The following is a 115,343-nucleotide window of genomic DNA, read 5'->3' as shown; positions in this document are numbered from 1 at the left end:
TCTACACCCAGAGCAACATTGATAAGCAGTAGTATTAACGAAAATCAAAACTCACAGTATGTGCAACCAACGGTGAGTACTACAAATCTTAATCAAGCGACTCAAGAAGATTTTGAAACTATTAGCGGAGTAGGAGAAGTGCTATCTTCTCGAATCATCAAATACCGAAAGAAACTTCAAGGATATTCACTTTCAGAACAATTGTATGAAGTTTGGGGCTTAGACAAAAAAACAGCCAACAGGGTTCTACAAACCTTCACAATAGTAGAAAAGCCAAACATTAAAAAAGTGAATATAAATACAGCTACATTTAAAGAAGTGCTAAAAAATCCATATATCGATTATGCGTTGTGCAAAAAGATTTTTGAATACCGAGATGAAGTAGCAGAGCTCCAGAATATCTCAGAATTAAGAAATATTAAAGACTTTCCGCTGAATAAATACGATAGAATAGTCTTATATTTGGAAGCTAAATAAACAAGCAACAAAATTTAATAAACAAACCACTATGAATAGTATGTACTTTACCGAAGAGCATGAGGCTTTTCGTCAGAGTTTTAAAGATTTTTTACAGAAAGAAGTAGTTCCTTACATAGAAAAATGGGAAAAAGAAGGTGCAGTAGAGCGTTTTATATGGAAGAAATTCGGTGAAATGGGTTACTTTGGTTTAAATCAACCAGAAGAATATGGCGGATTAGGTTTAGACCTTTTTTATACCGTTATTTTTTTAGAAGAGTTACAAAAAATAAATTCAGGAGGTTTTGCCGCTAATATGTGGGCGCATGCTTACTTAGCGATGACACACGTAAATAAAGAAGGAGATGAGCGTATTAAGAAAGAATACTTAACGCCAAGTATTGAAGGAGATAAAATTGGATGCTTGTGTATTTCAGAACCCTTTGGAGGGAGTGACGTGGCAGGTATGCGAACTACGGCTATAAAAAAAGGAGATACGTATGTAATTAACGGATCAAAAACCTTTATTACAAACGGTGTATACTCCGATTACTTAGTGGTGGCTGCCAAAACAAACCCTGAAGATAAACATAAAGGAATGAGTATCTTTATTGTTGATAGAGATACCCCAGGAATAGCAGCGACTAAACTTGATAAGTTAGGTTGGAAGGCTTCAGATACGGCAGAAATAGCATTTGATAATGTAGTAATTCCTGCTGAAAATTTAATGGGAGAAGAAGGGAAAGGCTTTCCATACATTATGCAACACTTTGCATTAGAGAGGCTAGTGATGGGTATAAATGCACATGCGCGCGCAGAATATGCTGTTGATTACGTAATACAATATATGAGTGAACGTGAAGCTTTCGGAAAAACACTAGATAAATTTCAAGCCTTACGTCATAAAGTAGCAGAAATGGCAAGTAGAGTAGATATGTGTAGAGAATACAACTATTCTATAGCAAAACGCTTAAACGATGGGGGGTATGTGGTAAAAGAAGCAAGTATGAGTAAGTTGCTTTCTACTAAGATGGCAGATGAAGTTATATACGATGCTTTACAGTTATTAGGAGGATATGGTTATATGGAAGAATATCCAATGGCACGTTTATTAAGAGATAGTAGATTGGGACCAATAGGTGGAGGAACCTCAGAAATACTAAAAGAAATTATTGCAAAAATGGTGATTGATAAAAAGGAATATAAACCAGCTACGTAATAGCGATTCCTATTTTTCGAAAATTTATTTTCGTATCATATAAAAGCAATTGATAGCATAAAAACTTAAAATCCTGCTGATGCAGGATTTTTTTGTTTAAAAAAAGATAAAAATAATTTTATTTTAAAGAATACTTTGTATATTTGCCGACCAAAATCAAATAAAATAATATAATTAACTGATATACTGTGTGTTGTCAGTGTTTAAAAAATATAGATACTACGATGAAAGGAGGTGCAAACATATGTTAATCATTCCAGTAAAAGAAGGAGAGAATATCGATAGAGCGTTAAAACGTTACAAACGTAAATTTGATCGTACAAAAACGATGAAACAACTACGTAACAGAAAGCATTTTACAAAGCCATCTGTAGAAAAACGTGCTCAAATGATTAAAGCATCTTACGTTCAGAGATTAAGAACACAAGAAGAAGTAGGATAGTAATAATCTTCAAAAAGTATAAAAAACCTGTATTGATGTCGATACAGGTTTTTTTTGTATCTTCAATTACTAAATAAAGTTAACAATGCTAATAGAAGCCTTTTTAGAATATTTAGAGTTTGAGAGAAAATATTCAAAAAATACAATTCAAGCATATAAAACAGATTTGATAGCTTTCAAAGATTTTTGTGAGATTGAGTTTAATCAAGGAGATTTAGAGAATATTCATTACAATCAAATTCGAACATGGATTGTTAGTTTAGTGAATGCTAATGTGACGAATAGAAGTGTGAATAGAAAAATAAGTTCTTTAAAAACCTTTTATAAGTTTCTGCAAAAGATTGGAGAAATAACGACAAATCCTTTGTCAAGTCACAAGGCGCTAAAAGTTCAAAAAAAAATACAAACAGCCTTTGATCAAAATGAAGTAAAAGAAGTTTTAAAATTAATAAACGAAGGGTCAGATTTTGAGTCGGTAAGAGATCGATTGATTGTAGAAATGTTATACTCAACAGGAGTGAGAAGAATCGAGTTAATCAATATTAAAGAAAAAGACATCGATCATATTGGTAAAACAATAAAAGTGTTAGGAAAAAGAAGTAAAGAAAGATATATAACAATCTTACCGTCAGTATATAAGACTTTACAAGAATATTTAAGCAAAAAAAGAGAAATTGACGAGGTAGATTTAGAGGTGCTTTTTGTAACTAAAAAAGGCGTTAAAATTTATGAAACTCTTGTTTACCGAATAATAAATTTGTACTTTAGTAGAGTGTCAACAAAAGCAAAAAAAAGTCCTCATATATTAAGGCATGCTTTTGCAACACATTTGCTCAATAACGGTGCGTCGTTAAATTCGGTTAAAGAATTACTAGGGCATTCAAGTTTAGCCTCTACCCAAGTGTATACGCACAATAGCTTGGAACAAATAAAAAAAGTGTATAATAAGGCTCATCCTAGAGAGTCAATTTAAAAGATCGAAGAATTATGAAGGTATTCACACAATCAGTAAATTTCTCAGCAGACCAAAAATTAATAGATTTTATTGAGAAAAAAATAGAAGGATTAGAAAAGTTTCATGATAAGATTGTTGATGCAGAAGTGTTTCTAAAAGTGCAAAAAACAAGTGAAAAAGAAAATAAAATTACTGAGGTGAAAATTAATATTCCTGGAGGTGAATTGATAGTGAAAAAACAAAATAAGACTTTCGAAGAAGGAATTAGCTTGTCGGTAGACTCCTTAAAAAGACAATTACAAAAATCGAAGGAAAAATCAAAGAGTACTTTGGTTTCATAATAAAGATAAAAAATAATTAAAAAAGTTTTAAAAATTAAAAATTACTTTTTACATTTGCAGTCCGTTAGAAATAGCGGATTGTTTTTTTATGGCAAAAAGCCGATGTAGCTCAGCTGGCTAGAGCAGCTGATTTGTAATCAGCAGGTCGTGGGTTCGAGTCCCTCCATCGGCTCTAAAAGAACAAAAGTTCATTAAAATTTTGATTTAAGATTTTTGGGGAGATTCCAGAGCGGCCAAATGGGACGGACTGTAACTCCGTTGTCTTACGACTTCGCAGGTTCGAATCCTGCTCTCCCCACAATCTCTTTTACAACAAAATTGCGGGAGTAGCTCAGTTGGTAGAGCGTCAGCCTTCCAAGCTGAATGTCGCCGGTTCGAACCCGGTCTCCCGCTCTAAATTCGTTGCCGACATAGCTCAGTTGGTAGAGCGCATCCTTGGTAGGGATGAGGTCACGGGTTCAAATCCCGTTGTTGGCTCTATTTTAGAGTTTATTTGACAAGAGTTTTAAAATAACACTAAATATATTTAACTAAGAATTAAAATTAATAATCATGGCAAAAGGAACTTATGATCGTTCGAAACCGCACTTAAACGTAGGTACTATTGGTCACGTAGATCACGGTAAAACTACTTTAACTGCTGCAATTACTAAAGTATTAGCAGATGCTGGATATTCTGAGCAGAGAGCTTTTGATCAAATCGATAACGCTCCAGAAGAAAAAGAAAGAGGTATTACAATTAACTCTTCTCACGTAGAGTATGCAACAGCTAACCGTCACTACGCGCACGTTGACTGTCCAGGTCACGCCGACTACGTAAAGAACATGGTAACTGGTGCTGCACAAATGGATGGTGCTATCTTAGTAGTAGCTGCTACAGATGGTCCAATGCCACAAACTCGTGAGCACATCTTATTAGGTCGTCAGGTAGGTATTCCACGTATCGTTGTTTTCTTAAACAAAGTAGATATGGTTGATGACGAGGAGTTATTAGAATTAGTAGAAATGGAAGTAAGAGACTTATTATCTTTCTATGAGTACGATGGAGATAATGGTCCTGTAATCGCTGGTTCTGCTTTAGGTGCATTAAACGGAGAGCAAAAGTGGGTAGATACAGTTTTAGAATTAATGGAAGCTGTTGATACTTGGATTGAAGAGCCACCAAGAGATACTGAAAAGCCATTCTTAATGCCAATCGAAGATGTATTCTCTATTACTGGTCGTGGTACAGTAGCAACTGGACGTATCGAAACTGGTATCGTGAACACTGGAGATCCTGTAGAGATTATCGGTATGGGAGACGAAAAATTAACGTCTACTGTAACGGGTATCGAAATGTTCCGTCAAATCTTAGATAGAGGTGAGGCTGGAGATAACGCAGGTATCTTATTAAGAGGTATTGAAAAGACTCAAATTAAGAGAGGAATGGTAATCTGTAAGCCAGGTTCTATAACTCCACACGCTAAGTTTAAAGCTGAGGTGTATATCTTAAAGAAAGAAGAAGGTGGACGTCACACTCCATTCCACAACAACTACCGTCCACAGTTCTACGTACGTACAACTGACGTAACTGGTAACATTAACTTACCTGATGGAGTAGAAATGGTAATGCCAGGTGATAACTTAACTATTACAGTTGATTTAATCCAACCAATCGCATTAAACACAGGTTTACAGTTCGCTATCCGTGAAGGAGGTAGAACAGTAGGAGCTGGTCAGGTAACTGAAATCTTAGACTAATTATAGTTTAATTATAAAGATATAAAGGAGTCTCTTTTTAGGAGAGACTCCTTTAAAATACGGGTTTAGCTCAGTTGGTAGAGCACTGGTCTCCAAAACCAGGTGTCGGGAGTTCGAGTCTCTCAACCCGTGCAAATCAGAACGAGTTGTAGTGATAACTGCAACTCGTTAAAAGGATAAAATATGAGTAACTTTATACAATACATTAAAGATTCTTTTGAAGAATTAAATACCAATATGACTTGGATTTCTCGTGAAGAAGCTCAAAAAACTACAGTAGTAGTTGCAGCATTTACCGTAGCCTTCGCTTTGGTTGTAGCAGCTATAGATAAGGTTTTTCAAACAGGATTGGATAACTTCTTTAAACTGTTTTAATGATGGCTGATTCAGTGATGAAGTGGTATGTGGTTAGGGCTATTGGAGGTCAAGAAAATAAGGTGAAAACCTATATCGAGACTGAGATTGCTCGTCATGGGTTGTCAGATTATGTGAGCCAAGTAATTGTTCCAACAGAAAAAGTTATTCAGATAAGAAATGGAAAAAAAATTAACAGAGAAAGAGTTTATTTTCCAGGTTATGTAATGGTAGAAGCTAATTTAGCAGGAGAGGTGCCTCACGTAATAAAATCAGTAACAGGGGTTATCGGTTTTTTAGGTGAAACAAAAGGAGGCGACCCTGTGCCAATGCGTAAATCTGAAGTAAACAGGATGTTAGGTAAAGTAGATGAACTTTCTGTTAAAGATGAAAATATCGCAATTCCTTATACAGTAGGAGAAACTGTAAAAGTAATTGACGGTCCTTTCAATGGTTTCGATGGAACTGTTGAAAACGTAAATGAAGAAAAACGTAAATTAGAAGTAATGGTTAAGATTTTCGGAAGAAAAACTCCATTAGAACTAAATTACATGCAAGTAGAAAAAATATAATTGTTACACCTATATTTTGATGCGTTTAAGCTTCCAATTTAAACACATCGTTAAATCTTAAACAATGGCAAAAGAAGTAAGTAAATTAGTAAAACTACAAGTTAGGGGAGGTGCAGCGAATCCGTCGCCACCAGTTGGACCCGCTTTAGGTGCTGCCGGTGTTAACATCATGGAGTTCTGTAAGCAGTTTAATGCTCGTACACAGGACAAGCAAGGTAAAGTATTACCTGTGGTGATTACAGTGTATAAAGACAAATCGTTCGATTTTGTTGTTAAAACACCACCAGCTGCAGTACAATTATTAGAAGCGGCCAAAATTAAGAAAGGTTCTGGTGAACCTAATAGGAAAAAAGTAGCAAGCGTTTCTTGGGATCAAATTCGTGGAATTGCAGAAGACAAAATGGTAGATATGAATGCCTTTGAAGTAGCCTCTGCAATGAGAATGATCGCTGGAACAGCTCGTTCTATGGGATTAACAGTAACAGGTGATGCTCCTGCATAAACTTAAAAGAGATTTAGAAAATGGCAAGATTGACTAAAAAACAAAAAGAGGCTCGTGCTAAAATAGATAGCTCTAAAGTTTATAATTTAAGTGAAGCATCAGCTTTAGTTAAAGATATAACAAACGTAAAGTTTGATGCATCTGTAGATTTAGCGGTACGTTTAGGAGTAGATCCTCGTAAAGCAAATCAAATGGTACGTGGAGTGGTAACATTACCTCACGGAACTGGTAAAGATGTAAAAGTTTTAGCATTAGTTACTCCAGATAAAGAAGCAGAAGCTAAAGAAGCGGGTGCAGATTATGTTGGATTAGACGAGTACCTTCAAAAAATTAAAGGAGGTTGGACTGATGTTGACGTTATTATTACTATGCCTAGTGTAATGGGTAAATTAGGTCCGTTAGGACGTATATTAGGTCCTCGTGGCTTAATGCCTAACCCAAAAACTGGTACAGTAACTATGGATGTTGCAAAAGCAGTACAAGAAGTAAAAGCTGGTAAAATCGACTTTAAAGTAGATAAAACTGGTATTGTACACGCTGCAATCGGAAAAGCATCTTTCGATGCTACGAAGATTACAGAAAATGCAAATGAGTTAATTCAAACATTAATTAAATTAAAGCCAACAGCGGCCAAAGGAACATACATTAAGAGTATTTTTATGTCTTCTACGATGAGTCCTAGTGTTGCTGTAGATGTAAAATCTGTATCGTAAGGCAGTTAAAACTTTTTAATTATGACTAGAGAGGAAAAATCACAGGTAATACAAGATTTAACAGCACAATTAGCAGATACAAGCACCATCTATTTAGCAGACATTTCTGGTTTAGATGCGGCGACTACATCGAACTTACGTAGAGCTTGTTTTAAAGCAAACGTACAATTGGCTGTTGTAAAGAATACATTGCTTTCAAAAGCAATGGAAGCTTCTGATAAAGACTTTGGAGAGTTACCAGAGGTATTAAAAGGAAATACTTCAATGTTAATTGCTGAGACAGCAAATGCACCAGCAAAAGTAATCAAAGAGTTCAGAAAAAAATCAAAAGACCGTCCTTTATTAAAAGGAGCGTATGTTGAAGAGGCAGTATATGTTGGAGACGACCAGCTAGATGCACTTGTAAACATCAAGTCTAAAGAAGAACTTATTGGAGATATTATTACCTTATTACAATCTCCTGCTAAGAATGTTGTTTCAGCATTACAATCAGGTGGTGGTAAGTTATCAGGTATCTTAAAAACATTATCAGAAAAATAAGTACGCGCACTAATAAACTAAATAAATAAAATTTTTAAAAACAATTAAAATGGCAGATTTAAAAGATTTCGCAGAACAATTAGTTAACTTAACAGTAAAAGAAGTTAATGAATTAGCTGATATTTTAAAAGAAGAGTATGGTATTGAGCCAGCGGCAGCTGCAGTAGCAGTAGCAGGACCAGTAGCAGGTGGAGGTGATGCAGCAGAAGAAAAAACTGAGTTTGATGTAATCTTAAAAGCAGCAGGTGCTTCTAAATTAGCAGTTGTAAAGTTAGTTAAAGAATTAACTGGATTAGGATTAAAAGACGCTAAAGGTATTGTAGATAGCGCACCAGCTCCAATCAAAGAAGGAGTATCTAAAGACGAGGCTGAAGGTCTTAAGAGTTCTTTAGAAGAAGCAGGAGCTGAAGTAGAGCTTAAGTAAGCTATACTCCCGAATTTAAAAACGGGAAAAAACAATAAAGGTTTAGGTACTAAAAATTACGGTTTTTAGGCCTAAACCATTTTGCGTATATATTCGTTCTTTATTTTCACAATTTTTTATATTGTGAGTTTACGATTATAAAGGGCTGATTTTTAATCAGTAAAAGCAATTAAAATTGCAGTATTGAAACAAGTTAGTTTCAAAAATAATATTTTTAATTAAAAATAGCATCTCTTTTGGCAACGACAAACACTACTGAAAGAATTAACTTCGCTTCATCGCAGTTAGGAGCTGATTATCCAGATTTTCTAGATATACAGGTAAAATCTTTCCAAGATTTTTTTCAATTGCAAACCAAAGCGGAAGAGCGAGGAGAAGAAGGTTTGTATAAAACTTTCATGGATAACTTCCCGATTACAGACACGCGTAATCAATTTGTATTAGAATTTTTAGACTACTTTGTAGACCCGCCAAGATACAGCATCCAAGAATGTATAGAACGTGGATTAACGCATAGTGTACCTCTAAAAGCACGTTTAAAATTATATTGTACCGATCCAGAACACGAAGATTTTGAAACTATTGTTCAAGATGTGTATCTAGGTACAATTCCGTATATGACAAACTCAGGTACCTTTATTATTAATGGTGCAGAAAGAGTTGTGGTATCGCAATTACACCGTTCACCAGGTGTGTTTTTTGGGCAATCATTCCACGCTAACGGAACCAAATTATACTCTGCAAGAGTAATTCCATTTAAAGGTTCATGGATTGAATTTGCTACCGATATCAATCAGGTAATGTATGCCTATATTGATAGAAAGAAAAAATTACCAGTAACAACGTTATTCAGAGCCATAGGTTTTGAAAGAGATAAAGATATTTTAGAAATATTTGATTTAGCAGAAGAAGTAAAAGTTTCAAAAGCTGGATTAAAAAAGGTATTAGGGCGTAAATTAGCGGCAAGAGTATTAAAAACTTGGCATGAAGATTTCGTAGACGAAGATACAGGAGAAGTGGTATCGATTGAGCGTAACGAAATAATCTTTGACCGTGATACCATCATAGAAAAAGAACACATTGATGAAATAATCGAAGCAGGTGCTAAAACGGTGTTATTACACAAAGAAGACAACCAGCAAGCAGATTACGCCATTATTCACAATACATTACAAAAAGACCCTACAAACTCTGAAAAAGAAGCTGTAGAGCATGTATATAGACAATTACGTAATGCCGAACCGCCAGACGAGGAAACAGCAAGAGGAATTATTGAAAAATTATTCTTCTCTGAACAACGTTATAGCTTAGGAGAAGTAGGACGTTTTAGAATGAATACAAAACTTGGTTTAGATGAAGATTTAGACCAAAAAGTATTAACGAAGAACGATATCATTACTATCATTAAGTACTTAATTGAGTTAATCAATTCAAAAGCAGAAGTAGATGATATCGACCACTTATCTAACCGTCGTGTTAGAACTGTAGGAGAGCAATTAGCAGGTCAATTCGGTGTAGGTTTAGCACGTATGGCACGTACCATTCGTGAAAGAATGAATGTTCGTGATAACGAAGTATTTACGCCAATCGACTTAATTAATGCGAAGACCTTATCTTCAGTAATTAACTCTTTCTTTGGAACCAACCAGTTATCTCAGTTCATGGACCAAACCAATCCATTAGCAGAGATTACCCATAAGCGTCGTTTATCAGCTTTAGGACCAGGAGGTTTATCACGTGAGAGAGCAGGTTTCGAGGTGCGTGACGTTCACTATACACACTACGGTCGTTTATGTCCGATTGAAACACCTGAAGGACCAAACATTGGATTGATTTCTTCTTTAGCTGTTTATGCGAAAGTAAACAACATGGGATTCATCGAAACTCCTTATAAGAAAGTAGAAGAAGGAACAGTCTTAGACGAAGAACCGATATATTTAAGTGCAGAAGAGGAAGAAGGAATGAAGATTGCACAATCTAACTTACCAGTTGCTAACGATGGAAAGATAGAAAGTGATAGAGTTATCGCTCGTGAAGAAGGAGATTTCCCAGTAGAGAGCCCAGAAGCAATTAATTATATGGACGTCGCTCCAAACCAAATTGCATCAATTTCGGCATCGCTAATTCCTTTCTTAGAACACGATGATGCGAACCGTGCACTGATGGGATCAAACATGATGCGTCAAGCCGTTCCATTATTGCGTCCAGAATCTCCAATTGTAGGTACTGGTTTAGAGCGTAGAGTAGCAAAAGACTCTCGTATCTTAATCAATGCTGAAGGAGCTGGAGTTGTTGAGTATGTAGATGCCAACAGAATTACTATCAAGTACGACAGAACAGAAGAAGAGCGCATTGTAAGTTTTGATTCTGATGAAAAATCGTATGACTTAATTAAGTTTAGAAAAACCAACCAAGGTACAAACATCAACCTAAAACCTATTGTAAAAGTAGGAGATAGAGTTGAAGAAGGACAAGTACTTTGTGAAGGATATGCAACACAAAAAGGAGAATTAGCTTTAGGTAGAAACATGAAAGTAGCCTTTATGCCTTGGAAAGGGTATAACTTCGAGGATGCGATTGTGATTTCTGAAAAAGTAGTTCGTGAAGATATCTTTACCTCTATTCATATCGATGAATACTCGTTAGATGTACGTGATACAAAACTAGGAGCAGAAGAGTTAACCAACGATATTCCTAACGTTTCAGAAGAGGCTACTAAAGACTTAGATGAAAACGGAATGATTCGCATTGGAGCAGAAGTAAATCCAGGTGATATCTTAATTGGTAAGATTACACCAAAAGGAGAGTCTGACCCAACTCCTGAAGAAAAATTATTACGTGCTATCTTTGGTGATAAAGCGGGTGATGTAAAAGATGCATCATTAAAAGCTTCTCCATCATTAAGAGGTGTTGTAATCAATAAAAAACTATTTAAACGTGCTGTAAAAGATAAGAATAAGCGTGCTCGTGATAAAGAAGCAATTGCAACTTTAGAAGCGTCTTATGTATCTAAATTCGACTCGTTAAAAGAGGTATTAGTTGAAAAATTATTCAACTTAGTATCAGGTAAAACTTCACAAGGAGTATACAACGACCTTGGAGAAGAAGTATTACCAAAAGGAAAAAAGTTCACACAAAAAATGTTAAATTCTGTTGAAGATTTTACACATTTAAGTGGTACTTGGACTACCGATAAAGACCTAAATCAATTAGTTGTAGAGCTAGTTCATAACTATAAGATTAAAGTAAACGATTTACAAGGAGTTTTACGTCGTGAGAAATTCACAATTTCTGTAGGAGACGAACTACCAGCAGGAATTTTAAAGCTAGCTAAAATTTACGTTGCGAAGAAACGTAAGTTAAAAGTAGGAGATAAGATGGCAGGGCGTCACGGAAACAAAGGTATTGTTGCACGTATCGTACGTCAAGAAGATATGCCTTTCTTAGAAGACGGAACACCTGTAGATATCGTGTTAAACCCATTAGGGGTACCATCTCGTATGAATATTGGTCAGATTTATGAAACTGTTCTTGGATGGGCAGGTCAAAAATTAGGTCAAAAATATGCGACACCTATCTTTGATGGAGCAAAAATTGATGAAATCAATAAATTAACAGACGAAGCAGGAATACCACGTTACGGGCATACTTATTTATATGACGGTGGTACAGGTCAGCGTTTCGACCAGCCAGCAACTGTAGGAGTAATTTATATGATTAAGTTAGGTCACATGATTGAAGATAAGATGCACGCACGTTCTATCGGACCTTACTCATTAATTACACAACAACCATTAGGAGGTAAAGCTCAGTTTGGAGGTCAGCGTTTTGGTGAGATGGAGGTATGGGCATTGGAAGCCTACGGTGCATCAAGTATCTTACGTGAAATCTTAACTGTGAAGTCTGATGATGTATTAGGTAGAGCTAAAACTTACGAATCTATCGTTAAAGGAGAAGCAATGCCAGAACCAGGCTTACCAGAATCTTTCAACGTATTAATGCACGAACTTAAAGGTTTAGGATTAGACGTTAAGTTAGAAGAATAATCACAGTGAAATGTCTCAGAGTGAAAACTCTGAGGCAAATCATTTTTTCAATATCAGTCTTTTTAAAAGACATTTATTTTTAATTCGAATCCATTATCATGGCAAGAAAAAACGAAAAATACACTGTTAAGAAGTTTAACAAAATTTCAATAGGTTTAGCATCACCCGAGTCTATTTTAGAGGCTTCTAAAGGAGAGGTGTTAAAACCAGAAACTATTAACTACCGTACACACAAACCAGAAAGAGATGGGTTGTTTTGTGAGCGTATCTTCGGTCCTGTAAAAGACTATGAGTGTGCGTGTGGTAAATATAAAAGAATTCGATATAAAGGTATCGTTTGTGACCGTTGTGGTGTTGAAGTTACTGAGAAAAAAGTACGTAGAGATAGAGTAGGACACATTAACCTAGTAGTACCAGTAGCACATATTTGGTACTTTAGATCATTGCCTAACAAAATGGGATACCTTTTAGGGTTGCCCTCTAAGAAGTTAGACATGATTATTTACTACGAGCGTTACGTAGTAATTCAACCAGGTATTGCTAAAAATGCCGAAGGAGAGCCATTACAAAAAATGGATTTCTTAACTGAGGAAGAATATTTAGATATTCTAGATGAACTTCCACAAGAAAATATGTACTTAGAAGATTCTGACCCTAATAAGTTCATTGCTAAAATGGGAGCAGAATGTTTAATCGATTTATTACAAAGAATCGACTTAGACGCTTTATCATACGAGTTACGACACAAAGCCAATACCGAAACTTCAAAACAACGTAAAAACGAAGCCTTAAAACGTTTAAATGTTGTTGAAGCATTTAGAGAATCTCAACAAAATAGAGAGAACAATCCAGAATGGATGATTATGAAAGTAATTCCGGTAATTCCACCAGAATTACGTCCATTAGTACCATTAGATGGAGGTCGTTTCGCAACATCAGACTTAAATGATTTATACCGTCGTGTAATTATCCGTAACAATCGTTTAAAGCGATTGATGGAAATTAAAGCACCAGAAGTAATTTTACGTAACGAAAAGCGTATGTTACAAGAATCGGTAGATTCATTATTTGACAACACACGTAAATCTTCAGCAGTAAAAACAGAGTCTAACAGACCGTTAAAATCATTATCTGATAGTTTAAAAGGAAAACAAGGACGTTTCCGTCAAAACTTATTAGGTAAGCGTGTTGATTATTCTGCACGTTCGGTAATTGTTGTTGGACCAGAGTTAAAATTATACGAATGTGGATTGCCAAAAGACATGGCGGCTGAATTATACAAACCTTTTGTTATTCGTAAATTAATCGAAAGAGGAATTGTTAAGACAGTAAAATCTGCAAAGAAAATAATTGATAGAAAAGAACCTGTTGTTTGGGATATCTTAGAAAATGTAATTAAAGGACACCCAGTTTTATTAAACCGTGCTCCTACCTTACACCGTTTAGGTATTCAAGCTTTCCAACCAAAATTAATTGAAGGAAAAGCAATTCGTTTACACCCATTAGTATGTACGGCATTCAACGCCGATTTCGATGGAGATCAAATGGCGGTTCACTTACCATTAGGACCAGAAGCTATTCTAGAAGCACAATTATTAATGCTAGCTTCTCATAATATCTTAAACCCTGCTAACGGAGCACCAATTACGGTACCTTCACAGGATATGGTTTTAGGGTTGTACTACATGACAAAAGAAAGAAAGTCAACTCCAGAAGTTCCTATTAAAGGAGAAGGATTAACTTTTTATTCTCCAGAAGAAGTAACGATTGCTTACAACGAAGGTAAAGTAGACTTAAATGCAGGAGTAAAAGTAAGAACGAAAGACTTTAACGAAAACGGAGAGTTAGTAACCCAATTAATTGAAACTACGGTAGGTAGAGTATTATTCAACGAAGTAGTACCAGAGCAAGCAGGATATATCAATGAGGTATTAACTAAAAAATCGTTGCGTGGAATTATTGGTAATATCTTAAAAGTAACCGATATTCCATCAATAGGAAAATTCTTAGATGATATCAAAGGAATGGGATATAAATTTGCCTTCCAAGGTGGTTTATCATTCTCATTAGGAGATATCATTATCCCAGAAGAAAAACATAGCATGATTGCCGAAGCTAATAAAGAGGTAGACGTAATCGTTATGAACTATAACATGGGTATGTTAACACAGAAAGAACGTTACAATCAGGTAATTGATGTTTGGGGTTCTACCAACAACCGATTAACTGAATTATCTATGAAACGTTTACGTGAAGACCAACAAGGATTTAACTCGGTATTTATGATGTTAGATTCTGGAGCCCGTGGATCGAAAGAACAGATTCGTCAGTTAACAGGTATGCGTGGATTAATGGCGAAACCTAAAAAATCGACTGCCGGAGGTGGAGAGATTATTGAAAACCCAATTTTATCAAACTTTAAAGAAGGGTTATCAATTTTAGAATACTTTATCTCAACGCACGGTGCACGTAAAGGTCTTGCCGATACCGCATTAAAAACTGCCGATGCAGGGTATTTAACACGTCGTTTGGTAGATGTATCTCAAGATGTTATTGTAAACGAAGAAGATTGTGGTACCTTAAGAGGATTAGAAGTTTCTGCATTAAAGAAGAATGATGAAATCGTTGAATCTTTAAGTGAAAGAATTGCAGGACGTACCGCACTATATGATGTGTATGCACCTTCTTCTGATGAATTGTTAGTAGAAGCAGGAGAGTTAATTACTCCAGTTTTAGCAGATAAAATAGATGCTTCAGGAATCGATAAAGTAGAAGTACGTTCGGCATTAACATGTGAGTCTGAAAAAGGAATCTGTGAAAAATGTTACGGACAGAGTTTATCAACTGGTAAAAAAGTTCAAAGAGGTGAAGCTGTGGGTGTAATTGCTGCACAGTCGATTGGAGAACCAGGTACTCAGTTAACCTTACGTACGTTCCACGTTGGTGGGGTTGCAGGTAACATTTCCGAAGAAAATAAACTCATAGCGAGGTTCGACGGAAACGTAGCTATCGATGATTTAAGAACAGTTAAAGGAAAAGACAACGAAGGAACTGAAGTAGACATCGTAATTTCTCGTACTGCAGAAATTAAAATTATAGATAAGAAAACGAACATTACCTTAAGCACGAATATTATTCCTTACGGTTCTATTATTTTTGATAAAGATCGAAAGACGATTAAAAAAGGACAGGTAGTTTGTCAATGGGATCCATTTAACGGAGTTATTGTATCGGAGTTTGAAGGAAAAGTAAAGTTTGACAATTTAGAGCAAGGAATCAATTACTCTGTAGAAATTGACGAACAAACAGGTAAGCAAGAAAAAGTAATTACCGATTCTAAAAACAAGAAAATTATTCCTTCTTTAATTATTGAAGATGCTGATGGAAATGCATTGCGTTCATACAGTTTACCTGTAGGCGCTCACTTAATTGTAAATGATGGAGATAAAGTTGAAACTGGTAAAACATTAGTAAAAATTCCTCGTAAGTCTGGTAAAGCAGGAGATATTACAGGAGGTTTACCACGTGTAACAGAATTATTTGAAGCACGTAACCCTTCTAATCCAGCGGTAGTAGCAGAAATTGATGGAGTAGTTTCATTTGGTAAAATTAAGCGTGGTAATCGTGAAATTATTATCGAATCTAAGACTGGTGATGTTAAGAAATACTTAATTAAATTATCGAACCAAATCTTAGTTCAAGAAAACGACTTTATCAAAGCAGGAATGCCATTGTCTGACGGAGCTATTACGCCTATCGATATCTTAAATATCAAAGGACCTTCAGCAGTACAAGAGTACTTAGTAAACGAAATTCAAGAAGTATATCGTTTACAAGGGGTGAAGATTAATGATAAGCATTTCGAGGTAGTTGTACGTCAAATGATGCGTAAAGTAAGAATTATTGATTCAGGTGATACCTTATTCTTGGAAAATCAATTAGTTCATAAAACTGACTTCATCAAAGAAAACGACGAAGTTTACGGAATGAAAGTTATTGAAGATTCAGGAGATTCTACTAACTTAAAAGCAGGACAAATAGTTACGGCGAGACAGTTAAGAGATGAAAATTCTTTATTACGTAGAGAAGATAAAAACTTAGTAGTAGCACGTGATGCTCAACCAGCAACAGCCGAGCAAGTATTGCAAGGTATTACAAGAGCATCGTTACAAACGAAGTCATTTATCTCGGCTGCATCGTTCCAAGAAACTACTAAAGTATTAAACGAAGCCGCTGTAAACGGTAAAGTTGATCATTTAGAAGGATTGAAAGAAAATGTAATTGTAGGTAAACGTATACCAGCAGGTACAGGAATGAGAGCTTATGAAGACATCATCGTCGGACCTAAAGATGAAATAGAGCAAAGTTTATAGATTAAAATTTAATCGTTTCAATGTTTAAAAGTTGGATTGTTAACGTAATTTATTTACCGATGCAATTCAACTTTTTCTTTAACAATTACTTGATATAACTATTAAAAAACATACGATTATGGCAGAAAATAAAGAACCACAATTAAATATAGAATTAGATCAGGAAGTAGCAGAAGGAACCTATAGTAATTTAGCTATTATAAATCACTCTGTTTCAGAGTTTATAGTAGATTTCATCAATATTATGCCAGGTGTTCCCAAAGCAAAAGTAAAATCAAGAATTATCTTAACACCACAGCATGCGAAGCGTTTGTCAAAAGCATTGGCAGATAACATTCGTAAGTTCGAACAAGCACACGGTGAAATAAAAGATTATGAACAACCACCAATTCCAATGAATTTTGGAGGAACCACAGGTGAAGCATAAAAAAAATCGTCTAATTTATTTAGACGATTTTTTTTATTTATTTGTATAGGCTAAGCTTAAAAACCTTCCGAAAGTTCTCTTAATGCTTTTATATCATTAATAAAAATTTCTTTCCCTTTTAAGTCAATAAGTTTTTTCTTTTTAAATTCAGATAGCAAGCGAATGGCACTTTCGGTAGCCGTGCCAATAATATTGGCAATGTCTTCTCTTGATAAGGAAATATTCATAGAGCCATTTTCATTTTTATCAAACTTAGCATCTAACAACAATAGCGTGGCAGCTAAACGTTGTTTTACTGTTTTTTGAGCCATATCAACAATAACATCATCTGCTTCCTTCAAAGAATTTGCCATTTTCTTTAAAATATCCATAGAGAAACTAGCGTTGTTCTCTAAATCTCTAAGAATTTCTTCCTTAGGAATAAAACAAACTTCCATGTCATTTACTGCGATGGCTTTTAAATTAGAAGCCTCATTGTTTATTAAACTGCGTTCGCCTATGATATCTCCTTTTTTAATTAAATGAATAATTTGATCTCGACCATTATCACTCATTTTAGAAACTTTACAAACGCCATCTTTAACACAAAAAATACCATTAATGTATTCACCTTCATCAAAAAGTACTTCTCCTTTTTTTACTATTTTTGAAGTTTTACATCCCGTCACCCTAATCAATTCCTCTTTAGTCAAAGCTTTTAAAGAATTGAATTCCCGAACGATGCATTGTTCACACTTGCTCATAAATATGCCTTTTTTAACTGTTCAAAGATACATAAAAGCTGACAATTATCATGTTTTAATATAATATCTTATTAGATATTTGTGCCAGGCAAAAGAGTAAATATGGAAAGCACAACATGTTTTCATTGTGGTAACGAGTGCGATACAAAAAAAAATACAATAGAGGATAAATTTTTCTGTTGTAATGGATGTAAAACGGTTTTTGAAATTTTTTCAGAGAACGATTTAACTTGTTATTACGATTTTCAAAGCAATCCAGGAGCCATCCCCGAAGAGATAAAAGGAAAATATGATTTCTTAGATAATGAGGCTATTGTAGACAAGTTAGTAGAGTTTAACGATGGCAATATTCAAGTTGTTAATTTATACATTCCGCATATACACTGTAGCTCATGTATTTGGGTTTTAGAAAACTTACATAAACTACAGGAATATGTATCTTCATCACAAGTTAATTTTCCGAAGAAAACCGTACGAATTACTTATAATTCTGAAAAAACCTCGCTCAAAGAAATAGTACTATTGCTAAGTTCTATTGGGTACGAGCCTTATATTAGTTTAGAGGATTATGAGGTAGGGAAGAAGAAAATAGACCGTAGTTTAATCTACAAATTAGGAATAGCAGGTTTTGCCTTTGGAAATGTGATGTTTTTATCTTTTCCCGAGTATTTTGAAGTATCAGAATATTGGTTAGAACAATACAAAGGCATCTTTCGCTGGTTAATGTTTATATTTTCGTTGCCTGTGGTTTTTTATGCGGGGCAAGACTATTTTATTTCTGCATACAAAGGACTACGTTCAAAAATATTGAATATCGATGTTCCTATTGCCTTAGGAATCTTAGTGCTTTTTGTGCGTAGTACCGCAGAAATTGTGTTAGATTTAGGAACAGGCTTTTTTGATAGTTTAACAGGGTTGGTGTTCTTTTTATTATTAGGGAAATTTTTTCAGCAAAAAACCTATAACTTCCTGTCATTTGAACGTGATTACAAATCGTACTTCCCTATTGCAGTTACCAAAATAACTTCCGATAAAAAAGAAGAAAACATACAACTTTATGATGTTACGAAAGGAGACAGGCTGTTAATTAGAAATCAAGAATTAATTCCTGTTGATGGAATTTTAATAAACGGAGAAGCAAAAATAGATTACAGTTTTGTTACAGGCGAAGCGGTACCCGTTACGAAAAAATCGGGCGATAAGCTATTTGCAGGAGGAAAGCAACTGTCAGGAAGTATAGAAATGGAAGTGCTAACTTCAGTTTCACAAAGTTACTTAACACAGTTATGGAGCAACGATGTATTTCAAAAAGATAAAAATTCATCATTTAAAACCTTAACCGATAAAATAAGTAAAAACTTTACCATCATAGTACTGTCCATAGCGTTTGTATCTACAGCCTTCTGGTTGTACTACGATTCAAGCGCAGCATTAAATGTATTTACCTCGGTATTAATTATTGCATGCCCCTGTGCAATAGCCTTGGCAGCACCATTTACCTTAGGAAATATCCTGCGAATTTTTGGACGAAAGAAGTTTTATTTAAAAAATGCGACTGTAGTAGAACAATTGGCAGCAGTAAATTCAGTTATTTTTGATAAAACAGGTACCCTTACTACCAATAAAGAAAATACCATAACCTATGAAGGCGAAGAACTAAATACAACTCAAAAGTCCATTTTAAAAAGTTCTTTAAGATCATCAAACCACCCATTAAGCAGAATGTTGTATGCTTCTTTACAAGAAGAAATGTTACCAGTTGATGCTTATCAAGAATATGTAGGAAAAGGAATTGAAACAAGCTATCAACAAACAAGATTAAAAATAGGTTCGTCTTCTTTTGTAGCAAATGCAAAAGAACAAGCCAACTTAGATACGTCCGTACACATTAGTGTCAACGACGAGTATAAAGGAAAATTCGTATTTAAAAATGCTTATAGAAAAGGAGTAAAAAACCTATTCTCTAATTTGAATAAAAACTATGAACTATCAGTAGTTTCGGGAGACAATGAAGGAGAGAAAACTTTTTTAAAAGAATTATTACCTAAAGAAACAACATTCTTATTCAATCAAAAGCCACAAGATAAACTACACTATGTCGAAACGCTACAAGAGCGCGGAGAAAGTGTATTGATGGTTGGAGACGGATTAAACGATGCAGGCGCCTTAGCACAAAGTAATGTAGGAGTTGCATTATCAGAAAATATCAACGTATTTTCGCCTGCTTGCGATGCCATTTTAGACGCCACAAAATTTAGTGAGATAGGAAGTTATATCAAAGCATCACAAAAATCGATACAAATCATAAAGTATTGCTTTTTATTATCGTTACTATACAATGTTGTGGGACTTTATTTCGCAGTAACAGGACAGTTAATGCCAGTAATAGCAGCCATTTTAATGCCGCTCAGTTCAATTAGTGTAGTCGTGTTTACCACCATAGCAACCAACATGTTAGGTAGAAAAATAAAATAAAAATTATGCAAGTAGCCTCATTTTTAGAAGATATAAAATTTAATGAACTCAAACCAGCAGTGTCTTTAGTATTAGATACAGAGTTCTCAAAAGAAATACGAGTGGTATTCAAAAAAGGGCAAACTATGGAAGATCACCAAGCCCCATTTGCAATCATTGTTCAAATAGTAAAAGGAGCTATCGATTTTGGAGTCGCAGGAGAAGTAAAACAAATAGTTACTGGAGATATCATTTCATTAAAACCACAAGTAGTACATAATCTAACAGCTACTGAAGAAAGCATCGTACGGTTATCATTATCAAAATTAGATACGTTAAAAAGAGTAAAAGAAGTATAATTATGAATATTAATAAATACATCGATCATACGTTACTAAAAGCTACAGCAACAAAAGCCGAGATCGTAAAACTATGTGAGGAAGCCAAAGAATATAACTTTTATGCAGTTTGTGTAAACGGGTGTTATGTAGAGTTGGCAGCCAAAGAGTTAGAAGGGACAGAGGTAAAAGTAGCAGCCGTAATAGGATTTCCTTTAGGAGCAATGACAACCAAAGCCAAAGTTTTTGAAGCCAAAGAGTGTATAAAAAATGGTGCTTCAGAAATTGATATGGTTATCAATATTGGTAAGTTGTTAGCAGGCGATGAGAATTATGTAGAAAAAGAAATTCGCTCAATAAAAGAAGCAATAGGAGAAAAGATTTTAAAAGTGATTTTTGAAAACTGTTACCTATCGAAACAACAAATAAAAACAGTAAGTCAATTAGCTGTAGAATCAGGAGCTGATTTTGTAAAAACATCTACAGGGTTTGGTACGGGGGGCGCCACTTTTGAAGACGTTATGATTATGGATAGCGTTGTAGATGGTAAAGCCCAGATAAAAGCGGCAGGGGGCATTAGAGATATCCAAACAGCGCTACAATATATAGAGAAGGGTGTTACACGCTTAGGAACCTCTTCAGGAGTAGCGTTAGTAACAAGTGGTATTTCAAACAAAAATGAGTACTGATAAAACAAATGTATTTTTAGCCAATAGCCAATAGCCAATAGCCAATAGCCAATAGCCAATAGCCAAGAACCAAGAGCCAAGAGACAAGAGACAAGAGACAAATTTTAAAATTATCCAACGACAAAAAATATGAGTGTACATATAGGAGCAAAAAACGGAGAAATAGCAGAAACTGTTTTATTACCAGGAGACCCTATGCGGGCCAAATGGATAGCCGAAACATTTTTAGAAAACCCAGTTTGTTATAACGATGTTCGTGGTATGTTAGGATTTACAGGAACCTATCAAGGAAAACGAATTTCAGTACAAGGAACAGGAATGGGAATTCCTTCTACGTTAATTTATACACACGAATTAATTACCGAATACGGCGTAAAAAATTTAATAAGAGTAGGTACTGCCGGATCGTATCAAAAAGAAGTTAAAATCCGCGATATCGTTATTGCCATGGCAGCTTCCACAAATTCCGGATTGAATACGAAGCGCTTTCACGGTGCCGATTATGCCCCAACAGCAAGTTTTGAATTGTTCTTAAAAGCAATCGACGCTGCCAAAAGAAAAGGAATCTCATTAAAAGCAGGGAATGTGTTGAGTTCAGATGAATTTTATGCCGATGAGTTTGAAAGCTATAAAAAATGGGCAGCCTATGGGGTGCTTTGTGTAGAGATGGAAACCAACGGATTGTATACAGTAGCAGCGAAAAACAACGTCCAGGCATTATCTATTTTAACCATCTCAGATAGTTTGGTTACAGGAGAAAGAACGACTGCCGATGAAAGAGAACAAACCTTTAAAGAAATGATAGAAATCGCATTAGAATTGGCTTAATGTCACCTCAAATGCAGATGAGAGGTCTTAACAATGCGCAAAAACAAAGACATGAATTCACTTATTCAAAAATACAACATTCCAGGGCCAAGATATACAAGTTATCCAACCGTTCCGTATTGGGATAATGATACCTTTTCAAAAGAAAAATGGATACAAACGTTTAAACAATCGTTTATAGAAAGTAATTCTTCAGAAGGAATCAGCTTGTACATTCATTTACCATTTTGCGAGAGTTTGTGTACGTTTTGTGCCTGCCACAAACACATAACAAAACGCCATGAAATGGAAAATCCGTATATAGAAACCGTTTTAAAAGAATGGCAATTGTATGTAGATTTGGTAGATGAAACACCGATAATAAAAGAAATTCATTTAGGAGGAGGAACCCCAACATTCTTTTCTGAAGAACAATTGAAACGATTAATAGACGGAATTTTTCTCCATGCACAAAAACACCCTGAACACGAATTCAGTTTTGAAGGACATCCAAACAATACGACAAAAGAACACTTACAAACGCTATATGATGTAGGATTTACAAGAGTGAGTTTTGGCGTACAAGATTACAATCTAAAAGTACAAGAAGCCATTCATCGAATACAGCCTTTTGAAAACGTACAAAACGTACATACTTGGGCAAAAGAAATAGGATACACATCGATTAGTCACGATTTGGTATTCGGACTTCCGTTTCAAACCAAAGAAAATGTAATCGATACCATTAACAAAACCAAAGAATTACAACCCGATAGAATTTCATTTTACAGTTATGCCCATGTACCCTGGGTAAAAGGAGTAGGGCAACGCGGATTTAACGAAGACGATTTACCAAAAAATGAAGAAAAACGAGAGTTGTATGAAATAGGAAAAGAGTTGTTTGCAGAAATGGGGTATATCGAAATAGGAATGGATCATTTTGCACTACCCACCGATAGTTTATACAAAGCAACTGAGGAGAAAACCTTACACCGTAACTTTATGGGGTACACTGCGAACAAAACACAATTAATGGTTGGGTTAGGCATGTCGTCAATCTCTGATTCTTGGTACGGATTTGCACAAAATGTGAAAACGGTAAAAGAGTACGAAAAAATTGTAAACGAAGGAGAAATCCCTGTGTTTAGAGGGCACATATTATCTGAAGAAGATTTAATCATCAGAAAACATATCTTAAACATTATGTGTCATTTTTCCACTTCGTGGGAATCGGCTTCGTTGCAGATAGAAAACGTAGAAGCTCATATCGAAAAGTTAGACGAAATGATTGACGACGGTTTGGTTTTTATTGAAGGAGAAAAGCTAACCGTTCCAGAAAAAGCAAGACCCTATGTGCGAAACATCTGTATGGCATTCGATAAAAAATTACACGAAAAACAACCCGAAACAAAGTTGTTTTCAATGACAATTTAAACTAGGAGTTAATAGTCAGGAGTCAGGAGTCAGGAGTCAGGAGTTAGGAAGTGACATTTGAGCATTTTAAATAAAATTCTAGTCATTTCGAAGGAGTGGTAACGACTGAGAAATCTGTTTCTTATGACTTCGAACTTAGCAGTTAACAACACAATAGCGAGGTTTATCGTAAAGGATAAAAAAAGGAAACCTTCACTGCGAAAAAACGAAATAACATGAAGTTTTTATGGCAGTCTTATGAGTGGGATGACGAATTGAAAAATTATTGTGTATGTAACGTGCTTACAATCAATAATGTTAATTGGTTTTTAACAATAAAACAGCTTAGAGTGGTTGCAATACTACTGGTTTTTAGTATCTTTCAAACTGTGTTTTGAATTTTGTGAGAAATTTTTAAACATGACAAATATCATGTTTTAAGAAAACCTTCACATTTATCTTTGAATCATAATTATCAGGCAAAATATGAGCGTTATTTATTTACTACTCACACTAAGTATTCTAGTGGCTGTTATTTTCTTTATAGCATTTATTGTTTCAGTAAAAAGCGGGCAGTACGACGATTCGTACACGCCGTCGGTACGTATGTTGTTTGATGATGAACTGGTAAAAGAAGAAACAAAGAACTAACAAGTAACAACAGATATTAAATTCAAATAAATTATGGAAATGCAACAATTTTATTACGATAATAAAATCGTAAAAAAATTCATCTATGCAACTTTACTATGGGGAATAGTAGGTTTCTCAGTAGGATTGTTATTGGCTTTTATGTTTTTATTCCCAAATTTAACAGACGGTATTTCGTGGTTAAGTTTTGGACGTTTAAGACCATTACACACGAATGCTGTAATTTTTGCTTTCGTGGGGAATGCCATATACGCAGGAGTATATTACTCGTTACAACGATTGTTAAAAGCCCGTATGGCGAGTGATTTTTTAAGTAATTTCAACTTTTGGGGGTGGCAGTTAATTATTGTTGCAGCAGCTATAACATTACCACTAGGAATTACCACATCAAAAGAATATGCCGAGTTAGAATGGCCAATCGATATCGCCATTGCTTTAGTTTGGGTAGCTTTTGGTGTGAATATGATTTGGACAATCTTAAAAAGAAGACAACGTCACTTATATGTAGCCATTTGGTTCTATTTAGGAACTTTTGTAACCGTAGCGGTACTACATATTTTTAATAGTTTAGAATTACCAGTAAGTTTCTTAAAAAGTTATTCAGTATACGCAGGAGTTCAAGACGCATTAGTACAATGGTGGTACGGGCACAACGCCGTAGCATTCTTCTTAACAACTCCTTTCTTAGGGTTGATGTACTATTTCGTGCCTAAAGCAGCAAACAGACCCGTATATTCATATAGATTATCTATCGTACACTTCTGGTCATTAATATTCATCTACATTTGGGCAGGACCACACCACTTATTATATACATCACTACCAGATTGGGCACAAAACTTAGGAGTAGCATTTTCTGTAATGTTAATTGCACCTTCTTGGGGAGGTATGATCAACGGGTTGTTAACACTTCGTGGAGCTTGGGATAAAGTACGAGTAGACCCTGTATTAAAATTTATGGTAGTAGCCATTACAGGATACGGTATGGCAACTTTCGAAGGTCCAATGTTATCATTAAAAAATGTAAACGCAATTGCACACTTTAGTGATTGGATTATCGCACACGTACACGTAGGTGCCTTAGCATGGAACGGATTCTTAACCTTCGGTATGCTATACTGGCTAGTACCAAGAATGTTTAAAACAAAACTATATTCTACAGCATTGGCAAACTTCCATTTCTGGATTGGAACGTTGGGTATCATAGTGTATGCCTTACCAATGTATGTAGCTGGATTTGTACAAGCTTCAATGTGGAAACAATTTAATCCAGACGGAACATTAACCTACGGAAACTTCTTAGAAACCGTAAACGAAATCATTCCTATGTATTGGATGCGTGCCATTGGAGGAAGTTTATACATCCTTGGAGCGTTAGTAATGGTATATAACATTATTATCACAGTACGCTCTGGTAGCGACGTTACCGATGAATTAGCAGAAGCACCAGCATTAACGAAGGTTTCTAAACACAGAACTTCTAAAGAAGGATGGCACACGTGGTTAGAAAGAAGACCTATTAAATTAACTATCTATGCTACAGTAGCTATTTTAATTGGTGGTATTGTTCAAATTATACCTACATTATTAGTAAAATCTAATATACCTACTATTACTAGCGTTCAACCTTACACACCATTAGAATTAGAAGGACGAGATATCTATATCCGTGAAGGATGTGTAGGATGTCACTCACAAATGGTACGTCCATTTAGATCAGAAGTAGAACGTTATGGAGAATTTGCAAAAGCAGGAGAATTTGTATACGACCATCCATTCTTATGGGGTTCTAAACGTACAGGACCAGATTTATTAAGAGTTGGAGGTAAGTATAACGATAGTTGGCACTTAAATCACATGTACGACCCACAAAGTACCTCGCCAGGATCTATCATGCCAGCATACCAATGGCTTGTAAGAAATAAGTTAGATAAGAGTGATACCGAAAGCAAAATGAAAGCAATGGTAACCTTAGGAGTTCCTTATACCGAGCAGGATATCGCCAATGCGCAAGCGAGCATGGAACAACAAGGAGCTAAAATTCAAGAGAACTTATATGCCGATCCAGATTTTGCAACCAATTACGAAGCAGATAAAAAGTATGCTCAAGAAAACGGACAAACTTTCATTGAAATGAAAGATAGAGAGATCGTAGCCCTAATTGCTTATTTACAAAGATTAGGTACCGATATTAAAGTAAAAGACGTTGAAAAACAATTAAGCGCTAAAAATTAGAGATTATGTTAAAGTTTGTAAAAAACCATATGGAAACTATTGCAGGTATAGAAATATACCCAATTATTTCGCTAACCATATTCTTTACGTTTTTCGTAGTGTTGTTTTGGTGGGTGTTTACAGCCAAAAAAGAGTATATAAGTAGTGTAAGTAAATTACCATTTGATAATTAGTAAAATTAAAAAAGATGAAAAAATATTTTCAATCTATAGCATATATCATTTTTATTGCAGTAACCCTTTTTGCTATTGCTACTGCAATTAAATCATACGAAAATCCATTTAGCTTGTATGAACATCCGTTGGTATGGATAGCTGCGGTAGCACTTATTATAGTAATAATTTTAAAAGAAGCTTTAAATATTGTTTCACAACAAAAGGCAGAGCAACTTCAATTAGAAAAAGACGGAATTCAACCTGAAGAAGTTGATAACTGGGCTTGGGCTAAGAGTATTATTAATAAATGGACGGCAGCGAAAGCCATAGAAGAGGAAGATGAAATAATTTTGGACCATAATTATGATGGAATTAAAGAGTTAGACAATAACTTACCGCCATGGTGGCTATACTTATTCTATGCAACCATTATTTTTGCCGCCGTATATTTAACAAGATATCATATACTAGGAGCAGATACTCAAGAGATGGAATACGCCCATTCAGTTGAAGAAGCAAAACGAGAGTTAGCAGCATATAAATCAAATTCTAAAGAAGCTATTGTCGATGCCGAAACAGCCACTGTTTTAACTGATGCTAGTGACTTGAGTAGAGGTAAAGCGGTATATAACCTAAACTGTGCTGCATGTCACGTAGCAGACGGAGGAGGAGGTATTGGTCCAAACTTAACCGATGAATACTGGATTTTAGGTGGAGGTATGAAAAATATTTTCAACACCATTGCCAATGGAGGAAGAGATGGAAAAGGTATGGTAGCTTGGAACAAAACACTAAAACCAAAAGATATTCAAAAAGTAGCAAGTTATATCATTTCGTTACAAGGAACTACACCAGCAAAACCAAAAGAACCGCAAGGAGAGTTGTATAAAGAAGACGGTGAAGCACCAGCTGTAGTTATGCCAACAACAGAAGAGCAATTAAAAGACAGTATCCAATAGTAGGTACAATTCATTACAAATTAGTTTTTAATAGTTGATATGGAAACACCCAAGAACGAACAATTCAGAGATAGTATTGGTACTATAAACGATGAAGGAAAAAGAGCTTGGGTGTTTCCAAAAAAACCTAGCGGAAAATTTTATAAATACCGAAGCTATGTAAGCTATTTTTTATTAGCCTTTTTATTAGCCGCACCTTTTATAAAAATTAATGGAAATCAGTTTTTACTCTTCAATGTTCTAGAACGTAAGTTTTCTATTTTCGGATTTCCTTTCTGGCCACAAGATTTTCATCTAATGGTAATTTCAATGATTATAGGAGTGGTGTTTATCATCCTATTTACCGTTGTATTTGGTCGGATTTTCTGTGGATGGATTTGTCCGCAAACCATTTTTATGGAAATGGTGTTTAGAAAAATTGAATACTTTATTGAAGGAGATAGAGGAAAACAAATTCGACTAGCAAAGCAGCCTTGGAATGCCGAAAAGATTAGAAAAAGGGTCTTAAAATGGATAGTCTTTTTTATCATCTCGTTCATCATAGCAAATGTTTTCTTGGCCTATTTAATCGGAGGAGACAAATTAATAAGTTATATAACAGGCAACCCATCAGATCATCTCAGTACATTAATATCACTGCTAATATTTACAGGAGTCTTCTATTTTGTGTTTGCATGGTTTAGAGAACAAGTATGTATCATTGCTTGTCCTTATGGTAGATTGCAGGGAGTGTTATTAGACAACAAAACGATTAACGTAGCCTATGACCATGTAAGAGGAGAAGGAAAAACAGGTAGAGGAAAGTTTAGAAAAAACGAAGACAGAGCAACAACAGGAAAAGGAGATTGTATAGATTGTTTTCAATGTGTACATGTATGTCCTACAGGAATAGACATTCGAAACGGTACGCAATTAGAGTGCGTGAACTGTACAGCTTGTATCGATGAATGTGATCAGATGATGGAAAAGGTAGGATTGCCAACAGGTTTAATTCGCTATGCAAGTGAAGCAAATATTGTTAAGAAAACGCCTTTTAAGTTTACGGCTAGGATGAAAGGATACTCAGCAGTATTAGTCATTTTAGTAGGAGTTTTAATAGGAATGCTATTTTTAAGAAATGATGTAGAAGCAACAATTTTAAGACTACCAGGTCAGTTGTATCAGCATAAAGAAAACGGAATTATTAGTAATATTTACACGTTTAAAGTAGTAAATAAAACCACGAAACAAATAGAAAATGTGAGTTATAAATTACTATCTCACAAAGGAAAGATTGAAACAGTAACGCATCAAAATTTTGAAGTTCCTAAACAAGGATTAGCAGAAGGTACCCTATTTATAGAAATGCATCAATCGGAAATGAAAAAAGAAAAAGTAAACCTAGAGATTGGGGTGTATAGCGGCGACAAACTTATTGAAACCACCACAACCAATTTTTTAGGACCAAGGAGTTATAGATAACCAAGTCAATACGTTGGTAGTTTTTAGTTTGTATTCTAACTAAAGACTAAAAGTTAAAGACTAAAATTAAATAAAATGAAACTAAACTGGGGCACGGGTATAGTAATAGCAATTATAGGCTTTATAGGCTTTATCATGTATTTTGTAGTAGCAATGAGTACAGGTAAAAACTACAATCACGATTTGGTAACAGAAAAATACTATCAACAAGAATTAGAGTTTCAGAACAAATTAGATGCTACTAAAAACGCAAAAGCATTAAAAGAAAACATCAAATTAGAAAAAGTAACTGAAGGAATTAAAGTCCATTTTCCAACGGACTTTAATCCTAAAGATATAAATGGAAAAGTGTTCCTATACAGACCATCTGATAAACAATTAGATTTCGAAATGCCTATTTCGATTTCTGAAACATATTTGCTCGTGCCTGAGAAACGTTTGTTAGGTGGTCGTTGGAACATAACTGTTTCTTGGAACTACAAAAATAAAGATTATTTATTTCAGAAAGAGTTGATGTACTAATGTTTCTTTCAGCAATCATATTTGGTTTATTAGGAAGCTTCCATTGTATTGGTATGTGCGGCCCGATTGCCTTTATGTTACCAGTAGATAGAAGAAATAAAGTAACGCAGTTTTTTCAAATTACAAGTTATCATTTAGGACGTTTATTTACCTATAGTTTAATAGGTTTTTTATTTGGTTTGCTAGGAAAAGGATTTTATTTCTTCGGATTTCAACAACAACTTTCAATTATCGTGGGAGTGTTGATGATTTTAGCAATCCTTGTACCCAAAACCTTTCAGAAGTACAACTTTTCAAACCCAATGAATAGGCTCGTAATGAAGGTGAAATCTTCCTTGGGAAAAGAGTTGAGAAAAAAAGGAAACGATACGTTTTTTACCATTGGCTTTTTAAATGGTTTTTTACCTTGCGGATTGGTGTATATGGCTGTTTTTGGCGCATTAACCACTACCAGTATGTTGTCGGGAAGTTTTTATATGTTTCTCTTCGGATTAGGAACCATACCCTTAATGACCGCTGTTGTATACGTAGGTAATTTTGCAAATGGTTTCATACGAAAAAGAGTTCAGCAAGCCATACCTTATGTAGTTGTTGTTATAGGTATATTGTTTATTTTGAGAGGTTTAGGATTGGGTATTCCTTATGTATCTCCAGTTCCTGTTACCGACTTTCATAACGCAACGCAAGGTTGTCATTAAAAATAATGATAATTGTCATGGTATAACTGGTAAAGTTTAGCTAACTTTATAATATAATGTTAAACCCCTAAAACAATAAAATAAATGATGAAAAAAATTATTGTCCCTGTTGATTTCTCTGAGTACTCTGAAAATGCTTTAAGAACAGCTGCTTTCTTAGCCAAACAAAAAGAAGCAGAAGTGTTAGCGGTACACATGCTAGAGTTATCGAATGCAGTAATTAGTCAATCTGAAAGTGCTGTACAACAAGAAATGGTATTTTACCTGAAATTAGCAGAGAAAAGATTTAATGAATTTTTACAAAAAGAGTATTTATCAGATGTAAAAGTAACTCCAATTATCAAACATTTTAAAATTTTTAGTGAATTAGATGATTTAGCCAAAAATGAAGAGGCTGATTTAATCATTATGGGTTCAAAAGGGGTAGGAGGAGTCAAAGAAATACTCGTTGGTTCTAACACCGAAAAAGTAATTCGTCATGCACACGTACCTGTGCTGGTAATTAAGGAGGAGCCCATAGCAAGTAAAATAGAAAAAGTATTGTTTGCGTGTGATTTTTCTGACGAAGATGTAGAGCCCTACATGAAAGCTAAAAAATTCTTTAAAAATTTAGATGCAAAAATAGAAATACTGTATGTAAGCACTCCAAATTCTAAATTTAAAAGTTCGAAGGAGCTAGAAGATAGAATGATGCATTTTTTCAATCAAACCGATGAAAAACATCAAGATAGTATTCCTAAAGTAAAAATGGTTTCTGATTATTCTGTAGAAAAGGGAGTATTTTATTATGCCAATAAAGAAAACTCAGATATTTTAGTCGTAGCTACTCACGGCAGAAAGGGCATTACACACTTTTTTGAAGGAAGTATTTCTGAAGACATTGCTAATCATAGCAAGTTACCTGTACTGTCTTTTAAAGTTCAATAAGTTATAAAAAACCAAAAGCTCATTCAAATTGAATGAGCTTTTGGTTTTTTACAAAGAAAAACTATTGTTTTTCTTCTTTAGCTTTTATTTCATCTACAAATTTTTGTAAACGTTTACCGTATTCAGAGTTTTTAACCTTGGGTGTTAAACTGTTATTAATCGTATCTAAAAGTTTAATATTAGCATCGTATAATTCAGATAAAGCAATATAAGGAGCCGCTTCACTATCGGCATTGGTAATAGCAAAGTTTGCTGAAAATAAGAAACGGCGACGTATCATTTTGTTATAATCAGCTTCTAATTCCTTCAAGAGTTCTTCGTCTTGAGCCTGACGTGCTTCAACCACTTTCTTAATAAAATCTAAGCGTTGGTCTGTAAATTTTTTATTTATTTTACGGTAGTTATCTATTACCTCCTGATTTTTAGAACCTATTATTTCAGGTTTAAAACCAAATTCTTCAACATTATCATTTATAGTAATTTTTCCTTCTTCTCCAAAAAACATAATGTGTTTATCGGTGGTATTGCCATCAAAAGTCAAGTAATACATTACAGGAGACTCTACGTTATCAGTTAGTATAAATTTGTCATCAGCTAATAAAGACATAGAGTCGACGGGCACTAATAACGTATCCTTCATTTTTTGAAGGTATAAAGTACCTTTTTTTAATCCTTTAATTTGACCTTTTACAATCATATTTCCCTCTTTTTTAGAGGAGCAAGCAACCGCAATAAGTGCAATTGCGAAAAGCGCAATAATTTTCTTCATTGAATTCAAAATTTATCTGGTGCAAATATGCAGATTTCTCCTAAACTTTAGAGGCAATTTCCATTAAAATTGTACACACAATCGCACCGATAGTACCTATGGCATAACCAAAAACAGCCAATAAAACACCTACAGTTGCTAAGGAAGGATGAAAAGCTTGTGCTACAATTGGGGCAGATGCAGCACCCCCAACATTGGCTTGGCTACCTACTGCTAAGAAAAAGTACGGAGCACGGATTAATTTAGCTACTAAAATTAACAATCCGGCATGAATTGACATCCAAACCAAACCAATGAAAATTAGATTCACATTTTCAAAAATTAAGGTTAAATCCATTTTCATTCCTATGGTTGCGACCAAGACATAAATAAAAATACTTCCTACTTTACTGGCGCCTGCACCTTCATAATTTTTTGCTTTTGTAAAAGATAAGATAATAGCAACAATAGTCGATATACTAATCAACCAAAAGAAACTAGAGCCTAAAAAAGAAAAGATATTTCTCCAGGTTTGAGATGCTATATTTGCAGTTAATGAAGAGAACACGTTGCTTAAATATGCGCCGGCAAAATGCCCAAAACCAACAGTTCCGAAAGCAATAGCTAACATAATCATAAAATCGGTTAGGGTAGGGGTTCTTTTTACGCTTTGGGTAAAGTCAGATACGCGTTCTTTTAAATCTTCTATCGCTGAGGTATCGGCTTTTAGCCACTTATTAATTTTGTCTTTTTTACCAATACCTATTAGTAAAATGGCCATCCAAATATTGGCAACTACAATATCTACAAATACCATTCCTCCATATTTAGCAGGATTGTATTGATAAATTTCTAGCATGGCAGTCTGGTTAGCTCCACCACCAATCCAGCTTCCTGCTAAGGTAGAAAGTCCTCTCCAAACAGCATCAAACCCAGCACCTCCAACAGTTTCTGGTGAAAATGCAGAAATTAATAAAATTGCTATAGGGCCACCTATGATGATTCCTACAGTACCTGTAAAAAACATAATTAATGCTTTTGAACCCAGATTAAATATGGCTTTTAAGTCAATACTCAGAGTCATTAAAACCAGTGCGGCAGGTAATAAAAATCGACTGGCAACATAATAAAGTTGTGATTCGTTTTCTACAATTTCTCCGATGGTATTCTTAGTTTGCCATTCGGGAGCAATAATGCCTAGGGTTGTAAAGATGGCGGGTATAAAATAGGCCATAAATAACCCAGGAACTATTTTATAAAATTTATACCAAAATCCTGAAGTTTTCGATTCTGTATAAAACACAAAACCTAACGAAATCATTAAAATACCAAATACGATTGCATCGTTTGTAAAATGAGGTGCTTCCATCTAAAAAAATAATTTGTTGCTAAAGTATGAAATAATACTGAGTTCTATTTTCTATGATTTGTACTAATTGCAACTCCTAGCAGAATTCTATTAAAGTTACCTATTTCGTTTACATTAATTAATTGATATCCTGCTTGTAATTTTAAAGTAGTAGATACCTTATATTTAAAACCAGCTCCTAACCAATTTTGATTATACGATTCTCCTTCAAAATCTAAAAAGGTTTCATCGTACAAATAAGCGGACCATTTTTCATTGATAGGTTGACTTAAGGCTATTTGATATCTTAAAAAGTTGCCTGTGGTTGATTCAAAAAAACGTTGTTCTCCTCTCAAACGGTGGGTAAAGCTTACAGTAGCTATTTTATGTTTTACGTTTAGATCTTCATAAATACGATGTTCATTAAAATCACCTGCATCTACATTAAAAGTTCTATCAGTATTTAAAAAAACATATCCAACAGCAGCACTTATAGTTTTACTAAATTTATAATTACCACCTAAGCGAACAATAAATTGTTGCATATCGTCTCCAATTTCAAAGAAACGGAATTGTACCATACTTTTTAAACTAAACTTATCAGAAATTTGATGAGAACCTTTGTACATATACCATGCTCCCAATTCTTTTGTCGGATCTGGTGCTATTGATTGTTGAGCGAAATTGTTTAATGAAAATAAAATGATAGTTAATAAAGTTAACTTTTTCATAATTGTTACAGTGGTAGTTTTTTATATTAAAAACCTCCTAAATATATAATATATAAAGGAGACTTACTCTTTGAGTCAGCAAAAATAAAGTTCTAAAGTTTCTTACGAAAAGAATTGACTGTTAAAATTGTGTTCGTCTTATATTCAGCTTTTTATTCTAAATTAAATTGCTTGATTTCTTTAAACGGAGATAACTCTATTTTTTCGAGTTGCTCTTTATATGTCGTCCAGTCTTTATCGAAGAAAGCGTTGGTTTTTTCTAGAGCAGGTTGTAGTGCTTCTTTAAATTGAATGATTAATTGTTTTTCTGTAGCCGTTTGTTCTCCAAACCTACTATTTACATAGCTACTAGCTGTTCCGAAGCGTTGCATAACAGTTGATTCTGGGTTTCGAGTAATGCCTTGTCTTTTATCTACTTTTCCTAAGTACAGCGCTAAAAGTGTGTCAATCTTCTTAACAATATCCTCAGAATGCTTTATAGATTCTTTATATCTTTTTTTGTCTTTTTTTGTTAATTTTTGTTTGAAATCGGTTGCAATATTTTTACTCTCTACTAGCTGTTGCACGGCATCTGCTACAATCTTTTGGTGTGTTTCCAAGTCTTTTGCTGCGGCATATTTTTGGTCGATAGCTTCTTGAGAGATACGAAGTCTTGGGTCAAACTTCACCGTAATGTTTTGTGTTGATGTTTGATCTCCAAACGTAGCTTTTATCGTGTACATTCCGGGCTTTACTCGAACACCACTGGGTTCTCTTTTTTGTTTTCTAATGGTTCTCGAAGGTCGTGCTACACCTTTTTCATCCATAAACCATACAGCTTTATGAATTCCATTTTCTTCAGGAGTTTTTCTTTTAAGGGTTCTAATAAGTCTATTACCATCAAAAATTTCAAATTTAATCGAGTCCCATTTTACGATGTTTTCGTCTTCTTTTACATCCGATTTTTTGTCTTTTTCATCAATGTTTTTTGCTGATTTTGGTTTGTTTACATAAAACTGTACCAAAGCACCACGACTTCTGTTAGTGCCATTATACATCGCATCAGCACCAAATCGGCTACCTGTGGGTTGCTGATATGCGGCTTGGTAGCCCGTTGGTGGCGTAAATAGCTGAATATTTTTAGTAAGAATGTTTTTGTTTTTCGCCAAGGCTCTTAGCGGACGAATATCATCCAATACCCACGCTGCTCTACCAAAAGTACCTATCACTAAATCGTGTTCTCTTGGGTGAATTACCAAGTCTTTTACAGGAACGGTGGGGAAACCTTCCGTCCATTTGGTCCATTTTTCTCCTGCATTTAAAGAAATATATAACCCATCATCCGTTCCTAAAAACAGTAAATTCGGTTCAATAGGATCTTCTACTATACATAGAGTAAAGCTTTTTGCATCACTTTCATGAACAATACGCTCCCATGTTTTTCCGTAATCTGTGGTTCGATAGGCGTAGGGTGTGTAGTTAAAACGACGATAATCGTTCGCAACCAGTAAAGCTTCTCCTTTGTTTTTATTGGATGCTTTTATTTGCGTGATCCAACTATTTTCCGGTAAGCCTTTTAGGTTTTTTGCAATATTGGTCCAAGTAGCGCCTCCATTTTTGGTAATATGTACTTGTCCGTCATCGGTAGCAACCCATAGCATATCTTTTTCTAACGGAGAGGGTTCAATCACCAGAATAGTACAGTGATTTTCTGCTCCGGTAGCATCCATGGTGAGTCCGCCACTTTCCGATTGTTTAAGTTTATTGGGGTCGTTGGTCGTTAAGTCTGGAGAAATAACGCTCCATGTTAATCCCTTGTCGGTTGATTTGTGTACAAACTGGCTTCCGAAGTATAAAGTGCTGTTATCAAAGGGATCGATATTAATGGCGGCATTCCAGTTAAAACGTAATTTAACGTTGGCATCGGGGTGTGTTGGACGCACGGTATAATTGTTTCCTGTTTGGTAATCGTAACGAGATACGTAGCCTTGTTGACTCATAGTCCAACCGTAGCGTGAATCGTCTTTATCGGGTACGACATCAAAACCATCACCAAAACTAATTTCTTGCCAATACGAATTTCGAATTCCTTGCGCTTTCCACACATAGGCAGGTCCACGCCAAGAACCATTGTCTTGCATTCCTCCATACACATTGTACGGAAATTCATTATCTACATTTATATGGTAGAATTGTGCTACAGGTAAGTTACCAATAAAGCGCCAGGTTTTACCACCGTCTTTGGTCACATTCATTCCACCATCGTTTCCATCAATCATAAAGTTTCCATTGTTGGGGTGAATCCACCATGCGTGATGGTCAGGATGTACTCCGTTGTCAACACCGTAAGCAGGCATGAGTTCTTCAAAGTTTTTACCTCCGTCAATAGAAACATTTACATAGGTAAAAACCGTATATAGTTTGTGTTCGTTGGTAGGGTCTACATAAATTTCTGAATAATAAAAAGGTCGATTTCCGATACCACTTTTATCATTGATTTTTTTCCAAGAAAAGCCACCGTCTTCACTTTTGTACAAGGCATTTTTTTTAGCTTCTACTAAAGCATATACAGTATTGGGATTGGAAGGAGCAATGGCGACTCCAATTCTACCTAATTCACCTTTAGGAAAACCTTCTTTATCGGTAATTTTCTTCCAGTTTTCTCCACCATCATGGGTAATATACAAACCACTTCCTTCGCCACCCGATTTGAAAAACCAAGGGTCGCGTTTGTGTTCCCACATGGCGGCTATGAGCTTGTTTGGGTTCGATGGGTCCATGATTAAATCGGCAGCCCCTGTTTTATCGTTGTTGAATAAAATTTGTTTCCAAGTTTTTCCGCCGTCGGTAGTTTTGTACACACCTCGTTCTTTATGTGCTCCCCAAGGAGAACCGATAGCGCCTACATACACAATATCTGGGTTATCTGGGTGTATCACCACACGGTGTATGTGACGTGTTTTTTCCAATCCCATTGATTTCCATGATCGACCGCCATCTAGCGATTTGAAAATTCCGTAACCACCATTTAAACTGTTACGAGGGTTTCCTTCTCCGGTTCCTGCCCAAACTACGCTAGGGTTTGATTGTTGTATGGCTATGGCACCGATAGAAGCAGTTACTTCCTTGTCGAAAATCGGCTCCCATTTTATTCCCCCTGAGGTAGATTTCCAAATTCCGCCAGAGGCAGTACCCACAAACATAATATCAGGATTAGACGTTACCACGTCAATCGCAGTTACACGTCCGCTCATACCTCCAGGACCAATGTTTCGAGGCTTCATGTTTTTAACTAAGTCCATTGAAAACTCTTGAGAAAAAGTAGCACAAGAGAAGGTAATAAACAGCAGGTAACAAAGTTTTTTCATAAGGGATGATTCATTGTAGTTTAAAACGTACAATGTACAAAATAGAAAACGCTCTATAAAATAGGGCGTTCTTTTTAACAAGTTCTTAAGATTTGTTATTCCTCTTTCTTTTTGGGTGCTCTTTGGGCTTCCTTCAGAGTTTGCATTAGCATCCATTCAATCTGACCATTGGTCGATCGAAATTCATCAGAAGCCCATTTTTCAATGGCTTTCAACATATCTTCATTAATGCGGAGTGCAAATGCTTTCTTTTTTGCCATAATTATTGTTTCGCAAAGTTAACAATAGATTTTATTAATTTTTCTGATACCGGATAGTCTGGTGACAGGTATGAGTTTTGATTGTCTTCGTTTTTAGTTATGTGCTTTAATACGTGATTCATGTTGTTAATAACGACCAATGTTGCGTTCGGATTGGCTTTGTGCAATAATTCAGCGTCTTCTACGGCTACTTGTAAATCTTTAGTTCCGTTAATTATTAAGGTAGGAAGGGTAATTTTTTTTATTTCTTCGGAAGGGTTGTAGTGCATCCAAGATTTGATGAATGGTAGGTTTTCAGGAGATAAAATGCTCATAAATAAAGGGTTTACCTCTTTAATAGTATCTGTTTCTTTTAATTCTTTAAAATGAGCGTTTAGAGCCGTTTCTAAAAAAGGAGCTTGTTTTTTTAGTTGTTTAACAATAAGAGAGTCAATGGTATTTGCGGGGCCAGCTAAAGAAACGTATTTCGTTGCTTTTTCAGATGCTAACATGGCTACTAGCGAGCCTTGACTGTGTCCGACAAGAATAAGCTCTGAAAATTGATGGTTGTCTTTAAAATAGCTTACTACTTTTTTGGTGTCTGCCACAAAATCTTCAAAAAGTGTTCCTTTCAAATACTCGTTGTTTTTAGGGTTTGCAGTTCTTTTATCGTAACTAAAAAAAGCCAAATGGTGCTGGTTTACAGCATTTCTAAATTGTTGTATATAATTAGCTTTAACTAAAGGGGCTTGGTTTCCGTTTCTGTCGACATTTCCAGATCCGTGTACCCAGATTAATAACGGACTATTTTTTTGGGTATAGCTTAGCGTACCTGGTAGTTCTATTTGGTTGTTCTTTATGACAATTTCTTCTGCTGTTACTTGCCCAAATGAGTTGATGAAGCAGATGACGTATATAAGTAAAAAGGTTATTACACGAATCATTGTTTTTTCAATTTATAGGTTTCTAAAACGCTTCTTGCTTCGTTTTCTTTTTGAGTTCCTATGAGTTTGTTTTTGTTGTCTTTTGTATAGATTTTAATTCCAATATTTCCTTTTACATTTACTGCATTTCCTTTAATACCCCAACCACCGTAATCAGTAATAGGTCTATATTTAATTACGTTAACTTCATTTATATCTTTCCAAGGAATTTTTTTGTAATTCAAGTTAATAGGGTAAAACCTGTAATGTATACCATGTTCATCGATTCTTGTTTCCAGTTTTGTAAAGTAAAAAAAACTTGTAAAACATAGCAGTACCAATGTGGTGATTATTAGCATACTATTTGGCATTGGATTATCACCATAAGGAATTTTTAAAAATAGTTGTTGGTATGTTCCGTACAAGAATAATCCGTTAATGGTTATGAGTAAAATCCACAGCCACCATTGTGTAAACCGCTGTTCTTCTTTAAAAATTTTCATATTATCGGTTTTTATCTCTTTCTAAAATAAGTTCAATATTGCCGTCACTCACATGGTAGGTACTCGCTACATGCCAGCCTTGTTTTGCATAATTGTTAATTTCATCTTCAAATTTTTGTCTTCCGTTAGACCAACTAAATTTTCTATGTATAATCTTATATTCTTTCATAGGGCAAATAAATAGTTTAATGATTCAAAGTCCCAGCATTTACTACAGGTGAAGCTTCTTTGTCTCCACATAAAATAACTAATAAGTTACTAACCATGGCTGCTTTGCGTTCTTCGTCGAGTTCTATAATTTCTTTTTTACTCAATTCTTCTAAAGCCATATCTACCATATCAACAGCACCCTGTACAATTTTATGTCGAGCAGCAACAATAGCGGTAGCTTGCTGGCGTTTTAACATAGCGCTGGCAATTTCTTGCGCATAGGCTAAATACCCAATGCGAGCTTCTAACACCTCGATACCTGCAATAGCCAAGCGTTCTTCTAATTCTTTTTCTAAAGCCTCGCTTACTTCATTTACACTTGAGCGTAGGGTAATATCCTCCTCATGCCCTTCGTCCGCAAAATTGTCATACGGATACATGCTTGCTAGTTTACGTACAGCAGCATCTGTTTGTACGCGAACAAAATTCTCATAGTTATCTACATCGAAAGCAGCTTTGTAGGTTTCGGTAACCCTCCATACCAAAATAGTAGAAATCATTACAGGGTTTCCGAGCTTATCGTTCACTTTCAAACGCTCGCTATCAAAATTACTAGCTCTTAAAGAAATAGTTTTCTTTTTGTATAAAGGATTCGCCCAAAACAAACCGTTTTGCTTAACGGTACCGACATATTTTCCGAAGAATAACAACACTTTAGAAGAATTAGGGTTCACCAAAATAAAACCTAAGGATAAGATAAAAGCGATGATCGTAATGAGAATGAAGATAGGGTTTTCAGTGTTTATGGCAAGTGCGATACCGCCAATAAAAAGAATAAGTACGATAAAAAACATTACATACCCGTTTGCTGGTTTGATAATTTTTTCTGCTTTCATATTTGTTGAGTTAAATTGATATTAAATTGATATCATAAAGATATAAAATAAAATTTATCAATTGCAAATTTTTGAAGATTTATTTTTATAATTTAGCTTCCGATTTTAATTTAAACGATTCATGAAGACAAAATTTTTAATAGTATTGGCCGCTTTATTGGTAAGTGTATCATCCATAGCTAACAGTGAAGATGTTTGGGGACCTACTGGTCATCGAACTACAGGTAAAATTGCAGAGCAACATTTAACAAAAAGAGCCAAAAAGAAAATAGAAAAGTTATTGCAAGGGGAGAGTTTAGCATTTGTATCTACTTATGCGGATGAAATAAAATCTGACAGAAAAAAATACGGAAAGTTTTATACGTGGCACTACGTGAATATGCCTTTAGATGCCCGTTACGAAGATACTGAGAAAAATCCTGATGGCGATATGGTAACAGGAATAACCTATTGTATAAAAGTATTGAAGGATGAAAATAGCTCAATCGAAGACAAGCGTTTTTACTTGAAAATGTTGGTGCACTTGGTGGGAGACTTACACCAACCGATGCATGTTGGACAAAAAGAAGACAAAGGAGGTAATACGATTCAGGTTCAGTGGCACGGAAAAGGTTCTAATTTGCACAGAGTTTGGGATGAGGATATCATTGATAAGTGGGACATGAGTTATGTAGAACTTGCTTGCAATGCCAAAGACCTGTCGAAAGAGCAAATCAACTATATTCAACAAGGTACGGTTGTAGACTGGCTGCACGACACGCACAAAATTACCAAAGGAGTGTACTCATCTGTTGAGGTAGGCGAGAATTTAAGATATCGATATTCGTATGTGTACTTTCCAGTAGTAAGAGAACAATTACAAAAAGGAGGATTGCGTTTGGCAAAATTACTCAATGATATCTTTAGTTAGTCCACACAATACAATAATAATACTAAGGCTCGGAAACATATTTTCCGAGCTTTTTTCTTGTTAATATTTAGTTAATTCTATCATTTTAAAAAGAGAAACCGTTAATTTTGAGATAAATCGTTTGAATATGTTTAGAAGTACATTCCTGCTCGTAGCTCTATTTACCACTCTTTTCAGTAGTGTAATAACCAAGGCTCAGGTTACGAATACATCTAACATAACTACCTTAAATTACGAAGAGCTCAAACCATTTTTACATCAAAACAACGATACAACGTATGTAGTTAATTTCTGGGCTACTTGGTGCCTACCTTGTGTAAAGGAGTTACCAGCTTTTGAAAAAATTCAACAAGCATATAAAAACAAGAAAGTTGAGGTTGTTTTGGTAAATTTAGATTTTGCGAAGCAAGTAGAAACAAATTTGATTCCGTTTATAAAAAAGAAAAAGTTGCAATCTAAAGTGCTTCATTTTGAAGATGCTAACGAACAATTTTGGATTCGAGATATTTCAGAAAAATGGTCAGGAGCGATTCCGGCAACCTTAATTTACAACAAACAAAAGAGAAAGTTTTACGAACGAACTTTTAGCTATGAAGAACTACAAAACGAATTACAAACCTTTTTAAACTAAACAAATATGAAAATAGCTAGAATATTACTCATGTTAGTGATCGTTGCAACGGCTTTCGCATTTACCAACACTAGTTCTACAGGATATAAAGTAGGAGACGAGGCTTCAGATTTTTCTTTAAAAAACATCGATGATACCATGGTTTCTTTGGCTGACTTCCCAGATGCCAAAGGCTTTATTGTAGTATTCACCTGCAATATGTGTCCATACTCAGTAGCCAATGAAGATCGCTTAATTGCGTTGGATAAAAAATACAAAACAAAAGGATATCCAGTAATCGCTATCAATCCGAATGACCCTGAAGTGTCCAAAGGAGATAGTTTTGAAGCAATGAAAGTACGTGCTAAAGAAAAAGGATTTACTTTTCCTTATTTGTTTGACGAAGGCCAGCGAGTATATCCGAAATACGGAGCAACGAAAACGCCTCATGTATATATTCTACAGAAAGAAAACGAGAAACTAATGGTAGCTTATATCGGGGCTATTGACGATAGTTCGCGCAATGAAGCAACGGTAAAAGAACGTTTTGTAGAAAACGCAGTAGATGCTTTATTACAAGGAGAAAAACCAACGAAAACAGATACCAGAGCCATAGGGTGTTCGATTAAATATAAAAAAGAAGGATAGTTGAGAATAAAGATTGAAGATAAGATAAGTCCCGCAGTTGGTGTGGGATTTTGTCTGTTAAATTTGATGAATTACTCAATTTTATACTGAACCACAAACGAAACCAAAAAAATAATGAAAAACTTAGTACTATCTCTACTATTTGTCAGCGCGACATTAACAGCTCAAAACATCGATTTGAGTTATTACTTGCCAAAAGATGTTTCTTACAATCAAAACATCCCTACACCAAAATCAGTTTTAGGGCATGAAGTGGGGGAGTGGCATGTAACACATGACAAGTTGGTAACATACATGAAAGCACTTGCTGATGCTTCAGATAGAGTGGTACTTGAAAACAGAGGAACAACCTATGAAGGGAGGCCTTTGCTGTTGCTAACCATTACTTCGGCTAACAATCATCAAAATTTAGAAGCTATACGAAAAAAACATATCGAAGCAACCAACGATGCTTCCGTTGTAGTAATGGATAGTCCGATAGTGGTGTATCAAGGATTTTCGATTCATGGTAATGAAGCAAGCGGTTCGAATGCAGCATTGGCAGCAGCATATTATTTAGCAGCTGCTGAAGGCCCAAAAATAGAGAAGTTATTGCGTAACACCATAATTTTGTTTGACCCTTCTCTAAACCCTGACGGATTGCAACGTTTTGCCTATTGGGCAAACACGAATAAAGCGAGTCATATAAATCCAGACCCGAACGATAGAGAATACCATGAGGTTTGGCCAGGAGGCAGAACCAACCATTATTGGTTTGATATGAATCGTGATTGGTTGCCTGTTCAATTACCAGAAAGCAAGGCAAGAATTGAAACTTTTCATCAATGGTTGCCTAATATTTTAACCGATCATCATGAAATGGGCACGAATTCCACCTTCTTTTTTCAACCAGGAATTCCCAACAGAACCAATCCGTTAACGCCAAAAATGAATCAAGAATTAACCAAAGAGATTGCTACTTATCACGCCAAGGCCTTCGATAAAATTGGTTCAACCTATTATTCAGAAGAAAGCTTCGATGATTTTTACTACGGAAAAGGCTCTACATTTCCAGATATTAATGGAGGTATCGGCATTTTGTTTGAACAAGGGAGTTCTCGTGGGCATGCTCAAGAGAGTGAAAATGGAATTTTAACGTTTCCGTTTGCCATCCGAAATCAGTTTACAGCGGCACTATCAACCCTAGAAGCTGCTCACAATATGCGAACAAAAATCTTACAGTATCAGCAAGATTTTTATACAAATTCTAGGAATTCGGTAACAAATAAAGTGATAGTGTTTGGTGATGAAAAAGATGCAGCAAAAACAAATCATTTGGCAGCGGTTTTACAACGTCATCACATAAAAATTCATGAGTTAAAAGAAGATGTGACATCAAACGGTACACAATTCAAAAAAGGCTATAGTTACGTAGTGCCGATGAATCAAAAAAATCACCGATTGGTACAAGCGATGTTTGACGTGCGAACTAGCTTTAAAGACAGCTTGTTTTACGATGTGTCTGCGTGGACATTCAACTATGCATTCGGAGTTGATTTTGCGGATAATGTATCGTTGTCTAAAGCAGGTGTTGAGGTTGCTAAAATACAACCTAGGCAAGGAACTATTCAACAAAAAAGTAGTGTAGGCTACTTATTTCCTTGGAATGAATACTACACTCCAAAAGCTTTAAATGTCATTTTAGAAAAAGGACTACGAGCAAAAGTAGCGATGAAAAAGTTTGCAAACGATGGTAATTCGTACGACTACGGAACTATCTTTATTCCAGCGCAAAATCAAAAGTTAAACGGAAGTGAATTATTCGATTTTTTAGGAAAAGTAGCCAATGAAAATCATATAGAAATTAAAGGGGTATCTACAGGACTGAATGAAGGAATTGATTTGGGAAGTAGAAATTTTGAAGCTATAAAGCCTCAAAAAGTAGCCATGTTGGTGGGTAGAGGAATCACAAGTTACGATGCTGGCGAAATTTGGCATTTGTTTGACCAGCGTTACGATATGAAAATTACAAAGCTAGATACGGATTATGCTTCGAGAATAAATCTCGAAACCTATACCACCATTATTATTCCGAATAGTCGCGCTCTAGATAAAAATTTAGTAGAGAAACTAAAAATATGGGTACGCAACGGTGGGGTGTTAATCGGATATCGAAATGCGGTGAGTTGGTTGTCTAACAAAGGATTTATCAACTTAAAGTTTAATAAGACAAAAATAGATTCTGTGCAAAATGTATCTTTTGAAAACCGTTCGTTGCAATCGGGAGCGCAAGTAATAGGAGGGGCTATTTTTGAAGCAAAACTCGATCGTTCTCACCCTATAAATTTCGGATATAAAAACGACAAAATAGCCTTGTTTAGAAATACAAAGCAGTTTATACAACCCGATGCGAAGAGTTATAACAATCCGATTCAGTATACGAACAGTCCTTTATTAAGTGGTTATATTTCAAAAGAAAACTTAAAAGCTTTAAAAAACACGGTTCCGTTTAAAGTTGAGCGATTGGGTAGTGGAAGGGTAATTGTTTTTACCGATAATACCAATTTTAGAGGATTTTGGTTTGGTACGAACAAGTTATTGATGAATGCTATTTTCTTTGGAAAGTTGATGTAGTGGTTTTTAAAATTACTTGACTCGTCCTAAAAAAAATGTAATGATTTTTCTAGGACGAGTCAAGTAATTTGAAGCTACTCTATTCCGCCTACAAAAAAATAAGTACTTCCACCACCATGTCCATGATCTTCGCACCAACGATTACCACTCGAAACCACTGAGTCCATGGATTCAGCAGAAGCACTAAAAGTCGCTCCATCTTCACAGGTTACAGTACCGTAGCCAGAACCTCCGTTAATTAATCGTTGTTCATTTTTGTTCAAAGTTGAACCTAAGTTTGAAATGTTTTTTAGCATAATTTTAAAGTTTTAAAGTTTTTGAAAATTAGATATTTAATTTAAGAACAAGTGAAGAAAAACCGTAAAAAAGTAAAGAAAAACCGTAAAATTAATACTTTACGATTTATTTTTATTATTTCGAATTTAGACCCATTGTCTCTTCGAGTAAAATTAGTTGAATGAAATGGAAACAATTATTTATTAGAAATAATTTTTGGGTGAGACTATAGAATCGGATAGACTACACAATTAGGTATTCTGGCGACACCATTAATAATGGAATACCACATTTTTTGAGCTTATTAAAAAAAGCAACTGTTATTCAAGATGCAAATCCTTCAGTCTGAAAGTGTATTAATCTTTCGAAGTGAATTTTGTACTATCTAACGTGAGTTCGGGATAAAAAAGTTTTTAATTACACGAAAAAAAGCGAAAAATTTAGTAAATTAAAGTATTGATTTTTAACTGTATAACTAAATTATCCACTATGATTTCCGATTTTAAAATTACTGAATTTTTCTGTTTAATTGATGATTTTTGTGCCTAAATTAATCAAGTTATTGATAAAAATGCTTTAGAAACCTGTTCAAAGATAGTTAGACGAAGAAAGCCTAAACTCACCCAAAGTGAAATAATTACCATTATGGTACTTTTTTATTTTAGTGGTTTTAGGTGTTTTAAACACTTTTATATCGAATATGTTAGCAAACACTTGTCGATTTAGTTTCCTATAACCGATTTGTTGAATTGAAAAAGCGTTGTTCAGTGCCTATGATACTGTTTCTTCAAATGCACTGTTTAGGTCAATGCACAGGGATCTCTTTTTTAGATTCTACCACTATTAAAGTATGTCATTATAAAAGAGAAAAACAGAACAAAGTTTTTAAAAAACACCACAAAAAAAGGGAAAGGAATCTGGGGTGATTTTTTGGTTTTAAACTTCATATTATTATCAATGAAAAGGGCGATATTGTTGACTTTTTAATTACGCAAGGTAATATAGATGACAGACAACCACTTAAAGATAAAGCCTTTCATGATCGTGTGTTCGGAAAAATATTTGCCGACAGAGGGTATTTAGGTAAAGAACTGTTTGAACAGCTTTTGTAGATGGAATACATTTGGTTACAAAAATTAGAAAGAATATGAAAAATACTCTTATGCATATCTATGATAAAATTATGCTTAGAAAAAGGGCTGTTATTGAAAGTGTGAATGATATTTTGAAAAACGTATGTCAAATAGAGCACACAAGACACAGAAGCTTCGATAACTTTATCTTAAATTTGGTCGCAGGGTTAATCGCTTATTCGTTCTATCCAACTAAACCTAATATTAATATCGATAACCTACAAAGAATAGGGTAAACTATCCCGAACTCACGTTAATTAGGCTCTATACTATAAGCTTTAATTTTCAAATTTAGTGCCCATCACCTTTTTTGTTATTTCCCTTAAACTGAAATAACCCGAGACTCACGGTAAGTAGTAATATAGAAATGGGTAGTATTAAAAAATACCAATCTATTTTTCCGTGTGCATGTATAATGCTAGCAACAAAATGAATTACTAGAGTCGTTAAGATAGTTTGCCATAGTAAAACCTTCAATTGTGAAAAGCTATTAATATGTAAAATATGTTTTTTCTCAGTAGACGCTGCGTTGTTGTTATTTTGAGGAAAAAATATATTATAAATGCCCGAGGAAAAGACGATAAAAACTAAAGCTACCAAAAATAAATCTAATGAATCTAATATTTTCAGTGCAGCATATGAAACTTCTTGCGAAGCATTGAAAAGACCTGAAATTCCCTTATAAATATTCATAATACCCATTACTATAAAAATTAACGCATTGATAAATGTGAAGAAGACAATAATCGTTATTAATATTTTTAGTATGCTTTTCATAATGGTGTCTTTTTATATAATTAATCTTATATTTTAGTAAACTACACTCATGCCAACAGTTTGTGTAGGAATTGGTGTTGTTGCTTCTTTAGCTAATTTAGCAAAAAAGTACTACTCTTATTAAAAGTCTGTCAGATTTTCTGATAAACGGCACAAAGAAATTGTTTTTAAACATTATGTGTATTACATAGATTGTAGCCTTCCCCTTTTTAGGACACCTTAAAATTCAGCAAACTACTTTCCTTTAATGAGACATTGTTTCTTAATTTTTTCCTGTACTTCAGTTTTAATTTCCGCTATATGATTTTCTGAAACCCCGATAAAAAAGCTTTCTGCGAACACAGAAATCCAATCTTTTATTCCCATATTCCCGTATTCTCTTCTGCAGGCTCAGTGGTTCTGTCGTAATGCTTAGCTAAAAGAACCCTAAATCCAGCCAATTCGAGTGCAGTTGAATACTCTTTGATTGAAGGAAAATACCATAAGTATAAATCAGATTGTTCTTTATAGTTTCACTATTTTAGATTATTATGTACTGATTTTTGGATTGTTTTCTTTGTATTTTGAATAATCTCCCTTTGCTAAAAAAGAAGCTCTTCCCGCTTGAACGGCAGTTTTAAAAGCTTGTGCCTGTAATATTGGATTTTCCGCATAAATAATAGCGGTATGCACAATTACTGCATCTGCACCAATTTGCATGGCTTCAGTAGCGTGCGAGGGTTTACCAATACCAGCATCAACAATAACAGGAACGTTCGCTTCTTCAATAATCATTTCAATAAATTCTTTGGTTATAAGCCCTTTTCCTGAACCAATAGGTGAACCCAGTGGCATAACTGTTGAGCAACCAACCTCTTGTAGTCTTTTAGCCAATACTGGGTCGGCATGGATGTAGGGAAGTACTTTAAAGCCCTCTTTTACTAAAATATCGGCCGCTTTAAGGGTTTCTACACCATCGCTCATGTAATGAGTATTATATGGGGAAACTTCAAGTTTAATCCAATCAGACAAACCTGCTTTTCGTATTAATCTTGCCAATGCAACAGCTTCATCGGCAGTTTTGCAACCATGGGTATTGGGAATGTATGTAATGTGATTAGGAACATTTTCACAATGTAATCCATCTTTACTTTTGGGTTTATCGAGCGACTGTATTTGTGTGTGGGTGACAATCTCGGATTGGCTCGCATTCAATAGATTGGTGAGCATTGTCTGATCAAATCCGGTTATTTCGACTATTAATCTTGATTTGAATGCCTTTTCGGCGATATAAAAATCATCATTTTGGTTTAGTGTCATTATGTTGTTTTTTTAGTTTTAATTGGTTGTTAGCCGGGTAATAGGGTTTAAAAGACAATCTTAAATAAAACTTGTAAAAGACTGTAAAACAAAAAATTGAAATGCAATTTAGGTATTCTACAGTTGTAAACAAAGTTAACGTAATGGGTTTTTACAATCGTATTTCCATTATGAATGCTGTAATTTTACTTTTTGTTTTAAAAAGTTCGGAAAGATTAAATAATTCTAACTTTATCGAGTTTGAGGGTTAAACTAGATATACAAAAATAGTTTGTTTATCTGCTGACCTTTGTTTTCAGGAAGTATTTGGGTATGATCTTTTTGAATAAAAGACAAAAAAAGTATTTCTAGTTCCAATTATAAGGCTGTTTTTTACGGGCTTATACTCTTCAACCATTTTTTGTAAAAAATACTTTAACCTGAAAAGGATAATGAATAGTAAAAAGCATAATTTGAAAGATATGATCAATATTGATTGTTTTCAATTATACATAATGTTGTTTGTATGGTTTTGTAGCATCTTATGTTCCTCTGTACCTATGTAAAAGCAGTATTTGTTCGATATAACAACAAGGCTGCAAATAAAAACACTACAGACCTCTCGGAGTTATCTATTTAATTATTGAAGACTCGTAGGTTACAAAACCGAAAAAATAAGTTTACACACTCGATGGTATAATGTTCAGTTTTTCTTTTGTTGCAACTATTCTAATTCTTTTATAATCAGCAAACCACTTTCCGTTAATTAAACATTGTTTCTTAATTTTTTCCTGTACCTCACATTTAATTTCCGCTATGTGATTTTCTGAAACCCCGATAAAAAAGCTTTCAGCAAACATAGAAATCCAATCTTTTATTCCTGTATTCTCATCTGCAAGTTCAGTGGGTCTGTCGTAATGCTCAGCTAAAAGAACCCTAAATCCAGCCGATTCGAGTGCAGTTGAATACTCTCCGATTGAAGGAAAATACCATAAGTGCAAATCAGATTGTTCTTTATAGTTTCTTTTTTTTAAAGAGTTTCTCAACTGATTAACAATAGTCTGTACATTTCCTTTTCCTCCAAATTCCACTACAATTTTTCCATTTGGTTTTAAATTATCATACATACATTGTATGGCTCTCCTATAATTTTTTACCCAGTGAAGGGTTGCGTTTGAAAAAATAGCATCAAATTTTTTCTCGAATGCGAAGTTTTCAGCATCTCCTACATGAAATTCGATGTTTGGGAATTTTGATTTGGCATCCGCAATCATTTCAGCAGATTTATCAATTCCAATGGCTTCATTTGAGAGGTTGTTTATTTTATCTGTCAACTGTCCCGAGCCACAACCTACATCCAAAACACGTTCATTTTGTTTTGGGTTGAGCAACTTTATCAGCGCCTCTCCATAATGATAAACAAATGAGTGCTTTTGATTGTAAAGCTCAGGTTGCCATTTTGTTCTTGTTTCGCTCATTTTCTAATGCTTGTATGATGTTTGTGTATGATTTTTTTGTGCATTTTCAGGGTGTCTAGTCCTGAAATATGGTCCGAAGCTTCGGTAGATTTTACGCTGATTTCAACGATACCATATTCGGTGTTTTCTATCCTAAAGATACCTATAATTTTAATTTGGTTGTATAAATTGACAGCACTTTTTGTTTCTCCTTTGGCGTGATCTACGCTTGTAAATGCCTGGTAGAGATACAATTTTCAGTTTAAAGTGTTCTAAATACCGTCTGATTACTTTGACATTTTTATACATAATGATTAAAATTATGTAACCTTTATTCAGGGCGGGTCAATATTAGACATAACGGTGGGTATAACCATCAGTTACTACCAATTTAATAAATATTTATCGGATAATGAAAGAGCTATAGCAATTCGGAGTGGATTCGGACGTAGTCGAATACGCTGTAGTTACGGATACATTGTTACCATCTTTTCATTTTTAATTCCATTTCAAATTGATCAACTGTGTTTTTTAATCCAACTAAAGCTAGTGTACCTAGCTTTTCTTTCAATCTATTATCAACGTTATTAATTTTAATGTACTCGGAAATTTTCATTATTCCTGCGAAAAGTCTAGCCCAGCCATTATTCTCTTTTTTTAACAAGTCAAATTGTGCCAAGTAATTTATTTCAGGGTTAATTATAAAAAAAGACTCTGGTTCAATTTTACGTATTACTTGAAAAAATCGATAGTTTCCTTCCAAAATAGATTCTTTTTGATTGTCCCAAGAATATGAACCTTGATTAGGTAAACTATTCCAATCAACATCGTTTAAGGCTATTTCATTTAAAATGACTTCTTCAGTCGAGTCAATTTGAATTTCACCTTTGAAGCATTTGTATTCTTTACATTTTTCGAATCCAATACCTTCGTATAATTTAATGGCGATGTCATTTTTAGTGATGACTTCTAATACACTCAGTTCAACGTTTTTTTCTTTTAAGTCTTTTAACGCATAGGTGTAAATAGAATTCACTATTCTTTTCCCTCTGTATTTAGGAATAACTCCTGTTCCCGTATTGAATGCGATTAGCTTATTTTTTCTTTTGTCAAGAGCATGGAGTATGAAGCCAACCATCTTTTCTCCTTCAAACATGCCATAGGAATATCTAAAGTCTACCTTAGCCGCTTTCCATCGTTGTTTATAGTATTTTTCGTTACGAGGTAATTCGACAAAATAGTTTTCAAATGCTTTTAAGAAGCACTCTAGAATAGTTTCAAACGATATGTCAGAAAGATTTTTTACAGTCATTCATATAAAGTTAGTTGCGTGTTTTAAGCATTAATTTAGCAAATAAAAAAACAATAAAAAAATCTGCGAAGATTTTCGCGAGTAGGCGAGTACTAGCCATTAATTATAGACGTTACCATACGTTATATTATTTTCTTTTTGCTTCCTCGATGAGTTTCCCGTTCTCGTATATATTCAAGGTTTTAATTTTGATTCCAGATTTTATAAATTTGTACACAACATTCTCGTAGTTGAAGTAGAAAGTATTCTCTGATTCAGGAAATAGGAGCGTATTCCAACCTGGTTTTCCATCATTAACATCTGTTGCTCTAAGTAGTTTTCCTTCTTTTTTAATATTTACTATTCTATCAGGAAGAATATAATCACCCACATATTGATCCAGAATTTCACTTGTCAGTTCAACTTCGGCAAGATGCTGATGGTCATAACTTATTACACGTGCTAATTTCCATTCATTGTTTTCTTTTTTCCATAATGCAGTCAATTTACCAGAACCTACAACTTTTTCTGTCCCATCATTGATTTGCAGGTAAAAAACATGATCACAAAACTCAAGAGCTCCGTAATTATCAATCGGATAAACCTTGAGCGTACCTTCACTTAACTCCCTTCTAAGAGGTTGCCTATTCCTTTGTTCTTCTCCACAAAAAATAGACATATCTTTCATTTCCTCTTCCTTAGATGCAGTTAATCCTGCTTTATCATGAAAAAACTCAAAATCATCCGACAAATAGTAAGCGTATTTTTCTAAATCACAGACGTTTTGAGCCGAAAAATATAAACTATCCATTGTTGCTATTGCTTTAAATAGCTCGCTTTGTTGTTCTTCAGGTATAAGGTCTGCTTTTATTATTTGGTTTTCTTTTTTATGATTACAAGAAATTAATATAAACAGAACGGAACTTAAATAAATTAGCTTTTTCATATTAAACAGGACTAGGCTAGATTTCTAATGTGTGATATTGGTTTCGGCTATGAGTAGTTGCGAGAACAAGTTACAAAATTTGCAAGCACACACCAAACTAAGAATCTCAGTGGATTTTTCAGAAGTGATACTCTAAACGTAGTTGAAGGTGGGCGAGAACAAACAATTACTTAGAACCACTATTGGCGATAGTCTTTTTATTTATACTAATTTCAAATAGTTCTCCTTTTTTAGGCTTAATTTTCATTTTTAGAGTCTTATCATTTTTATTGATTATATTTTTAGTTATTAAATTACAGATATTTACAGGTTTACCATTAATTTCTATGATTTCATCTCCATAAGATAATTTGCTTTTCAATTCTTGGTCCCATACAAAGCCAATTATCAGTTTTTCGTCTTTCAGAGTTCTAGTAAATCCAAATCCAAAATCATTTAGATTTATTTTACGAGAATTTGATTTAAAATAAAATCTTTTATGTTTAAAGTCGATCGTCATTATTCCATATTCGAGTAGTTCTGCACCAATTCTAGAATTATTGTCATTGGTAGTATGAGTAACTACATTTTCAAATTCTGTGTCTACTAGTTTTAGAGAAGGTAACAACAATTCATAATGTTCATTGACAGGAACATCTCCAAAAAGACTCAAAGAGGAAGCTCCTTTGCTTTTTCCAGTAACATTAAATATTTCTTTTTCTTTAAATATTTGATAATTTCTTTTAGAGACATCATAGAGTCCATCCATTCCAGTATCTATTAACACATTTTCTTTGCCATTATCTAACCCTTTTAAATTTATCCAGATATAAGGACTACTTTGATTTCCTATAAGTTTAATTTTAATGGATTCTTTTTTATTTAGAGATAACTTTTTCTGACTATCTGTAATGGTTAATATTTTTTTCTTGCTGTCAATTTGAATAATTGATTTTCTAAGCATATTACTACCAATAAAACCATCTATACCAAAACACTTAAAAATTGGATTTGAGTTTAAATCATAAACTAAAGTTGCGGTGTTAATAAACTCAATATTACCAAGCATTAATTTTTTTACAGATACAACTTTTAAATTTTCCTTCTTACCACTCGCATCGGAAACTGGTATTGTTTGAATTAGCTCAGGGCTTATTAAATTGTTTATTTCGTTTGAAATAATATTTGGAGCACCGGTATCAAGAATAAATTTATATTCTTTTCCTTCGATAGATACAGGGATAATTATTTTATCTTTTATAAACTCAAAACCGATTTCTTCATAATATTTTTTTGATGTTACTTTTCCAATATTCAAGTCAATATTCTGTGAATAAATATGACTCGATATAAGAACTATTAATAGTATTACTTTATGTTTCATTTTTAGTTTGACAAATTATCGCTAACGTTCTGTGTGTTGATAGAAGGGCAGATTCGAAGCAATTTACTTTCGGTTTCCACTAAGTCAAAACAAACGTTTTTACTTTTTTTGTTAAACGTCAAAACGTTGTTTTGGCGTTGCTTGCTCAATGAACAGGACTTTCAGTTTATCTTTAAATGCCCTATTGGTTACACATCTTGTTAGGCTCTGTGATTTTTATTTTAGTTTCAATTTATCAACAGTCTTTTCTAATGTATTATGGCTCCACTTATGATAAGTTACTGCCCTTCTTAACATCACAAATGAAAATATTATACATCCAATAATGGCTATAATCCAGTCAGAATTGAAATATGAAAATTCAATAATTTTAATTAGAATTGATAAACCTAAAATAATAAAAGCTAACGAAAGATTAAAGGACATACCACGAGAGGCATTCCAAAGTTCAAGGTAAATAAAGTTTTCTTTACTAAAATGTCTTACAAGAACATATTTATTTTCCATTTTTGATAAACTCTTTTCTTTTCCTTTTAAAGCTTTCTTCCAAATTCTTTTTCCAACCAAATTGAAGTAATTATATCCAAAATAGTCCAAAACCAAGCCAAGTATATAAGAACAAACAAATACCAATAAGAAAGAATTAAAACTTAGTTTATCTAATGTATTCATTGATTTCTGTATTATTCCAACAATCGTTAAATCAATATCAAGACAAAGGAAATATAAAGACACTAAAACAATAAACCCTGGCAAAGTGTAAACGAAGATGTCAAATAGTCCGAATTTGAATTTATCCATTATGTCGTTCTTTTTTCATTATTAAGCCTAATGGCTTTGTGTATAATTTTTTGCAGGAAATGTAAGTGAGTCGTTTTCCTTTGTAGTGGAAAGATAATCAATAAGATTGAATTTCCAGCGGGGAAATTTAGCCGGAATGAATTATAGTTGTTTTTATTGTGTGCAGTTTTTTATCACATTTATTATTTCAGATATTTCTTCAAATTCAGAGTGCTTAGAGATGATTTTGTTTAGTTCGAGTCTCAAAAGATGTTCATATAGTTTTAATTCCTTTCCGCCTACTTTTTTAAAACTTTGGTAAATATTATTTTCTAAAGCTTTTAGTTCATTTTTCGCAAACAAACTTTTAATTCCTCTATCATTCATATCGATTGCTTGTGAAGAATCTCTATTATTATATTTTATATAAATTATAGTATTGTTTCTATTATGTCCATCCTGCGATTTCCATAATGTTCCAACAATTTTAGTTTTATAAAATTCAGCAGTGATTGTAAGTATATATTCACATCTGATTGCGTTAAATAATTCTTTTTCAATATATACTAATTCCGCATTTTCTTTTTTTGCGAATTCTTTCCAATTCTTATCTAATTTATTATAATTCATAGTTTTTCAAATTCTGAATAACGATAATTTTGTTCTTTTAAACTCCTCTAAAAATTTCACTCGTTAACTTAATAAATTAATAGAGTTTCTTTATGTGGGGGATTAATGAAAACGATTGGTATAGAGCTAGTTACGTTTTTTAAGTGTCTAAATTAGCAAGTACATACCAAACTGAAAATCCGTGAGGGTTTTCAGAAGTAGGCGAGTACTAGCAATTAATTATATATCGTGTTAGGCATTGGTATTTTATTTCAAAAAAGTTTTAATTTTCGTCCATAAATTCACCTTTTTTTGAATCTTGATATTTTCTCTATATGCAATTTTATCAAGAAATTTTTCAGGGTCTGTTAAAAAAGCTACAGCATTAGATTTTTTTAAGTCTTCATAAATCACTTCTATTTTTGGCTCAAATAAGGCTCCATTTGTATTAAAAACCATTAATTCATTTTTTTTGCACAATTCAAGTATACCTTTTAAGAATAGGGAAAAATTTTCTTTCTTTCTTAGATCAACTCTGAATTGAAACTCATTAATAGTCTTTTTTGTTTTATTATATGATATATAACAGTCATTATCTTCATAGTTATTAGAATTTCCTTTCCAGTTGATAGAGTTTGATGATTCATTTCCCCATTGGGCTCGGGCAACTAGTTTGTCAATTTGTTTAGAAATATCATTAATATCAAGTAATGTATTAGCCCACCATTTTATGGTTTTTGCATCCTCAAAATCAGGATCAGGAAATCCATTATTATAATCTACATTCTCCCAATATTTTTCCCAGCCATCAAAATCTATGAATAAAGTTTTGGGTATTTCTCCATACTTTTCGAGTATAGCTTTTCTTGGAATTATGTTTAATTGATATTGCCAAACAGCCATGTTTTTCTTGATGTTTGTAGGCTTGTGCCTAACGGTTAGTATATATAAAGTAGGCGCTTTCGAAGCTCTAAACCTTCGGTTAAATATAAAGTTTGATAAGAGCTAAAAGCCTTGAATTTATTGCTGTTTTGACTATTTTTTATGTACATTGTTGTAGGACGTTTACTCCATTAAAAGGGTTAGTGTTGTTAATAAAACTATTGAAAACACAATGATATAAATTCCCGTTACTTTTCTTGATTTGATAATCATTGTTAACAAAATCGGTGCGAGTACCCAATAAAGTTGGGCAGTGTAGAAGCCTGGAAAATATTCACCGTAATAAATTCTCCACCAAGTGTGAGAAATCGCATTGCCCATTGCTCCATAAACCGTAAAAAATAAAATCGGTATGAATAAAAATTTCAGCCCTTTAAAATAAACCAAAATAGGCGTTACTATAAACACAAAATATGCTGACATATTAAATATCACAAAAGTATTGTTCGTGTATGGTTGTCCACCATAGGCTATCGGAAATAGTTCTTTGAAGTTTGTTGTAAATTCTTCCGAAAAATGAATGAACTGCCAACCCAAAGTCAAAAGATATACAGGTAAGAAAATATTGAAATCAGGAAGGTCAATTTTCTTGAAGTACAAAAAGGCAAACAAGCTCCAACTAAAAATAAGTCCAGGAACAAAAGTAGCTATTAAACTCATTCCAGAACTTCCAAGTGTAAAAGCTATCAGTAATGCAAAAGCGATAATCGTTCCAATTAAAAAATCCTGTTTTGTCAATCGTTGATTTTCGTTTTGTACTATTTTGAAGAAAATACTCAATTTGAATTCATTTTATTTGTGTTTGGTCAAATGCTCTACACCAGTTCGTATAACCGTCAGTTAGGGTCTAATTTAGTGATAATTTGGTTGTTAAGCAACTGTGTTAGGCAATTGCTGAGTGGATTCAGTTTACCCTGAGCGGAGTCGAAGGGTAGTCGAATACGTCGTAATTGCGGTTATACATTGTGCCTGTTGCACAACCCTAATATACGATTTTATTTTTTCCAATAAACGAGCGAGTTTCATGTTATATTATTGTATGTCAATCACCTATTACTAGGCGCAGTATGAGCACAATATCGCCCAGGTAAACACTCGACAGGGAAGTTACATCAAAGCCAAACGGCAAAGCACGGTAGAACCCTTTTTTGGCACCTTAACACAGTATATGGGCTTGCGCAAAGTTAATGTTAGAGGTATCTATGGGGCGAATAAGTGCATGCTCATGGCAGGGGCTGCATACAACATTAAAAAACTATTAAAATTCTTGGGTACACCTAGTAAAACTGAGGCCAAAGCAGCTGCTTGTGTGTTTTGGTTAAAAAATGTACGATATCACTTAATAAATTTCGTTTTAAGCTCAGAAAAAAAGCAAAATAAGGAGTTAAAAATTTTGGCTTCGTTCTAAATACAACCCTTACATAGCTTTAAAATGAATTCCATTTTTTGAAATTTAGGGGTTGTGCATCAGCTACCATTGTTGTGCACAGTTATTTTAATCTTCTACATTTAAAATTTTTCTCAGCATAGCTTCGATTTCTTCAATTTTTTTTGGAAGCTGCTCTCTAATTTCTTTTGATATTTTGGACATTTCTTCCGAATATTCCTTGTAAAATTCTTTTGGCAACTGTCCACTTTGAATTCTTTGCTGTTTATAATTATAATTCCAAGCCTTATCCCAATATTCTTGAAATACACTATCTATAACCTTACAGAAACTTAGGCTGAAATAGATTTTATTTACAATATAGAAGTTTCTAAAATCGTCCATAGCTTTATTAACTCTGTCCGTCCGTTCTAATGCTTCTTTCTCTGCATTTTCAATTATTGGATGCATAAAAGCAGTCCAAATAACCATTGCTGAATGGACTTCCTGTAATTTTTTATATAATTCAATCGTGATTTTTGCTCTTTCTTGATGTAGAACACCAAATTGTATTTGATGAGTGATATTGCTTTTTGCTAAATCGGATTTTATAGGTTCGATTTTTAATGCTAATTCTTCATTTAATTTACTTTTATATGATTCAAGTTTTTCATTAAAATCTTTTTTTACTGTTTCTTCCAATTCCGTAAGTTGTTTTCGAGTTGATAATTTTGCAACTTCATTACCGAGAGACTTTAACCAAGACCTATAAAAAATAAAGTATGATGCTATTAAGAATAGCGTAACCTTAATAATTAATTCAATCCAATTTATTTCGTCCATATTTTATAATATTGAATAGTTATCTACAAATTTCTTCAAAATGGTATTTTAAGAATACTTCATTTGGTTCATTTATTTTTGGTCTTTTAAATTTACTTGTTTTTAACAATTCCTTTATTTGATTATCTGCTTTTTCTCCAAAGATTATTTTGAAATTAGAGTCCAAGGAAAAATATCCTTTGTCAAACATTTTATCGTGAAGGACACAAAAGCAAATAGTGTTTTTGGGGTTCAATCTTTCTTCTTTGTCAACAAACCAGGGTTTAATATGGCTGCAGACGAGTAAGTCAGTTTTATTTATTTCACAGATAGCACAAGTTGAATTGTAATTATCTAAAACAATTTCCCTAAGCTTGTTTTGATAAGCTCTAACTTTTATTTCACTTTTAGATTCAGTCGGGTTATTGTTTTTGTTTATTTCTTGATTTCTTACAAAATATTCCTCAGCTTCTTCTTCAACAAAATTCAATTCGGCAATGATTTCTAATGCTTTTTTAAACCTTAAATCATCAGTGGTATTTAATTCAGAAATCGTTTTTTTATTCAAAAGTCCTTTCTTGTCGCCACGTATATTATAATGATGTAACAATTCCATAGCTACAAATCCGCCACCTCTTGCTGGTGCAGGCAAATCGAGAATTTCTCTTTGGATTTTCCTGTGACTCTGTCCGTCTAATAAGTAGGCTTTTATTACTTCGGCAATTGTGTAATTATCAAATTTTTTGGTGATTGCCATAAATCGGTTTTAATTGATGCTAACTCGTTTTATACCAAACTTTAGTTTTGTTATCCCGATAAAAACATAGGGTAAACTAAAATTTAACAATGATTAAACGCTATCAAATATATCAAAACCAATGCTTTATGAAAAGTAAAGTTGTTAACGAGTTATTGCTATTTGTTAATTAATTATAAAAATCGAGTTGTTCTTACAATTCTTGCGAATCTAAAACATTGAACCCACACAATCTTACGGAATCCCATAAGCTCCCCTATTTAGGTTATAAAAGTTGCTTTTTAGAGCAGTAACGTTCTTTATATCACTGTTTGGGTCGCTGATAGTACGGCATGCTCCGCAGACACCACGGCACGTGTCGCTGCTATCACGGCGTGCTCCGCAGATACTACGGCACACACCTTTATATCAAAGCTAACTGCCTTAACACTGTAGGAGCATCTTATAAAAATAAGTCGCTAACTCCCAAGAACTAATAACTAAGCATTAAGGACTAAGAACTAATTCCTACCTATACGGAGGCCCCGCAACCCAATCCACCATAGATTTGTGAATCTCTTTGGTGATGGGCGTCACACGGTGCATTATAAATGACGGAAAAACAATAATGGTTCCCTTTTCTCTAGGAGCAGTTACAATTTTTTGATTCATCATAAACTATAAGTCGCCACCTTCATAGTTATCAGAATCCGATAACTGCATGGAAATGCTGAGTTTTCTGTCAGAAATTTCTCCCGCTCCGAAATCCAAATGCCAGTCAAAGAAATCTCCTTCCGCATAGCTAGCCAATTGCAAATTGTTGTGAAAACCCAATAAATCAAATCCATACCGTTCGTTGTTGCATTGAATCGCCAAACCAGCCAATCGGTTGTAAATCCATTCGTTTTCTTGAGTGTTTTCAATAAACACCACAGTGCTTTTTCGCAGCTCATCATCATAGGTATCAAACAAGCTAATAAGTGCATGCAGCTATCAACATTAAAAACTATTAAAGTTCTTGGGTAAACCTACTAAAACTGAGGCCAAAGTGGTTGCTTTTGTGTTTTGGTTAAAAAACGTACGATATCACTTAATAAATTTCGTTTTAAGCTCAGAAAAAAAGCAAAATAAGGAGTTAAAAATTTTGGCTTCGTTCTAAATAAAGCCCTTAGGTAGCTTTAAAAGGAAATCCGTTTTTTGAAATTTGGGGGTTGCCCATCAGCTACCGGTGTTGACAATAGTTTTTTATAATGTCATTTTCGATTCGATATTTTTTTTCTGTAAATCATACTCTTCGGGCAATTTTTTTAATGTAGCGTTTAATCGAGTTATACTATCAGAATTTCCTTTAAATCCACTGTCCAAACAATCGGTTATTAATTGCAATGATTCGTGAATTCTAAAATCATGTCCTTTTTCAATATCTAATTTTAATAGCTCAATTAGGTTAAGTATATAACCCATTTGATTCTTTTCTTTATGCTCAAATGCTTTTCTAATTAACTCGCTCCTATAAACCTCTTTATAGTTATCTTTAAGTCTATTTATTTCATAGTCGAAAGATTGGAATGAAGTTTTGATTCCAGAATCAATATCCTCCTTCAGTTCTTTTTTAAGTTCCTTATTTGTTTTTAGAATGCTGTCAGTCATAGTATTTATCGCTTTAAAAAGTTCATTATTTAATTCCCATTTTATAGAATCAATTTTTTTCCTATTCAGATTGAAGTTTTGAAAGAAGTTTAAACCTATTATAGCAATAAAAACAGACATTAATCCTCCTAATGTCCAGTAAACTGTATTCAAAATTTTAGTATTAGTTGAATCAACAGTTTCAAGTTTAGTTTCAAGAATAAGAACTTTCTTTTCTAATTCTAAAATATTGTTTTGGTCTTGCAAACTATCATTTTTAATATTTTGACCAACGATTGGAATGTAAAATAATAAAATTAAAATCAGAAATTGTTTTCTCATGATGGATGTTCTAAATTATTGCCAACACCTAAATATATAGACATTTTCGGGTCTCTGCAAAAAAGTTTTATAGATTTTTTAAAAAAAATATCGCTGATAATCATTTAGTTATATTGTTTTTTAGTCCGTAATTTGTATATATAGTAGCGTGCAATTTTGCTGTTTAGGTGTTGGTATATATAAATTACAGACAATTTAAAGTGCGTAGTTTGACTAGGTTATTTTTGAGAAAATAAATTTTAAATCCTTTTGCCAAATAAAAAAGCTACATCGAGTTCATATCAATGAAGTGTTCCATGCATGTGTAACAAGATTGCTGTACACTCGTCTTATGAGTACAGAATATTAATTAAAAAAAGACTATGAGTTTATTAAGAGTTTTATTAGCAATTTTTTTTCCACCATTGGCAGTCATAGGTAAGGGGTGTGGATCTATTGTAATTGTGTTTTTGCTAACACTTTGTGGTTGGGTACCAGGGGTAATTGCAGCACTTATCATATTAAATAATCCTAATTAATCAATGTATTCATTTGTGATTTGGAAATGAATTAATTAAATAAAAATCCATTTTGATAGAATCAAAATGGATTTTTTGTCTTTTTTCTAGTTTCTCTTCTCTTTAGTCTATGGTCTATCTTTATCCGTTCTTTATTCAAGCACTTCTTCAATAATTTTTCCAGAGCACCCATTTGGGAATTCTATTTGTAACAAATTAGAGAGCGTGGGCGCTATATCTATAATTTCGTATTTCTTTTTAGAAACCCCTTGTTTAATTCCGTTTCCGTAGAAAATTACAGGAATATGTGTGTCGTAAGAATATCCAGAACCGTGAGTGGTACCTTTTTTTGAACTACTAGCAATTGTTGACGGATTCGGAACTAAAATTACATCACCCGAAAACTTTTGATTGTATCCGTTTTGTAACACGTGTAAAATGCCATCGGTAAATGTAGTCGTTTGCATCGTTCTCGCAGTTACTGCTTTGTAAATTTTGTTGTGATATATCACTTCATCAGCAATGGTTTGAGCCACCGTTTCATAATCTAACTTCAGTTCTCTGATTTTTTCCTTGTTCAAAAAAACTTGGAAATTAGAAATATTTTCAATGATTTCATCCGATTTAAAATGCTTTACGGTAATTTCATTTAAAAAATTTTGAAAGGCAATAGGCTTTACATACCCCGCAGGAATTTTTAAAGATGCTAAGTACGAAGGAACTTGTACCGCAGCATGATCGGCAGTTAAGAACAAGGTGTACTTGTCTTTTCCAACTTGTGCGTCTAAAAATTTGAATAACTCAGCTAAATCTTGATCCAAGCGTAAATACGTATCTTCAATTTCTTTAGAAGCTACTCCAAATTGATGTCCTACATAATCTGTAGAAGAATAACTAACCGCCAGAAAATCGGTATATTCTGACGCACCCAAGTTTTCACCGATAATCGCTGCTTTTGCAAAATCGGTCGTAATAGAATTACCTGCAGGAATACCTTTTATAATACTGTAATTATTATTGCTTTTTCTAAGTTTTGGAATGTCATGAGGAAACACAGGCTTTTCTTCGCCCTTAAAAGTCTCCTCAAAATTGTTGTCATCTTCAATACTTTGAGTATACGTACTTATATCATACAACGTTTCCCATGGCGCACTCAAATACTCATCAGCTTTTCCAGAAGCATTAAACTCTTGTACCCAAGTTGGTAACTCTTTTAAATAAAAAGAAGAAGAAATCCACTGCCCTTTATCGCCACCATCAAACCAGTAAGCAGCATTGGCAGTATGACCAGCAGGTAAAATAGCAGAACGATCTTTAATGGCAATACCTATGGTTTTACCGTTCATGTTCTGGGCTAGTTTTAATTGATCGGTTATGGTGGTGGTATGCATTCTGTAAGGCGATTTTTTACCGCCTTTACTGTCATTACCAACAGTATTGTAGTGATCATCATCAACACAATAAATACTTTTTTTAGCATACTTATCATACCAATAATTACCAATAATTCCGTGGTTAGTAGGAGTGGTTCCAGTATATATTGAAGCATGTCCTACAGCAGTATAGGTAGGAATATAATTAAAGTGTGCATTTTCTAAAGAGTATCCTTCTCTAAGTAAACGTTTAAAACCATCATTTCCATACCGATCAGCAAAACGAGTTAGGTAATCGTAACGCATTTGGTCGATAACAATACCAACGACGAGTTTTGGTTTGTGAGTAGTTGTTTTTTTGTTCAAAGTGCAGCTTGTGAAACATAGTACAAGTGCCAAAAAAGCTATTTTTTTCATTTTATTTTTTCACAATTAAAAATCAAAGGTACATAAAAAGCGAGCTAAAACTTGTAAATAAGGCGATGAGTTAATGGTTTTTTAATACTTTAGCAAAAAAGAAAATAGATTTCGTTTAATGAATTACATTGAGCATATAGGTAAATACGTCGCCATGCTAAAACAGGTTTTTACGAAACCTCAAAGGGCACGGGTATTTCGCGAGGCTTTGTTTAGAGAAATAGATGAATTAGGGCATAAGTCGATAGGAATCATAGCTTTTATCTCATTTTTTATAGGAGGGGTAATCGCTTTACAAACTGCATTGAATTTAGATAGTCCATTTATTCCAAGATCCCTCATTGGTTTTGCTGCAAAGCGATCGGTAATTTTGGAGTTTGCGCCTACTTTTTGTTCTATTATTTTAGCAGGAAAAGTAGGGTCGTATATTACCTCAAGTATAGGAACCATGCGTGTTACCGAACAAATAGATGCTTTAGAAGTTATGGGAATTAACTCTTTAAACTATTTGGTATTGCCTAAAATAATAGCGACGGTTTTCTTTTATCCTTTTTTAATTATTTTAGGAATGTTTTTAGGAATTTTTGGCGGATGGATAGCAGGAGTGTTATCGGGTTTATTTTCGGGTGTAGATTATATTGCAGGAGTGCAGCTCGATTTTGATCCGTTTTTAATTACCTATGCGTTGATAAAAACGGTAGTTTTTGCTTTTTTAATAGCCACAGTACCTTCGTATCACGGATACTATGTAAAGGGAGGTTCGTTAGAAGTAGGGAAAGCAAGTACACAATCGGTAGTCTGGACCACCGTACTCATTGTAATCGCCAATTATTTCTTAACTCAAATGTTATTAACCTAATGATAGAAGTACACAATTTGCACAAAGGTTTTAATGGTGTTGAGATTTTAAAAGGAATTACAACGTCGTTTAAACCAGGAGAAACAAGTTTAATTATCGGACAAAGTGGTTCTGGTAAAACAGTATTTTTAAAGTCGTTGATTGGTTTGCATACCCCTGAAAAAGGAACGATTATTTACAATGGTCTTGCCAATGTTGATATGACTTTAGAAGACAAACGTCAATTTCGACAAGAATTGGGTATGGTATTTCAAGGCAGTGCATTGTTTGACTCTCAAACGGTAGAAGAAAATGTAATGTTTCCGCTAAAAATGTTTACCAAGCAACCAGAAAGTGAAATGCTCGATAGAGTAAATTTTGTTTTACAACGAGTGAATTTAGAAAATGCAAATAAGAAATTTCCGGCTGAATTATCTGGAGGAATGCAAAAAAGGGTGGCCATTGCTCGTGCTATTGTAATGAGACCTAAATATTTGTTTTGTGATGAGCCAAACTCAGGATTAGACCCACAAACAGCGATTGTTATCGACAACCTGATACAAGAAATTACAGACGAGTATCAAATAACTACCGTAATCAATACCCACGATATGAATTCTGTAATGGAGATAGGAGACAAGATTGTTTTTCTTAAAAATGGAGTAAAAGCATGGGAAGGATCGTACAAAGAAATTTTTAAAACAGAAAATGAAGCGGTGGTAGATTTCGTGTATTCTTCGAACTTATTTAAAAAAGTAAGAACTGCCTATTTGAATGATTTTTAGGTAACTTTCTGTTACTTAAACTATAACAAAAGAGTGCTGAAAAAAATCAAAATAAATTTAAAAAAATATTTGTGAGAACAATAAAACCTTCTATATTTGCACCCGCAAACGCAGAAATGCAAATGTAATTAATGACCGGGTAGCTCAGTTGGTAGAGCATCTCCCTTTTAAGGAGAGGGTCCTGGGTTCGAGCCCCAGCCCGGTCACTAATAAAGCTTCTCAATAAAAAATAGAGAAGCTTTTTTTAAAGCTTTGGGGAGATTCCAGAGCGGCCAAATGGGACGGACTGTAACTCCGTTGTCTTACGACTTCGCAGGTTCGAATCCTGCTCTCCCCACTAAAAAGAACAACCAGATGTTGTTCTTTTTTTGTTTTTACTGTAATTTTGTTTAACAAAAAATGTTATATACTAAACAAAAATTGTATTTTTGTAGGGTACAAATACCTCCCAAATTATGAAAAAAATAGTAATATTCTTAGCTTTATTTCAAGCGTTCATTGGTTTAGCTCAAAATGAAGGTAAAATTTCTGGAAAGATTATCGATTCAAAAACAAGAGAGACGCTTCCTTTCGTAAATGTTTTAGTATACGGAACCACTATCGGTGCGGTATCTGATGAAAATGGAAATTTTATATTGAATAACATCCCGTTAGGGTATAACAAAATTCAAGCTTCATTTATAGGCTATGAAACATTGATTTCTGATGAGTATTTGGTAACAAAAGACAACTCACCATATATCACGATAGAACTGGTAGAAAGTTCAACACAATTAAACGAAGTACAAATAAAAGCAGCCTTATTCAAAGAATCGGTTGTAAGTCCGCTATCACTTCAATCTTTAGGTATTGCAGAAATAGAAAAGAACCCCGGTGGTGATCGAGATGTTTTAAAAGTAATTCAATCTTTTCCAGGAGTCGCTTCAAACCCTGGATTTAGAAATGATATTATCATTAGAGGAGGGGCTACCTCAGAAAATAAGTTTTATTTAGATGGAATCGAAGTTCCAGTAATCAATCACTTTCAAACCCAAGGAGCTACAGGTGGTCCTGTAGGTATTATGAATGCCGATTTGATACGTAAAGTAGATTTTTATTCGAGTGCATTTCCTGCCAATAGAGGAAACGCATTAAGTTCGGTAATAGAATTTACTCAGAAAAGAGGAAATCCAAATTCGTTAAACACACGAGCGACCTTAGGAACCTCAGATGCAGGTATTACTTTAGACGGTCCTTTGGGTAAAAATACCACGTTTATTTTTTCAGCAAGACAATCGTACTTACAGTTTTTGTTTAAATTGATTAAACTACCTTTTTTACCAACATACAACGACTTTCAGCTAAATGTGAAGTCACAATTATCAAAAAACAGCGAGCTGTCGATAGTAGCTCTCGGAGCGATTGATAATTTTGAAATTAACAAAGAGGTAAACGATGGAGAAACAGATGTAGAAACGATTAAAAGAAATAAAGTTATCTTGAATTCAGTTCCAGTAAACAATCAATGGAATTATACTGTAGGAGCAAGTTATAAATATTTTGCACCAAACGCTACACATTTGTTTGTGTTGAGTAGAAACGAATGGGAAAATAGAGCTGTAAAATATTTTTTAAACGAAGAAACTCCTGACAATTTGCTGCTTAATTTTACCTCTAGAGAAATAGAAAATAAGTTGCGTTATGAGAACAATTTTGAAAGTAACAATAACATGGATTTCAACTTAGGGTTCAACTTAGAAACAGCGACCTATACCAACAATAACTTTCAAAAGAAGGCAAATTCTGATGGGGTTTTTATCAATGATTTTAATGCTGTCATCGATTTTGTTAAATATGGTGTTTTCGGACAAGTGTCAAAGAAGTATTTGAATGAAAAATTAGGAGTTTCTTTTGGTTTTAGAATGGATGGAATTGATTACAATTCAACCATGAGCAACCCACTCAATCAGTTTTCGCCAAGAATCTCTTTGAGCTATCAGTTAGCTGAAAATTGGATGCTCAGTTCTTCGGTAGGAAGATACTATCAACTGCCTTCATACACCGTATTAGGGTACCAAAACAATTTGGGAGAATTTGAAAATAAAAACGGTTTAAAATACATTCAATCGGATCATTATGTAGGTGGATTAACTTTTAAGCCTGATACAAGTGCAAAAGTAACTTTTGAAGGTTTTTACAAAGGGTATGAGGATTATCCGTTTTCCTTAAGAAATCAAATAAGTTTAGCCAATTTAGGTGCTGATTTTGGTGTTGTAGGAAACGAAGCTGTAAGTTCTACCTCTGAAGGAAGAGCTTATGGATTTGAGCTATTAGCCCAAAAAAAATCGTACAGCGGTTTATACGGAATAGCGTCGTATACTTTTGTAAGAAGTGAATTTAAAGACGTGCAGGGAAACTATGTGCCATCAACCTGGGATAACAAACACCTATTAACGATAACGGCAGGAAAAAAGCTAAATAGAAACTGGGAAGTAGGAACGAAGTTTCGATTGGTTGGGGGCAGACCGTATACTCCTTACGACTTAGAAGCGTCTTCATTAAAAGAAAATTACGATGTTCGTAACGGTGGTATTTTAGATTACACAAAACTAAATGAAAAAAGATTAGATACTTATACTCAGTTAGATGTACGTGTAGATAAAACTTGGTTCTTAAAAAAAGCAGCAATTAATTTGTATGTAGACGTTCAAAATATATATGCGAGTAGCTCTAAGCAACAACCTTTTTTATTGCCTCTAGAAAATGAAAGCGGACGAATTACCGACCCTAATGATAGTTCGAGATATCTATTAGAAGAAATAGAAAGTACAACAGGACGAGCGTTGCCCCGTTTAGGAGTAATTGTCGATTTTTAACAGTTTTCTAGTTTTATACTCTTCTAAAAAGAGTAAATTGCTAGCTCAAACACAAGCTATTCAACATGAAAAGAATTCTTTTAGCAGTCGTGCTAACTTTTTTAAGCATTACTGCTACTACAGCACAAAAATATCAATTTTCAACAGTAAAAGATATTGAAGATACCGAAGTTAAAAGCCAAGGGAGAACAGGAACGTGTTGGAGTTTTTCTACCACCTCTTTTTTAGAATCAGAAATTATTCGATTAACAGGTAAAAATATAGACTTGTCTGAAATGTATACCGTTCGTAACACGTATTCCGATAAAGCAACCAATTACCTGTACCGTCAAGGAAAAGCACAGTTTAGTGAAGGAGGCTTAGCGCACGATGTGATGAATTCGGTACAAAGATACGGATTGGTACCTGAGCAGGTTTTTACAGGTTTAGATCTCGGGCAAGACAGGCATAATCATGCAGAAATGGTTGCCGTATTAAAGTCGATGTTAGACACCTACATTACAAATCCAGCCGGAGAATTAAGTCCGAAATGGAAACAATCCGTAGAAAGTGTTTTAGATGTGTATTTAGGTAAAGGTAAAGAGGAATTTACTTTTGAAGGAAAAAAATATACTCCCAAGTCTTTTGCTGAATACGTAAAAATTGATCCTTCAAACTATGTGACCATTAGTTCTTTTGAGCATGCTAAGAAATACGACCCATTTGTGTTAAGTATTCCAGATAACTTTTCAAATGGAGCATTTTACAATATTTCTTTAGATGAACTGGTTTCTGTAACTGAAGAAGCTATTACAAAAGGATACACTGTTGAACTGGATTGTGATGTTTCAGAACAAACATTCTCGTCAAAAAACGGAGTAGCTGTAATTCCAGCGAGTAGCTTGGAAAATGAGAAAGCAATGACAGAAATTGTTAAGGAAAAAACGATTACACCAAGTTTACGTCAGGCAGAGTTTGAAAATTTTAATACCACCGACGATCATTTAATGCACATTGTTGGGTTGGTAAAAGACCAAAAAGGAAATACGTATTTTAAAGTAAAGAACTCATGGGGTACCAATCAAGGAAATAAAGGGTATGTATACATGTCAATTCCTTACTTTAAACTAAAAACAATATCAGTTTTAGTACACAAAGAAGCAATTTCACCGAGTTTAAAAAATAAATTAGATCTTAGGTAAGAGAAGCTTTTTTGGTGGTTTAAAACGCTTGAAGGTGTAGAATCTTCAAGCGTTTTTTATCTCATTTCTAATTTGGGAATTTCGTATCTTTCCGAAGTTAACAAAAATCAAAAATATGGAAGAAAACAAGCAAGAACAAGCTGTAGAGCAGTCGAAGCAAGAAATACAGAAAGATGCCAGAGGACTGTGGAAAAAGGTGAGGAAGTTTCTAATAGAGTTGCTTGACTTTAGAGACGATACCGATCAAGAAGCAACCATAGAGGCCATAAAAAATGACATTCCTTTTAAAGGAGCTACGGCATGGATTTTAATCTGTTCTATTTTTGTAGCATCAATAGGTTTAAATGCAAATTCGACAGCTGTAGTAATTGGAGCGATGTTAATTTCTCCTCTAATGGGTCCCATTTTAGGAGTAGGACTGTCAATTGCTATCAACGACATCGATACGCTACGAAAATCGTTGATAAATTTGGCGACAATGATTGTGTTAAGTTTGTTAACCGCATTTTTATTCTTCTTTTTATTTCCACTTCGTGAAGAAACCTCAGAATTATTGGGTAGGGTAAGACCTGATATACGCGATGTGCTAATTGCCTTTTTCGGTGGTTTGGCATTGATTATAGCAAGAACTAAGAAAGGAACAATTGCTTCTGTAATTTTTGGTGTAGCAATTGCAACAGCGTTAATGCCACCTTTGTGTACCGCAGGGTATGGTTTGGCAGTAGGCAATTTCGACTATTTCTTAGGTGCGATGTATTTATTCACCATAAATACAATTTTTATCGCACTGGCAACCATCTTAATTTTAAAGCTCTTAGGTTTTACCATGATTCGCTATGTGAATTCAGCAAAACGTAAAAGAATTGCTAGATTGGTGTCTTTTATAGCATTTATGGTAATGATACCCGCTGTTTTTACTTTTGTAGGAGTATATAAAGAGAGTATTGTTAATGCCAACTATGAACGGTTTTTGAAAACGAAAGTGATGGACAATCCTAACCTATGGTTGCAGCGAAATAAAATAAATATTAAAGATAAAAAGATAAGTCTATTTTTTAACGGAGATATTAGCGATGCAACAGAATCTTTTTTAAGAAATGAGTTAAAAACTTTCCCAAGAATAGGAGCATACGAGTTAGAGGTAAACGAAAATAAAGCAAAAAGTGTCGACAGAGTGGTCGATGCGTATGACAGAGCCATTGCAGACTTAGATAAAAAAGACAATGTAATTGAGGGCTTACATAAAGAAATAGAAGGATTGAAGGAAACAATCTCTGCCTTAAACCAAAGAATAGAACAAGATGCGCTTAATCGAAATAAAAACTCAATACCTTTTAGTAAGATTAGTACAGAAGCCAAAATTAGATTTAATGATATTAAAGAAATGAGTGTGTCGAAAGTTTTATCATCGACCGATTTTATTAAGATTGATACCGTAACGCAAGTCTCAGTTAAATGGAATGAAAAATTACCCGATTCAACTCTTGTTAAAAAAGAAAAAGAATTTAAAGGTTGGATTCAAAAAGAGCTAAAAATAAACGCCTTAGAGTTGACGAGAAAATAAGTAATCAAAATCAAAAACCGAGTTGTGAAACTCGGTTTTTTTTTGATTTTTTGTTAGAGTTTTATACCAAGGTATACTTATTCACTCTACATATATGACACCGTTTTTTTAAAAAGTCACTTATTATTAGATAATAAATGGTAATTTTTTCTTTTAGGAAAGCTTTATTGAAAAAGAAAAATAGCTTAGAAAAAGAGTATGCTATGTAAAATATAAGTCGTTAAGAAAAAAAATCTCAGAGGTAGACCTAAATGCGAAATAATAAACTATTAATCGTATTACAATGAACATAACACTTATTTAGCAAGTCTTACAAATAAAATGGTGCTTACCCTAATCATAAGTGCTCTTAAATACGACGTTTTTAGAATCGAAAAATCGCTCTCAAATAAGTCATTCTTGGCTGAAAGCTACAAAATGCTTATAAATATTGAAATAAGCTTATAACTTATTGAAATATAAACTTTTTATAATTCCGTCTGAAAGTCCAATTTTAGGAACATAAATTTTTCTTGCGCCACTCCACTTCATGGCAGAAAGATAAATTTTTGTTGCGGGAATAATTACATCGGCTCTATCTGGGTTTAAACTAAGTTCAGAAATTCGCTCTTGATAACTCATCCTTTTTAAGAATTCATATTGCGCATTTAAGTAGATATACGAAATTGGTTTTCCGATATCTCTACCAGACATTTTAAAAAGTTTATTGATGTTTCCACCAGACCCTATTAGCGAAATACGTTTATACTCGCTCGTGTTTTCTTCAATCCATTTTTGAACCTTTTTAAACAATATTTTGTTTTCAGGTTTGGTATTGTTTAGCAAACGTACCGTTCCTATTTTAAACGATTTAGAGTTGATGATTTTACCTTTAGAAAATAGGGTGAATTCGGTACTACCACCACCTACATCTACGTATAAATAGGTAGCATCAGACTCTATTAGCTGATTTAAGTCGGTAGACGATATGATTGCAGCTTCTTTTTTTCCGTCAATAATATCAATCGGAACTTCGGTGGTTTTTAAAATAGTAGCTACGACTTCTTTACCATTTTCTGCCTCTCGCATTGCAGAGGTTGCACAAGCCTTGTATCTTTCTACGCCATGAATTTTCATGATTAATTTGAAGGCTTGCATAGCATCAATCATTCGTTGAATATTACCTTCCGAAATTTTTCCAGAAACAAAAGCATCAGCACCTAAACGAATAGGCACACGAACTAAAGAGGATTTTTTAAATTGTGGATCCTTGTTTTTTTCTTCAATAACATTCGCTACCAATAATCTCACCGCATTCGATCCAATATCAATAGCACCGTACTTTTTTATCTTCAAAATATATGTAGGTTTATCTATGGTTTTTAGGAAACTCTATTAAAATAGTGTTTCCTTTCTTTATGTCTTTCCAGTGTTTGGTATCAAAAGCTATTCCAACAACACCACAAGTAGCAACATGTGCAATAGGTTTACTTCCAAACTTGTTTACAAAACTATTAATACCGTGGTCGTGACTAAATACAATAGCACTGTTAAAACTATCGTCAAGAGCTTTTACCGTTTTAACTAAATAGCCATCACTAAAGCTATACAACTGACGTTTTATTTTAAGATTGGAGAGCGGATACTCAAAATTTTCACAAAAAATAACAGCCGTATGCAACGCCCTATTGGCGCTACTCGAAAGAAATACATCGGGTCTTTTAATTTCTTCCGCTAGGTATTTAGATAAAAGATGGGCATCGTTAATACCGCGCTCTTTTAATGGTCTGTCAATATCTTTAACGCTATCATATTCCCATGATGATTTAGCGTGACGAACGATATAAAGTGTTTTCATTCAAATATAAAATACGATGTAAATATAAGTAAATATAAAATTAAGGAGCTAAACGTTCAACTTTCCAAGAAAAATCTTTTTGCAAAGTATAACGTATACGGTCGTGCATACGGTTTGGACGCCCCTGCCAAAACTCAATAGAAAGAGGTTTTACGATAAAGCCTCCCCAATGTTTAGGTCTAGGAATTTCTTGATTTTTAAACTTTTTTTCAAAAGAAATTAGCCTGTCATCCAACTCACCACGTGAAGCAACCACTTCACTTTGATTAGAAGCCCAAGCTCCAAGCTTGCTTCCGTCTGGTCTCGACTCGAAATATCCGTCAGATAAATTCTCAGCAAGTTTCTCTGCTTTTCCTTTAATGATAATTTGTTGCTCTAAACCTGCCCAAAAAAAGGATAAACAAACATTATTGTTGTTTAAAATAGCCCTTCCTTTCTCAGAGTTGTAATTGGTATAAAAAATAAAACCTTCCCACGTATATTTTTTTAATAAGACAACCCTGCTTTTCGGAAAACCGTCTAACCCGATTGAAGCAATAGTCATGGCGTTTGCCTCATCTACCATTTCAGATTCATCTGCAGCAAAAAACCAGTCTCTAAATAATTCAATAGGATTTTCAGGACAGTTACTCTCTAGTAACTCTCTTTTTTCGTAAGATTTTCTATAGTCACTTAAATCGTGTGCCATTGTTGTTAATTTATACTATGTAAAAGTACAACATTATCAAAAGTATTGTAGGTATTGCACATTAAAATTTAGCAAGATTTGAATAATCTAAAGCAAGAATGGTAAAATGTAAGCAGTCGAGTAATTTTCGTTTTGATACATAAAACAGTTCATCTACAAAATTATACAGTTGGGTAGTTCTTTTTGTGTTGAAGTTTGAAAACAAAGCAGTTTTGTAGTGTCAAAAACGAACAAAAATGAAACAAGTACTACTTATAGTGTGTTTTTTAACGTATACACTAGTCATCGCACAAACTACGATTTCAGGAAGAGTAACCGATGCGAAAGGGATTCCTATTGAAGGGGCTAATGTGTATTTAGAAGGAACTTACGACGGAACTTCCTCTGACGAAAAAGGAAACTTCTCTTTTACAACTTCAGAAAAAGGATTGCAAACATTAACGCTGTCTTTTATTTCTTTTGAAACGTATACAAAAACCGCCGATGTAGCAACATTTAAAAATGTAAAAATACTACTTCATGAAGATGTCAATACCTTAGATGCAGTAATCATAAATGCAGGAACCTTTGAAGCGGGAGATAACGCAAAAGTAACCGCTTTAAAACCTTTAGATGTCGTAACCACTGCAAGTGCTTTAGGAGATTTTGTTGGGGCGTTACAAACCTTACCAGGTACATCTTCGGTAAGTGAAGATGGTCGTTTGTTTGTGCGTGGAGGAGAAGCGGGTGAAACACAAGTTTTTATTGATGGAATTCGAGTATTTACACCCTACAGCCCGTCGGCACCGAATATTCCTACTCGTGGTCGATTTTCTCCGTTTTTATTCAAAGGAATTACCTTTTCAACAGGAGGGTATTCTGCGGAATACGGACAAGCTTTGTCGAGTGTTTTATTGCTAAATACTAACGACGAAGCAATAAAAGAGAAGACAGATGTATCGTTAATGACAGTTGGTTTAGGAGTCGGAAATACGCAAGTTTTTGGAAAGAATTCGCTAAGCGTCAATACTTCGTATATCAACTTAGCACCCTATCAAGAATTATTTCCTGATAGAAATACTTGGAAGAAGCCAATTCAGTCATTAAACGGAGAAGCGGTGTATCGATTTAGATTTAAAAACGAATCGTTGTTAAAGTTTTACGGGGCGTATAGTTATGCCGATTTCGATTTAATTCAAGAAAATATTAATTATGAAAACGGATTTCGTTTTGGGCTAAAAAATAGAAACTTGTATTTCAATGGAACTTATAAACAACACTTTGCTGATAATTGGACAGTTACAGGAGGAGTATCGTTTACCAACGATAACTCAAAAATAAATATAGTAGATGATAAGGTGGTAGATAATGAAAACTCAGCTCATGTGAAAGCAACATTGAAAAAGAGGTTTTCAAACCGATTCAAACTGAACGTTGGTGCTGAGTATTTTATGACCAATTTTTCTGAAGATTATACCAGTGAAATAAATGGAAATGCCACCTACGGATTTGATAATAATATCTTTGGAAGTTTTGCAGAAGCAGCTATTTTCTTTTCTAAAAAATTAGGAACGAAAATAGGGCTACGTATGGAAAATTCTGAGCTGTTACGTGAGTTTACCATTTCGCCAAGAGCTTCGATAGCGTATAAATCGGGAGAAAATGCACAGTTTTCATTTGCTTACGGACGTTTTTATCAGAATCCTGAAAACGAATATCTGAAATTCAATACGCAGTTTAAAGCAGCGCATACATCTCATTTCATAGCGAATTATCAGTATGTAAAAAATAAACAGATTCTAAGAATAGAAGGATATTATAAAAAATATCAAGATTTGGTAAAATACGATACTGATACACCATTGCCATATTCAAATTTCTCAAATTCAGGAGAGGGATTTTCTAAAGGAATAGATGTTTTTTGGAGAGATAATAAAAATATAAAAAATACAGATTATTGGATTTCTTATTCGTTGTTAGATACAGAAAGAGATTACAAAAACTACCCAGTAAAAGCAAGACCTAATTTTGCATCAACGCACAACCTATCGGTTGTTGCAAAACATTGGATTCCAGATTGGAAGAGTCAAGTAGGAATGAGTTATAATTTTGCTTCAGGAAGAAGTTACACTAATCCTAATAAGGGTGGGTTTTTAAATGAGAAAACTAAAAACTACCATTCGGTAAGTGTAAACTGGGCGTACTTAATAAGTCAACAAAAAATCTTGTATTTCTCAATAAATAATGTTTTAGGTACCCAGAATGTATTTGGTTACAATTATAAGAATACACCAAATTCAGAAGGTTTTTTTAATCGACAGGCGATTATACCATCGGTCGATAGTTTCTTTTTTGTAGGGTTCTTTTGGACGATTAGCGATGACAAAAAAGAGAACCAGTTAAATAACTTATAAACGACCACAATTCAGCCATAAAAAATAACAGCTCGGTGTTCTTTTTTATAAAAAACATCGCAATCAAAAGATATTTGAAGTATAAACTAAAATCAACAAAAAATGAAAAAAATAATCACATTATTAGTACTTCTATGTACCATCAGTATCTCAGCACAAACCCAATATGAAAAAGGAATGGAAAAGGCTTTTGAGTTGTGGAAAGAAAACAAAACAACAGAAGCAGCCCAATTATTCGAACGTATTTCTAAAGTAGAAAAAGAAAATTGGTTGCCATCTTATTATGCAGGAACGATTTATATATTAGAAAGTTTTCAAATAAAAGAGGAAGCAATGCGAATAGCGAAGTTACATAAGGCACAGGAGTTTATAGATACTGCGAATTCTATTTCACCCGAAAACCCTGAAATATTAATTATGCAAGCATTATTACATACTTCGTACATGGCTTTTGACGGACAGAAATATGGAATGACCCTATCGATGAAAAATGCAGGATTGTATGAGAAAGCATTAAAAATAGCTCCTAACAACCCGAGAGTTATTTTAAGTAAAGCAGAATCCGATATGGGAACAGCCCGTTTTTTTGGTCAGTCTACCAAACCGTTTTGTGCTAATATTAAAAAAGCGATAGCGTTGGGGGAGAAAGAAAAAATAACTGAAAAATTCTATCCAAAATTTAATATAGAAAGGGCAGAGAAAGTATTGAAAAAGTGTATGAAATTATAAATGGTATCAATTATAAGTTTTACTGAAAAGGGTAGACATAAAAAAAGCCTCCAAAATAAATGGAGGCTTTGTATCTATTTTAAAGAAAAAATATTAAGCAAATAAGTTGTCAATTTTTTCTTTTTCTTCTTGTGCCAAAGCAGGGTCTACTAAAATACGACCACTGTGCTCATCGATGGTAATCTTTTTACGGTTCGCGATTTCTAATTGCACTTGTGGAGGAATGGTAAAGAAAGAACCACCAGCAGCACCACGTTCAATAGCAACTACAGCCAATCCGTTTCTTACTTTGGTTCTAATTCTTTTATAAGCTGTTAGTAAATGCTTGTCGATAGATTGCGAAAATTCTTCAGACTTTTCTTTCAACAATTTTTCTTCTTTTTCAGTTTCTTTTAAAATAGCGTCTAACTCTCCTTTTTTATGCGCTAAATGCGTTTCTTGTTGTGTTAACTTTCCTTTCGTTTTTTCGATAACCTCTTTCTTCTGAGCAATTTTAGCCTTGTATTCTTTGATTCTTTTTTCAGATAATTGAATTTCTAATTCTTGATACTCAATTTCTTTAGATAAAGAATCGAATTCACGGTTGTTACGAACATTTTTTTGTTGTTCTTCGTACTTTTTAATTAAGTTTTTAGACTCTTCAATCGCTAATTTTTTATTGCTAATATCAGTTTCTAAATTTTTAACATCTTCAGCTAAATTAGAAAGTCTTTTGTTTAATCCGGCAACTTCATCTTCTAAATCTTCTACTTCTAAAGGTAATTCACCACGAACGTTTCTAATTTCGTCAATTCTCGAATCGATTAACTGTAAATCGTATAACGCTCTTAATTTTTCTTCTACCGTTATTTCTTTTTTGCCATCTGTTAAATATAGTGTATAGGATTTGTACTCTTTTCGCTTAAAATAATTGCAAAAGTACTAAATTTTTTATTAAGATAATCAACTAAAATATTTTTTGTAAACTGTTCGCTTTCATAATGTCCAACATCAACAAGCACAATGTTTTTTTCGGCTTTAAAAAACTCATGATATTTAAAATCAGCACTAATATAAGCATCGGCACCAGCGCGCTTTGCGCTTGATATGGCAAAACTTCCAGAACCTCCTAATACCGCTACTTTTTTAATAGGTTTGTTTCGTAATTCTGAGTGTCGTACACACCCAGTTTTAAAGGTGTTTTTTGCAAATAACAAAAAATCTTTTTCATTCATTGCGGATGGAAGTTCTCCTACCATTCCCATACCTACTTGTTGATGTTGATTGTCTAGAGTAATAATTTCGTAAGCAACTTCTTCGTAAGGATGGTGTTTAAAAAGTGTAGTACGTATTTTTCGTTCTAAAAACGAATCGAAGGTAACGGTAATACAGGTTTCTTCTTCAAACATTAACGTTCCTTTTTCGCCTACGGTAGGATTAGAATTTTCATTTCCTCTGTAGCTTCCTTTTCCTTCTATATTAAAAGAGCAATGATCGTAATTTCCAATACTTCCTGCACCTGCTTCAAATAATTTTTCACGAAGATTAGTAGCTGCTTTGCTCGGAACGTAGGTTGTTAGCTTTTTAATGATTCCTTTTTTAGGAATGAGTGTTTTCATGTTTTCTAAGCCCAAAACTTCCCCCATTTTTGCAGAAACACCATTGTTTACATTATCTAAAGCAGTGTGTGTAGCATAAATAGCAATGTTGTGCTGAATGGCTTTTAGTACCACACGTTCTACATAATTGTTACCGTTTATTTTTTTTAATCCGCTAAATATAATAGGGTGAAAGCTGACGATGAGGTTGCAGTCGTTGGCAATTGCTTCATCTACCGTTTCTTCAAGGGTATCTAAAGTAACTAAAACACCAGTTACTTCCGTCGTGTAATTTCCTATTAATAAACCAACATTATCAAAATCTTCCGCATACGAAAGAGGTGCTAATTGCTCGATATAGTTGGTAACGTCTTTTATTTGCATTTTTTGAGTTTAAAAGTTACAACGTTGTAAAGTTACAAAGTTTAACTGTTTAACTATTTGCAAGGTTCTTAAAGTTACGAGTTTTGTTTGTATGTAGAAGCACGAATTTACCAACTCTGAACCTAATTCTAATTCCTGACTTCTTTTTTATAACTAAATTACTACTTTTGAGACAATGAAATTACTTCGATTTTTATTGTTTCCGTTTGCCGTTTTGTACGATGTCATTACGAGGATTCGCAATTGGTTTTTTAATATTGGTATCTTACGATCTACGTCTTTTGATATCCCTGTGATTGCTGTTGGAAATTTGAGTGTGGGCGGTACAGGGAAATCTCCACAAATTGAATATTTAATTCGTTTATTAAAAAGTGACTATAGAATAGCGGTCTTGAGTCGTGGTTATAAGCGTAAAACAGAGGGTTTTCAAATCGTAAATGATACACATACTGCTGAAGATGTAGGGGATGAACCTTTACAATTTTACAAAAAGTTTAAAAATGAGGTTACGATAGCTGTGGATGCCGATAGAACTAATGGGATTCAGCAATTGTTAGCGAGAGAGAATCCGCCAGAAGTTGTGTTGCTAGACGATGCGTACCAGCATAGAAAAGTAACGGCGAGTACCTATATTTTACTTACAAAATACAACGATTTATATGTAAATGATTTTTTGTTGCCCACAGGAAATTTGCGAGAGAGTAGGAGAGGAGCTAAAAGAGCCGCTGTAATAGTGGTTACCAAATGTCCTGAAAATTTATCGGAAGCAGCGCAAGAAAAGATTCTACAAAAACTCCATCCTAAATCGTATCAGCAGGTGTTTTTTACAACCATTGCGTATGATGAAACAATAAAAGGAAGAGAAGAAATGTCGATTGAAGACCTGCAACAAAAGGAAGTGTTGTTAATTACAGGAATTGCCAATCCGACTCCTTTGTTACAGTTTTTAAAGAAAAAGAAAGTAGGTTATAAACAGTTAAACTTTCCAGACCATCACAATTTTACAGATAAAGATATTGCAACTATTAAAAAAGCGTATGAAGACTTGCGCTCTGAACAAAAAATCATTCTAACTACTGAAAAAGATTATATGCGTTTGGAAGGTAAGATTAATTCACTTCAGTATATCGCTATTAAAAGTGAATTTCTCAACGGAGGAGAAGCGTTTGATGCAGTTGTTTTGCAGAGTGTAAAGGATTTTAAGAAATAGTCATCTCAAAATAAGTGTTGTCTTTCTTTTATGATTGAATTATAAAGAATTTTTTAGAAGTTTTAGGGGGAGTCTTACGGTATGATATTGTGCTTTAGGTTTAGACTTATGTTTTAATAAAACAGACGCTTCACATGAAATAGGGGTGTGCCTTTTACATTATCATATTATAATATTTTGTGTAAAAAAGAGTTTTTAGAGTTTCGTACAAAGGTCTTCAAATATGTTAGTATCTATAGCCTATAAAGAATGGGACAAATTACTCCCAAATCACGTTATTAAATAAAAAAGACTAACTTATTTTTATGTTAGTCTTTTTCTGTTATATCTAAAATGATTTTATTTTTTATATTTCAATTTCCCTGTTTCAATACCAATAGCTGTTTTAGCTAAAATGGTAAAAATTAGTGCTCCTAAAGCCCAAATGCCTAAAGTAACTCCTATTTCTATACCTGTTGGCATATATTCAGCAATTTTCCCATAAGGACCAGGTATAAAACCAGGAACTATCAATCCGAAGCCTTTTTCAATCCATATTCCTATAAATAGTATAAAACAAGCGAAGTACAATACTTTTAAGTTGTTACGAAGCTTGTGGAATGTTAAAATAACTGTTGCTAAAACATTTAAAGATATCGCAGTCCATATCCAAGGTAACAAAGCTGTTTTTCCGTCTAAACCGAAGAATAAATAATAAGCACTTTCACTATGGTGTGTTGGAGCGTAGAATTCTTTAAATAGTTCAGACACTAACATGATAATATTTATTTGAGCAGCAACAGTAACTACCATCGCAATTTTTTTAATAGTTTTATCTTCAATTTTAAAAGCTGTAAAGGTTCTGATAATTGCCAAAACTAAAATAATTAAAGCCGGACCAGCTGCAAAGGCAGAAGCTAAAAATCGAGGACCTAACAACGCATTGTTCCAAAAAGGACGTGCTTGTAAACCTTGATAAAGAAATGCCGTAACTAAGTGAATGGCTACTGCCCAAAAAACAGATAATATAGCACCAGGTACATACACGCTAGCTTTTGCTTCTTTTCCTTGATAATGTCTGAATAAGATATAAAACGGAATGGTAATATTAAGAAATAGATATCCGTTTAACACGATTACATCCCAAGTAAGCATTGAATTAGGAAAATTAAATACTCCGATACCCGGAATCATGTGCCATAGTACAGAAGGACCTCCCATATCGGCAATAACAAAAGCCAAACACATAATTAATGCAGAAACTGCTAATCCCTCACCAATTAAAACGGCTTGTTTAAAATCAATATCTTTTAATACATAGGTTGGCATTACCAACATAACGGCGGCGGCGGCAACACCTACTAAAAATGTGAAGTTAGAAATATACAATCCCCAACTTACCCTATCTGTCATTCCAGTTACGCTTAAACCACGCTCTAGTTGAATAGAATAGCAATACATGCCTATGAGTATGGCTAGGGTTAAAAAAGCCATCCAAAGATGGTATTTTTTTGAACCTTTGGTAATAGCATCTAAACTGTCTTTAACTAAACTTTTAAAAACTTTGAGTTGTTTCATTGTATATTTTTTAGTCCATGAAGTACCAAAACTTGGGTTCGGTACCTAAATCTTCTTTTAATCTGAATACTTTTTTATTTTCTAGCACCCAACGTATGGTACTATTAGGGTCGAGCAAGTTTCCGAAAATACGAGCTCCAGTAGGGCAAGCCTCAACACATGCTGGATTTTTGCCAGCTCTAGAGCGCTGTACACAAAAAGTACATTTTTCCATCACTCCTTTTTTTCGCATTCGATTTCCTAAATAATGCTGATTGTGGTTAACTTCCTCTTCAGGAACTTCTGGTTTACTCCAGTTGAATCGACGACCGTCATAAGGGCAGGCAGCCATACAATAACGACAACCTACACACCAATCGTAATCAACTACGACCAATCCGTCTTTTTCTCGCCAAGTAGCTTGTACAGGGCAAACTTCTACGCAGGGCGGATTATCGCAATGAAAGCATTGTGTTCCCATGTAAAAGTGTCCTTCGGCAGGTACTTCGTGGTAGTAATTGTCATCAGCTTCATTGAAATTGAATCCTTTACCGTCCTTCATTTCGTGAATTCTTATGTACTGCATCTGTGAATTTCTGTCTTGATTGTTTTCTTCAACACAAGCACTTACGCAATCCATATATCCTTGACATTTTGAGATGTTAAAAGCGTATCCAAATAATACATCATCTTCAGCATTTTTCGAAGACATATTAATTGTTTTTCCTGTACGTAGTTGATAAGAGCGAACCAATCTATTTACAGTGGCTTCTTTTTCCTCATCTGTCATTAATTTATAGTTTCCTTTAAATTGCTCTTCCCAATCTATTTGAGCTTTTTCTTTAGATTCGTCGCTAGAAGTGATGCTGGTACAAGAAGACATAGCACCAGCTCCGATTAATAAACTAGCGGTTAGTTTTTTAAAGGCAGATCTACGATCCATTTTTACGTCAAAAACTTGATCGAAACCATCTTTGTGTCTTTCTTCACCTATCGAAGCATTTACAGCTTTTTCAAAAAAAGCTTCTTCACTTAATTCATTATTCGTAGCATGTGAATTGCATCCTTCTGATGTTTTTCCGCAACTACAAGAACTTTTTTGCTGTTGATGTCTATTATTTAGGTTTAGCGTAAACCATTTTTTGTTATTGTTGCTCATACCTAAATTATTTACGTTCTTTTACTATTTGCGTATTAAATACTGCAGGCCATTTGGTATCAAAACCAGGATTATGCGGATTATGGCAGTTAACACAAGTCATAGATACTCTGGGGTTGGTCCAACTTTCCATTTGTTTCCCATGCGCACCACCTGCCCAATCTTTGTGTTGTTTTTGATGGCATTGGCTGCATTGTTTATAACTTTCATTAAAATCAATTTTATGACCAGTTATACTCTTCAATTCATTAATATTATTACTATCATGACAAGTTATACAGTTCATAGTGTTTAAGGAGGCATGATTTAATTTAATGTCCCAGTGTGCTTTTTTGATATCTTTAGCTTGCATTTTTTCTAAAGGTTTCGTGTGACACTCAGTACATTTGTACGATTTAATTTTATCTTTTCTAGTTGGAATTAAAAAAGTTATTTCATTTTCTGTAATCTCTATCATATTCATTTCATTAAAATACTTTTCAGAGGAAATTGAAATACCTTTGTAATTATTACTTTCAGCTTCTATTCTATCGGTAACACTATGATATTCATCTTCATGGTGTTTACATGAAGTACTTAACATGCACAGCGCAATAAAAAAGCTAGTCAATTTTATATGTTGATATTTTCTCATTAGTTTTCAATTTTTCTCATGAAATCTTGCATATTGTCTACAGTAGCTTTGGTGTTTAACACATGGCATTGGCGACAATTAACACGTTCGGGATGGGTAACTCTAATTTCTTTTGGTGCGCTGGGACCTGCATGACAGGCCAAACAGTTTTCTCTCAATTGAATGTGATGCGGAATCACCGGAGGACTTGAGACCAATGCATTGTTAACCCCTACTTCTGGTCCTGTAACTACAGAAAAATTACCAGTTTTAAATAACGTTTGCTCTTTTTGTGCCACATGACACTGTTTGCAGTTTACTAATTCTGGGTGAGGTGTAACAGGAGTATATGCCTTGAATTTTTCAACAAAACCTCCATTTTCATGACATTGTAAACAGCTAGCATCTCCGATAGTTTGTTTTTCTTCTACAACATGAGGAATGCTTGGGGGTGCACCATAAAAAGCTCTATTTTTATAATATGTTTTCATACTTCGTTGATGGTTTTCATCAACAGGCATGTTACTATAATCTAAAGCGTATTTAGAGCGTTTAAATACTTCAGATTCTGATGGAATAGTAAAATATTCTTTGCTGTTTTCAACGGGAACATATGCTTCTTCTTTACCTGTTTGGTAACTGTAATTCCATACGGTTATAAAACTTATAAAGAGAATTATAAATAAAGATATAATACCTAGTCGTTTTCTCATGATTTATACTTTTTCTACCTTAACGGCACATTTCTTAAAATCAGGCTCTTTAGAGATAGGACAAAAAGCATCCAATGTAACATCATTGATTAACATATTTTCATCAAAGAAAGGAACAAATACTTGTCCTCTTGTAGGTAATCCTCTTTCATTTATAGAGGCTGGTAAAATACATGAACCTCGTCTAGAACTTACTTTTACTTTCTCTCCTTTTCTAATGCCTAATTTTTTAGCATCGTCTGGATGAAATTCAATGTATGCATTAGGCATAGCTCTATGCAATACAGGAATTCTTCTTGTCATAGATCCTGTATGCCAATGTTCTACAACACGACCTGTATTTAACCAGAATGGATACTCGTTATCAGGTGACTCAGCCGCAGGTTCATAAGGTCTTTGCCAAATAACCGCTTTTCCATCTGGCTTTCCGTAAAAATGAAAATCTTCTCCATTTGAACAAGCGGGGTCATATTTCGAATTAAAACGCCACTGTGTTGATTTACCATCTACATAAGGCCAAATAGCCCCAGATTGATTTTTTAAAACTTCAAGAGGTGCCATTTCATGCTTTTTACCTTTATGAAATTGACGATACTCATTATATATTTCTTCTACGTGATTCTCTTTTGAGTAGGGAAACAAGTCGCCATACCCCATACGTTTTGCTACTTCAATAAACATCCAAGCATCTGGTGTAGTTTCTCCTGGTCCTTCTACCATCTTGTCCCAGTGCTGCGTTCTTCTTTCCGAATTTCCATAAATACCCGATTTTTCAATATGCCATGACGCTGGTAAAATAACATCTGCAACATCTGAAGTAGGCGTTGGAAATACATCGGAAACAACTACGAAACAAGATTCTTTTTGCATACCTGGTCTAAACCTACTTGTTCGAGGTAGAGATACCAATGGATTTACTGCTTGAGTCCAAATAAATTTAATGTCTCCGCGATCTACTGCTCTAAACATCTCGGTGGTATGATAGGTAGGTTTTGAAGGAATTCTGTCTACTGGAACTTTCCATATTTTAGCCGCCAACGCTCTGTGCTCTGCATTCATAACCACCCCTTTGGGTAATTTGTGGGTAAATGTTCCTACTTCACGTGCAGTACCACAGGCAGAAGGTTGTCCTGTTAAAGAGAAGGGACCGTTACCTGGCTGTGAAATTTTACCTGTTAGTAAATGAATATTGTATATTAAATTATTCATCCAGGTTCCTCTGGTGTGTTGATTTACTCCCATACACCAAAGAGACATTACTTTTTTATTTGGGTCTCCAAAAATAGAGGCTAAATATTTAATATCTTTAACAGATACTTTTGCATATTTTGATACTTTTTCTGGGGTATAATCTTTTAAAAATTCCTTGTATTCTTCAAATGTAATTTTAGAAGGTTTATCTTTAAATTTGAACTTATCTTCCATACCATAGCCCATGTTGGTAAGTCCTTTACTAAAATTACAATGTTTCTCAACGAAATTGTTATTTACCCAACCGTTATTCACTATTTCGTAGCAAATTGCATTGGCTACTGCTAAATCGGTTTGAGGCTCAAACAAAATAGATTTATCGGAAGCCATACTTGAACGGGTTGTTCTAGTGGCGAAGTCAATAATTTTTGCACCTCTTCTGTTTTTTTGCTCTAACATTCTAGAGAATAAAACAGGATGCATTTCAGCCATGTTATTACCCCAAGTAATGTAATAATCTGCATAATCAAAATCCTCGTAACATCCCATCGGTTCATCAGCACCAAACGTTGTTAAAAACCCCGCTACGGCACTTGCCATACATAAACGAGCATTACAATCTAAGTTATTGGTTCCAATAGCACCTTTCATTAGTTTTGAAGCTACATACCCTTCAGGAACAGTAGATTGACCAGAGGTATACATGGCAACAGAATCTTTGCCATGCTTTTCAATAGTCTCTTTCATTTTACTGGCTACTAAATCTAATGCTTCGTTTAGAGGTGTTTTAACATACCTTCCGTTTTTCTTAACTAGGGCGTGTGTTAATCTGTCACTTGATTGAATACACATTGTTTGGTGGTATCCTTTTACACATAACAATCCCTTGTTAACAGGAGAGTTAGGGTCTCCTTTAACCGCAACTGCTTTTCCGTTTTCAATTCCTACTAAAATTCCGCAACCTACTCCGCAAAAACGACACGGTCCTTTTTTCCAGTCAAAATTACCTTCAGGAATTTCAGCTTCTTGCTCGCTAGCAAACATAATTCCTGGAAACATGGTAGCAGCTGCTGTCATGGCAGATAATACTGCCATTTTTTTTATAAAACTTCGTCTGTTTGTTGTTGAAGTGTACATGGGCTAATTCTTTATGGGTGTATTAAATCCAGAAACCATTGCTAATAGTTTTAAACTACCAATGGTTTCTAGCTTTTGTTTTAAAATATCTTCTTCTGCTTTGGTTTCAGTTTCGGTAACTACTACTAAAACATCTTTATTCTCGGCAGGTATTACTTCACATTCATTTAAGGATGATAAAGCTTTAATAAGTTCGTCTTTTTTGCCATCGTGCGGATGGGCTAAATAACTTTTTATAGGCATAAAATAGTTGTTAATTTCCTGAACAAATTAATAAATATTAGGGTATAATAAACATGATATTTGTCATAATATATGGTTTTTCAATTCGTTACACATTTAAACTAATAAGGAATAGTATTGAATGTGAAGCAATTAAAGACTTTTTAGTCTTTTTTTAAAAAATTGAAAAAATATAATTTATAATTAGTTTAAATAAGTTACTATTTGTGATGAAGCTGATAATGTGACACAGAAAGAACTATTTATTTTAAAAGGAAACTCAAACCAGTACGTAATACTGTATACATTAATAAAGTAGCATACGGATTAAAGTAGAGATTACTGATTTTTTGGAGAATGAAAAGTTAAACTATAAGAATCAAATAACCTATAATATAGTTGATTATTAAACAATCTATAAAAAAGGAAAGAATAGAGGAATTTTGTTATTATTGATACAATTATAGGTTAGTAAAATAGTTTAATCTTATGATTTTTATCATTAATTAAGCAGTACTTTCTTATGACTTTTGTACCAATCAAATAAAAGAATAAGATGTCAGAAAATTTAAAGATTGTTACTGCTGAAGAAGCAGTAGCCATTGTAAAATCAAATAATAAAATATTTTTTCAAGGAGCAGCAATGACTCCGAATTTATTGATAGACACTTTATGTGAGCGTTATCAAGACTTAAGTAATGTAGAAATTATTCAAATTCATACCCATGGTAAGGCTAAATATTTAGAAGAACCTTACAGTGAATCATTCAAACTAATAAGCTGTTTTGTGGGAGACAACGTAAGAAAAGGAGTGAATATGAATAATGGAGACTACATTCCCATTTTTTTAAGCGAAATACATTGGTTATTCCGTCGTAGTATATACCAATTAGATGTAGCATTTATTCAGGTTTCACCACCCGACAAGCACGGATATTGTTCTTTAGGAACTTCGATAGATATCACATTACCAGCAATACAAACAGCTAAAATTGTGATAGCACAAGTTAACCCTAATGTTCCTAGAACTCATGGAGACGGTATTATTCATATACGGAATATCGATTATGCAGTAAAAGTCGATTCACCAATTCATGAATCTATTGCGGGAATACCTTCTGAAATAGAGGCTAAAATAGGAGAAAATGTAGCAGGACTAATTGAAGATGGCGCAACATTACAGATGGGTATAGGAAACATTCCTAATGCGGTATTGCATAATTTAGCAAATCACAAACGCCTAGGAATTCATACAGAAATGTTTTCTGACGGAATTTTACCTTTGATAGAAAAAGGCGTAATTACAGGTGAAGAAAAAGAAATAAAAACAGGAAAAATTGTTACTTGTTTTGCTGTTGGTTCAAAAAAGTTATATGATTTTATTGATGACAATCCGCTAGTTCATTTTAAAGAAGCAGGCTATACAAACGATACTTCTATTATTAAGCTTAACCCAAAAGTTACTGCTATAAATAGTGCTATTGAAATTGACTTAACAGGTCAAGTTTGTGCCGATACTATTGGTAAATACCAATATTCGGGAGTAGGAGGACAAATGGATTTTATTAGAGCGGCATCGTTATCAAAAGGAGGAAAAGCCATTATAGCAATGCCTTCTATAACAGTAAAAGGAGTTTCTAAAATTACTCCGTTTTTAAAAGAAGGAGCAGGAGTAACCACAACAAGAGCACATGTACATTATGTAGCAACGGAATATGGAGTAGTGAATTTGTTCGGAAAAAGTTTAAAAGAACGAGCAAAAGCACTAATTTCTATTGCACACCCTAGTTTTAGAGAAGAACTAGAAAGAGAAGCTTTTAACAGGTTTACGAAGTTATAGAGTATTTTGTTGAATAGAGTAAACTTAGAATACGATATGATGAGTTAAAAAGGAATAGTAGCTAAAAAACTATGTAGAGATTTGGTATAAGGCGGGGTTGAAACCCGCCTTAATATATTATATTGTACTAGGATGAGTTGATGTCATGGTCAGTTTATTTTAAGGCGGATACCCTTTCTTAAATAGAAAAAAGCTTCTCACAGAGAAGCTTTTTTAATATATAAACACTTTTAAAAGTTGTTATTCATGAAGCTTAAAGTTAACAGGAATGTAATACTCAACATTAGCTATTTTACCATTGTGCTTACCTGGAATAAAAGATGGTAATTTAGAAACCATTTTTTTCGCTTCTTGCTCTAACAGTTCTCCGTTTTGAGGGCCTTTCATGGTGATGTTTGCTACTTCACCATTTTTGTCTATAATAAAACGTACCCAAACTCTACCCTCTATATTTTGTTCAGCAGCTGCAGCAGGGTAGTTAAAGTTTCTTTGAATGTGACTAATCATTCTTTCGTTAAAACATTGTAATTTTTGCATATCAGGCGCATTAGCACATGTTTTGAATTGAGGTATATTATGTACTTGTGCAAACTTAACGTAGTCTGTGATAGCTTTTTCTTCCGAAACTTTTCTTGTGTTAGTAATTGCTTTTTTAGTTCTTGTGGTGCGTGAGTTAGAATTATTTGCTCCTGGAGTTTTAAAAGTAATAGGAACTCCATACTTAACTTTTACTGTCTTACCGTTGTGTTTTCCTGGTATAAATTTAGGAAGGCTGTTAATAATTCTACGTGCCTCATTTTCTAAAGCTTCTCCTCCTTGAGGACCACGCAATAATATATCTTCAACGTTCCCCTGTTCGTTAATAGTAAACTGAACTAATACTCTACCTTGTATGCCAGCTTCAATAGCTTCTTTAGGGTAATTAAAATTTTTAACTATATGTTTGGTCATGTTAGTTTCAAAACACTTCGCCTGTTTGATTAAAGGAACACTATTACATTTACCAAACAACGGAATTTCTTCAACAAGGTTAAAAGGTATTTTTTCAATGTTAGCAGCATTGTCATCTAGTTCGAGTTTCCCTATCAATAAAGAATTCTTTTTAATATCCGCTACTTTTTGAGAAGAATTAATATCTCCTCCAATGGCAGAAACCGCCTGTTTATTTTTACGAACAACACGTCTTCTTGTAGAAACCTCAATAGATAATTGTTTTTTTGCACCGTTTTCAGTGTCTTCAATTGCGCATTTAGTGATACTGTTTGGATCTGCTATAGATTCATCAGGGCTTGTACATACTTCTTCCTGACCAACAGCTGCTAGAGATATGAGCAAAGCTGCGATTATTAAGGGGAATTTTTTCATAATTTGTGCTTCGTTTAGTGTTTGACAATTGTTAACTACAACCAATTAACGCGGTAAATATAAGTAAAAAAAATGGAATACCAAATCTAGAATCTTTTTTAGATTAAAAATGTAGCAAAACCATAGCTAAAGCTAAGTTCATTTAGTGTGTTTTTTCAGGGTATTTTTATCTCTATTTAAGCGTTATTTTTAGTTGATTTTTAATTATGAAGGAAGTGTTTTTCTCTCTTATTTTTCATAGCTAGAATCAATTATCATAAGGTTTCTATGTAGATTGTAGCAAATGATTTCATTAAATTTTGTACTTGGATTTTAGCTATTCTTCTAAGCTTTGCAATTCCTCTATCGAACCATCGTTTTATGGTTCTAAAAGTACGCTCTCTGTATAAATCGAATTTTACCAACAACTTTATTAAACTTCTTTTTCTTCATTGTTCAATTATCTCATTATCTCATTTTCCTTATTACTACATTATCTCATTGCAAATAGCCAACAGCTAAGAGTTAAGAATTCATTTAACAATTATAAATGAACAATTTCTAGTTTTCAGTAATCAAACCAACCCTTATAACGAGGAGTGATAGCGACGTGGTTATCTCATGATGGTAATCAGAGAACAATTATCAGTAGGCAGTTGTTAGAAATAGTTATAATTATTAATCATTCCTACATTTCCTCATTTCCTCATTTCCTCATTACATCATTGTATCATTTCCTCATTATCTCATTACAAATAGCCAACAGCTAAGAGCTAACAACTAAGAGCTAACTTCCAACAGCCAACAAACAGCAACATCTTTATATATAAACAGTTACAAAAAAGGTTTTAAAAAAGTTTAAAAAACTCATTGTTGATAAGGAAAAGGGTTCTATATTTGCACCCGCAAACGGAAAAGCGGTATGCATAGAAGTTAGCGACAGTTCATAGGAATAGGGTATAGAAAAAGGATAAAAAAAGTTTAGCATTTTCTTGCATAGTAGTTCGTAAAGTAAGTATCTTTGCAATCCTGTTTTTTTAGGGACTGAGTTCATTAAAATAGTGCGGTAGTATAAACGAGAAAAAAACTTAAAAAAGTTTTTGTCAGAATAAAAATAGTTTATATATTTGCATCCGCTTTTAGAGAGCGGTATAGATAAAGAAATTTTGGAAGGCATAAAGCCACTAGTTCGATTCTAGTATTTCTACAAAAGGTTTGTTAAAGATACAAATTTAAGTTTGTTATTAGCGACGAGCCAAGTTCATTGAAAAATATTGAAATTGACAGCGTAATTAAAGAGTAGAATTACCACAGAAAGTTTAAGAGATTAGGTTTTCGTAAATTCTTTTGGAACTTAACATTTATAATATTAAAGATTATACAATGAAGAGTTTGATCCTGGCTCAGGATGAACGCTAGCGGCAGGCTTAACACATGCAAGTCGAGGGGCAGCATTTCTTTCGGGAAGATGGCGACCGGCGAACGGGTGCGTAACGCGTATAGAATCTGCCTTGTACAGGAGGATAGCCTTTAGAAATGAAGATTAATACTCCATGGTATAGAGAAGTGGCATCACTTTTTTATTAAAGATTTATCGGTACAAGATGACTATGCGTCCTATTAGCTAGATGGTAAGGTAACGGCTTACCATGGCAACGATAGGTAGGGGGTCTGAGAGGATTATCCCCCACACTGGTACTGAGACACGGACCAGACTCCTACGGGAGGCAGCAGTGAGGAATATTGGTCAATGGAGGCAACTCTGAACCAGCCATGCCGCGTGCAGGAAGACTGCCCTATGGGTTGTAAACTGCTTTTATACGGGAAGAAACGTAGCTACGTGTAGTTATTTGACGGTACCGTAAGAATAAGCACCGGCTAACTCCGTGCCAGCAGCCGCGGTAATACGGAGGGTGCAAGCGTTATCCGGAATCATTGGGTTTAAAGGGTCCGCAGGCGGTCAATTAAGTCAGAGGTGAAATCCCATAGCTTAACTATGGAACTGCCTTTGATACTGGTTGACTTGAGTTATACGGAAGTAGATAGAATAAGTAGTGTAGCGGTGAAATGCATAGATATTACTTAGAATACCGATTGCGAAGGCAGTCTACTACGTATATACTGACGCTCATGGACGAAAGCGTGGGGAGCGAACAGGATTAGATACCCTGGTAGTCCACGCCGTAAACGATGGACACTAGTTGTTGGGTTTAGGCTCAGTGACTAAGCGAAAGTGATAAGTGTCCCACCTGGGGAGTACGATCGCAAGATTGAAACTCAAAGGAATTGACGGGGGCCCGCACAAGCGGTGGAGCATGTGGTTTAATTCGATGATACGCGAGGAACCTTACCAGGGCTTAAATGTAGAGTGACAGGGGTAGAGATACCTTTTTCTTCGGACACTTTACAAGGTGCTGCATGGTTGTCGTCAGCTCGTGCCGTGAGGTGTCAGGTTAAGTCCTATAACGAGCGCAACCCTTATCGTTAGTTGCTAGCAGGTAAAGCTGAGGACTCTAGCGAGACTGCCGGTGCAAACCGCGAGGAAGGTGGGGATGACGTCAAATCATCACGGCCCTTACGTCCTGGGCTACACACGTGCTACAATGGTATGGACAATGAGCAGCCACTATGCGAATAGGAGCGAATCTATAAACCATATCACAGTTCGGATCGGAGTCTGCAACTCGACTCCGTGAAGCTGGAATCGCTAGTAATCGGATATCAGCCATGATCCGGTGAATACGTTCCCGGGCCTTGTACACACCGCCCGTCAAGCCATGGAAGCTGGGGGTGCCTGAAGTCGGTTACCGAGAGGAGCTGCCTAGGGTAAAACTGGTAACTAGGGCTAAGTCGTAACAAGGTAGCCGTACCGGAAGGTGCGGCTGGAACACCTCCTTTCTAGAGAAAGATGGTGAGTTACAATAGAGGTACATTTTACTCTTTTGCTGTTAATTTTAAAGAAATAGACTAAGATCTTAAGTTAGTTGTTAGTTGATAGTTTTTGGTTGTTAGTATTGGTACTAATATCTGAGAATTACAAGCTAAGGGCTAAAAAAAGTCTCGTAGCTCAGCTGGTTAGAGCGCTACACTGATAATGTAGAGGTCGGCAGTTCGAGTCTGCCCGAGACTACTTAATAGTCGAGACAGACGAGAAGTTTATCCCGAGCGTAGCCGAGGGGAGTCTGCCCGAGACTACAATTTATTGAAAGATTTAAGAATTCAAAGATTGAAAGATTAAAGGATTTAAAAATTCAAAGATTGAATAGTAGATTTAAGATATTTAGTTAAGAAAGGAAATTCTAGGAGCTAGGGAATTCTAAATTCGTAATTCTGAATTCATAATTCTGAATTTCAAATGGGGGATTAGCTCAGCTGGCTAGAGCGCTTGCCTTGCACGCAAGAGGTCATCGGTTCGACTCCGATATTCTCCACGAGGCAGTGCCTCGAGACAATACACATTGTTTCAGAGTACTGCACGAATTGCGCTGATAATACTTATCAGTGGCGATTCGCCACGTTCATTGACATATTGGTAAAATGATATCGTAAAGAATCAAGATAGAGCGTTAGATTAATAATCTAACAAGATATTTTTTATAAGAATCAAGATTTAAGATTTTAATTATTGAATAGTTCAATTTTTAAATTTTTAAATATATAAAGAGCTCGTTGTAGTAGAGATACTACAGCAAAAAGTACAATAAGCTAAATAAGGGCGTATGGAGGATGCCTAGGCTTTCAGAGGCGAAGAAGGACGTGATAAGCTGCGATAAGCTACGGTGAGGGGCACATACCTATTGATCCGTAGATTTCCGAATGGGGCAACCCAATACATTGAAGATGTATTACCACGTAAGTGGGGCGAACCTGGTGAACTGAAACATCTAAGTAACCAGAGGAAGAGAAAACAAAAGTGATTCCGTTAGTAGTGGCGAGCGAACGCGGATTAGCCCAAACCAATATTGTTACGGCAATATTGGGGTTGTAGGGCTGCGACATTAGAATCTAAGAGAACTAGAATCGTTTGGAAAGACGAACCATAGAGAGTGATAGTCTCGTAAAGGTAATCGAAGAGGATATAGCAGTACCCTGAGTAGTGCGGGACACGAGTAATCCTGTATGAATCTGCCGGGACCATCCGGTAAGGCTAAATACTCCTGAAAGACCGATAGTGAACTAGTACCGTGAGGGAAAGGTGAAAAGAACCCTAAGTAAGGGAGTGAAATAGAACCTGAAACCGTACGCCTACAAGCGGTCGAAGCACATTTACTGTGTGACGGCGTGCCTTTTGCATAATGAGCCTACGAGTTACTGTTACTAGCAAGGTTAAGCACTTCAGGTGTGCAGCCGCAGCGAAAGCGAGTCTGAATAGGGCGCTATAGTTAGTAGTAGTAGACGCGAAACCGAGTGATCTACCCATGGGCAGGTTGAAGCTGTGGTAACACACCGTGGAGGACCGAACCAGTTGACGTTGAAAAGTCTTTGGATGACCTGTGGGTAGGGGTGAAAGGCCAATCAAACTCGGAAATAGCTCGTACTCCCCGAAATGCATTTAGGTGCAGCGTTGATTAAGAGTTTTATAGAGGTAGAGCTACTGATTGGATGCGGGGGCTTCACCGCCTACCAATTCCTGACAAACTCCGAATGCTATAAAATGTTTATCAGCAGTGAGGGCATGGGTGCTAAGGTCCATGTCCGAGAGGGAAAGAACCCAGACCATCAGCTAAGGTCCCCAAATATATGTTAAGTTGAAGAAACGAGGTTTGACTGCCCAGACAGCTAGGATGTTGGCTTGGAAGCAGCCATTCATTTAAAGAGTGCGTAACAGCTCACTAGTCGAGCGGTCGAGCATGGATAATAATCGGGCATAAACATATTACCGAAGCTATGGACTTATATAAGTGGTAGGGGAGCATTCTATATGTGTAGAAGGTTTACTGTGAGGTATGCTGGAACGTATAGAAAAGAAAATGTAGGCATAAGTAACGATAAAGGGGGCGAGAAACCCCCTCACCGAAAGACTAAGGTTTCCTCAGCGATGCTAATCAGCTGAGGGTTAGTCGGGACCTAAGGCGAATCCGAAGGGAGTAGTCGATGGACAACAGGTTAATATTCCTGTACTTCTTATAAATGCGATGGGGTGACGGAGTAATGAAAGCACCGCGAACTGACGGAATAGTTCGTTGAAGTATGTAGGTATTAGATTTGTAGGCAAATCCGCAGATCTAGCTGAAGTACGATAGTACCACAAGTCTTCGGATGCGTGGATAGTGTGCCTAAAGGCTTCCAAGAAAACCCTCTAAGCTTCAGTTTATAAGAACCCGTACCGTAAACCGACACAGGTAGTTGGGATGAGAATTCTAAGGTGCTCGAGAGATTCATGGCTAAGGAACTAGGCAAAATAGACTCGTAACTTCGGGAGAAGAGTCGCCAACAGCAATGTTGGCCGCAGTGAAAAGATCCAGGCGACTGTTTATCAAAAACACAGGGCTTTGCTAAATTGAAAGATGATGTATAAGGCCTGACACCTGCCCGGTGCTGGAAGGTTAAGTGGAGTTGTTAGTAGCAATACGAAGCAATCAAATGAAGCCCCAGTAAACGGCGGCCGTAACTATAACGGTCCTAAGGTAGCGAAATTCCTTGTCGGGTAAGTTCCGACCTGCACGAATGGTGCAACGATCTGGATACTGTCTCAGCCATGAGCTCGGTGAAATTGTAGTATCGGTGAAGATGCCGATTACCCGCAGCGGGACGAAAAGACCCCGTGAACCTTTACTATAGCTTCGTATTGACTTTGGATAAGTAATGTGTAGGATAGGTGGGAGACTATGAAGCGGCGTCGCTAGGCGTTGTGGAGTCATCCTTGAAATACCACCCTTTGCTTATCTAGAGCCTAACTCAGCAATGAGAACAGTGCGTGGTGGGTAGTTTGACTGGGGTGGTCGCCTCCAAAAGAGTAACGGAGGCTTCTAAAGGTTCCCTCAGCACGCTTGGTAACCGTGCGTAGAGTGCAATGGCATAAGGGAGCTTGACTGAGAGACATACAGGTCGATCAGGTACGAAAGTAGAGCATAGTGATCCGGTGGTTCCGCATGGAAGGGCCATCGCTCAAAGGATAAAAGGTACTCCGGGGATAACAGGCTGATCTCCCCCAAGAGCTCACATCGACGGGGGGGTTTGGCACCTCGATGTCGGCTCGTCACATCCTGGGGCTGGAGAAGGTCCCAAGGGTTGGGCTGTTCGCCCATTAAAGTGGCACGCGAGCTGGGTTCAGAACGTCGTGAGACAGTTCGGTCTCTATCTGCTGTGGGCGTTAGAAATTTGAGTGGATCTGACTTTAGTACGAGAGGACCGAGTTGGACTGACCTCTAGTGTATCTGTTGTCTCGCCAGGGGCACTGCAGAGTAGCTACGTCGGGAAGGGATAAGCGCTGAAAGCATATAAGCGCGAAACCCACCACAAGATGAGATTTCTTTAAAGGGTCGTGGAAGATCACCACGTTGATAGGCTATAGGTGTAAGTGCAGTAATGTATGTAGCCGAGTAGTACTAATAACCCATAGGCTTATGTATAAAGCCTCCCCCTTTTTTGTAAAGGAAGGGGGAGCGAAACTCTTTGATAATTTATGATATGATTTTACTAGTATGTTAACTTATAAGCAGCGAAAGAGCTGCAGTTGAAAAGTTAGGTAGTTAAAAGTTAAAAAGTTAGTAGATAACTTTTACACTTTATAAACCAAGAAACTTTCCAACTCAAAACTTAAGGTGATTATCGCAATGGGGCTCACCTCTTACCATTCCGAACAGAGAAGTTAAGCCCATTAGCGCCGATGGTACTGCCACTGGTGGGAGAGTAGGTCGTCGCCTTTCTTTAAAAACAAACCTCAATCTTTAATAGATTGAGGTTTTTTTATGACTTTATCTAGCTAAATTCTACATTAGAGTAGATAATAAATAATAATTCTAGTAGTAAATTTTTAATACATCTATGTAGAAATCCAACTCTTTTTTTAATCAACATTTATTTCAATTTTAACTCAACTTCTAGAATTCATTCCATTAAAGGATCTCTATTAGAAAGAAATTAACAAAACCATTGATAGCAGTTACACTCTAAAAAAGTACAGGAACTATAAAAATATAAGCTTCTCTGTAGCTACCGTAAATTATCAATAAACTATTTTTTCTTTTCTTTTTATAATTGTACTTTTAACGTACTAATCAAATAAAAGAAAAACAACATGAACAATTCAAATCCAGTAAGTGTTAACGGAGTTACGTTAACTTTAGAAGATTTTAAAAAGTTAAATATTAACATTGCTGCTGCAGATATAGCAAGCGGACCTTTAACGAATATTTCTTCTAGTGAAATGACGGGAACCACTACCTATACGGTGACGGCAGTGGCATACATTCCTTCGAATCAACTCAATCCAGTAAGTAACCAAAGTGGATTACCACTTCAAAAAGATGATATTTACTTAAACTACTACGGAGTAATCAATGTGAATGTTTTAGATAAAAATGGAAATCCAGTTACCTATTCTTGTAGAGATTTTAGAGTGGAGTTTAATTGTGATGAAATAGCCGACACCTACGATTTATATTATGTACAGTTTACCTATACTTTAGAGGAAGGTACCGAACCCGTGGATATGATTTATGTACGCGACGATAACGAAGACCCTGAAACAGATAGGGGGACTGTAAGTGTGCCTACAACTGGAGGTCAATAAATGAAACATTTAATATCCATTAGTTTTTTTCTTTATTTTTTTATAGGTTATTCACAAATCAATGAAAAAAAGGAGAGTGAGTTAGAAAAATTACATAAAAGAATAGAGGAGATATGTGCTGAATCTAAAGAAAAAGCTTTCTGCAAAGCTTTTTCTTTTTATAAAGAGAGAAATTACGACTCTTGTTATGTATATAGTAGTTTAGGGTTTAAAGAAGTCAATGATATTGAGAAAAAAAATATTTTAAACTATATTCAAGGAGTAAGCGCTCTAAATAAAGGTTTTTTTAAGAAGGCTCTAAGAAATATTGAATTTATTTCAGATAGTTGTCAATTTATTGGTTTAAAAAATTTAAAAAAAGGAAGAATTTATCTTGAATTAAAGAATTTTAAAGAAGCTCTCTATTACTATAAAGAATGGGAAAAAAGTAACGGATTAAAGGATTCTGATTTAGAAAAAAAAGCTTATCACAATATAGGAGTTTGTTTAATGCATATGAAAGAATATGGTGAAGCAAAAATATATTTTTCAAAGGAACTAGAAATTATAGAAGTAAGAGATACGGCTGCTTTGATAAGAACTAAAATAGATTTAGCAAATGTCTATTATAATCAATATTTAGACGATGAAGCAATTCCGTTATTTAAAGAAGCTTATGAATTAGCAAAGATATTTTCTGATGTTGAGCTAAAACAATATACTGCCAAAAACATGGCGGTTGTGGAGAAGAATCGAAAAAACTACCAAAAAAGTGTAGACTATTATGTAGAATACGGTCGTTGGAAAGATTCTATTTGGAACCGTGATAAAATTTGGGAGCTGACCGAAAAAGATAAACAATTAGCGGTAGCGCAAAAGCAACAAGAAATTGTCTTACAAGAAGAACAGCTAAAGCGTCAGGCAGTAGTGCAAAAGAGTTTGGTCATAGGAGCTTCGGGTTTATTAGTTTTTTTGGGCTTTTTAGGGTATTTTTATAAGAAATTACAAGGTAAAAACAAGTTAATTACCCAACAAAAAGAGGCGTTAAACATAGCGAACAAAACCAAAGATTATTTGTTTTCGGTAGTGTCTCACGATTTACGTTCACCTATCAATACTATTAAAAGACAACACGAAAAGTTAAAGCGACAATTAAAAAACAAGGAGTACGATGCGGTAAATGAAACGACTAACAATGCCATTGCTTTAACAGAAAGCACCAGTCATTTGTTAAACAACGTGCTACACTGGTCGTTAGAGCAAAACAATCAGTTATCGTTTAAAGCAGAAGAATATCCTCTAAAACCCCTGGTAGAACAGGCGGTGTATAACTTTGAGGAAATTGCCGAAGCGAAAAATATTGCGTTAACTACTTTGTTGGAACCTAGTATTTTAGTTAAAGCTGACAAAGAGTCCTTAAAAATAGTGTTGAGAAACTTGTTAGACAATGCCCTAAAATATACCGAAGAAAATGGTACAATAGCGGTGAAAACCTATAGTGATTCTGAGGAGTTTAGTACGGTTGAAATCAAAGACACAGGCTTCGGAATTTCAGAAGAAAAACTAGCAAAAATTAAAGGCTTGGAGGACTTGAGCATCGATAAAATTAACCGATCTGAAGGGGTGGGGTTAGGAATGTTACTATGTCAAACACTAATTAAAAAAAATAACGGAAAATTACTCATTGATAGTGAGTTGGGAGTGGGGACTACCATAAAAATTTTATTACCCAATGCAAGTGCATAAAAGTATGAATAAACTACAATTACTACTGTTAGAAGATTTGGAAGAAGAAGCCTTAGAATTGTCTTCTTTCCTTGAAGAGAATGATTACGAAGTATCATTAGCAAACAATGCCGTAGAAGCAGAAAAATTAATTAGAAATAGGTTTTTCGACGTCATTATATTAGATATTATGATTAACGGAAGACCAGACGGAATTTCGTTGGCACACCGCTTGAATAAAGAAGGAATTAATGTGCCTTTTTTATTTTTAACAAGCATGCAAGGAAAAGAAATTTTCGATGAAGCTAAACTAACGAATCCATTAATATATCTTTTAAAACCGTATAACAAACTAGAACTATTGTTTTCTCTAGAATTAGCGATAGAATCTTGTTATCAACAAAATAATAGTATTAGCTTAGCATCTGATAATGCGGTGTTGAGTCCTGCTTTTTTATTCGTAAAGAAAAAAGAAGTGTGGTTAAAGTAGATGTAGCTACTATTAATTATATAGAAGTTAAAGAAAAATATTGCAGTCTTATTTGCGATTCAGGGAACTACTTGATAAAGTTATCGTTAACCAAGTTAAAAGACATGTTGTCTAATCCCGATTTTAGACAAGTACACAGAAATTACTTGGTAAACATAAAGAAAATCAAAGAGATTTACTTTGAAGATAATCTTATAATTCTAGATAGCGGGGATAAAATTCTTTTTAGTGAACGCTACAAAACAGCTTTTATAAAAGACAACCCTATTTTTAGATAAACTATTTTTTCTATATTATTTTAGATACCAAACTAATAATAAAGCTAAAGCCATTTTCGATGTTTGAGATAGCTTTTGCTTTTTCATTGTTATCAATAGTAGTGTCATTAACCAATTTTAGCGTTTTTACCGCATTGGCGTTGGTAATCTTACTTTCCTTTATAAAGGCATCTACCTCACTAATTTTTAGGTTTGTTAAACTAGCTAATTGTGCATTAAACTCGCTGTCTGTTTGTGATGCCGCTTCTTGAGCAATTTTATTCCAATCTACAGAATTCATATTAATTATTTTTGGTTAATTACTTTTTCAATTGAGATTAATTTATCGAGTGTATTTCCTGTTTTTTCTATACTCTGATTTATGGTGTTTTCTACTTTTTTAACATCCACCCGATCACCTGTCAGCTTATCAATAGCCATCAAAGCATCACTTTCAGTAGACTTTATTTTAACTACAGAATTCAAAAGGTTTTGAAGTGAAGAGGAGGCACTGCTATACACATCATAGTTAGAGTTCAGCTGCTTTAAAATATCTTGTCTTTGTACATCTAAAACACCTTGTAGTGAATCTTTTTTATGGTTAATTATCGGAATAATACTACTAAGAATATAGGGTAATTCCTTCTTATAATCTATAGAATCGGGTAACAAGTCTTCATATTTTTTTAATAAAGTAGGCGTATATTTATTTTCAATAAATAAATTTATTTTTTCTTTTCGTTCATCAAAAAGACGGTTGACTAAAGACACGTTTAGCTGATGCATATTGTCAGCCTCTTCAATTACTTCTTTGGTTAGTGTTATTGTAGAACTTGGAACACTAGCGCAAGACAGCAGCAAAATGCTAAAAATAATATAAATGTAAAAGTACTTCATAAGTATATTTTAAATTAAAAACAGGCTGCAGTGAGAGTAAGCTAAGTTTGATTGTTACTAAGTAAGCGATTATTCAATTTATAAACAAAAAACAACCTGTTTATTTTTATGTGAGTTTAAGTAATAGTATTAATTAGATTTTGATACAATAAAAATGGATTTAATCCGATCTATAATTCCTTGTAGAATACTGAAAATTGCTTCTGACGAAAACCCTCCAATCAAGGCTAAAATTCCTTTATTAAATAGGTTTATACCTTCAGGTTTACTAGAGTAAAAAGAAATGATTTCCGACATGATAAGTCCTGCAATAATTCCAAGAACAACTTGGGCAAAATAAGAAATAGATTCTTCTGAAACCATGGTAGACTCTTTAATAGAATCACTCACTTTTTTTAACAAATAGAACACAACACCCAAACCAGATACAGAAGCCAAAAAAGAAAGGTTTAAAAGCAGTGACATTCCTGAGTTATTCATCAGACCTTTATCTAAAGAGTCGTTATTAACATTAGGAGACAATGCAGTAACAACGAATAAAATCAAAAAGAAAAGTGCTAAAAAAACCAAGTTTCTAACGATTGGAAGCTTGCCAAATATTGATTTTTTCTCTCCGCTAGTACGTAGTTTTTTGGTGTATTCTATAGATTTTGGAGTGGCTGGTGCAATATTTTTAACTAAAATATTGTGCGCATTTATCAAGTCGCTCAAATCCTTGCTTTCAATCAAAGAGTTTACCTCTGTATTAATTACAATACCATTATATATGGCATACGATAACATATTATTAATTTCGGTAATTAACTCTTTAGATACCCTCGGATACACTTCATTGGGCGTAGTAATAGAAGTAACCGTACTCTCTTTTTTTAGAACATTATTTTCCATGAATTGTCATAATTTAGTAACTGAAATTTTCAGAATAGTACACTAAAATTAACAATCCTTTTAAAGGAATAGCACAACAAAATCCTAGGCGTGCAAAACTTGACTATAAACGTTCTTCTTAAAAGATTAAAAACCCAAAAAACAAATTTATAAGAAGAAAAAAATAGGGGACTAAAAATTAAAGATTGTTTTTGTATTATTTATAGTATATTTGCATGCAATTAATTAACAACACACTAAATTGATTGCACATGCAAGCTCATCAAGATAAAATAGTAGGAGAAGGACTAACGTATGATGACGTTTTACTAGTACCTGCTTATTCGGAAGTACTTCCAAGAGAAGTTTCAATTCAAACAAAATTTACAAGAAATATTACCATCAATGTTCCTATTGTATCTGCAGCTATGGATACGGTAACTGAATCTGCAATGGCAATCGCTATTGCTAGAGAAGGAGGAATAGGAGTATTGCATAAAAATATGTCGATTGCCCAACAAGCTCAAGAAGTTCGTAAGGTAAAACGCGCGGAGAGTGGAATGATAATCGACCCAATTACGTTATCGCTAAATGCGGTTGTTATAGATGCAAAACAAGCCATGCGTGAACATAAAATTGGAGGCATACCGATTGTAGATGAGGCAGGAAAATTACTAGGAATTGTAACGAATCGTGATTTACGCTTCGAAAAAAATAATGAACGTCCTATCGTTGAAGTTATGACATCTGAAAATTTGGTAACCGTAGCGGAAGGGACTTCATTACAAGATGCGGAGGTTATCTTACAAGAAAATAAGATTGAAAAATTGCCAGTTGTTAATGATGATGATAAGCTAGTTGGATTAATTACCTTCAGAGATATAACCAAGTTAACGCAAAAACCAATAGCTAATAAAGATTCTTACGGACGTTTGCGTGTTGCTGCTGCATTGGGTGTAACACACGATGCGGTTGATAGAGCAGAAGCATTGGTAAAATCGGGAGTAGACGCCGTAATTATCGATACAGCACACGGACATACTCAAGGAGTCGTTTCCGTATTAAAACAGGTAAAAGCAAAATTCCCAAAATTAGATGTTGTAGTAGGTAATATTGCCACACCAGAAGCAGCAAAATATTTAGTAGAAGCAGGAGCAGATGCGATAAAAGTAGGAATAGGACCAGGGTCTATTTGTACAACTCGTGTGGTAGCAGGAGTAGGATTCCCCCAATTTTCAGCAGTTTTAGAAGTGGCTGCAGCCATTAAAGGAAGTGGGGTGCCAGTAATTGCCGATGGTGGTATTCGCTACACAGGAGACATTCCAAAAGCAGTTGCGGCAGGAGCTGATTGTGTAATGTTAGGATCACTATTAGCAGGAACTAAAGAATCGCCAGGAGAAACCATTATTTACGAAGGAAGAAAATTCAAATCATATCGTGGAATGGGATCTGTAGAAGCGATGAGACAAGGCTCTAAAGATCGTTATTTCCAAGATGTGGAAGACGATATTAAAAAATTGGTTCCAGAAGGAATTGTAGGGCGTGTTCCTTACAAAGGAGAATTGCAAGAAAGTATCCATCAGTTTGTTGGAGGGTTACGTGCTGGGATGGGGTACTGCGGAGCAAAAGATATTGAGACTTTAAAGAACAATGGTAAGTTTGTTCGTATCACAGCAAGTGGAATTAATGAGAGTCACCCACATGATGTGGCCATAACCAAAGAAGCACCCAATTATAGTAGACGATAAACTTAACATTTATTAAACCTAGTAGTTAGGTAAAACATAAAAAACAATGCGCTGTTGAAACAATTTCAAGAGCGTTTTTTTGTTAGAGTGTTTTAGTTATACCAGAAAGTTTGATTAATAGTCTGTATTTTTAGTACAATCTAAAATTTTGTATAAATAGAAAACTCGTAAGCTAATACATAATAAAAATACATTGAAGTTAACTTCAATGCATTTAAAATTAATATCATTAACCGTGTATCTATTTTAGAACACCACTATACTAGTCTATTTTTATTTAAAAACAGAGGTAATGTTTAAAGCTACTTCGTCCCAAGTTTTAGAAACCCCATCAGCACCTTTGTGTAAATCTTTACAAGCAGTGTTTAACGAACTTAACGCTTCTTCAGCTTGCCAGTCGGTAATTTTCATTGTGGTGTTTAGGTTAAACGTTTTTTCATTTAAAGTGTACTTAAAAGGAAGTTTTTTGGTAACACCATTCATAGTTAAGTTAGCATATCCTAAAGAATCATTTTCTAAGACTAACTTTCCTGAAAGCAATTCTGTTTGATCCATTACCCCAAAGAAAAATTTTCTAATTTTGAAATCTCTACTGGTATCTTTTGTAAAAACACTACTTACAGGAATAGAAAATTCAGCATTATGAATAGCTTCTTTAGCTGTGCTAGCCTCACCACCTGCTGTAATAGTTACCTTTTGAAATTCTCCTTTTACAGGTACTTTTTCAGAAGTTTTATATGCAGTCCAGTTTATTGAATTATCAGCATCTTGTAGTACAAATGCAGCTTTTTTTTCGGTGGTAACTTCTTGGTTGGTAGTTTCTGTTTCTTTTTTTGCTTCTGATTTACAAGAAATTATTTGAAAAGCTGTAAAACAGATAGCTAAAGAATAAATAATTTTTTTCATGAGATTTATTTTATAATTGAATTTACTAGTTTGATGTATTCTTTTTTTGCTTCGTGCTCTTCCATACCTCTTAGTTGCATCCAAGCATTAAATTTGAAAGCATTTCGTATATCGCTGTTATCATTAAAAGTAAATCGATCTCCCTTTACAGCTTGTTTGTAGTAAGCATATAGCCTTAGCATAACATCGGGAGGAAGTTTTTCCTCTAATTCAGATGCTATTTTATAAGCTTCTTTAAATTTAAAATCTAAATCATCTTCTTCCATAAAGCGGAATAATTATTTAAAGAGACAGTTTTATACGATGTAATGTAAATACAAATATACGAATGGAGCAAGGAAAAACAAGCTGTCTAACCTGTCTAATAACCCTCCATGTCCGGGCATTATAGTACCACTATCTTTTACTTTGGCTTGTCTTTTAAGTTTAGACTCTACTAAATCTCCTAACGATCCGAAAATAGCAACAATAATAGCTATGATACCCCAATCTAATATAGATAAAATCCCTGAATAGTAACCTATGATTAACCCTGCTATAACAGAAAATAATAAACCACCAATAAACCCTTCGACTGTTTTTTTAGGAGAAACTTTTTCAAAAAGTTTACGCTTTCCGAAGCTTTTACCAACTAAAAAAGCAAAACTATCATTGGTCCAAATAATAAGCATTATGTAAATAATAATGTTGGGATGATACGTATTGTTAACGAAAGGAAGATTCATTAAAAAGTAAAACGGCAATAGTAAATATATAAACTGTAAAAAATTTTTTCGACTAAAAGTATTGATAATTATAGGTTTAGAAGAGATAAGTAAATATATCAAAATAAAAGATCCTACTAAATTAATAGCCAGTAAAAAGGGATTGTATTTAAAACCTAGTTTTTGTACTGATATATATGCTGCCAAAGCTATAAGAATATAAGGAATAACACTTTTTAATTTGATTATTTTAGAAAGTTCCCAAATGCAGACACTAGCAAATATTACTAATAATCCTATGTATGTTTCTGCTGAGAAAAGAATAGCAGAGATAAAGAGCATAGCATATACTAATGCAGAAAAGATTCTTATAAAAAAGTTAGACATATTTTAAAGGTCTTCAAAGAGTAGCAAATATAAATCTTTTGTGTTATTGTTACCATAACTTAAGAAATTATCATCTTCTACTTCAAAATTATAATTCTTTACAGAACTAATGTTAGTGGGTATATTGCCACTAAAGTGTGTTTTTATACCTGTTAATCCTTCACTTGTATTTTTTACAAATTGGCTTGTGGTAGCATATACAATAAAATGCTTAGAGACTGAAGCTAGCTTGAGACTACCTAACTGATTAGAAGAGAATAAAATGTCTCCTTTATCTGCAATTAAATGTTCACATGATGTAAAGAAAGGAGTTGATGTTGAGAAGTGGCTTTGTACAGAAATATTATTTTCTTTCGTAATTTTTAGTAAATCAAAATCAGTACATGTTACCTTATTCCAGTGATTCTCCTGTAAAATTTTCTTCAAATTATTACTTACTTCGCTCATCGAAGTGCAATATAAAAATTTCCCTCCTTTATTAATAAAATGATGAACAAAAGAATCATCTAAAGATAAATTAACCTCTTGTTCGTTGGTTTTCTTTTCTTTAGATGATTCTTGATATGTTTTAAATAATTTCTTGAAAAAATTCATTAAAATAAAAAACTATTCTTCAGTTGTAATTTCAGGTTCTTGCTTCTTTCCGAAAGGTCTTTCTCCAAAGATTTTTACTAAATCATCTTTAAAAATAACCTCTCTTTCAAGTAATAAATCAGCAAGTTGTGTTAATTTATCTCTGTTTTCATCAAGTATTTCGATGGCTCTTTGGTATTGAGTTTCGATTAATTCAGAAATTTCTTCATCAATTTTTTTAGCCGTAGCTTCACTGTAAGGCTTAACAAAAGCATCATTTCCAGAAGAATCATAGTAAGTAATATTACCTACCTTCTCATTCAAACCGTATACAGTTACCATGGCACGTGCTTGTTTGGTAACTTTTTCTAAATCACTCAATGCCCCTGTAGAAATTTTATTAAAAATTATTTTTTCGGCTGCTCTTCCTCCCATTGTGGCACACATTTCATCAAGCATTTGTTCCGTCTGAACAATTTTTCTTTCTTCAGGAAGATACCATGCGGCACCTAATGATTGTCCACGAGGTACAATGGTAACTTTAACTAACGGAGCAGCATGCTCTAACATCCAACTAACGGTTGCGTGACCAGCTTCATGAAAAGCAATTACCTTTTTCTCTTTAGGAGTAATTACTTTATTTTTCTTTTCTAAACCACCAACAATTCTATCGACAGCATCTAAAAAATCTTGATGTTCAATAGCTTCCTTACCTTTTCTAGCGGCAATTAAAGCAGCCTCGTTACATAGGTTCGCAATGTCGGCACCCGAGAATCCAGGTGTTTGTTGTGCCAAAAATTCTAAATCGGCATTGGCAGCTAATTTTAAAGGTTTGATATGTACCTCAAAAATCTCTCTACGCTCATGTAAATCTGGTAAATCAACATAAATTTGACGGTCAAAACGACCAGCACGCATCAAGGCTTTATCTAAAACATCTGCACGGTTGGTTGCAGCCAATACAATAACATTCGTATCGGTACCAAAACCATCCATTTCAGTAAGTAATTGATTCAAGGTGTTTTCACGTTCATCGTTACCGCCTGTCATACTATTTTTACCTCTTGCACGCCCGATAGCATCAATTTCATCAATAAAAATAATGGAAGGAGATTTTTGTTGCGCTTGTTTAAATAAATCACGTACACGAGAGGCACCAACTCCTACAAACATTTCAACAAAATCAGAACCCGATAAAGAGAAAAACGGTACACCTGCTTCACCAGCAACAGCTTTTGCTAATAAGGTTTTACCTGTACCAGGAGGACCAACTAACAAGGCTCCTTTCGGAATTTTACCTCCTAACTTGGTGTATTTTTCTGGGCTCTTTAAGAAGTCTACAATTTCTTGTACCTCTTCTTTAGCTCCTTCTAAGCCAGCTACATTTTTAAAGGTCGTTTTTACTTTGGTGTTTTCATCAAAAAGCTTGGCTTTCGATTTACCAATATTAAAGATTTGCCCTCCAGCACCGCCACCACCGGCAGCACCAGACATTCTTCTCATAAAGAAAAGCCAAATAACAATTAATAAAATAAAAGGAAGAAAGCTAATGATGGTATCCATCATGCTAGTTCTTTCTACATTTACCTTATCAAAATCAAGATTTTTTTCTTCCTTTTCTCTATTAATTTCGTTTTCAAAGTTTTGTAAATCTCCGAAATTATAGGTGTATAAAGGCGCTCCTTTTCTGTAAAAAGGAGAATCTGTTAATTTTTTGTGGTCTTCTTTTTTCTCGGCTTCAGACTTTAAAAATATTTGAGCAACATTGTTGTTTTCTACAACAATCTCTTTAATATCATTTGCTTGAAGAATTTTAGTGAACTCGTTTTTTGAAATGTTACGAGAACCTAAGTTGCCAGAATTGAAAAAACTTAATCCTAGTAAAATAACTATTATTGGTATGTATAGCCAAAATGAACTGAAACTAAATTTTGGCGCATTTTTTTTATTATCACTCATAAAAAGGTGTATAAAATGTTAGCAATTATGCTGGGTTGATTTCTGTAATTTTTGCGTCTCCCCAAAGACTTTCAATGTCGTAAAATTCACGAACTTGTTTTTGAAAGATATGTACAACAACATTAACGTAATCCATAAGAACCCATTCAGAATTACCTTGTCCTTCAATATGCCAAGGTTTGTCTTTAAGTTCTTTGCTTACCATTTTTTGTACAGATCCCGAAATGGCATTAACTTGTGTGTTCGAATTAGCAGAACAAACTACAAAATAATCACAAACAGTGTTTTCTATCTCTCTTAAATCAAGTAATTGGATATCCTCTCCTTTTACATCATCAATCCCTTTAATAATCACAGCTATAAGATCGTCTGTGTTTGTTTGTTTTATTGTCATTAAAAAAAATTAAATTTTAGCAAAGTTATTATTTTTTTGCGAGTAATTTGTGTAATATTGATACTTGTTTTACTCATTAAATGTAGATGAAAATAATCAAACTTGATGCCATCGAGTCTACAAACACCTTTTTAAAGAATATGGTGTCATCAGTGGTAGTAGATGATTTTACGGTGGTAGTTGCAAAAACACAAATGAAGGGTAGAGGACAAATGAATTCTGAATGGATTGTTGAAGAGGGTAAAAACCTTACTTTCAGTGTGTTTTCAAGGTTTATAGACTTGGCTGTTGAAAATCATAAGTATTTGAATTTTTGTGTTTCGTTGAGTGTTTTTGATGCCTTGAAAACATTAAGTATACCAAGTTTGTCAATAAAATGGCCTAACGACATTCTGTCAGAGAATAAAAAAATAGCAGGTATATTAATTGAAAATATGCTAAAAGGAAGCAATATCGTTTCTTCTGTACTAGGTATTGGTGTGAATGTAAACCAAGATTGTTTTCCAGAAAGCTTACCAAATGCGACTTCAGTAAAAAAAATAATAGGAAAAGAAACAAATCTTGATACCTTGTTAAACGATATGTTACGTAGGTTAAAGGAATATATTACGTTGTTGGATAAAAAAGAGTATGCCACATTAGAGAAAGCTTACTTAGAGAAGTTATACAAAAAAAATGTTCCAACAATGTTTAAAAACAGTCAGAACATTTTATTTATGGGTAAAATAATTGGAGTCTCAAAGAGTGGAAATCTCCAAATAGAACTAGAAAACGAAACAGTTCAAGAATTTGGATTGAAAGAAATTTCGTTTGCTATGTTATAATTTTTCTAAATTTTCGGTCAAAGTACCAATAAACTTCGTTAAGGGAGCTTTTACCATCATTGCCATCATTGCGTTAAACTCACCATTAAATTTTAACGTAACCTGACTTTCATTATTAGTAACTTCACTGATATCAGCAGCTAACGTAAAAGGTATTTTACTACTGGCAGCACCCAAGGTAACATTAGAATACTCAGTTTTTTCTTTCATTACCAATCGAATTTCTGGCATGCCCTTTAAACCAAAAATAAAGCTATCGCCGTCTACTTCAAACTTTTGAGTGTTTTCGGGCATTAGCTGTTCAAAGTTTTCTAATTTAGTTAAAAATTCAAATACATCTTTAGATGATTTTTGTACAGTTACTGTATTTCCTTCTATATTCATTATTGTGTTGTTAATTGTCGTTTTGATTCCATTTACTAGGAGCAACTCTCCAATCTTCTAAAGTTTGCAATTCTTCATCGGTAATATACTTACTGTCTAAAGCTTGTTCTAATAAATATTCGTAATTACTAAGAGTAGTAAGCTCTACATTGTCATTTTTAAAATTTTCCGTGGCAACATTAAATCCGTAAGAAAAAATAGCAACCATTCCCTTTACATTGGCATGTGCTTCTTTCAACGCTTTTACAGCATTTAAGCTACTTTTTCCTGTACTAATTAAATCTTCAACGACTACTACATTCTGACCTCTTTCTAGATGCCCTTCAATTTGGTTTTGCCTACCGTGCTTTTTAGGTTCGGGTCTTACATACACAAAAGGCACTCCTAGCTCTTGAGCCACAAGTATACCAATAGCAATAGCGCCTGTTGCAACACCTGCAATTACATCAGGTTTACCATGTTTATTTTCTACTAGTTTCGCAATTTCTTGCTTTAAAAAGTTTCTAACAGGTGGGTACGATAATGTAATTCTATTGTCGCAATAAATAGGCGATTTCCAGCCAGAAGCCCATGTAAAAGGCTCTTGTGGGCTTAATTTTATAGCCTTAATTTGCAAAAGAAGCTCGGCAGTTTTTTTTGCTGTATCTTTGTTGAAATCCATAGCACAAATGTATAAAGTTTTTGTTAATGATAAGCCAATAATCTTTACAACTTCACTTAAAAATGAAGAAGATTTTCCTGTCTTTATCTGCAAAAATATAATTATAGAAGAACTAATCTACAGGTTAAAAGTAGGTAAATTAGAAGGGGTTTATCTCTATTCTAACGATTTTACAAAAGACTGGTTAAACTTTAAAGTTCATTTCAAAATGATTACTGCTGCTGGGGGACTGGTTTTGAATAAAAATAGGGAGTTGTTATTTATTTACAGAGCCGATAAATGGGATTTGCCCAAAGGACGTGTAGAAGAGGGAGAAGATTTAGAGGAAGCTGCGATAAGAGAAGTTGAAGAAGAGTGTGGTATTGAAAAACTAATTATTAAACGAAAACTACTTATTACCTATCATTTGTTTATACAACAAAATGAATACCGATTAAAAGAAACGCATTGGTATTTAATGTTTTCTAATTATGAAAGAAGTTTAACTCCTCAATTAGAAGAAGGTATTACAAAAGCAGAATTTAAAAATGCGCAAGAAACAAAACACGCATTGCAGAATACATTTGCGAACATAATCATGGTGTACGAATCGTACCTAAATAATGTCGATTAATGACACTCTGTCATAAAAAATAACTTGTTTTACTTGTTTTTCTGTCAAAATAAAGGTAAAAAACCAATGGCACACACTTTGACTACTACATACTCGTAAAATTGAATTTAAAACTTTTAAAAAAGATAAATAAAAATTATGAGTAAAATTATAGGTATAGATTTAGGTACTACAAACTCATGTGTGTCTGTAATGGAAGGAAATGAGCCAGTAGTAATTCCAAATTCAGAAGGAAAAAGAACAACTCCTTCTATCGTTGCGTTTGTAGAAGGGGGAGAGCGTAAAGTAGGAGATCCTGCAAAGCGTCAGGCAGTAACGAACCCAACAAAAACAGTTTATTCTATCAAACGTTTTATGGGGAATAAATATTCTGAGTCTCAAAGAGAAGCAGAAAGAGTTCCTTATGAAGTAGTAAAAGGAGACAACGATACACCAAGAGTAAAGATTGATGATCGTTTGTATACACCGCAAGAAATTTCTGCAATGATTTTGCAGAAAATGAAGAAAACTGCTGAAGACTACTTAGGTCAAGGAGTTTCTGAAGCGGTAATTACCGTACCAGCTTACTTTAACGATGCACAACGTCAGGCAACTAAAGAAGCAGGAGAAATTGCAGGTTTAAAAGTTCGTCGTATCATCAATGAACCTACCGCAGCAGCTTTAGCTTACGGGTTAGATAAGGCAAGTCAAGATAAGAAGATTGTAGTATTCGACTTTGGTGGAGGTACACACGACGTTTCTATCTTAGAATTAGGAGACGGTGTATTTGAAGTATTAGCTACTGATGGAGATACACATTTAGGAGGTGATGATGTAGATGAAAAAATCATCAACTGGTTAGCAGAAGAGTTTAAGGCCGAAGAAAATATGGATTTACGTAAAGATCCTATGGCATTACAACGTTTAAAAGAAGCTGCTGAAAAAGCGAAGATTGAATTATCGAGCACGACTTCTACAGAAATTAACTTACCATATATCACTGCAACAGCTAGTGGTCCAAAACACTTGGTAAGAACATTAAGTAGAGCTAAGTTTGAGCAATTAATCGACGATTTAGTAAAAAGAACTATTGAGCCTTGTCAAACAGCGTTAAAAAATGCTGATTTATCAACTTCTGATATCGATGAGATTATCTTAGTAGGAGGTTCAACTCGTATCCCTGCAATTCAAGAAGCAGTTGAGAAGTTCTTTGGTAAAGCGCCAAGTAAAGGGGTAAACCCAGACGAAGTGGTATCGTTAGGAGCAGCCATTCAAGGAGGTGTGTTAACAGGTGATGTAAAAGACGTATTATTATTAGACGTAACACCGTTATCATTAGGGATTGAAACAATGGGGAATGTATTTACAAAATTAATCGATGCAAATACAACCATTCCAACGAAAAAGTCGCAAGTATTCTCTACAGCAGTAGACAACCAACCATCGGTAGATATTCACGTATTACAAGGTGAAAGAGCGATGGCAGCAGATAACAAAACCATTGGTCGTTTCCAATTAACTGATATTCCACCAGCACCAAGAGGAGTACCTCAAATTGAAGTAACTTTTGATATTGATGCCAACGGAATCATCAACGTATCTGCAGCAGATAAAGCAACAGGAAAATCTCAAAACATTCGTATTGAAGCTTCTTCTGGATTAACAGATGAAGAAATTGCGAAGATGAAAGCTGATGCTGAGGCAAATGCTGAAGCGGATAAGCAAGCAAAAGAAACTGCCGAAAAAATTAACGGAGCAGATTCTATGATTTTCCAAACAGAAAAGCAATTAAAAGAGTTTGGTGATAAGTTATCAGCAGATAAAAAAGAGCCAATCGAAGCTGCTTTAGAAGACTTAAAGAAAGCTCATGAATCTAAAGACATTGCAGCAATTGATACTGCAATGGAAAAGATTAACGAAGCTTGGAAAGTTGCTTCTGAAGAAATGTATAAAGCACAACAAGACGCACAAGCTAACGGAGCAGCAGGTGCAGAAGGAAATGCTGATGCAGGTGCTTCTTCTGAAGGTGATAATGTAGAAGATGTAGATTTCGAAGAAGTAAAGTAATTTAAACTTATTTCAAGAATTCAAAATAAAACGAAAAGCCATTGAATACGTTCAGTGGCTTTTTTATTTTTGCTATATGAAATTTTACCAAAAAGAAATTCAATTACCTGCCTTTGCTAGAGGATATCATCTAATTACAGATACTTTACTCAATGCACTTCCTGAGCTTAAAAATATAAAAATCGGACAGTTTCAAGCATTCATAAAACACACCTCTGCAAGTTTAACCATTAATGAGAATGCAGATTCGACAGTACGAATAGATTTCGAGTCGCATATCAACAAAATGATTCCTGAAAATATGCCGTATTATCAACACGACTACGAAGGTGCCGATGATATGCCTGCACATATTAAAAGTTCCATGTTAGGATGTCAGGTACAAATTCCAATAACCAATGGACGACTTAATTTAGGAACTTGGCAAGGAGTGTATTTAGGAGAACATAGAAATCATGGCGGTAAAAGAAGAATAGTACTAACTGCTTTTGGAAATTAATGGAGTATCATAAATTCAATTTTTATAGAGGTACGTATTGTGAGTTTGAAATGCAGCGCATTAATTTTTTTGAGGAGATGAAAGCGCATTTTCAAAGTAAATCAGGAAGTTACTACTATTATACAAAAGAAGGTGTTTTTCGCTATTCCAATCATTGGGGAAGAGTTGCCAATTGCCGATGGAAAATTCAAGGCATTGAAAATTATAAAAATCAAAAGTATTATGTGGGGTATGCCAATTGGTCTAATTTTTATCCGTTAAATAGTGCAGATAAAGTGTTTTACTTAGAGGTAAATTATCGAGAAGGTAAGGCAAGCATAAAAAGAGTTCAAAACACTCTAGAAAGCAATCGGTTTTTAATGAATTCTGAGTTTGCGCACCAACGGTTAAAGCAAATTCAGTCACTATTTAAAGAGTACAAATGGGCACGTTATTACGAAGAAGATATTGAAGTATTAAGAAAGAAATTGATAGAAAAACTAATTCATTCTGATAAGAGCTTACAACAATTAAAGTTAGAATTATAACTCTTTATAACTTCTATTCACTCCAATACTAAAACCAAAGCGCATATCATTTTCTCTACCAAGTCTGTGAATAGCCACTTTTCCTAAAGATATTTTACCAAATTCTTTGTTAGTTATATTTTCGTTATTCAAAATAAGTTTTCCTTTAAATTGTTGTTTTGTATTATACTCACTTCTATCTTTTTTATTCTGATAAATATTTATAGATAAAATATGATCCTCATCTGTATATCCACAAAAAATACCATGCGAATCCCAAATAATGCAATCGTTGCTTTTCTTGAGTACTCTACTTGGTTTTCCTAACACCTCAATTAAAGAGGAGTGATTAGTAGGAAAAGTAAGAGGTTTACCATTTATAAGAATAAGGTCTGTATCGCATTCAATAGTTAAACTCTTTACTTTTTTCTTTTTTAAGAAATGAAACATGGCACTTTCAGTTTGATTAATAAATTTTTGGAGACTTCCGTAAAACTAAAAAATAAATTTTAACCAACTCACTTCTCTTTTAGTTAAATTTGTTTTTTACAAAATTTAGTATAAGATGAATATACCTCAAACAAGTTTTCCAAGAGTAATTATTGTAGGAGGAGGGTTTGCAGGATTGGCTGCTGCAAGAGCATTAGAAAATCAAGAATTGCAAGTTGTTTTAATAGATAAACATAATTACCATACTTTTCAACCATTATTATACCAAGTGGCAACTGGGGGCTTAGAGCCTGATAGTATTGCATTTCCTTTGCGAAAGCGATTTAATGATATTGAAAATTTTTATTTCAGATTGGCAAAAGTTACCAATATTAATGCAGAAATTAATACAGTAGAAACTACTATAGGTAATTTAGAATATGACGAGTTGATTATTGCTACGGGATCTACTACTAATTTTTTTGGAAATACCAATATTCAAAAGTATGCTATGGAAATGAAATCGGTTCCGCAAGCATTGAATATTCGTAGTTTGGTATTAGAAAATTTTGAAGAAGCATTGCTAGAAACCGATTTAGAAAAGCGCTTAGCATTGATGAATTTTGTAATTGTTGGAGGAGGACCAACTGGGGTCGAATTGGCAGGAGCACTAGCAGAAATGAAAAAAGGAATACTTCCTAAAGATTATCCAGATTTGGATATTCGTCAGATGAAAATTAATCTTATTCAAAGTTCTGGAGAATTGTTAAAAGGCATGAGTAACAAAGCCTCTGAAAATGCTGAAGATTTTTTAATAAAACTCGGAGTAGATGTATGGAAAGACCTTCGTGTGTTAGACTATGATGGTGAAACAGTAACCACAAACGGAGAAGATCACTTCAAAGCACAAACTGTAATTTGGGCAGCAGGAGTAAAAGGAGCTGCTGTTAATGGTTTAAAGAATGTTTGTATGGTTGAAAGAGCCAATCGATTTAAAGTAGATGAATACAATAAAATAATAGGGTATGACAATATTTATGCTATCGGAGACGTAGCGTGTATGGAGACCAAAAACTATTCCTATGGACATCCAATGATGGCACAACCTGCCATTCAACAAGGAAAATTACTGGGAAAAAATATATTAGCAAAGCTGAATAATAAAAAACAAAAACCATTTGTATATCACGATAAAGGCTCTATGGCAACGATAGGAAGAAATAAAGCAGTAGTTGATTTGCCTAAGTGGAAGTTTCAGGGAGTTTTTGCTTGGTTTGTTTGGATGTTTGTACATCTGTTTTCTCTCATAGGATTTAGAAATAAAGTAATTGTATTTATGAATTGGGTGTATAATTATATCCGTTTTGATAGAGAAACAAGGCTTATCATACGTCCTTACAAGAATAAAAACAAGTATAGTTTTAGAGAAGAATAAAATAATGGCAATTACTAGAAACGTTAAATGCCCTAATTGCGGTGTTTTTAATACTAACAGAGATTATTGCAAAAACTGCAATACCCTTATTTCTTTTGAAAAGAAACGAGCACAAAAAGCTACAGCATACAAAGAAAAAGAGCTGAAAAAGGCACAAGAAAAAATTAGCAATCCAAATATCGCAGAACGTTTAAAAAACCATCCGTTTTGGTTGTATAAAATTGTTGGATGGATTTTATATTCAGGGTACTTGTTGGTAAGTGCCATTGGTGCATTTATAGCATGGATCATAGCCATGGTAGCAGCAGGATAGAATTATATGCAACAAAAAGCACTTCCATACTACTTTATAATATCAGTAACTGTAGGGACTCTTATTTACAGTGCTCAAAAGCTGGGGGTTAAATTACCAAGTGTCGTGAATAATTACGTAAATGATTTTTTAATCATTCCTATTGTACTTACCATTTGCCTTTTTATTTTGCAGTGGAGCAGGGGAGATAAGAGCTATCAAATTTCTTTGGGAGTGATATTGTATATCTGTGTTGTATATTCAATAGTATTCGAACTTATTTTACCCAACTATTATTCGAGATATACAGCCGATGTAATAGATGTTATGTTGTATTTTGCAGGAGGCTTTGTGTTTTTTGTTTTGCAAAAAATAGGGGCT

Annotated in this window: 106 protein-coding genes, 9 tRNA genes, 3 rRNA genes and 1 pseudogene (2 of these 119 running past the window's edge); 69 read left to right on the top strand and 50 right to left on the bottom strand. The window is 34.3% G+C overall.

Annotated elements, in window-relative coordinates; all coding sequences use genetic code 11:
• From P8625_RS06770 to P8625_RS06675, 20 genes are all read left to right on the top strand, one after another.
• Positions 1-477: the 3' portion of a ComEA family DNA-binding protein gene (locus tag P8625_RS06770; protein ID WP_279652698.1), read on the top strand. 360 nt of this gene lie to the left of the window's left edge; 477 of the gene's 837 nt are visible here — the last part of the coding sequence; its start codon lies beyond the left edge, outside the window; its stop codon occupies positions 475-477.
• Between the two features lie 31 nt (positions 478-508).
• On the top strand, positions 509-1,675 hold the full coding sequence (locus tag P8625_RS06765; protein WP_279652697.1) for an acyl-CoA dehydrogenase family protein: 1,167 nt from the start codon (positions 509-511) through the stop codon (positions 1,673-1,675).
• Positions 1,676-1,919: 244 nt separating this feature from the next.
• The gene (gene rpsU, locus P8625_RS06760; protein ID WP_279652696.1) at positions 1,920-2,117 is read left to right on the top strand and encodes a 30S ribosomal protein S21; all 198 of its coding nucleotides are present in this window, start codon (positions 1,920-1,922) and stop codon (positions 2,115-2,117) included.
• 85 nt (positions 2,118-2,202) lie between these two features.
• Entirely contained in the window at positions 2,203-3,090 is an 888-nt protein-coding gene (locus P8625_RS06755) for a tyrosine-type recombinase/integrase (RefSeq protein WP_279652695.1), read from the top strand.
• A gap of 14 nt (positions 3,091-3,104) precedes the next feature.
• The gene (hpf, locus tag P8625_RS06750; RefSeq protein WP_279652694.1) at positions 3,105-3,413 is read left to right on the top strand and encodes a ribosome hibernation-promoting factor, HPF/YfiA family; all 309 of its coding nucleotides are present in this window, start codon (positions 3,105-3,107) and stop codon (positions 3,411-3,413) included.
• A gap of 98 nt (positions 3,414-3,511) precedes the next feature.
• Positions 3,512-3,585, top strand: a tRNA-Thr gene (locus P8625_RS06745).
• 43 nt (positions 3,586-3,628) lie between these two features.
• Positions 3,629-3,711, top strand: a tRNA-Tyr gene (locus tag P8625_RS06740).
• 22 nt (positions 3,712-3,733) lie between these two features.
• Positions 3,734-3,806 (top strand) — tRNA-Gly (locus P8625_RS06735).
• Positions 3,807-3,817: 11 nt separating this feature from the next.
• Positions 3,818-3,890: transfer RNA gene (locus P8625_RS06730), tRNA-Thr, on the top strand.
• Positions 3,891-3,965: 75 nt separating this feature from the next.
• Positions 3,966-5,153, top strand: a complete 1,188-nt coding sequence (gene tuf / locus P8625_RS06725; RefSeq protein WP_279652693.1) for an elongation factor Tu — start codon at positions 3,966-3,968, stop codon at positions 5,151-5,153.
• A gap of 59 nt (positions 5,154-5,212) precedes the next feature.
• A tRNA-Trp gene (locus P8625_RS06720) sits at positions 5,213-5,285 on the top strand.
• A gap of 51 nt (positions 5,286-5,336) precedes the next feature.
• Positions 5,337-5,528 (top strand): preprotein translocase subunit SecE, encoded by a 192-nt coding sequence (secE, locus tag P8625_RS06715; protein ID WP_279652692.1) that lies wholly within the window; start codon positions 5,337-5,339, stop codon positions 5,526-5,528.
• A gap of 2 nt (positions 5,529-5,530) precedes the next feature.
• The gene (gene nusG, locus P8625_RS06710) at positions 5,531-6,079 is read left to right on the top strand and encodes a transcription termination/antitermination protein NusG (RefSeq protein WP_279652926.1); all 549 of its coding nucleotides are present in this window, start codon (positions 5,531-5,533) and stop codon (positions 6,077-6,079) included.
• Positions 6,080-6,143: 64 nt separating this feature from the next.
• Positions 6,144-6,581, top strand: a complete 438-nt coding sequence (gene rplK, locus P8625_RS06705) for a 50S ribosomal protein L11 (RefSeq protein ID WP_279652691.1) — start codon at positions 6,144-6,146, stop codon at positions 6,579-6,581.
• A 20-nt stretch (positions 6,582-6,601) separates the two neighbouring features.
• Positions 6,602-7,294 carry a 50S ribosomal protein L1 gene (gene rplA / locus P8625_RS06700; protein ID WP_279652690.1) on the top strand — a complete coding sequence of 231 codons (693 nt, stop codon included), beginning with the start codon at positions 6,602-6,604 and terminating at the stop codon, positions 7,292-7,294.
• A gap of 21 nt (positions 7,295-7,315) precedes the next feature.
• The gene (gene rplJ, locus P8625_RS06695; protein ID WP_279652689.1) at positions 7,316-7,834 is read left to right on the top strand and encodes a 50S ribosomal protein L10; all 519 of its coding nucleotides are present in this window, start codon (positions 7,316-7,318) and stop codon (positions 7,832-7,834) included.
• Positions 7,835-7,883: 49 nt separating this feature from the next.
• The gene (gene rplL, locus P8625_RS06690; RefSeq protein ID WP_279652688.1) at positions 7,884-8,258 is read left to right on the top strand and encodes a 50S ribosomal protein L7/L12; all 375 of its coding nucleotides are present in this window, start codon (positions 7,884-7,886) and stop codon (positions 8,256-8,258) included.
• A 236-nt stretch (positions 8,259-8,494) separates the two neighbouring features.
• Positions 8,495-12,304 (top strand): DNA-directed RNA polymerase subunit beta, encoded by a 3,810-nt coding sequence (rpoB, locus tag P8625_RS06685; RefSeq protein WP_279652687.1) that lies wholly within the window; start codon positions 8,495-8,497, stop codon positions 12,302-12,304.
• Between the two features lie 98 nt (positions 12,305-12,402).
• Positions 12,403-16,677, top strand: coding sequence for a DNA-directed RNA polymerase subunit beta' (gene rpoC / locus P8625_RS06680; RefSeq protein ID WP_279652686.1), 4,275 nt, complete (start codon positions 12,403-12,405; stop codon positions 16,675-16,677).
• Between the two features lie 118 nt (positions 16,678-16,795).
• Positions 16,796-17,104 carry a DUF3467 domain-containing protein gene (locus P8625_RS06675; protein WP_279652685.1) on the top strand — a complete coding sequence of 103 codons (309 nt, stop codon included), beginning with the start codon at positions 16,796-16,798 and terminating at the stop codon, positions 17,102-17,104.
• Positions 17,105-17,160: 56 nt separating this feature from the next.
• Here the strand turns inward: P8625_RS06675 and P8625_RS06670 are convergent, their stop codons facing one another.
• Entirely contained in the window at positions 17,161-17,847 is a 687-nt protein-coding gene (locus tag P8625_RS06670; RefSeq protein WP_279652684.1) for a Crp/Fnr family transcriptional regulator, read from the bottom strand.
• A gap of 102 nt (positions 17,848-17,949) precedes the next feature.
• Here P8625_RS06670 and P8625_RS06665 point away from each other — a divergent pair, with 102 nt between their 5' ends.
• The 13 genes from P8625_RS06665 (at position 17,950) to P8625_RS06605 (ending at position 31,156) form a co-directional block, all read left to right on the top strand.
• Entirely contained in the window at positions 17,950-20,322 is a 2,373-nt protein-coding gene (locus P8625_RS06665; protein WP_279652683.1) for a heavy metal translocating P-type ATPase, read from the top strand.
• A 5-nt stretch (positions 20,323-20,327) separates the two neighbouring features.
• Complete coding sequence (locus tag P8625_RS06660) at positions 20,328-20,660, top strand: AraC family ligand binding domain-containing protein (protein WP_279652682.1); 333 nt, start codon at positions 20,328-20,330, stop codon at positions 20,658-20,660.
• Positions 20,661-20,662: 2 nt separating this feature from the next.
• A complete protein-coding gene (gene deoC / locus P8625_RS06655) occupies positions 20,663-21,328 on the top strand; it encodes a deoxyribose-phosphate aldolase (protein WP_279652681.1) in 666 nt (221 codons plus the stop codon).
• Between the two features lie 129 nt (positions 21,329-21,457).
• Complete coding sequence (gene deoD / locus P8625_RS06650; protein ID WP_279652680.1) at positions 21,458-22,156, top strand: purine-nucleoside phosphorylase; 699 nt, start codon at positions 21,458-21,460, stop codon at positions 22,154-22,156.
• A gap of 51 nt (positions 22,157-22,207) precedes the next feature.
• Positions 22,208-23,569: an oxygen-independent coproporphyrinogen III oxidase gene (hemN, locus tag P8625_RS06645; RefSeq protein ID WP_279652679.1), complete on the top strand. Its 1,362-nt coding sequence runs from the start codon at positions 22,208-22,210 to the stop codon at positions 23,567-23,569.
• A 465-nt stretch (positions 23,570-24,034) separates the two neighbouring features.
• Positions 24,035-24,199 (top strand): cbb3-type cytochrome oxidase assembly protein CcoS, encoded by a 165-nt coding sequence (gene ccoS, locus P8625_RS06640; protein ID WP_279652678.1) that lies wholly within the window; start codon positions 24,035-24,037, stop codon positions 24,197-24,199.
• Positions 24,200-24,232: 33 nt separating this feature from the next.
• Positions 24,233-26,434, top strand: coding sequence for a cytochrome-c oxidase, cbb3-type subunit I (gene ccoN / locus P8625_RS06635; RefSeq protein WP_279652677.1), 2,202 nt, complete (start codon positions 24,233-24,235; stop codon positions 26,432-26,434).
• 5 nt (positions 26,435-26,439) lie between these two features.
• The gene (locus P8625_RS06630) at positions 26,440-26,607 is read left to right on the top strand and encodes a CcoQ/FixQ family Cbb3-type cytochrome c oxidase assembly chaperone (protein ID WP_279652676.1); all 168 of its coding nucleotides are present in this window, start codon (positions 26,440-26,442) and stop codon (positions 26,605-26,607) included.
• Positions 26,608-26,621: 14 nt separating this feature from the next.
• On the top strand, positions 26,622-27,548 hold the full coding sequence (locus P8625_RS06625) for a cbb3-type cytochrome c oxidase N-terminal domain-containing protein (RefSeq protein ID WP_279652675.1): 927 nt from the start codon (positions 26,622-26,624) through the stop codon (positions 27,546-27,548).
• A 39-nt stretch (positions 27,549-27,587) separates the two neighbouring features.
• Positions 27,588-29,009 (top strand): cytochrome c oxidase accessory protein CcoG, encoded by a 1,422-nt coding sequence (ccoG, locus tag P8625_RS06620; RefSeq protein ID WP_279652674.1) that lies wholly within the window; start codon positions 27,588-27,590, stop codon positions 29,007-29,009.
• A 75-nt stretch (positions 29,010-29,084) separates the two neighbouring features.
• Positions 29,085-29,531: a FixH family protein gene (locus tag P8625_RS06615; protein WP_279652673.1), complete on the top strand. Its 447-nt coding sequence runs from the start codon at positions 29,085-29,087 to the stop codon at positions 29,529-29,531.
• Positions 29,531-30,229, top strand: coding sequence for a sulfite exporter TauE/SafE family protein (locus P8625_RS06610; RefSeq protein ID WP_279652672.1), 699 nt, complete (start codon positions 29,531-29,533; stop codon positions 30,227-30,229). Before P8625_RS06615 ends, P8625_RS06610 begins: the two co-directional genes overlap by 1 nt.
• 84 nt (positions 30,230-30,313) lie before the next feature.
• Positions 30,314-31,156, top strand: coding sequence for a universal stress protein (locus P8625_RS06605; RefSeq protein ID WP_322790512.1), 843 nt, complete (start codon positions 30,314-30,316; stop codon positions 31,154-31,156).
• 61 nt (positions 31,157-31,217) lie between these two features.
• Here the strand turns inward: P8625_RS06605 and P8625_RS06600 are convergent, their stop codons facing one another.
• The 9 genes from P8625_RS06600 to P8625_RS06560 all read right to left on the bottom strand — a co-directional run bounded on the left by P8625_RS06600 (position 31,218) and on the right by P8625_RS06560 (position 40,041).
• Positions 31,218-31,925 carry a DUF4369 domain-containing protein gene (locus P8625_RS06600; RefSeq protein ID WP_279652671.1) on the bottom strand — a complete coding sequence of 236 codons (708 nt, stop codon included), beginning with the start codon at positions 31,923-31,925 and terminating at the stop codon, positions 31,218-31,220.
• Positions 31,926-31,965: 40 nt separating this feature from the next.
• Positions 31,966-33,273 carry a DUF819 family protein gene (locus tag P8625_RS06595; RefSeq protein ID WP_279652670.1) on the bottom strand — a complete coding sequence of 436 codons (1,308 nt, stop codon included), beginning with the start codon at positions 33,271-33,273 and terminating at the stop codon, positions 31,966-31,968.
• A 44-nt stretch (positions 33,274-33,317) separates the two neighbouring features.
• Positions 33,318-33,983 (bottom strand): DUF2490 domain-containing protein, encoded by a 666-nt coding sequence (locus tag P8625_RS06590; protein ID WP_279652669.1) that lies wholly within the window; start codon positions 33,981-33,983, stop codon positions 33,318-33,320.
• A 152-nt stretch (positions 33,984-34,135) separates the two neighbouring features.
• Positions 34,136-37,330: a WD40/YVTN/BNR-like repeat-containing protein gene (locus P8625_RS06585; protein ID WP_279652668.1), complete on the bottom strand. Its 3,195-nt coding sequence runs from the start codon at positions 37,328-37,330 to the stop codon at positions 34,136-34,138.
• Positions 37,331-37,425: 95 nt separating this feature from the next.
• Entirely contained in the window at positions 37,426-37,590 is a 165-nt protein-coding gene (locus P8625_RS06580; RefSeq protein ID WP_279652667.1) for an Arc family DNA binding domain-containing protein, read from the bottom strand.
• A 2-nt stretch (positions 37,591-37,592) separates the two neighbouring features.
• Entirely contained in the window at positions 37,593-38,513 is a 921-nt protein-coding gene (locus tag P8625_RS06575) for an alpha/beta fold hydrolase (protein ID WP_279652666.1), read from the bottom strand.
• Entirely contained in the window at positions 38,510-38,995 is a 486-nt protein-coding gene (locus tag P8625_RS06570; RefSeq protein WP_279652665.1) for a DUF6141 family protein, read from the bottom strand. Before P8625_RS06570 ends, P8625_RS06575 begins: the two co-directional genes overlap by 4 nt.
• Before the next feature lies 1 nt (position 38,996).
• A complete protein-coding gene (locus P8625_RS06565; protein ID WP_279652664.1) occupies positions 38,997-39,164 on the bottom strand; it encodes a DUF4177 domain-containing protein in 168 nt (55 codons plus the stop codon).
• 16 nt (positions 39,165-39,180) lie between these two features.
• Positions 39,181-40,041: an SPFH domain-containing protein gene (locus P8625_RS06560; RefSeq protein ID WP_279652663.1), complete on the bottom strand. Its 861-nt coding sequence runs from the start codon at positions 40,039-40,041 to the stop codon at positions 39,181-39,183.
• Between the two features lie 121 nt (positions 40,042-40,162).
• Here P8625_RS06560 and P8625_RS06555 point away from each other — a divergent pair, with 121 nt between their 5' ends.
• The 4 genes from P8625_RS06555 (at position 40,163) to P8625_RS06540 (ending at position 44,822) form a co-directional block, all read left to right on the top strand.
• On the top strand, positions 40,163-40,951 hold the full coding sequence (locus tag P8625_RS06555; RefSeq protein WP_279652662.1) for a S1/P1 nuclease: 789 nt from the start codon (positions 40,163-40,165) through the stop codon (positions 40,949-40,951).
• A gap of 127 nt (positions 40,952-41,078) precedes the next feature.
• Complete coding sequence (locus P8625_RS06550; protein WP_279652661.1) at positions 41,079-41,582, top strand: TlpA family protein disulfide reductase; 504 nt, start codon at positions 41,079-41,081, stop codon at positions 41,580-41,582.
• A 6-nt stretch (positions 41,583-41,588) separates the two neighbouring features.
• Positions 41,589-42,209 carry a thioredoxin family protein gene (locus tag P8625_RS06545; protein ID WP_279652660.1) on the top strand — a complete coding sequence of 207 codons (621 nt, stop codon included), beginning with the start codon at positions 41,589-41,591 and terminating at the stop codon, positions 42,207-42,209.
• A 114-nt stretch (positions 42,210-42,323) separates the two neighbouring features.
• Positions 42,324-44,822: a M14 family metallopeptidase gene (locus P8625_RS06540; protein ID WP_279652659.1), complete on the top strand. Its 2,499-nt coding sequence runs from the start codon at positions 42,324-42,326 to the stop codon at positions 44,820-44,822.
• A 74-nt stretch (positions 44,823-44,896) separates the two neighbouring features.
• On the opposite strand, the gene P8625_RS06535 is transcribed toward P8625_RS06540, so the two are convergent.
• Positions 44,897-45,118 carry a hypothetical protein gene (locus P8625_RS06535; protein ID WP_279652658.1) on the bottom strand — a complete coding sequence of 74 codons (222 nt, stop codon included), beginning with the start codon at positions 45,116-45,118 and terminating at the stop codon, positions 44,897-44,899.
• A 529-nt stretch (positions 45,119-45,647) separates the two neighbouring features.
• Here P8625_RS06535 and P8625_RS16245 point away from each other — a divergent pair.
• Positions 45,648-46,467 (top strand): annotated as a pseudogene (locus P8625_RS16245) (IS982 family transposase).
• 55 nt (positions 46,468-46,522) lie between these two features.
• On the opposite strand, the gene P8625_RS06515 reads toward P8625_RS16245, so the two are convergent.
• The 10 genes from P8625_RS06515 to P8625_RS06470 all read right to left on the bottom strand — a co-directional run bounded on the left by P8625_RS06515 (position 46,523) and on the right by P8625_RS06470 (position 56,454).
• Positions 46,523-47,008, bottom strand: a complete 486-nt coding sequence (locus tag P8625_RS06515) for a YqhA family protein (RefSeq protein WP_279652656.1) — start codon at positions 47,006-47,008, stop codon at positions 46,523-46,525.
• Between the two features lie 528 nt (positions 47,009-47,536).
• Positions 47,537-48,307: a HisA/HisF-related TIM barrel protein gene (locus tag P8625_RS06510; protein ID WP_279652655.1), complete on the bottom strand. Its 771-nt coding sequence runs from the start codon at positions 48,305-48,307 to the stop codon at positions 47,537-47,539.
• 659 nt (positions 48,308-48,966) lie between these two features.
• Positions 48,967-49,764: a class I SAM-dependent methyltransferase gene (locus P8625_RS06505; protein WP_279652654.1), complete on the bottom strand. Its 798-nt coding sequence runs from the start codon at positions 49,762-49,764 to the stop codon at positions 48,967-48,969.
• Positions 49,765-50,224: 460 nt separating this feature from the next.
• A complete protein-coding gene (locus P8625_RS06500; RefSeq protein WP_279652653.1) occupies positions 50,225-51,055 on the bottom strand; it encodes a GNAT family N-acetyltransferase in 831 nt (276 codons plus the stop codon).
• A 127-nt stretch (positions 51,056-51,182) separates the two neighbouring features.
• A complete protein-coding gene (locus P8625_RS06495; protein ID WP_279652652.1) occupies positions 51,183-51,980 on the bottom strand; it encodes a nuclear transport factor 2 family protein in 798 nt (265 codons plus the stop codon).
• 166 nt (positions 51,981-52,146) lie between these two features.
• Entirely contained in the window at positions 52,147-53,343 is a 1,197-nt protein-coding gene (locus P8625_RS06490; RefSeq protein WP_279652651.1) for an aspartyl protease family protein, read from the bottom strand.
• A gap of 216 nt (positions 53,344-53,559) precedes the next feature.
• Positions 53,560-54,144, bottom strand: a complete 585-nt coding sequence (locus P8625_RS06485; RefSeq protein WP_279652650.1) for a hypothetical protein — start codon at positions 54,142-54,144, stop codon at positions 53,560-53,562.
• A 153-nt stretch (positions 54,145-54,297) separates the two neighbouring features.
• Positions 54,298-54,753 (bottom strand): hypothetical protein, encoded by a 456-nt coding sequence (locus P8625_RS06480; protein WP_279652649.1) that lies wholly within the window; start codon positions 54,751-54,753, stop codon positions 54,298-54,300.
• Between the two features lie 246 nt (positions 54,754-54,999).
• A complete protein-coding gene (locus P8625_RS06475; RefSeq protein ID WP_279652648.1) occupies positions 55,000-55,635 on the bottom strand; it encodes a hypothetical protein in 636 nt (211 codons plus the stop codon).
• A gap of 162 nt (positions 55,636-55,797) precedes the next feature.
• Positions 55,798-56,454, bottom strand: coding sequence for a hypothetical protein (locus P8625_RS06470; protein ID WP_279652647.1), 657 nt, complete (start codon positions 56,452-56,454; stop codon positions 55,798-55,800).
• 298 nt (positions 56,455-56,752) lie between these two features.
• Between P8625_RS06470 and P8625_RS06465 the strand changes: the two genes are divergently transcribed.
• Positions 56,753-57,082 (top strand): transposase, encoded by a 330-nt coding sequence (locus P8625_RS06465; RefSeq protein WP_279652922.1) that lies wholly within the window; start codon positions 56,753-56,755, stop codon positions 57,080-57,082.
• Between the two features lie 87 nt (positions 57,083-57,169).
• Here P8625_RS06465 and P8625_RS06460 read toward each other — a convergent pair whose 3' ends face one another.
• From P8625_RS06460 to P8625_RS06445, 4 genes are all read right to left on the bottom strand, one after another.
• Positions 57,170-57,883 (bottom strand): hypothetical protein, encoded by a 714-nt coding sequence (locus P8625_RS06460; RefSeq protein ID WP_279652646.1) that lies wholly within the window; start codon positions 57,881-57,883, stop codon positions 57,170-57,172.
• Between the two features lie 19 nt (positions 57,884-57,902).
• On the bottom strand, positions 57,903-58,619 hold the full coding sequence (locus tag P8625_RS06455; protein WP_279652645.1) for an HNH endonuclease: 717 nt from the start codon (positions 58,617-58,619) through the stop codon (positions 57,903-57,905).
• A gap of 657 nt (positions 58,620-59,276) precedes the next feature.
• Positions 59,277-59,570, bottom strand: coding sequence for a 2OG-Fe(II) oxygenase (locus P8625_RS06450; RefSeq protein ID WP_279652644.1), 294 nt, complete (start codon positions 59,568-59,570; stop codon positions 59,277-59,279).
• A 273-nt stretch (positions 59,571-59,843) separates the two neighbouring features.
• A complete protein-coding gene (locus P8625_RS06445; RefSeq protein ID WP_279652643.1) occupies positions 59,844-60,569 on the bottom strand; it encodes a hypothetical protein in 726 nt (241 codons plus the stop codon).
• Between the two features lie 362 nt (positions 60,570-60,931).
• Between P8625_RS06445 and P8625_RS06440 the strand changes: the two genes are divergently transcribed.
• Positions 60,932-61,087, top strand: coding sequence for a YqaE/Pmp3 family membrane protein (locus P8625_RS06440; protein ID WP_279652642.1), 156 nt, complete (start codon positions 60,932-60,934; stop codon positions 61,085-61,087).
• 131 nt (positions 61,088-61,218) lie between these two features.
• Here P8625_RS06440 and pafA read toward each other — a convergent pair whose 3' ends face one another.
• The gene (gene pafA / locus P8625_RS06435) at positions 61,219-62,856 is read right to left on the bottom strand and encodes an alkaline phosphatase PafA (RefSeq protein WP_279652641.1); all 1,638 of its coding nucleotides are present in this window, start codon (positions 62,854-62,856) and stop codon (positions 61,219-61,221) included.
• Between the two features lie 118 nt (positions 62,857-62,974).
• On the opposite strand from pafA, the gene P8625_RS06430 reads away from it, so the two are divergent.
• The 7 genes from P8625_RS06430 (at position 62,975) to P8625_RS06400 (ending at position 70,079) form a co-directional block, all read left to right on the top strand.
• The gene (locus tag P8625_RS06430; protein ID WP_279652640.1) at positions 62,975-63,715 is read left to right on the top strand and encodes an MlaE family ABC transporter permease; all 741 of its coding nucleotides are present in this window, start codon (positions 62,975-62,977) and stop codon (positions 63,713-63,715) included.
• Positions 63,715-64,479, top strand: a complete 765-nt coding sequence (locus tag P8625_RS06425) for an ABC transporter ATP-binding protein (RefSeq protein WP_279652639.1) — start codon at positions 63,715-63,717, stop codon at positions 64,477-64,479. The genes P8625_RS06430 and P8625_RS06425 overlap by 1 nt, the downstream gene beginning before the upstream one ends.
• Before the next feature lie 133 nt (positions 64,480-64,612).
• Positions 64,613-64,685: transfer RNA gene (locus tag P8625_RS06420), tRNA-Lys, on the top strand.
• 48 nt (positions 64,686-64,733) lie between these two features.
• Positions 64,734-64,816: transfer RNA gene (locus P8625_RS06415), tRNA-Tyr, on the top strand.
• 118 nt (positions 64,817-64,934) lie between these two features.
• Positions 64,935-67,334, top strand: a complete 2,400-nt coding sequence (locus tag P8625_RS06410; RefSeq protein WP_279652638.1) for a TonB-dependent receptor — start codon at positions 64,935-64,937, stop codon at positions 67,332-67,334.
• Between the two features lie 65 nt (positions 67,335-67,399).
• A complete protein-coding gene (locus tag P8625_RS06405; protein ID WP_279652637.1) occupies positions 67,400-68,515 on the top strand; it encodes a C1 family peptidase in 1,116 nt (371 codons plus the stop codon).
• Between the two features lie 115 nt (positions 68,516-68,630).
• Positions 68,631-70,079, top strand: coding sequence for a DUF389 domain-containing protein (locus P8625_RS06400; protein WP_279652636.1), 1,449 nt, complete (start codon positions 68,631-68,633; stop codon positions 70,077-70,079).
• Positions 70,080-70,520: 441 nt separating this feature from the next.
• Here the strand turns inward: P8625_RS06400 and P8625_RS06395 are convergent, their stop codons facing one another.
• Genes P8625_RS06395 through pdxH form a run of 3 tightly spaced genes read right to left on the bottom strand, consistent with a single transcriptional unit; the run spans position 70,521 to position 72,604 of the window.
• Positions 70,521-71,417 (bottom strand): Ppx/GppA phosphatase family protein, encoded by an 897-nt coding sequence (locus P8625_RS06395; protein ID WP_279652921.1) that lies wholly within the window; start codon positions 71,415-71,417, stop codon positions 70,521-70,523.
• A 10-nt stretch (positions 71,418-71,427) separates the two neighbouring features.
• On the bottom strand, positions 71,428-71,916 hold the full coding sequence (locus tag P8625_RS06390; protein WP_279652635.1) for a SixA phosphatase family protein: 489 nt from the start codon (positions 71,914-71,916) through the stop codon (positions 71,428-71,430).
• A 40-nt stretch (positions 71,917-71,956) separates the two neighbouring features.
• On the bottom strand, positions 71,957-72,604 hold the full coding sequence (gene pdxH / locus P8625_RS06385; protein WP_279652634.1) for a pyridoxamine 5'-phosphate oxidase: 648 nt from the start codon (positions 72,602-72,604) through the stop codon (positions 71,957-71,959).
• Between the two features lie 236 nt (positions 72,605-72,840).
• Between pdxH and P8625_RS06380 the strand changes: the two genes are divergently transcribed.
• A complete protein-coding gene (locus P8625_RS06380; protein ID WP_279652633.1) occupies positions 72,841-74,997 on the top strand; it encodes a TonB-dependent receptor in 2,157 nt (718 codons plus the stop codon).
• A gap of 102 nt (positions 74,998-75,099) precedes the next feature.
• Positions 75,100-75,726, top strand: coding sequence for a tetratricopeptide repeat protein (locus P8625_RS06375; RefSeq protein ID WP_279652632.1), 627 nt, complete (start codon positions 75,100-75,102; stop codon positions 75,724-75,726).
• A 93-nt stretch (positions 75,727-75,819) separates the two neighbouring features.
• Here P8625_RS06375 and P8625_RS06370 read toward each other — a convergent pair whose 3' ends face one another.
• Both P8625_RS06370 and P8625_RS06365 read right to left on the bottom strand, forming a co-directional pair.
• On the bottom strand, positions 75,820-76,575 hold the full coding sequence (locus P8625_RS06370) for a zinc ribbon domain-containing protein (protein ID WP_279652920.1): 756 nt from the start codon (positions 76,573-76,575) through the stop codon (positions 75,820-75,822).
• A 17-nt stretch (positions 76,576-76,592) separates the two neighbouring features.
• Complete coding sequence (locus P8625_RS06365; protein ID WP_279652631.1) at positions 76,593-77,687, bottom strand: Nif3-like dinuclear metal center hexameric protein; 1,095 nt, start codon at positions 77,685-77,687, stop codon at positions 76,593-76,595.
• 175 nt (positions 77,688-77,862) lie between these two features.
• On the opposite strand from P8625_RS06365, the gene lpxK reads away from it, so the two are divergent.
• Positions 77,863-78,897, top strand: a complete 1,035-nt coding sequence (gene lpxK / locus P8625_RS06360) for a tetraacyldisaccharide 4'-kinase (protein ID WP_279652630.1) — start codon at positions 77,863-77,865, stop codon at positions 78,895-78,897.
• A gap of 339 nt (positions 78,898-79,236) precedes the next feature.
• Here the strand turns inward: lpxK and dsrP are convergent, their stop codons facing one another.
• Genes dsrP through P8625_RS06330 form a run of 6 tightly spaced genes read right to left on the bottom strand, consistent with a single transcriptional unit; the run spans position 79,237 to position 85,489 of the window.
• The gene (dsrP, locus tag P8625_RS06355; RefSeq protein ID WP_279652629.1) at positions 79,237-80,454 is read right to left on the bottom strand and encodes a sulfate reduction electron transfer complex DsrMKJOP subunit DsrP; all 1,218 of its coding nucleotides are present in this window, start codon (positions 80,452-80,454) and stop codon (positions 79,237-79,239) included.
• A 10-nt stretch (positions 80,455-80,464) separates the two neighbouring features.
• Positions 80,465-81,592, bottom strand: a complete 1,128-nt coding sequence (locus P8625_RS06350) for a 4Fe-4S dicluster domain-containing protein (protein ID WP_279652628.1) — start codon at positions 81,590-81,592, stop codon at positions 80,465-80,467.
• A gap of 7 nt (positions 81,593-81,599) precedes the next feature.
• Positions 81,600-82,226, bottom strand: a complete 627-nt coding sequence (locus P8625_RS06345; RefSeq protein ID WP_279652627.1) for a cytochrome c3 family protein — start codon at positions 82,224-82,226, stop codon at positions 81,600-81,602.
• Positions 82,226-82,918, bottom strand: a complete 693-nt coding sequence (locus P8625_RS06340) for a multiheme c-type cytochrome (protein WP_279652626.1) — start codon at positions 82,916-82,918, stop codon at positions 82,226-82,228. The genes P8625_RS06345 and P8625_RS06340 overlap by 1 nt, the downstream gene beginning before the upstream one ends.
• A gap of 3 nt (positions 82,919-82,921) precedes the next feature.
• A complete protein-coding gene (locus tag P8625_RS06335) occupies positions 82,922-85,204 on the bottom strand; it encodes a molybdopterin-dependent oxidoreductase (RefSeq protein WP_279652625.1) in 2,283 nt (760 codons plus the stop codon).
• Positions 85,205-85,249: 45 nt separating this feature from the next.
• A complete protein-coding gene (locus P8625_RS06330) occupies positions 85,250-85,489 on the bottom strand; it encodes a hypothetical protein (RefSeq protein WP_279652624.1) in 240 nt (79 codons plus the stop codon).
• 535 nt (positions 85,490-86,024) lie between these two features.
• On the opposite strand from P8625_RS06330, the gene P8625_RS06325 reads away from it, so the two are divergent.
• Positions 86,025-87,308 (top strand): acetyl-CoA hydrolase/transferase family protein, encoded by a 1,284-nt coding sequence (locus tag P8625_RS06325; RefSeq protein WP_279652623.1) that lies wholly within the window; start codon positions 86,025-86,027, stop codon positions 87,306-87,308.
• A gap of 240 nt (positions 87,309-87,548) precedes the next feature.
• On the opposite strand, the gene P8625_RS06320 is transcribed toward P8625_RS06325, so the two are convergent.
• Entirely contained in the window at positions 87,549-88,673 is a 1,125-nt protein-coding gene (locus P8625_RS06320) for an energy transducer TonB (RefSeq protein WP_279652622.1), read from the bottom strand.
• Positions 88,674-90,032: 1,359 nt separating this feature from the next.
• Between P8625_RS06320 and P8625_RS06315 the strand changes: the two genes are divergently transcribed.
• From P8625_RS06315 to P8625_RS06275, 9 genes are all read left to right on the top strand, one after another.
• Positions 90,033-91,550, top strand: a 16S ribosomal RNA gene (locus P8625_RS06315).
• A 158-nt stretch (positions 91,551-91,708) separates the two neighbouring features.
• Positions 91,709-91,782, top strand: a tRNA-Ile gene (locus P8625_RS06310).
• A gap of 227 nt (positions 91,783-92,009) precedes the next feature.
• A tRNA-Ala gene (locus P8625_RS06305) sits at positions 92,010-92,083 on the top strand.
• A gap of 267 nt (positions 92,084-92,350) precedes the next feature.
• Positions 92,351-95,224, top strand: a 23S ribosomal RNA gene (locus tag P8625_RS06300).
• A 188-nt stretch (positions 95,225-95,412) separates the two neighbouring features.
• Positions 95,413-95,521, top strand: a 5S ribosomal RNA gene (gene rrf, locus P8625_RS06295).
• The 16S, 23S and 5S rRNA genes sit together here with 2 tRNA genes alongside, the layout of an rRNA operon.
• 371 nt (positions 95,522-95,892) lie before the next feature.
• Positions 95,893-96,387, top strand: a complete 495-nt coding sequence (locus P8625_RS06290; RefSeq protein ID WP_279652621.1) for a hypothetical protein — start codon at positions 95,893-95,895, stop codon at positions 96,385-96,387.
• Entirely contained in the window at positions 96,388-98,112 is a 1,725-nt protein-coding gene (locus P8625_RS06285; protein ID WP_279652620.1) for a tetratricopeptide repeat-containing sensor histidine kinase, read from the top strand.
• A gap of 4 nt (positions 98,113-98,116) precedes the next feature.
• A complete protein-coding gene (locus tag P8625_RS06280) occupies positions 98,117-98,581 on the top strand; it encodes a response regulator (RefSeq protein ID WP_279652619.1) in 465 nt (154 codons plus the stop codon).
• Positions 98,569-98,859: a LytR/AlgR family response regulator transcription factor gene (locus P8625_RS06275; protein ID WP_279652618.1), complete on the top strand. Its 291-nt coding sequence runs from the start codon at positions 98,569-98,571 to the stop codon at positions 98,857-98,859. The genes P8625_RS06280 and P8625_RS06275 overlap by 13 nt, the downstream gene beginning before the upstream one ends.
• A 10-nt stretch (positions 98,860-98,869) precedes the next feature.
• Here P8625_RS06275 and P8625_RS06270 read toward each other — a convergent pair whose 3' ends face one another.
• The 3 genes from P8625_RS06270 to P8625_RS06260 form a co-directional block, all read right to left on the bottom strand.
• A complete protein-coding gene (locus tag P8625_RS06270) occupies positions 98,870-99,139 on the bottom strand; it encodes a hypothetical protein (RefSeq protein WP_279652617.1) in 270 nt (89 codons plus the stop codon).
• 5 nt (positions 99,140-99,144) lie between these two features.
• Positions 99,145-99,735 carry a hypothetical protein gene (locus tag P8625_RS06265; protein WP_279652616.1) on the bottom strand — a complete coding sequence of 197 codons (591 nt, stop codon included), beginning with the start codon at positions 99,733-99,735 and terminating at the stop codon, positions 99,145-99,147.
• 129 nt (positions 99,736-99,864) lie between these two features.
• Positions 99,865-100,623, bottom strand: a complete 759-nt coding sequence (locus tag P8625_RS06260; protein WP_279652615.1) for a hypothetical protein — start codon at positions 100,621-100,623, stop codon at positions 99,865-99,867.
• Positions 100,624-100,874: 251 nt separating this feature from the next.
• On the opposite strand from P8625_RS06260, the gene guaB reads away from it, so the two are divergent.
• Entirely contained in the window at positions 100,875-102,350 is a 1,476-nt protein-coding gene (gene guaB / locus P8625_RS06255; protein ID WP_279652614.1) for an IMP dehydrogenase, read from the top strand.
• A 273-nt stretch (positions 102,351-102,623) separates the two neighbouring features.
• Here guaB and P8625_RS06250 read toward each other — a convergent pair whose 3' ends face one another.
• The 6 genes from P8625_RS06250 to rsfS are packed head-to-tail and all read right to left on the bottom strand — an operon-like array spanning position 102,624 to position 107,273.
• Complete coding sequence (locus P8625_RS06250) at positions 102,624-103,256, bottom strand: YceI family protein (protein ID WP_279652613.1); 633 nt, start codon at positions 103,254-103,256, stop codon at positions 102,624-102,626.
• A 5-nt stretch (positions 103,257-103,261) separates the two neighbouring features.
• Positions 103,262-103,522 carry an acyl-CoA-binding protein gene (locus P8625_RS06245; protein WP_279652612.1) on the bottom strand — a complete coding sequence of 87 codons (261 nt, stop codon included), beginning with the start codon at positions 103,520-103,522 and terminating at the stop codon, positions 103,262-103,264.
• Positions 103,523-103,552: 30 nt separating this feature from the next.
• Positions 103,553-104,347: a phosphatidate cytidylyltransferase gene (locus P8625_RS06240; RefSeq protein WP_279652611.1), complete on the bottom strand. Its 795-nt coding sequence runs from the start codon at positions 104,345-104,347 to the stop codon at positions 103,553-103,555.
• Positions 104,348-104,350: 3 nt separating this feature from the next.
• Positions 104,351-104,941 (bottom strand): LUD domain-containing protein, encoded by a 591-nt coding sequence (locus tag P8625_RS06235; protein ID WP_279652610.1) that lies wholly within the window; start codon positions 104,939-104,941, stop codon positions 104,351-104,353.
• Between the two features lie 12 nt (positions 104,942-104,953).
• Complete coding sequence (gene ftsH, locus P8625_RS06230; protein WP_279652609.1) at positions 104,954-106,879, bottom strand: ATP-dependent zinc metalloprotease FtsH; 1,926 nt, start codon at positions 106,877-106,879, stop codon at positions 104,954-104,956.
• A gap of 25 nt (positions 106,880-106,904) precedes the next feature.
• Positions 106,905-107,273 (bottom strand): ribosome silencing factor, encoded by a 369-nt coding sequence (rsfS, locus tag P8625_RS06225; protein ID WP_279652608.1) that lies wholly within the window; start codon positions 107,271-107,273, stop codon positions 106,905-106,907.
• An 86-nt stretch (positions 107,274-107,359) separates the two neighbouring features.
• Between rsfS and P8625_RS06220 the strand changes: the two genes are divergently transcribed.
• On the top strand, positions 107,360-108,097 hold the full coding sequence (locus P8625_RS06220; RefSeq protein ID WP_279652607.1) for a biotin--[acetyl-CoA-carboxylase] ligase: 738 nt from the start codon (positions 107,360-107,362) through the stop codon (positions 108,095-108,097).
• Here P8625_RS06220 and P8625_RS06215 read toward each other — a convergent pair.
• Together P8625_RS06215 and pyrE are read right to left on the bottom strand one after the other, a co-directional pair.
• The gene (locus P8625_RS06215; protein ID WP_279652606.1) at positions 108,092-108,481 is read right to left on the bottom strand and encodes an SRPBCC family protein; all 390 of its coding nucleotides are present in this window, start codon (positions 108,479-108,481) and stop codon (positions 108,092-108,094) included. The genes P8625_RS06220 and P8625_RS06215 overlap by 6 nt on opposite strands.
• Positions 108,482-108,491: 10 nt before the next feature.
• Entirely contained in the window at positions 108,492-109,142 is a 651-nt protein-coding gene (gene pyrE / locus P8625_RS06210; protein WP_279652605.1) for an orotate phosphoribosyltransferase, read from the bottom strand.
• 7 nt (positions 109,143-109,149) lie between these two features.
• Here pyrE and P8625_RS06205 point away from each other — a divergent pair, with 7 nt between their 5' ends.
• The 4 genes from P8625_RS06205 to P8625_RS06190 all read left to right on the top strand — a co-directional run bounded on the left by P8625_RS06205 (position 109,150) and on the right by P8625_RS06190 (position 112,827).
• Positions 109,150-109,755 carry an NUDIX hydrolase gene (locus P8625_RS06205; RefSeq protein WP_279652604.1) on the top strand — a complete coding sequence of 202 codons (606 nt, stop codon included), beginning with the start codon at positions 109,150-109,152 and terminating at the stop codon, positions 109,753-109,755.
• Positions 109,756-109,893: 138 nt separating this feature from the next.
• Positions 109,894-111,801: a molecular chaperone DnaK gene (dnaK, locus tag P8625_RS06200; protein ID WP_279652603.1), complete on the top strand. Its 1,908-nt coding sequence runs from the start codon at positions 109,894-109,896 to the stop codon at positions 111,799-111,801.
• Between the two features lie 76 nt (positions 111,802-111,877).
• Entirely contained in the window at positions 111,878-112,300 is a 423-nt protein-coding gene (locus tag P8625_RS06195) for a secondary thiamine-phosphate synthase enzyme YjbQ (RefSeq protein WP_279652602.1), read from the top strand.
• Entirely contained in the window at positions 112,300-112,827 is a 528-nt protein-coding gene (locus P8625_RS06190) for a hypothetical protein (RefSeq protein WP_279652601.1), read from the top strand. Before P8625_RS06195 ends, P8625_RS06190 begins: the two co-directional genes overlap by 1 nt.
• Here the strand turns inward: P8625_RS06190 and P8625_RS06185 are convergent.
• On the bottom strand, positions 112,822-113,256 hold the full coding sequence (locus P8625_RS06185) for a DUF7738 domain-containing protein (protein WP_279652600.1): 435 nt from the start codon (positions 113,254-113,256) through the stop codon (positions 112,822-112,824). The genes P8625_RS06190 and P8625_RS06185 overlap by 6 nt on opposite strands.
• Before the next feature lie 115 nt (positions 113,257-113,371).
• Between P8625_RS06185 and P8625_RS06180 the strand changes: the two genes are divergently transcribed.
• The 3 genes in view from P8625_RS06180 to P8625_RS06170 are tightly spaced (at most 6 nt apart) and all read left to right on the top strand, a layout consistent with a single transcriptional unit that may run on beyond the window.
• Positions 113,372-114,670, top strand: coding sequence for an NAD(P)/FAD-dependent oxidoreductase (locus P8625_RS06180; protein WP_279652599.1), 1,299 nt, complete (start codon positions 113,372-113,374; stop codon positions 114,668-114,670).
• 4 nt (positions 114,671-114,674) lie between these two features.
• Positions 114,675-114,983: a hypothetical protein gene (locus tag P8625_RS06175; protein WP_279652598.1), complete on the top strand. Its 309-nt coding sequence runs from the start codon at positions 114,675-114,677 to the stop codon at positions 114,981-114,983.
• A gap of 6 nt (positions 114,984-114,989) precedes the next feature.
• A protein-coding gene (locus tag P8625_RS06170) for a hypothetical protein (protein WP_279652597.1) crosses the window boundary here: on the top strand, positions 114,990-115,343 show its 5' portion. 36 nt of this gene lie beyond the right edge of the window; 354 of the gene's 390 nt are visible here — the first part of the coding sequence; its start codon is at positions 114,990-114,992; its stop codon lies off the right edge, out of view.

Origin of the sequence: Tenacibaculum tangerinum, assembly GCF_029853675.1 — a bacterium.
Classification (GTDB): Bacteria; Bacteroidota; Bacteroidia; order Flavobacteriales; family Flavobacteriaceae; genus Polaribacter; species Polaribacter tangerinum_A.
This window is presented reverse-complemented; position numbering and strand designations above follow the sequence as displayed.

Coding starts and splice junctions, on each gene's coding strand:
- P8625_RS06365 (WP_279652631.1), bottom strand. CDS start 77,687: ATGCAAATAAAAGACGTTACCAACTATATCGAGCAATTAGCACCTCTT.
- P8625_RS06175 (WP_279652598.1), top strand. CDS start 114,675: ATGGCAATTACTAGAAACGTTAAATGCCCTAATTGCGGTGTTTTTAAT.
- P8625_RS06610 (WP_279652672.1), top strand. CDS start 29,531: ATGTTTCTTTCAGCAATCATATTTGGTTTATTAGGAAGCTTCCATTGT.
- P8625_RS06600 (WP_279652671.1), bottom strand. CDS start 31,925: ATGAAGAAAATTATTGCGCTTTTCGCAATTGCACTTATTGCGGTTGCT.
- P8625_RS06570 (WP_279652665.1), bottom strand. CDS start 38,995: ATGAAAATTTTTAAAGAAGAACAGCGGTTTACACAATGGTGGCTGTGG.
- P8625_RS06670 (WP_279652684.1), bottom strand. CDS start 17,847: ATGAGCAAGTGTGAACAATGCATCGTTCGGGAATTCAATTCTTTAAAA.
- P8625_RS06545 (WP_279652660.1), top strand. CDS start 41,589: ATGAAAATAGCTAGAATATTACTCATGTTAGTGATCGTTGCAACGGCT.
- P8625_RS06350 (WP_279652628.1), bottom strand. CDS start 81,592: ATGAGCAACAATAACAAAAAATGGTTTACGCTAAACCTAAATAATAGA.
- rsfS (WP_279652608.1), bottom strand. CDS start 107,273: ATGACAATAAAACAAACAAACACAGACGATCTTATAGCTGTGATTATT.
- rpsU (WP_279652696.1), top strand. CDS start 1,920: ATGTTAATCATTCCAGTAAAAGAAGGAGAGAATATCGATAGAGCGTTA.
- P8625_RS06185 (WP_279652600.1), bottom strand. CDS start 113,256: ATGTTTCATTTCTTAAAAAAGAAAAAAGTAAAGAGTTTAACTATTGAA.
- P8625_RS06400 (WP_279652636.1), top strand. CDS start 68,631: ATGGAAGAAAACAAGCAAGAACAAGCTGTAGAGCAGTCGAAGCAAGAA.
- P8625_RS06560 (WP_279652663.1), bottom strand. CDS start 40,041: ATGAAAGCAGAAAAAATTATCAAACCAGCAAACGGGTATGTAATGTTT.
- P8625_RS06345 (WP_279652627.1), bottom strand. CDS start 82,226: ATGAGAAAATATCAACATATAAAATTGACTAGCTTTTTTATTGCGCTG.
- P8625_RS06590 (WP_279652669.1), bottom strand. CDS start 33,983: ATGAAAAAGTTAACTTTATTAACTATCATTTTATTTTCATTAAACAAT.
- rplK (WP_279652691.1), top strand. CDS start 6,144: ATGGCAAAAGAAGTAAGTAAATTAGTAAAACTACAAGTTAGGGGAGGT.
- P8625_RS06755 (WP_279652695.1), top strand. CDS start 2,203: ATGCTAATAGAAGCCTTTTTAGAATATTTAGAGTTTGAGAGAAAATAT.
- ccoN (WP_279652677.1), top strand. CDS start 24,233: ATGGAAATGCAACAATTTTATTACGATAATAAAATCGTAAAAAAATTC.
- rplL (WP_279652688.1), top strand. CDS start 7,884: ATGGCAGATTTAAAAGATTTCGCAGAACAATTAGTTAACTTAACAGTA.
- P8625_RS06280 (WP_279652619.1), top strand. CDS start 98,117: ATGAATAAACTACAATTACTACTGTTAGAAGATTTGGAAGAAGAAGCC.
- P8625_RS06330 (WP_279652624.1), bottom strand. CDS start 85,489: ATGCCTATAAAAAGTTATTTAGCCCATCCGCACGATGGCAAAAAAGAC.
- P8625_RS06195 (WP_279652602.1), top strand. CDS start 111,878: ATGAAATTTTACCAAAAAGAAATTCAATTACCTGCCTTTGCTAGAGGA.
- P8625_RS06390 (WP_279652635.1), bottom strand. CDS start 71,916: ATGAAAACACTTTATATCGTTCGTCACGCTAAATCATCATGGGAATAT.
- lpxK (WP_279652630.1), top strand. CDS start 77,863: ATGAAATTACTTCGATTTTTATTGTTTCCGTTTGCCGTTTTGTACGAT.
- P8625_RS06615 (WP_279652673.1), top strand. CDS start 29,085: ATGAAACTAAACTGGGGCACGGGTATAGTAATAGCAATTATAGGCTTT.
- P8625_RS06495 (WP_279652652.1), bottom strand. CDS start 51,980: ATGAAAAAGCTAATTTATTTAAGTTCCGTTCTGTTTATATTAATTTCT.
- P8625_RS06190 (WP_279652601.1), top strand. CDS start 112,300: ATGGAGTATCATAAATTCAATTTTTATAGAGGTACGTATTGTGAGTTT.
- P8625_RS06555 (WP_279652662.1), top strand. CDS start 40,163: ATGAAGACAAAATTTTTAATAGTATTGGCCGCTTTATTGGTAAGTGTA.
- deoC (WP_279652681.1), top strand. CDS start 20,663: ATGAATATTAATAAATACATCGATCATACGTTACTAAAAGCTACAGCA.
- P8625_RS06500 (WP_279652653.1), bottom strand. CDS start 51,055: ATGACTGTAAAAAATCTTTCTGACATATCGTTTGAAACTATTCTAGAG.
- rpoC (WP_279652686.1), top strand. CDS start 12,403: ATGGCAAGAAAAAACGAAAAATACACTGTTAAGAAGTTTAACAAAATT.
- P8625_RS06405 (WP_279652637.1), top strand. CDS start 67,400: ATGAAAAGAATTCTTTTAGCAGTCGTGCTAACTTTTTTAAGCATTACT.
- P8625_RS06505 (WP_279652654.1), bottom strand. CDS start 49,764: ATGAGCGAAACAAGAACAAAATGGCAACCTGAGCTTTACAATCAAAAG.
- P8625_RS06660 (WP_279652682.1), top strand. CDS start 20,328: ATGCAAGTAGCCTCATTTTTAGAAGATATAAAATTTAATGAACTCAAA.
- P8625_RS06585 (WP_279652668.1), bottom strand. CDS start 37,330: ATGAAAAAACTTTGTTACCTGCTGTTTATTACCTTCTCTTGTGCTACT.
- P8625_RS06575 (WP_279652666.1), bottom strand. CDS start 38,513: ATGATTCGTGTAATAACCTTTTTACTTATATACGTCATCTGCTTCATC.
- P8625_RS06220 (WP_279652607.1), top strand. CDS start 107,360: ATGAAAATAATCAAACTTGATGCCATCGAGTCTACAAACACCTTTTTA.
- P8625_RS06460 (WP_279652646.1), bottom strand. CDS start 57,883: ATGGACGAAATAAATTGGATTGAATTAATTATTAAGGTTACGCTATTC.
- secE (WP_279652692.1), top strand. CDS start 5,337: ATGAGTAACTTTATACAATACATTAAAGATTCTTTTGAAGAATTAAAT.
- pafA (WP_279652641.1), bottom strand. CDS start 62,856: ATGAAAAAAATAGCTTTTTTGGCACTTGTACTATGTTTCACAAGCTGC.
- P8625_RS06265 (WP_279652616.1), bottom strand. CDS start 99,735: ATGAAGTACTTTTACATTTATATTATTTTTAGCATTTTGCTGCTGTCT.
- P8625_RS06480 (WP_279652649.1), bottom strand. CDS start 54,753: ATGAATTATAATAAATTAGATAAGAATTGGAAAGAATTCGCAAAAAAA.
- P8625_RS06630 (WP_279652676.1), top strand. CDS start 26,440: ATGTTAAAGTTTGTAAAAAACCATATGGAAACTATTGCAGGTATAGAA.
- P8625_RS06290 (WP_279652621.1), top strand. CDS start 95,893: ATGAACAATTCAAATCCAGTAAGTGTTAACGGAGTTACGTTAACTTTA.
- P8625_RS06515 (WP_279652656.1), bottom strand. CDS start 47,008: ATGAAAAGCATACTAAAAATATTAATAACGATTATTGTCTTCTTCACA.
- P8625_RS06270 (WP_279652617.1), bottom strand. CDS start 99,139: ATGAATTCTGTAGATTGGAATAAAATTGCTCAAGAAGCGGCATCACAA.
- P8625_RS06325 (WP_279652623.1), top strand. CDS start 86,025: ATGTCAGAAAATTTAAAGATTGTTACTGCTGAAGAAGCAGTAGCCATT.
- P8625_RS06675 (WP_279652685.1), top strand. CDS start 16,796: ATGGCAGAAAATAAAGAACCACAATTAAATATAGAATTAGATCAGGAA.
- P8625_RS06335 (WP_279652625.1), bottom strand. CDS start 85,204: ATGGCAGTATTATCTGCCATGACAGCAGCTGCTACCATGTTTCCAGGA.
- dnaK (WP_279652603.1), top strand. CDS start 109,894: ATGAGTAAAATTATAGGTATAGATTTAGGTACTACAAACTCATGTGTG.
- guaB (WP_279652614.1), top strand. CDS start 100,875: ATGCAAGCTCATCAAGATAAAATAGTAGGAGAAGGACTAACGTATGAT.
- P8625_RS06240 (WP_279652611.1), bottom strand. CDS start 104,347: ATGTCTAACTTTTTTATAAGAATCTTTTCTGCATTAGTATATGCTATG.
- P8625_RS06445 (WP_279652643.1), bottom strand. CDS start 60,569: ATGAGAAAACAATTTCTGATTTTAATTTTATTATTTTACATTCCAATC.
- P8625_RS06485 (WP_279652650.1), bottom strand. CDS start 54,144: ATGGATAAATTCAAATTCGGACTATTTGACATCTTCGTTTACACTTTG.
- P8625_RS06455 (WP_279652645.1), bottom strand. CDS start 58,619: ATGGCAATCACCAAAAAATTTGATAATTACACAATTGCCGAAGTAATA.
- pyrE (WP_279652605.1), bottom strand. CDS start 109,142: ATGGATTTCAACAAAGATACAGCAAAAAAAACTGCCGAGCTTCTTTTG.
- ccoG (WP_279652674.1), top strand. CDS start 27,588: ATGGAAACACCCAAGAACGAACAATTCAGAGATAGTATTGGTACTATA.
- P8625_RS06665 (WP_279652683.1), top strand. CDS start 17,950: ATGGAAAGCACAACATGTTTTCATTGTGGTAACGAGTGCGATACAAAA.
- nusG (WP_279652926.1), top strand. CDS start 5,531: ATGGCTGATTCAGTGATGAAGTGGTATGTGGTTAGGGCTATTGGAGGT.
- P8625_RS06440 (WP_279652642.1), top strand. CDS start 60,932: ATGAGTTTATTAAGAGTTTTATTAGCAATTTTTTTTCCACCATTGGCA.
- ccoS (WP_279652678.1), top strand. CDS start 24,035: ATGAGCGTTATTTATTTACTACTCACACTAAGTATTCTAGTGGCTGTT.
- deoD (WP_279652680.1), top strand. CDS start 21,458: ATGAGTGTACATATAGGAGCAAAAAACGGAGAAATAGCAGAAACTGTT.
- rplA (WP_279652690.1), top strand. CDS start 6,602: ATGGCAAGATTGACTAAAAAACAAAAAGAGGCTCGTGCTAAAATAGAT.
- P8625_RS06580 (WP_279652667.1), bottom strand. CDS start 37,590: ATGGCAAAAAAGAAAGCATTTGCACTCCGCATTAATGAAGATATGTTG.
- P8625_RS06380 (WP_279652633.1), top strand. CDS start 72,841: ATGAAACAAGTACTACTTATAGTGTGTTTTTTAACGTATACACTAGTC.
- P8625_RS06340 (WP_279652626.1), bottom strand. CDS start 82,918: ATGAGAAAACGACTAGGTATTATATCTTTATTTATAATTCTCTTTATA.
- P8625_RS06510 (WP_279652655.1), bottom strand. CDS start 48,307: ATGACACTAAACCAAAATGATGATTTTTATATCGCCGAAAAGGCATTC.
- P8625_RS06490 (WP_279652651.1), bottom strand. CDS start 53,343: ATGAAACATAAAGTAATACTATTAATAGTTCTTATATCGAGTCATATT.
- ftsH (WP_279652609.1), bottom strand. CDS start 106,879: ATGAGTGATAATAAAAAAAATGCGCCAAAATTTAGTTTCAGTTCATTT.
- P8625_RS06430 (WP_279652640.1), top strand. CDS start 62,975: ATGAATTACATTGAGCATATAGGTAAATACGTCGCCATGCTAAAACAG.
- dsrP (WP_279652629.1), bottom strand. CDS start 80,454: ATGAAACAACTCAAAGTTTTTAAAAGTTTAGTTAAAGACAGTTTAGAT.
- P8625_RS06180 (WP_279652599.1), top strand. CDS start 113,372: ATGAATATACCTCAAACAAGTTTTCCAAGAGTAATTATTGTAGGAGGA.
- P8625_RS06205 (WP_279652604.1), top strand. CDS start 109,150: ATGTATAAAGTTTTTGTTAATGATAAGCCAATAATCTTTACAACTTCA.
- pdxH (WP_279652634.1), bottom strand. CDS start 72,604: ATGGCACACGATTTAAGTGACTATAGAAAATCTTACGAAAAAAGAGAG.
- P8625_RS06475 (WP_279652648.1), bottom strand. CDS start 55,635: ATGGCTGTTTGGCAATATCAATTAAACATAATTCCAAGAAAAGCTATA.
- P8625_RS06260 (WP_279652615.1), bottom strand. CDS start 100,623: ATGGAAAATAATGTTCTAAAAAAAGAGAGTACGGTTACTTCTATTACT.
- P8625_RS06625 (WP_279652675.1), top strand. CDS start 26,622: ATGAAAAAATATTTTCAATCTATAGCATATATCATTTTTATTGCAGTA.
- P8625_RS06765 (WP_279652697.1), top strand. CDS start 509: ATGAATAGTATGTACTTTACCGAAGAGCATGAGGCTTTTCGTCAGAGT.
- P8625_RS06285 (WP_279652620.1), top strand. CDS start 96,388: ATGAAACATTTAATATCCATTAGTTTTTTTCTTTATTTTTTTATAGGT.
- P8625_RS06235 (WP_279652610.1), bottom strand. CDS start 104,941: ATGAATTTTTTCAAGAAATTATTTAAAACATATCAAGAATCATCTAAA.
- P8625_RS06250 (WP_279652613.1), bottom strand. CDS start 103,256: ATGAAAAAAATTATTTATTCTTTAGCTATCTGTTTTACAGCTTTTCAA.
- hpf (WP_279652694.1), top strand. CDS start 3,105: ATGAAGGTATTCACACAATCAGTAAATTTCTCAGCAGACCAAAAATTA.
- P8625_RS06375 (WP_279652632.1), top strand. CDS start 75,100: ATGAAAAAAATAATCACATTATTAGTACTTCTATGTACCATCAGTATC.
- P8625_RS06565 (WP_279652664.1), bottom strand. CDS start 39,164: ATGAAAGAATATAAGATTATACATAGAAAATTTAGTTGGTCTAACGGA.
- P8625_RS06410 (WP_279652638.1), top strand. CDS start 64,935: ATGAAAAAAATAGTAATATTCTTAGCTTTATTTCAAGCGTTCATTGGT.
- tuf (WP_279652693.1), top strand. CDS start 3,966: ATGGCAAAAGGAACTTATGATCGTTCGAAACCGCACTTAAACGTAGGT.
- P8625_RS06215 (WP_279652606.1), bottom strand. CDS start 108,481: ATGAATATAGAAGGAAATACAGTAACTGTACAAAAATCATCTAAAGAT.
- P8625_RS06425 (WP_279652639.1), top strand. CDS start 63,715: ATGATAGAAGTACACAATTTGCACAAAGGTTTTAATGGTGTTGAGATT.
- rplJ (WP_279652689.1), top strand. CDS start 7,316: ATGACTAGAGAGGAAAAATCACAGGTAATACAAGATTTAACAGCACAA.
- P8625_RS06605 (WP_322790512.1), top strand. CDS start 30,314: ATGATGAAAAAAATTATTGTCCCTGTTGATTTCTCTGAGTACTCTGAA.
- hemN (WP_279652679.1), top strand. CDS start 22,208: ATGAATTCACTTATTCAAAAATACAACATTCCAGGGCCAAGATATACA.
- P8625_RS06550 (WP_279652661.1), top strand. CDS start 41,079: ATGTTTAGAAGTACATTCCTGCTCGTAGCTCTATTTACCACTCTTTTC.
- P8625_RS06535 (WP_279652658.1), bottom strand. CDS start 45,118: ATGCTAAAAAACATTTCAAACTTAGGTTCAACTTTGAACAAAAATGAA.
- P8625_RS06245 (WP_279652612.1), bottom strand. CDS start 103,522: ATGGAAGAAGATGATTTAGATTTTAAATTTAAAGAAGCTTATAAAATA.
- P8625_RS06540 (WP_279652659.1), top strand. CDS start 42,324: ATGAAAAACTTAGTACTATCTCTACTATTTGTCAGCGCGACATTAACA.
- P8625_RS06595 (WP_279652670.1), bottom strand. CDS start 33,273: ATGGAAGCACCTCATTTTACAAACGATGCAATCGTATTTGGTATTTTA.
- P8625_RS06320 (WP_279652622.1), bottom strand. CDS start 88,673: ATGAAAAAATTCCCCTTAATAATCGCAGCTTTGCTCATATCTCTAGCA.